The organism is Curtobacterium sp. MCBD17_034 (assembly GCF_003234515.1).
Classification (GTDB): domain Bacteria; phylum Actinomycetota; class Actinomycetes; order Actinomycetales; family Microbacteriaceae; genus Curtobacterium.
On sequence record NZ_QKTN01000003.1, the window covers coordinates 57,409 to 168,535 of the forward strand.

The window sequence follows — 111,127 nt, forward strand, 5'->3', positions numbered from 1 at the left end:
ACCCTGTTCTACGTCGTCATCCCCATGTTGAAACCCGTCACCGCCACCGTGGGGATCATCACCGGGGTCGGCGTCTGGAACGAGTACGCGCTCTCGGGATACGTCCTCACCACACCTGCCACGCGGACGATCGCCCCCGCGATCGCCTCGTTCTTCTCGATCCAGTCGAGCAACCTCCCCGCGGCGACGGCTGCGGCACTCATCGCCGTCGTGCCCATCGTGATCGCGTACCTCTTCCTCCAGAAGTACTTCGTCCGCGGGCTCGTCGGCGCCGAGAAGGGCTGACCGCGCCGCTCGCGTACGGTGCTGCCGGTGGTCCCGGGCATGATCGACGGGTGCACATCGTCCTGAACCGCGTCGACGGCGGCACGCTCGCGACCGTCGTGTCGGACGCGGGGACCGCCCAGGGCGCGCCGGTGCACGTGGCCGCGGCGGGCCTCCCGGCCTGGATCGCGGTGCACGAAGCGCCGGGCGTGCGGTGGGTGTGGGACGACACGGCCCGCTGGTACCCACAGGTGCTCGCGGCGGGCGGCCGTGTCGCGCGGTGCGTCGACCTGCGGCTGTGCCACCGGATCCTGCGCACCGCGGTCGCGACCGCCGGGTCGCCGCTCGCGACGGCACCGGACGGTTGGTGGGACGACCCCGGCGAGGCCGCCCCCGCACCGCGCGCGGACGCCCTGTTCGACGACTCGATCTTCGCGTCGGGGCCGTCGTCCACCGGACGGATCGCTGCAGATCCGGTGTCCGCTGCCGATCCCGTCGCCGAGTTCCGCGCGCAACAGGAGGCCGTGGCCGGGTCCCGGGATCCGGGTGCGCTCCGGCTGTTGCTCGCCGCCGAGTCTGCCGGGGCACTCGTCGCCGCGGAGATGCGCTTCGGGGGCTTGCCGTGGCGGGTCGACGTGCACGAGCGGATCCTCGAGGACGTGCTCGGCCCCCGCGTGCCGTACGGCGTCCGACCGCGGCGGCTCGAGGAGCTCGCCGCCGTGCTGCGCGAACGGCTCGACGACCCCGGGCTCAACCCCGACTCGCCCGCGGACGTCCTCCGCTCCCTCCGCCGGGCCGGGCTCGTCGTCGACTCCACCCGCAAGTGGGAGCTCGCGCGCCACGACCACCCGGCGATCGAACCGCTGCTCGACTACAAGCGGCGCTCCCGGTTGCTCACCGCGAACGGCTGGACGTGGCTCGACGAGTGGATCGAGGACGGCCGGTTCCACCCGGAGTACGTCGTCGGCGGTGTCGTCTCCGGGCGGTGGGCGGCCAGCGGCGGCGGAGCCCTGCAGCTGCCGAAGCAGATCCGGGCCGCGGTCGTCCCCGACCCCGGCTGGAAACTCGTCGTCGCGGACGCGGCGCAGCTCGAACCCCGTGTCCTCGCCGCGCTCGCGCAGGACCGTGCGATGGCGGAGGCCGGGCGGGGCCGCGACCTGTACGACGGCGTGGTCGCCTCGGGTGCGGTCGAGACCCGGCAGCAGGCCAAGGGCGCGATGCTCGGCGCGATGTACGGCGCCACCCAGGGCGAGGGCGGACGGCTCGTGCCCCGACTGGCGCGGGCGTACCCGAAGGCGCTCGCGCTCGTCGAGGCAGCGGCCCGGGCGGGCGAGCGGGGCGAGGTCGTCACGTCACGGCTCGGGCGGACCTCGCCGGCACCGTCCCCCGACCAGCTGGCCGCCCAGGCCCACGCGTTCTCGGCCGAGGGTTCACCGGCACTCGAACGGGCGGCGCGGAGTCGTGCGCGGAGCTGGGGTCGGTTCACCCGGAACTTCGTCGTGCAGGCGAGCGCCGCCGAGTGGGCGCTGTCCTGGCTCGCCGGGCTCCGGACGCGCCTGATGGCCGAGTGGCCCGGACCGGTCACCGCCGGCCCGCACCTGGTGTTCTTCCTGCACGACGAGATCATGGTGCACACGCCCGAAGGCGACGCCGACCGTGTCGTCGAGCACGTCCGGTCCGCGGCCGCCGATGCCGGGCGCCTGTTGTTCGGGGACTTCCCCGTCGAGTTCCCGCTGCAGGTCGCGGTGGCCGACGACTACGCGTCGGCCAAGTAGGCGGCGCGGCACTCGCCGGGGAGGGTGAGGCGCTCCCCGGTGATCACCCGACGTCGGCTGACACGGCGAGTGATCGAGATCCGGTGGATCCCCGTCGACGTGGGGATCCACCGCGGACCCGGTCGTCCTCGGCGCCCTGTGCACCTACCGTTCCGATCACCTCCGGCACGGGCCGGAGTCCGACGACGAGAGGTGGACGACCGGATGAGCGACGACGACGAGCGGCGGACGGGCCCCGACGGGCGCCCGCAGACGATCGCACGCCGCACGCTGGTGGGTGCAGCGGCATGGAGCATCCCGGCCATCGCGCTGAGCGCGACCACGCCCGCAGCGGCGGCGAGTGCTGGAGCGATCCTCCACGTGGTGTTCGACGAGCCCGACCAACGGCCGACGGGCGGTGATCTGTCGGACGGCCGCGCGGTGCTCGTCGGCGCGGACGGGAAGCCCGTCGCTGGCGAGACGATCGTCCTCCGGGTCTCCGGGCCCGCCTTCTTCGGCGCGCCCGGGGTGACGCAGCGCACGGTGACGACGGACGCCTCGGGGACCGCACGGGCGACCGACCTGACGGCGGGGACGGCAGCCGGGACCGTGACGCTCACCGCGACCGTGAGCGGCATCGCCCCGGCGAGTGCCACCCGGACGGTGGTCCCGGCCTTCGACATCGCCGTGGTCAGTGCCGGCGGACCGACATGGCCGTTCCTGCAGGGCCCCGGCACGACGATCAGCGGGCAACCCGCGTACCGGGTGAACGGCACCTACACGTTCCGCAGCGTGATCCGGAACGCGGGCAGCGTGCCACTGCCCGCGGGGTCCCTGCTCACGTACACGTTCGGCACGATCTCGATCGGGGGCGCCACCATCGTGTCGGCCATCGAACTGGTCGGCGTCGGCGCGGACGGTGCCGCGATCGGTCTGACGACCGGCAACGTCGTCCCGACGGGTCCCGCGACCTTCCCCGGCGGGGCGGTCGGCATTCGGCGCGAGTACCGCGTGGACGCACCGATCCCTACCGGGGCGAGCTTCACCCTCGAGCACTCGGCGCACATCCCGAACCGGGCCCTGCCGTTGCGCACCAACAACGGGCAGGTGCTCGTCGAGGCCGCCGCGGTCGGGGCCCCGGGGAGCGACCCGGTCCCCGGGAACGGCCAGACGTACGGGCCGCTCTTCGCCACCTACGTCATCTGAGGCCGACGATCGCCGAGCTGCACGACGCTGATCCGATCCCGTCACGCCGGAACCGCGCCCCGCGCCCCGCTGTGGGCGCGTGCGGGAAGCGCTGGCATCGTGGGCACATGCACACCGAGGACGCCAGCCGAGTACCGTTCGCCGCCGCGGCCGGCGCGCTCGCCGCGGCGGGCATCGCTGCCGTCCGAGCGGCGCGTCGCGGCCGCCCGGTCCACCCGCACGGGGTCGCACTGCGGGGGCGGATCGACTGGTACCGACGTGCGGAGCCCAGTGGCATCGGGTGGATCGACGACGGCGCTGCCGACGGCCAGGTCGTCGAGGCACGGTTGTCGCGGGGGATCGGCCTGCCGGCGGTGCTGCCCGACATCTGGGGCCTCGCTGTCCGCGCCACCACCCCGGGCGGGCCCGCAGACCTCCTGCTCGCGGCCACCGGGCTCGGGCTGCCGGACCGCTGGATGCTCCGCCCTGCCCGCACCCCCGACGGTCTCCGCTTCACGTCCCTGGTGCCGTACCGCGGCGCGCTCGGCCCCGTGCTCGTCGCCGCACGTGCGCTGCCCGGACCGACGCTGCCGTCCGATCCGAGCGCCAGCGCAGCCGTGCTCGACGAGGGCTCGTGGGTCCTCCAGCTCCTGCACGCGGAACCCCTCGGCGTGTGGCACCCCTTCGCGCGACTGGTGCTCGCCCGCGACGCCGGCACGACGGACACGGACACCGGCACGCGGTTCGACCCGATGCTGCGACCGCTCCCGGGGAGTGGGACCTACCCGTGGACCCGCGCCCTCCGTGAACCCTCCTACGCCGTCGCACGCGAGGGCCTGGCCGGCAGCGCTTCCGTCCCGCTCGGAACCACGCGGCCCCTGCCTCGGTAGCGTTGGGCAGCATGAGCGACGACGGACCTGCCCCACGGACCATCGGCGGCCGCTACCAGGTGCTCGGGACGCTCGGCCACGGCGGCATGGCGACCGTGTACCGCGCGGTCGACGAGCAGCTCGGCCGCGAGGTCGCCGTCAAGGTGTTCCGCACCGGGCCCGTCGACCACGGTGAGCGCAGCCGGGCCGAAGCCGAGATCCGCGTCCTCGCGAGCCTCCGGCACCCCTCGCTCGTCACCCTGTACGACGCGGCGATCGCCGACGGCGACGGTGAGTCGTTCCTCGTCATGGAACTGGTGCCGGGCACCGACCTGGCCACCCGCATGCGCGACGGTGCGCTCGCGCGGGGCGTCGTCGCGCACATCGGCGCGCAGGTGGCCGACGCGCTCGCCGCCGTCCACGCGCAGGGCATCGTCCACCGCGACGTCAAGCCCGCGAACGTCCTGATCGAGGACGACGCGACAGCACCGGGCGGCCTCCGGGTGAAGCTGGCGGACTTCGGCATCGCCCTGCTCCGCGACGCCGCCCGGCTGACCGGGACCGGCATGGTCATGGGCACGGCCGCGTACCTGGCGCCCGAGCAGGTGACGAACCAGGAGCTCACCGGCGAGGCGGACGTGTACGCGCTCGGGCTGCTGCTGCTCGAGGCGCTCACCGGACGGCAGGCGTTCCCGGGCGGCGTCATGGAGTCCGCCACCGCGCGACTGACCCGGGCACCCGAGATCGATCCGTCGCTGCCCGTCGCGTGGCGCACCCTGCTCCACACCATGAGCGCGATGGCGCCGGAGGACCGGCCGACCGCCGCCGAGGCCGCCGCCCGACTCCGCGCCCTGGGCCGCGACGTCGACACGGCCGCCGCGCCGACTGCCCTGCTCGATCGACCGGGAGGTCCGGGGCGCGCCGCCGCCGCAGCCGGTGCGGCTGCCGGGGTGGCCGGTGCCGCGGTCGGTGCCGTGGGCGCGGACGCTGCGCACGCGGACCGTCCGACGGCCGCGATGGACGCGCCGACGCGGGCGATGCCCACCGGAGACGCGCCGACGCGCTTGCTCACCGGCACCCAGGGCGGCGGAGCCGACGCCCCGACCGCCGTGCTCGGTGCCGGCGTGGCTGGTGCCGACGGTGGGGGTGGAGGCGGCGCCAGGGCCGGCGGGGCCGGCGGACGCGGCGCGGGATCCGGTGGACGTGGCGCGGGATCCGGCGGTGGTGGTGCCGGGCCGGGCGGACCGGGCCCGTCGGGCTCGGGAGCCGAGCGCGCGCGGCGCCGCCGGACCGCGTGGATCGTCGTCGCGGTCGTCGCCGCGCTCGTCGTCATCGGCGTCCTCGTCGCGCTCGCCGTCCGGTCGCGGGGTCCGGCGACCCCGGAGCCGACCGGGACCGCCACGACCATGACCTCCGGCCCGGTGACGTCACCCCTGCCGTCCCAGGTCCCGAGCAGCGGTCCGAGTGAGCCGGCCCAGCCGACCCAGCCGGCCCAGACCGCCGAGCCCGCGCCGGAGCCGTCCGTCACCACGACGACCGCGCCGCAACCGGAGCCGACCGTGCCCGTGGCGACGCCGACCACTGCCGCCGGCACCGTGAAGCAGCACCCCGGCAAGGGCGTCGGCAACGTCGTGGAGGACGCTGCGGACGGGCACGGGAACGGTCACGGGAACGCGACCGGCAACGGCAAGCGCTGACTGGCGGCCCCCGGGCGCACAGCCGCACGATGCGACGCCCGTCACGCCGCCGGTGGCGTCCGGGTCGGATCATCGACCACGAGCAGATGCGTGCTCGTGGTCACGGTGGAACCGCATCACGCTCGTGGCGCCGCCGCGGTCGGGCACGTCGATCCGGTACCCGGTCGACGTCAGGGCGGCGACGACCCGTGACCGCCACGCCCGGTCCTCGCGGGTGGTGACCACCCAGACCGTGCCGTGGGCGCGGGCACACCGGAGTACCTGCGACAGGGGCCGCCGACTCGGGAACAGCGTGTCGCGCGTGTCGGCGGAGCGCCCGGCTCTGCAGTCGACCGCGCCGGGGAACGAATCCGGGTAGAGCAGGGGGATGACGTCGAGGGTCGAGTCCGCGTCCCCCTCGACGTCGCCGTACAACGCGGCGGTGGTCGTCGGCGCCGCACGCACCGCGCTCGATTCCCGGGCCACACGCGCCCAGTCGGTGTCCTTGCCCTCCTCGGTGCGCTGTCGCGCGTACGCCGGCGCAGTGAGGACCGCCGCGAGCACGAGGACCACGACGATCCGGGTCGGACGCCAGCCACGGATCGCCACGGCGGCGAGCAGCGCGACGGCCGGGCTGCAGAAGGCCAGGTACCGAGCCTGGTAGACGGGCGTCCAGACCACGGACACCGCGAGCAGCATGATCGTCGGGACCAGGAGCCACGCCACGAGCAGCGGGCCGGTCGTCGGCCGCTCCCGCCAGCACCGCGCCAGGCCGAGACCCACCAGGAGCGCGCCGAGGACCGCGAACGGCGGATCGGCGGAGAACCACTGTTCGACGACGATCTGCTTGACCGTGCCGAGGTCGGGGCGATGGAGCCAGGAGACCTGGCCCACCTGCGCGGCCGCCATCCGGACGAACGGGACGCACACCACCGCGGCCCCACCCGCGGCGCTCACGAAGCCGACGGCGAGGCGTCGGCTCGCGGTGCGGTCCGGGGAGCGGGTCGCCCACACCGCGACGGCGATCGCGTGCACGACCAGCATGAGCGCGTCGTGCAGGAACACGACGACCGCAAGCGCCGCGATGATGCCGTACAGGGTCCAGAGCAGCGTCGTCCGTGGCCGTCGTCCGAGCGGGTCCTCCCCATGCTCGCGCAGGAGGCGACCGGCCACCGTCACGAGCACCAGGGTGAGCAGGACCGAGACGAACGCGGAGGCAGCGCCCGACCGTCCGTCGGTGGCGGACAGCGTGACCCGCGGGAGGAGCACGAAGAACGCACCCGCGAGCAGCCCGGCCGATCGATCGAGCAGCATCCGACCGAGCACCGTGACGAGCCCGGCGGTCGCACCGACGCAGAGCACCGACACGGCGCGGAGCGCGAGCGGCGAGTACCCGACGAGGTCGAACCAGCAGTGCATCGTCGCGTACCAGGCCAGATGCACGAGATCGACGGTCCGGGCCAGGGCGACCAGCTCCGACCACGACCGGGTCGCCGCGCTCACCGTCGCACCCTCGTCCCACGTCGCGGACGGCACCCAGCAGCCGGCTCCGGTGACGAGCGTCGCGATGGCGGCCACCACGAGGGCGTCCGACCAGGGGGACCCCGCCCCTGTCCACGCCCGCCGACGCTGGCCCGCGACGTCGTCGACCGGCGGGGTCCGCGCCCGCATGGTGCTGCTCATCGCGGAAGGGTCACACGCGGGACGGGCCCACCTCGCGCTCGTCCCGGACCGTGTGGGGGTCACCGGGGGTCGAGGTCACCCCGGATGTCACCCGCTCCGGACGCCTGCACGGGGTGTCCCTCGTCCGGAGTGGCTGGCGGTCGGCGGCCAGTCCGCCACGCTAGGGCGCGTCGACGACGAGCGGCCGCATCCACGACTCGTACGCCGCGAGCGCGTCGTCGAGTGTCCGGGTCTCCGGGTCGGACAGCGATGCCGCCAGCACGTACCCGCTCGTGAGGGCGAGCGAGGCGCCGCCGCCGCCCATCGGCGTGACACACCACGCCGCGTCGCCGGCCAGGCAGACCCGGCCGCGATGCCACGTCGGCATGCGGATCTGCGTCAGCTGGTCGACGTCGACGTCGTCGGAGGCGGCGAACCCGTCCAGCACGCGCCGCGCCTCCCAGCCGGCGTCGTCGTACCGGTCGCGGAGGTGGGCCATGACGGCGTCGCGGTCGAGTCCGGTGATGTCCTCGCCGCGGCCGTGCGCGAGGATCGCGCGCGTCGTGCCGTGGTTGTCGGGCCGGAGGTGGACCTGCCGCCCGTGCACCGCGTTGTACCAGCGCCAGCGGTCGTCGTCGGCGTCGGTGCGCGGGATCGTGCCGAACACCATCGTGACGCCGAGGTCGTCGCGACGCACGTCGTTGAAGAGCAGGTCGCGCGTGGTGGACCGCACGCCCTCGGCGATCACGAGCAGGTCGGCGCCGAGCGTCCGGCCCGACCTGGTCGTCACCCGCACGCTGTCCGCCAGGTCGTCGACGTGCTCGATCTGTTCCGCGTGGTGGAACGTGACGTCGGCAGGCAGGGAGTCGAGCACGACGCGCGCGAAGTCACCGCGCAGGACCTCGAGTTCTGCCGTCGCGCCGTCGGTCCCGTCCGACGGCAGCGTCGCACGGACGCTCCCGTCCCCGCGGACGAGCACGGTGGCCGTCTCGGTCGTGAGATCGGCATGACCTCCGGCGCGACGACCGTGCTGCTCAACCGTCTCGAGGCCGCCGGGCACATCGTGGGGTCACGCGAGGGCAGCGACCGTCGACGCGTCACGCTGCGACCCGTCCGGGAGGCCCGGGAACAGGCCCGCGCGTTCCTCGCCTTCTCGGGTGCGCAGATCGCGGGGTCGCTCCGTGAGACGCCGGACCCCGAGCTGGCGACGGTCATCGCGTTCCTGGAACGGATGACCGCTGCGGCCCGGCAGGCCAACGCTCGTCTCGCTCGTGGCGGTCAGAACACGGTGTAGCCGCGGTGATGGACGGCCTGCCTTCGACGGGTTGTACGCGGGCTACCACTGCTGGCGCGGTGATCGATCCGGGACTACGGTCCCTGGTCCGCGCTACGACGGGGCCGGAACCTGGTCACATGAGCGATCACGATCTTCAGCACACGGGTGACATCGTCGTCGGCGTCGACGGGTCGCCGCAGTCCAGGGAGGCGTTCCGCTACGCGGCGGACCTCGCGCGGTCCCTGCACACGAAGCTCGTCGCGGTTGGGACTTGGCAAACCCCCCAGGCCGGCTACGGAGCTGCTGTACTCACCGATTGGTCACCCGAGGAGGACGTCCGCGCGGTCCTCCATGACGCCTGCGCCGACGTGTTCCCGGACGGCCAGCCGAGCTGGTTCCGGACGAAGGTGGTGAACGGCCCTCCGGCGCGCTCGCTCATCGAGGCGAGCGAGGACGCGGTCATGCTCGTGGTCGGCAGCCGTGGTCACGGGGGCTTCGCCGGACTCCTGCTCGGTTCGGTCAGCTCGGCGTGCGCGGAGTACGCCACGTGCCCGGTGCTCGTCCATCACGACGGACCGCGCGGGCGTGCCCGAGGCGCGCGGACGGCGGACGTCCACCGCGCCTGACGGCGCGGTCCCGTGGGCCCGCGGCGGCGGTCAGAACACGGTGTAGCCGCCGTCGATCGTCAGCACCGACCCGGTCACGAAGCTCGAGGCGTCGCTCGCCAGGAACACCATCGCCGGCCCCAACTCGTCGGGCTCCCCGGCGCGCTGCTGCGGCGTGTCCTCGATCCAGTGGCGGTGGAACTCGGGGGCGTCGACCGGCGCCATGTCCGTCCGCATGTAGCCGGGGGCGATGGCGTTCACGCGGACGTGCATCGGCGCCCACTCGGCAGCGAGGCTCCGCGTGAGGTGGTGGACGGCCGCCTTCGAGGCGTTGTAGGCGGGCTGCCACTGCGGGCGGTTGACGATCGCGCCCGACATCGATCCGACGTTGACGATCGATCCACCACCCCGCTCGATCATGTGCCGCCCGAAGACCTGGCTCGCGATCCAGAGCCCGTCGACGTTGACGCTCATGACCTCGTGCCACTCCTCGTCGGTCACGTCGAGGGCGGGCTTGTGGATGCAGGCGCCCGCGTTGTTGACGAGGACGTCGACCCGCCCGAACCGGTCGACCGCGGCGGCGAGGAGCCGCTCGACGTCATCGCGGCGGGTCACGTCCGCGAGGACGGTCAGGACGTCGGCACCGAGCGCGCCGAGTTCGGCCTCGACGGTCGCGGCAGCGTCCGCGTCCCGCCCGACGACCACGACGTTCGCCCCGGCCTCCGCGAGGGCCGTGGCGAAGGCCCTGCCGAGCCCGCGGGTCGAACCGGTGACGACGGCGGTCCGTCCGGTCATGTCGAAACGGTCCAGGACGGGCATGGCGTTCCTCTTCCTCGGGGAGTCGCTGGGTGGTGTGCACCCAGCGTGCTCCCTCGGTGGGACGGCGGTGTCGCTGTCCCCGCGCCTCCCGGCAGTTCATGTCGGGCCGGGCGTCAGCGCGACGGGGCCTGCTCGACCTCCAGTCCGCCGTCCGGTGCCCGCACGACCTCGCCCTTCGGCAGGTACAGCGTGGCGGTGTCGAGCCGGATCCGTCGGAACTGCCCGGCGTCCTGGTGGAGGAACGCGGTCGCCGTGGCGGGGACGGGGTACCGCGGGTCGTCGCCCACGATGACCGCCTGGAACGGACCCGCTCCCGGATCGATCTGCACGCGGTCGCCGAAGAGCCCCGACACCGCGGACGGCGCGAAGCCGAACGAGAGGATACGGGCGTGCGGCCGTCCGCGCGCGTCGAGCACACCCTGCACGCGACCGAGCCCGACGCGTCGGATGTGGGCCGTGGTCACCGTGGACTGGACGGCGGTGGCCAGCAACCCCGCGACGAGGACCGCTGCCAGGACCCGGCCCGCTCGAGCGGGACCCGACCGCGCGACCTGGTCGATGCCGATCGCCGCGAGGAGCGTCACGAACGGCGTCCACGCGAAGTAGTACTCGCCCAGCGCGACCCGGGCCACGACGAGGAAGAACACGAGGAAGCACGCGGTCGTCAGGACGAGGACGAGGACGAGGCGCCCGGGACGGAGCAGGATCGCGAGCAGCACGGCCACGGCGAGGAGGGCCGAGAGGACCGCTCCGGTCCCGGCACGCTCGAACCAGAGGTTCGCCCACCAGGGCGGGAACCGGTCGACCTGTCCGGCGACGACGACGTTGTGGCCGCCGTCGTCGTGATGGCTCTGGAACGTGATCATGTACTCCACCGTGCGCACGGCTCCGAACGGCAGGTAGACGGCGACGAAGGTCACGGCGAACGCGGCCGCGAAGACGAGTCCGCCCCAGAGCAGCGCCCACCAGCGTCCGAACAGGACCGGCAGGACCACGAACACCGGCAGCATGACCGCCGAAGCCTCCTTCGAGGTGACGGACAGACCCATGAGGACCCCCGCCGCGAGGACCCACGCCCAGTGTCCGGCAATGCCTGACCTGCCGCTGTCCCATCCGGACCGCGGGCCCGCCGCCCATCGCCAGGCGCACCACAGCGCGGCGACAGCGAACGCGGCCATCGGCCCGTCGAGCAGCGCCAGGCGGTCGATGCGCGACGGATCACCGACGATCGCGCGCGGGAGGACCCACCACATCCCGGCACCGAGGACGCCCGTGTACCAACCGCGGTCCTCGCGCAACCAGAGGAAGACCACCACTCCCGCGAGCACGGACAGCACCGCGACCGGGATCCGTGCGACCTCGACCGTGTCGCCGAACGCGAGTTCCGCGAGGCCCATCAGCCACTTCGCGGTGGGCGGGTGCTGCAGGTTCCCGGTGAGGTCGCCGTGGACGTAGCCCCAGGCGGCCTGCTGGTACGCGGGCTCGTCGGTCTGGTGGTTCGCCGCGAACAGGTTCCACGTGGACTGGAAGACCCCCCACAGGAACACCACGCCGAGCACCGTCCAGCGTGTCGACGCCGCCGTGACGAACCGTCGGGACGCGGGCGTGCTCATCCCGGTGATCGTAGCTCCGGTGGGCGACAGCGACGAGCGCCATGACACCGAGCGGGGGTCGGCTCGGCGTGTGCCGGAACCGATCCCGGCAGGCTGGACTCGCGCGGTCAGCTGATGTCGGCCAGGTGGTCGGACGACCATCCCAGCGCGGCGAAGATCTGGACCATCGCCGCCTGGTCGAGTGTCGCGGTCGGGCGAGCGGGGTCGGCGTCCCCGCCGCCGCTCGCCTGGAAGTGGAACAGCCCCGTCGCCGCGTCGCGGTTGTCGCGCCACGTGGCATCGGCGTACTGCTCCACCGCGGAGCGGTAGGCGGGGTCGTGCTGGACGGAGTCGAGCAGGAGCAGGTCCTTGAAGTAGAAGGCGTTGAAGACGGCCGGCTGCTGCTGGAGGCGGTAGTCCGCCGTCCAGTACGCGAGGGAGCGGTGGGCCGCCTGAGCCGCCTGCTTCAGGTACGCCGGGTCGTCCGTCGCGCGGTACAGGATCGTCGCGGTGGCGATCATCGCGCCCGAGTTGTACGTCCAGAGCGTCGTGTCGACGGTGCCGTCGTCGTTGCGGCTGTTCTCGTACAGCCCGGGGGACTGGCGGAGGCACCGGTTGTTCCAGTTGTAGAGCTTGGTGCTCCACTGGAGGTAGGACGCCTGCTTCGTCTCCTCGTAGAGGTGTGCGGCGAGCTGCGCGGCCAGACCGGTGACGTTCGCGGCACGGACGGTGTTGGTCGGGGTGTCGATCCAGTCCTCGCCGCCGGGGCACGTCAGGGACGCGTCGGTGTTCCACCCACGGGAAGCGATGGTGAACGCGGTCTCCGCGCGGTCGAGGTAGGTGGCGTTGCCCGTGGCCTGGTACTCGCTGATCTCCGAGAGGCCCGTGACGTCGTTGTCGTCGTAGTACACGTCGCCGCCGCTCCCGAGCGGCGCGGGGAGGTACGACTCGTACCCGGGCCGACCGCCCGGGGCGACGGCGTAGTAGTGCTGCAGCCCCTCGACGCGGGCGGCGGCCGAGTTCGTGTAGGCCGCGCCCGCACCCGGGAGGCCCTGGAGGTCGAGCGATGCCTGCGTGGCCTCCCGGTACTCCCAGAGGTACGAGTACGGGTTGCCGGTGGTCGTGTCGGTGTTCTCGCGGTAGAGGCCGTGACCTGCCGCGCCCGTGTAGAGGTTGTCCTGCATCGCGTCGTACGTCGCGCTCGCGCGTTGTTGCCACACGGGGTCCGGGGCCGGTGCGGCTGCGCTCGCGGCGTGGGCGGTGTGTGATCCGGAGAGCACGACGCCCACCACGGCCACGGCCGCCACGAGTGCGCCTCCGCTGATCCGGGTGGTCCGTGAGGAGGGGCGATGTGCCGTGTGGCTCGTGCGCGTCATTGCTGCACCTGCTTCCTTATTTGGTATCGTTACCATACTCAGCGGTACGAAATGCACAAGCCCCCGCGACGATCGGTGCGGCCGCTGGTGTTGCACGGCGTGACCGAGCCGACGGCGGTGCGGGAGCGCGTACGGCAGGATCGAACGCATGACCGACCGCATCCTCACCACGCACACCGGGAGCCTCCCGCGTTCCCCCGAGCTCACGCGGCTGCTCGTCGCACGCGATCAGGGTCACGACATCGACGTCGACGCGCTCCGTGCGGAGACCGACCGCGTGCTCGCGCACACCGTCGAACAGCAGCTCACCACGGGTCTCGACGTCGTCAACGACGGTGAGGTCCCCCGCGTCGGGTTCTCGACCTACATCCGCGACCGCATCGACGGCTTCGGCGGGGTCGGCCACCGCAAGCCCACGCTGGACTCGATCAAGTTCCCCGAGTACGCCGCCTTCCAGGCGCGGCAGATCGACGAGGGTGCGGAGTTCGCCCGGGTCTGGGACACCCCGCTGGCGCAGGGACTGCTCCACTACGACGAGGAGCGTGCCGGGGTCCGGTCCGACCTCGACGCGTTCGAACGGGAGCTGGCGCGGAACGCCGAGGCCGGGCGTCGTCCCGCGGGCACGTTCGTGTCCGCCGCGACCCCGGGCATCGTCGCGACGACCCTGCTCCTCGACGAGGAGAACCCCCACTACGGCGACCACCGCGAGTACGTGTTCGCGCTCGCCGAGGAGCTCCGCGTCGAGTACGAGGAGATCGTGGCACGCGGGCACACGCTGCAGCTCGACGCCCCGGACCTCGCCATGGAGCGGGTCATCCACTTCGGCGACGCGACGCTCGACGAGTTCCTGGCCGCCGTCGACCTGCACGTCGAGGCGATCAACCGGGCCCTCCGGAACATCCCGAAGGACCGCGTGCGACTCCACGTCTGTTGGGGCAACTGGCAGGGCCCGCACCAGGACGACGTCCCCGTCGACGAACTGCTCGAGCACCTCTACCGGGCCGAGGTCGGGGCGTTCAGCATCCCGTTCGGGAACCCCGCCCACCAGCACGAACTCCCCGCCTTCCGGGAGCACCCGCTGCCCGACGACGCCCTGTTGATCCCGGGCGTCATCGACGTCACGACCAACTACCTCGAGCACCCGCAGGTCGTGGCGAACCGGATCGTCGAGGCCGCAGAGGCCGTGGGCGACCCGGCACGCGTCATCGCGGGGACCGACTGCGGGCTCGCCACCTTCGCGAGCTACGAGTTCGTGGCGACCGACGTCGCGTGGGCCAAGCTCGGCGCACTCGTCGAGGGCGCGGCGATCGCCTCCCGGCGCCTGTTCGGCTGACGCTGCCGACCGGGGCGGTCAGGCCGCGGGCCTGCCGGTGACGCCCTCGGCCGGGGCGGTCAGGCCGCGACGGCGGCGTCGTGTCGGGGCTCGACCCAGACGACGGTGACCCCGACGCCGAGCACGTCGAGCGCACGCCGCACGGCGTCCTCACGGTCGCACGCACCGAGCACGGCCACCGCGACCTCGGTGCTGCCGGCCTCGGTGTAGGCCACGGTCCAGAACGGTGTCGGAGCCACGTCGACCACCTCTTCCCTCTCGCCGATCGCTGCGTGTCGCTGTGCAGGGTGTTCGGAACGGGGGACCGGGGTGGTTGGGTGTCGGCCCAGGCGCCGGGAGTTCCATCGACGGCATGACGACGCTCCCCGGTGGAACCCTGACCCTCGCCGACGACCTCACCGTGACCCGCTTCGGCTACGGCGCGATGCAGCTCGCGGGACCCGGGGTGATGGGTCCGCCCGAGGATCGCCAGGGCGCCGAGGAGGTCCTCCGCGCCGTGATCGAGCTCGGCATCACCCACATCGACACGAGCGACTACTACGGCCCGTTCACGGTCAACGAGCTCATCCGCGAGACCCTGCACCCGTACCCCGAGGGACTGCACATCGTCACGAAGGTCGGCGCGCGGCGGACGGCCGACGGCGACTGGCCCTCGGCGCTCGGCCGCGAGGACCTGCGTGAAGCGATCGACGAGAACCTCGAGCACCTCGGCGTCGAGGCCATGGACGTCGTGAACCTCCGCGTCGGCGGGGCGTTCGGTGCCGAGGAGGGCTCGATCGCCGAGCCGTACGAAGCGCTCGTCGAACTCCAGCAGGAGGGCCGCATCCGGCACCTCGGCATCAGCAACGTGACGATGGCGCAGTTCGAGGAGGCCCGGAGCATCGCCCCGTTCGTCACCGTGCAGAACCACTACAACCTCGCGCACCGCGACGACGACGCGCTCGTCGACCGCTGCGCGGAGCTCGGCATCGGGTTCACGCCGTTCTTCCCGCTCGGCGGCTTCAACCCGCTCCAGTCGGACACGCTGGGACGGGTGGCGGCGCGCCTGGGTGCGTCGCCCCTCCAGATCGCGCTCGCCTGGCTGCTGCAGCGCTCGCCGGTGATGCTGCTCATCCCGGGCACGAAGTCGGTGCAGCACCTGCACGAGAACGTCGAGGGCGCGGGCATCGAGTTGCCCGCGGACGCGCTCGAGGAGCTCGACGCCATCGGGCGCTGACGACCTCCGCGGACGTCGCACCGCGCGGTTCCCGTTGCACCACGGGATCGCGCGGTGCAACGGGATGAAGGCGGTGCGACGCCGAGCGCCCCGCTACGGGACCAGGTGCCCCGCGGCGGTGAACAGCCGGTACCAGTCCGGCCGCGACAGCCGGACGTCCGACCCGGCGGCCGAGTCCCGCACACGCTGCGGGTTCGTCGTGCCGAGGACGACCTGCATCTGCGCCGGGTGGCGGGTGATCCAGGCCACGGCGATGCCGGTCGGGGTGCAGTCGTACGCGTCGGCGAGCTCGTCGATGACGTCGTTGAGCTCCCCGTACTGCTCGCGGTCGCCCAGGAACACGCCGTCGAAGAACCCCTTCTGGAACGGCGACCACGCCTGCAGGGTGATGTCGTTGAGGCGCGAGTAGTCGAGGATGCCGTTGTCACGGTCGACCGACTGCTCGAGCCCGGCCATGTTCGAGGCGACGCCCTGCGCGACGAGGTTCGCGTGCGTGATGCTCAGCTGCACCTGGTTGAACGCGAGCGGCTGCCGGACCGAGCGCTTGAGGAGCTCGACCTGACCGGGCGTGTGGTTCGAGACACCGAAGTGCTTGACCTTGCCGGCCGCGTGGAGCTCGTCGAACGCCGCGGCGACCTCGTCGGGCTCGACGAGTGCGTCGGGCCGGTGCAGGAGCAGGACGTCGATGTGATCGGTGTGCAGGGCCTCGAGCGAGCCGTCGACCGACTCGAGGATGTGCTCCTTCGAGAAGTCGAAGTACCCGTCGCGGATCCCGACCTTGGTCTGGATGACGATCTCGTCCCGCTCGGAGGACGAGAGTCCGAGCGCCTCGCCGAACCGGCGCTCGCAGTGGTGCATCGCGCCGCCGTACACGGCCGCGTGGTCGAACATCGTGATCCCGGCGTCCCGGGCGGTGCCGACGAGGGTGCGGATCTCCTCGTCGGACATGTCGGTGATCCGCATGAGTCCGAGCACGATGTCGGACGCGGTCAGGTCGGTCTGTGGCAACTCCAGTGTCTTCACGCTCCGATCTTCCTCCCTCGGCCCGCTTCGTGCGCCAGCGACCGGGAGGCGCGGTGCGGGCCCGTCACGTGCTCGTCGCCGTGCCGTGCGTGTGCGTGGTGACGGTTCCGACGCCGAGGTGTCCCGCGATGGGGAGCCGCACGACGACGGTCAGGCCGCCGCCCGGGGTGTCGTCGACCTCGACCGATCCGTCCATCGCCTCGATGAACCCGCGGGCGAGCGCCAGTCCGAGGCCGAGCCCAGTGTCGTTGTCCGTGTCCCCGAGTCGCTGGAACGGCATGAACACGTCGTCCCGACGCTCCGGTGGGATGCCCGGGCCCTGGTCCGCGATGCGCAGCTCGACCATGCCGCCGAACGCACTGGCCGCCACGCGGACGCGGGTCCCCGCGGGGGCGTAGCGCTCGGCGTTCGCGAGCAGGTTCACGACGACCCGCTGCAGCAGCACCGCGTCGGCACGGACCGGCGGGAGCTCGGCGGGCAGGTCGAGGTCGACGGCGCCCGGGCCGAGCTCGAGCTCGTCGAGCGCCGGAGCGACGACGGTGTCGACGCCGATCGGTGCGGTCGCCACGGCGAGCGCGCCCGCCTGGACCCGCGAGACGTCGAGCAGGTCCGCGAGCAGTGACCCGAGGGTCCGCAGGCTCTCGTCGGCGGTGGTGAGGAGGACCTCCCGGTCGTGGTCGGACAGGGTGACGTCCTGCGCGCGGAGACCTTGGATCGCGGCCGACGCGGCGGCCAGCGGCCGACGCACGTCGTGCCCGACGGCGGCGAGGATGGCGCTGCGCACCCGGTCCGCCGCCGCGATCCGCTCCGCCTCGCCCGCCGTCCGCGCCAGGGTGCGGTGGTCGAGCGCCACGTCGATCTGCCGCTCGACGACGCGGAGCAACCGCTGTCCGCCCGGGTCGGCGGAACCGTGGAACTCGACCGTGCCGCCGGACTGGAGGCGCGTGGTCGCGCTCGGCGCACCACGCACGGCGCCGGCCTCGGCGACGACGTCCTCACCCTGCCGGACGAGCACACCGTCGAACCCGAACGCCTCACGCGCTCGGTCGACGAGTGCCTGCAGGGCGTCGTCCCCGCGCAGGACGCTGCCGGCGATCCCGACCAGGAGCGCGGACTCGGCGGCGGCACGGCGGGCGGCGCGCGATCGTCGCGCGGACCGGTCCACGACCCAGCTCACCGCGACGGCGCTCGCCACGTAGAGGATGAGGGCCGCGAGGTGCCAGGGCCGCTGCACGGTCACCGTGTACAGGGGTTGCACGAAGAAGAAGTCGAGGGACAGCCCCGACAGCACCGCGGCGAACACGGCCGGCCACATCCCGCCGACGAGCGCCACGACGAGCACGAGCATCTGGTAGGCGAGCACCTCGACCGTGATCGCGTCGCGGTCGCCCACGGAGGACAGCACGAACGTCAGGAGCGGCCCGATCGCGAGGGCCAGGAGGAACGCGGCCACGACCCGGGAGCGCGACAGACTGCCGCCCAGTCGGGGGAGTGCGAGGCGGCCCCCGGCGGCGCTGTGCGTCACGATGTGGACGTCGATGTCACCGGACTCGCGCACGATGGTCGTGCCGATGCCCGGACCGGTCAGCGCGGCGAGCACCCGCGACCGACGGCTCACCCCGATCACGATCTGGGTCGCGTCGACGGATCGGGCGAACCGCACGAGCGTGGTCGGGACGTCGTCCCCGACGACCTGGTGGTAGGTGCCGCCGAGCTGCTCGACGAGTGCGCGCTGGCGACCGAGCGCACCCGGATGGCGCTCGCGGAGGCCGTCGCTCGTGGTGACGTGCACGGCGGCGAGCTCGCCGCCGGCGGACCGGGCGGCGATCCGTGCCCCGCGGCGGAGCAGGGTCTCGCCCTCGGGACCGCCGGTGAGTGCGACCAGGACGCGATCCCGGGCCTCCCACTTGTGCTGGATGCCGTGCTCGGCGCGGTACTTCTTCAGGGCGTCGTCGACCTCGTCGGCGAGCCAGAGGAGCGCGAGCTCGCGGAGCGCCGTCAGGTTCCCGAGCCGGAAGTAGTTGGACAGCGCGGCGTCGATCCGAGCCGCGGGGTAGACCAGCCCGTCGGAGAGCCGGTCTCGCAGGGCCTGGGGCGAGAGGTCGACGACCTCGATCTGGTCGGCGGCCCGGACGACCGCGTCGGGGACGGTCTCGCGCTGCACCGTGCCCGTGATCTCCTGCACGACGGTCGACAGCGACTGCATGTGCTGCACGTTCACCGTCGAGATCACGTCGATCCCGGCGGCGAGGATCGCCTCGACGTCCTGCCAGCGCTTGTCGTGCGGGCTGCCCGGGGCGTTCGTGTGGGCGAGTTCGTCGACGAGCGCGACGTCCGGGCGGCGGGCGAGCACGGCCTCCAGGTCCATGTCGTCGAGCCGGACACCGCGGTGTTCGACCGTGCGCCGCGGGACCAGCTCGAGCCCCGCCACGAGGGCCGCGGTCGCCGCGCGGCCGTGGGTCTCCACCACGGCCACGACGACGTCACGGCCCTCGTCGCGGAGGCGGCGGCCCTCCTCGAGCATGGTGTAGGTCTTGCCGACGCCCGGGGCGGCGCCGAGCAGGACCCGGAGGCGTCCCCGCTGCATGCTCGTCGTCCTCAGCGCAGGTCGGCGAGCGCGAGGTTGAGCTCGAGCACGTCCACCGTCGGGTCACCGAGGAACCCGAGCTGGCGTCCGGCGGTGTGGTCCTCGACGAGCTGCCGGACCCGCGTCGTGGACAGGCCGCGGGCGTGGGCGACGCGGTCGACCTGCTCGAGCGCGGACGCCGGGCTGATGTCGGGGTCGAGGCCCGAGCCGGACGCGGTGACGGCGTCGGCCGGCACGGCGGAGACGGGCACGCCGTCGGCCTTCGCGATGGCGGCGCGGCGCTCCCGGACGGCCGTGACGAGGTCGGGGTTGTCCGGGCCGAGGTTCGAGCCGGAGGACGCGTTGGCGTCGTACCCGTCCCCCGCCGCGGAGGGGCGCGACCGGAACCAACGGTCGATCGTGGCGCCCTTCCGCGTCGTGGACGACTGGCCGACGAGCGACGAGCCGACGACGTGGCCGGACGAGTCCTGGACCATCGAGCCGTTCGCCTGGTGCGGGAACGCGACCTGCCCGACGCCCCAGACGGCGAGCGGGTACCCGACGCCGAGGACGATCGTGCTGAGGACGGTGAGACGGAGGGCGACGCCCGCCGTGCGGAGTGTGGTGCGTGTCGATGCCATGGTGTGGAACTCCTCGTTGCCGGGCTCAGAAGCCCGGGATGAGACCGACGATGAGGTCGATGATCTTGATGCCGATGAACGGCACGATGACGCCCCCGAGGCCGTAGACGAGCAGGTTCCGGCCGAGGATGCTCGACGCGGACGCCGCCCGGTACGTGACGCCGCGGAGCGACAGGGGGATGAGCGCGACGATGACGAGCGCGTTGAACACGACCGCGCTGAGGATCGCCGACGCCGGGCTGTGCAGGTGCATGACGTTGAGCACCGCCAGGCCGGGGAACGCCACCTGGAACATCGCGGGGATGATCGCGAAGTACTTCGCGACGTCGTTCGCGATCGAGAACGTGGTGAGCGCCCCGCGGGTGATGAGCAACTGCTTGCCGATCCGCACGACGTCGATGAGCTTCGTCGGGTCCGAGTCGAGGTCGACCATGTTGCCGGCCTCCTTGGCCGCGGTCGTGCCCGTGTTCATCGCGACGCCGACGTCGGCCTGAGCGAGCGCCGGGGCGTCGTTCGTGCCGTCACCGGTCATCGCGACGAGGTTGCCGCCCTCCTGCTCCTGCTTGATGAGCCGCAGCTTGTCCTCGGGCGTCGCCTCGGCGAGGAAGTCGTCGACGCCCGCTTCGGCCGCGATCGCGGCCGCCGTGCGCGGGTTGTCACCCGTGATCATGACGGTGCGGATGCCCATGGCGCGCATGTCCGCGAAGCGCTCGGCGATGCCGTCCTTGACGACGTCCTTGAGGTGCACGACGCCGAGGAGGGCCGTGGTGCCGCCGGCGTCCCGGCGCGCGACGACGAGTGGGGTCCCGCCCTGGTCCGAGATCTCCGCCACGGTGGCGTCGACCTGGGCGACCACGGCGCTGTCGCTCGTCCCGGCCCAGGCGAGCACCGCGGCCGCGGCGCCCTTCCGGACCTGCGTGCCGTCACGGAGGTCGACACCGGACATGCGGGTCTGCGCCGTGAAGGGGACCTCGACCGCGCCCGCGGGGGCGCCCGTCGGGGCGCCGGCCTGGGCGGCGAGCTCCACGATCGAGCGGCCCTCCGGCGTGCCGTCGGCGGCCGACGAGAGCGCGGTGGCGGCCATGAGTTCGGCCTCCGTCACCGCGCCGACCGGGACGACCCGGGAGGCCCGGCGGTTGCCGTACGTGATCGTGCCGGTCTTGTCGAGGAGCAGTGTGGTGATGTCGCCGGCGGCCTCGACCGCGCGGCCCGACATCGCGAGCACGTTGTGCTGGACCAGCCGGTCCATGCCGGCGATGCCGATCGCGGAGAGCAGCGCACCGATCGTCGTCGGGATGAGGCAGACGAGCAGGGCGATGAGCACCGTGACGCTGACGGTCGACCCGATGAGGCCGGCGAGTGGCTGCAGCGTGAGGCAGACGATGACGAAGATGATCGACAGCGACGCGAGCAGGATGTTGAGCGCGATCTCGTTCGGGGTCTTCTGCCGTGCCGCGCCCTCGACGAGCCGGATCATCCGGTCGATGAACGTCTCGCCCGGCGTCGACGTGATCCGCACGACGATCCGGTCGGACAGCACGCGCGTGCCGCCCGTGACGGCCGATCGGTCGCCGCCGGACTCGCGGATGACGGGGGCGGACTCGCCCGTGACGGCCGATTCGTCGACCGAGGCGATGCCGTCGATGACGTCGCCGTCGCCCGGGATCACGTCGTTCGCCTCGACGAGCACGACGTCGCCCTTGGCCAGGTCGACGCTGGCGACCTCCTCGGTCTGTGCCCGGTGGGCAGCGGGGTCTCCGGCTCGGTCGTACGCGACGACCCGGCGGGCCGTCGTCGTGCTGCGGGTCTTCCGGAGCGCGTCGGCCTGCGCCTTGCCGCGCCCCTCGGCCACGGACTCGGCGAGGTTCGCGAACACGACCGTGAGCCAGAGCCAGATCGCGATCGCCCAGGTGAAGGACGCGGGGACGGCCGCAGCGCCCGCTGCCGGCTCGTGCGAGAGGGAGTCGACGATCGCGGTGACCGTCGTCAGCGCGGCGCCGACCTCGACGATGAACATGACGGGGTTCCCCCACATCATGCGGGGGTCGAGCTTGCGGACGGCGCCCGGGAGGCCGGCGGCGAGCTGCCGGGGGCCGAACGCGGCGTTCCGCCGGGTGGGGTGGTCGGACACGGTCGTGTCCTCGGTTTCGGGAGCGATGGTGCTCATCGGACGAGTCCTTCTGCGAGGGGGCCCAGTGCGAGGACCGGGAAGTAGGTCAGGGCGGTGACGATCACGGCGACACCGGCGAGCAGGACGATGAACAGCGGGCGGTGCGTCGGCAGCGTCCCGGAGGTGGCGGGCACGTGGTCCTGCTGGGCGAGGGACCCGGCGAGCGCGAGCACGAGCACGATCGGGACGAACCGGCCCAGGGCCATCGCGACCGCGAGGGCCGAGTTCATCCACGTCGTGTTCGCGGTGATGCCGCCGAACGCGGACCCGTTGTTGTTCGCGGCGCTCGTGAACGCGTAGAGCAGCTCGGAGAACCCGTGGTTGCCCGGGTTGGAGATCGAGGTGTGCTCGACCTGCTGCGCGACGCCGGGGATCACGAGGGAGAGTCCCGCGCCGAGCAGGACGATCGCCGGTGTGACGAGCACGTACAGGGACGCGAACGTCATCTCGCGGGCACGGATCTTCTTGCCGAGGTACTCGGGCGTGCGGCCGACGAGCAGGCCGGCGATGAACACCGTGATGACGGCGAGGACGAGCATGCCGTACAGGCCGGACCCGGTCCCACCCGGCGCGATCTCGCCGAGCATCATGTTGATCATCGCCATCATGCCGCCGAGCGGGGTCTGGCTGTCGATCATTCCGTCCACGGCGCCGGTGGACGTGATGGTCGAGGAGGTGTTGAAGATCGTCGTCCCGATGACGCCGAACCGGACCTCCTTGCCCTCCATCGCGGCACCCGCGAGGTGGGTCGCGGTGCCGCCGCCGGCGAGCTCGAGTGACGACATCGCCGAGAGCGAGACGAGGAAGATGACGCCCATCGTGGCGAGGATGGCGTACCCCTGGCGGCGGTCGCCGACCATCGTGCCGAACGTGCGCGGCAGGCTGAACGGGATCGCCAGCAGCAGGAACACCTCGAGGAGGTTCGTCCACGGCTGCGGGTTCTCGAACGGGTGGGCGGAGTTCGCGTTGAAGAACCCGCCGCCGTTCGTGCCGAACTCCTTGATGGCCTCCTGCGACGCCGCGGGGCCACCCGCGATCGTCTGCGTGCCGCCCGCGAGCGTGTGGACGGTGGTCGGGTCGAGGAAGTTCTGCACCGCACCGCCCGCGATGAGGACGATCGCGAACACGAAGGACACCGGCAGCAGCAGACGCCACACTGTGCGGACCGTGTCCACCCAGAAGTTGCCGAGGGTCCCGGTACGTCGCCGGGCGAATCCGCGGACGAGCGCCGCGGCGACCGCCATGCCGACCGCGGCCGACAGGAAGTTCTGCACGGCCAGGCCGGCCATCTGGACCGTGTAGCCCATGGTGAGCTCGGGGGAGTACGACTGCCAGTTCGTGTTCGTCACGAACGAGACCGCCGTGTCGAACGCCAGGCTCGGCGTGACCGCGGGCAGTCCGAGGCTCGCGGGGAGCACGGCCTGCAGGCGCTCGAGCGTGTAGATGGCGAACACGCCGACCACGCTGAACAGCAGGACGCTCCGCAGGTACGCGGGCCAGGACTGCTCGGCGTCGGGGTCCACCCCGATGAGCCGGTAGACGCCGCGCTCCACCCGCATGTGCTTCGTGGGCGTGTAGATGCGGGCCATGTGGTCGCCGAGCGGACGGTGCACGACGACGAGGAGCAGCACGAGTGCCGCGACGGACGCGATGCCCGCCCAGGTCTCCGCGGCGCTCATCAGAACCGCTCCGGGCGCACGAGCGCCCACACGAGGTAGCCGATGGAGGCGATGCCGAGCACGCCCGCGACGATGGTGATGACGATCACAGGCGTTCCACCCCCTTGCCGATGAGCGCGATCACGCCGAACAGCGCGACCGTGCCGAGGACGACGAACACGTCGAACACGAGGACCAACTCCTGGTTGTCAGCTGGCCGAGGCCGGAGCCGGGGCCGCACCCGATCTGGATGCCGGAAGCGATCGTGCGCCTGGCGCGGAGTCCGACCGGCCGTCCTCACGGATCCCTAACGCCCCCGGAGCGAAGCCCTACGGACCACTAACACCGCGGCCCCCGCCCGGCCGTCACGGGCGCTCGTGGAGGAGTCGCGCGACCTCGCTCCGTCGAGCGAGGTCGCGCGCGGCCTCCTCGGATAGCCGGCGCACCTGCCCGACGAGCCGACGGCGGTGGGTCTCTGCGCCCTGCATGATGCACTCGTGATGGGCGACCCGGTTCCGGAACCGTCGGAGGGTGTCGAGCGCGTCGCGCACGTCGGTACGGCTCGTTCCGGCAGGGTAGGCCGAACGGAGATACGGCACCCAAATGGTCTTCTCATGCCGATCGCTCGCCAGGTAGGTCCAAAAGCCCAGAGGGAGTTCCGCGACGATGTGGTCCGGTCGGACGAATGGCCCCGCTGTCCGTCCTGCCCGCTCCTTGGCGGAATGCACCGTCTTGAGCGTGAAGGCGTTCGGGTCGTTCGACGCCCCCGGGCCACTGCGCCGATGGTGACGAGGGAACAGGGCGGAGAGGGTTCGAGGATCGGTCCAGTGGGAGTCGTTCCCGCGGACAGCTGGCATCAGTGCGGTGTCGAAGCTGTTCCGGAGTCCGACCTCGAGGTGGGCGAGGTCGTGGAGGAACGCGGCAGCGAGTCGAGCGTTCCAGTTGTACAGCGACCGGGCCCGTGCATGGTCATGTCCCGCGGCCTGCAGGTACCGCTCGAAGCGAGGGCGGCTGACCCATTCGAGGAACCAGACCGACGCCTGACCGTTCTGATCCATGTGATATTCTGCTCCCGAAAGCCCTCGTCGACCGCTGCTTGCATGTTGCCTGGGCCACGGAAGGAAGCTCCGGTATTCCGCCTCGGCGGACCCGGAGCTTCTGCCGTCTCTGGCCTTTGACCCCCGTCTCCCCTCACTGATACGTAATATATCGTTGGATCGCGGGCGCCGCGCGGGTCCACACGGCAGGATGAGCGCATGGAGCGTCGACGACCCGAGGCGGATCGCATGGTCCACGCCGACCCCTCGTTGCTCCGCCGCAGCGTGCGGTTCGCGACCGGACGGACCGGCAGCCTCAGCCGGTCCCGCGTGTTCGGTGCCTTCGCGTTGGTCGTCGTCGTCGGACCGTCGCTCACCGCACTGCTCGTCGCGATCCGGGCTCGAGGGGACATCACGGTCGAGGCGCTGGCGTACCAGCTCCTCGTGCTCGTCGCCGCGCTCATCGGCGGCGCGTGGCCGGCGGTGCTCGCCGCGGTGCTGTCCGGACTGTCGCTCGACTACTTCTTCGTCGCCCCGGTCCACCGCATCACGGTGCAGCAGCCGTCGCACCTCGTGGGCCTCGTGCTGTACGTCGTGAGCGCCGTGCTCGTCAGCGTGGTCGTGGACCGCTCGGCGCGGCACTCCCGCACCGCCCGCCGTGCCGCCGCGGAGTCCGCCCTCCTCACGGGCATCGCGGGGAGCGTCCTCCGCGGCGACGACGCACTCGCCGCGCTCGTCGACCGCACCCGCGAGGCGTTCGGGTTCGACAGCGTGCTCGTCCGGCAGGACGACGACGTGGCCGCGTCGTCGGGGGCGGTACTCGGCACGCCGGACGTGGCCCGGAGCCTCCCGGGTGGTGGCGTGGCGGAGTTCCGGGGTGGCACGGTCGGACCGGGTGAGCGGCGCCTCCTGGCCGTCGTCGAGCAGCAGATCGACGCCGCGCTCGAGCACCGCGTGCTCGCCCGGGCCGCCGTCGACGCGGAGCGGATCGCGGCCACCGACCGGGTCCGGAGCGCCCTGCTCGCCGCGGTCGGACACGACGTGCGCCGCCCGGTGGCCGCGGCCACGGCCGCGATCGGCGGGCTCCGCGCAACCGACGTCACGCTGACGGAGTCCGACCGGGAGGAACTGCTCGCGACCGCCGACGAGAGCCTGCGGTCCCTCGCGGCGTTGCTGGCCGACCTGCTCGACGTGAGCCGCGTGCAGGCCGGGGTGCTCGCGGTGACGCCGCAGACGATCGCCCTGGAGGACGTCGTCGCCCCCGCGCTCGACGAGCTCGCACTCGGTCCCACGGACGTCGACCTCGACCTGCCCGCCGACCTGCCGTCCGTGTGGGCGGACCCCGTGCTCCTGCAGCGGGTCGTCGCCAACCTGCTCGCGAACGCGCAGCGCTTCTCGCCCGACGGCGCGCGGGTCCGCGTGGCCGCGACCGTCTCCGGAACGGTCGTCGAGCTGCGCGTCGCGGACTCGGGTCCGGGCATCCCGGCGGCGCAGCGCGAGGACGTGTTCCTGCCGTTCCAGCGGCTCGGGGACACGGACAATGAGACCGGGCTCGGCCTCGGCCTCGCGCTCGCCCGCGGGTTCACCGAGGGCATGGGCGGCACCATCCGCGTCGACGACACCCCGGGTGGCGGGCTCACGGTCGTCGTCCGCCTGCCGATCGCCGCCACGGGCCAGGAAGGACATCGGTGAAGATCCTCATCGCCGACGACGACGCCCAGCTCGTCCGAGCCATGTCCGTCACGCTCGGCGCCCGTGGCTACGAGATCGTCACCGCCCGCGATGGCCGGGCTGCGCTCGACGCGGTGATCACGCAGCGGCCGGACCTCGTGCTCCTCGACCTCGGCATGCCGCGGCTCGACGGTCTCGGGGTGCTCGAGGCGCTCCGGGCGTGGACCCAGGTGCCCGTGCTCGTGTTGTCCGGCCGCACGGACTCGGCCGACAAGGTGGACGCGCTCGACGCCGGGGCGGACGACTACGTGACGAAGCCGTTCCAGATGGACGAGCTCCTGGCCCGCCTCCGGGCGCTCGGCCGTCGACGGGCCCCGGCCGAGGAGGCCCCGACCGTCCGGATCGGCGACCTCGTGGTCGACCTCGCCGCCAAGCAGGTGACGTGGGCCGAAGGCACCGGCGCCCCCGTGCGGCTGACGCCGACGGAGTGGCGGCTGCTCGAGGTCCTCCTGGCGCACCCGGATCGACTCATGACCCGTGAGATGCTCCTCACCGAGGTGTGGGGTCCGTCGCATGGGGGTGACAGCGGGTACCTGCGGCTGTACATGGCGCAGCTGCGGAAGAAGCTCGAGCCGGATCCGGCGAGCCCGCGGTACCTCGTCACCGAGGCGGGGATGGGCTACCGGTTCTCACCGACGGGCTGAACAAAGGCCTCCCGGGTGCGACGCACCATCGGGCGCCCCGTCAGCGGCAGGCTGAGCGGCGTCCACCGGAACACCTCGGTCGTGACGACCGCACCGATCACGACGAGGACGTACGCGATCGGCACGCGCAGGGCGGCCGGGTTCGACGGTGCCGTGATGCCGAGCGCGAGCAGGATCGTGATCATCGCCGGATGGCTCAGGAAGATCCCGAACGACCGGTCCGACGCCCACGCGAGCGTCCGGTCGTCCCACGAACCCGGGCGGCGGTGGTCCGCCCACCAGGCGCCGACGCTCAGCAGGGCGAGTGTCGCGACCGTGCTCCACACGAGCTGCACGGGCTGCATCTCGTCCGAGGCGTCGCTGAGGTCGAGGCCGATGTGACGGTTCAGCGCGTAGACGGCGAGGGCGAGCACGGCGGTGGCGGTGAGTGCGACCGCGAGGACGACCCGGTGCCCGCGCACCCACCTCAGCACCGCGTCGGCATGCGCGCCGGCGACGACGCCGCCCACGACGAAGAACAGGTAGCTCGTGAACACACTCGTCAGGGAGCCGTGCGTCCAGGCGACGGTCGCGGGCTCGTACCGCGCGACCCAGAACACCGCGCCCTGGACGAGGAACGCGACCGAGAGGAACAGCAGGTGGGCCTCGGGGAACCGCCGCACGGCCCAGATGAGCGCCGGGATCACGAGGTACACCTGCATGGTCACGAGCAGGAAGTACAGCTGCTCCGCCGCGTCGCCCCGCAGGAGCGCCTGCCCCCAGTCGACGAGCCGGGCGATCGGGTCACCGAGCGAGTCCGAGATCGTCGCGTTCAGGAACACGTACACGCCCGACCAGACGACGTACGGCAGCCCGACGAGCAGGAACCGCCGCGGCCAGAACCGGCGGAGCGGCCGCGGCCGACGGAGCTGCCCGTAGGTGAGCACGAACGCGGTCAGCCAGAAGAACGCCCCACGCGTGAAGTGGAGCAGGGTGAGCAGCGCGTCCGTGACGACGCCGAACCCGCCGATGTAGTTGACGGTGTGGACGGCGATGACGCACGCGAACGTGAGGAGCCGGAGCACGTCGATCTCGTACAGGTGCGAGCGCGGCGTGGTCTGCGCTGCGGCGAGTTCGGGCTCCGACACCCGGGGCACGGTAGGCGCGACAGCTTTGCGGGACGTCCATCGAGCGCGACGATGAGCCACCGCACCAGAGGTCCGACCTCGGGGTCAGGCGCCGCGCACACCGCCTCGCAGTAACAGCAGCGCGAGGAGGGACAGCAGGAGCGTCCGCCCGTGCGTGCCACGGTGTGACTACCGCGGGCCGGTCGTGTTGTCGCCGGCGCCGTTGTCCGACGCCTGGAACGGCAGGTGGATGTCACCCGCCTCGGGCTCGACGTCGCCGACGTCGTCCGCGCCGCCGGTCCCCGGCGCCGTCACGACCTTCGACGGGTCGATGCCGTCCTCCGCCAGGTCGGCGTCGTCGCGCTGGAGGTCCTGCGCGGCCTCCGTCTCGGCGTCGCTCGAGGGGCTGTACGCCGTGTCCTTCACGCGGTGGGCGTGGTCGCCGATGCCGTGCTCCTGCCGTCCGGTCGACGCATCGGCCGCCTTCTGCAGCGGGCCGCGTTCGTCGCCGGCCCCCGTCTCGCGTGGTCCCAGGTCCGTCATGCCCGTCCCTTCCGTCTGGAGGCCCGACGCTAGTCCGCCGCGACGGTGGCGTCCGCAGGCCGCCGCACCCGTGCCTCTTGCTTTCCGTGTTGGAAACAGTATTGTTGCCGACATGGAAAACATCGACGAGAACCGGGCCTTCGGGCCGATCGACCCGCTCGCAGCCCGCGAAGCCGTCCGTGCCGCACGCGCCCGGATGACCGACCGGCTGCGCTCACCGTGGTGGTTCCACGCGCTGCACGGCCTCGGCATCGCCCTCACCGTCTACGGCGTGCGGAGCCGATCCGCGTGGGACCTCCTCCCGCTCGGCATCGGACTCGTCCTGTCCATCGGCCTGGCACGGCGCCGCACGGGCGTGGTCGGGTTCTCGCGGGCGAACCCGGACCGGTGGCAGTTCCTCCGCGCGGGCGCTCCCTGGTCCGTCATCGCCCTGGTCGTCGCCGTCGCAGCGCTCACGGCCTCGGTCGTCCTGCGCTCCTGGACCGTGCCCGAGGGCATCGTGGTGGCGACGGTCGTCGGGCTCGTGTCCGCCCTGACCGGTCCGCTCGCGGACGCGGCCGCACGGCGGTACCTCGGGCGCCGCGACGCGTGACGGCACCGATGGAACCGACGTTCGACGCGACGATCCACGCGCCGCAGCGCCTCCAGATCTGCGCACTGCTGGCGCGCGGTGGCGAGGTCGAGTTCGCGACGCTGCGGGACGCACTCGACGTCTCGGACGCGACGCTGAGCAAGCACCTCCGGGTGCTCACCGACGCCGGCTACGTGGTGCTCCGCCGGGTCCAACGGGACCGAGGCCACGCCCGCACCTGGGCCGGCCTGACGCGCGACGGTCGCCGTGCGCTCGATGCGCACTTCGCGTACCTCAGCGCACTCGCCCCGGACGCAGGCGACCTGGGCTAGACCACGCGCCAGTCGCGGACCAGCACACCGAGCGCGCGGTCGAACGCCGCCTGCATGTCCATCTGCGGGCGGAGCAGGAACTGCATCCACAGCCCTTCCCAGAGCCCGAGGATGAGCTCGGCGGCGTGGTCCGCCTGCAGGTCGTGGGGCAAGCGCCCCATCGCGATGTCGTGTTCGACCGCGGTCAGGATGGTCTGGTGGAACGCCTCGTAGCGCGTCTGCAGGTAGGGCGCGCTCGGGTGCGTCGGGTCCATCGCCTCCGCGAGCACCATGACGAGCAACCGTGCCATCACGGGGTCGTCGAGGTTCTCCTCGACCAGGCGACGCATGAACTCGAGCACGCCGTGGTCCCGTCCGACGTCCAGGAGGTGCGCGGTCCGGAGGGTCTGCCAGTGGTGCAGGGTGGCCATGACGAGCCCCGGCCACGTGGGGAAGTGCTCGCCGACCTGCTCCAGGGTCATCCCGGCCTCGTCCGCGACGTCCCGCAACGTCGTGCGGCGGTAGGACTGGCGGGACAGCACCCGCAGGGCCGCCTCGACGATGCCGATGCGGACGTCCATGGCCGCGAGCGTCTGGGTGGCCGACTCGGTGGTGTCGGTCGTCGTTTCCATCAGGGTGGTCCTCCTGCGGTGGGCGTCGCGTCATGGATGGTGCGCGGTCCTTCCATGCAAGCGGTGGCGGGAGCCTGTGGAAAGCGCCCGTTCTGGGGGTCAAGTTGCGGAATGGAACAACTCGGATCGCGGTTCGGGCCTCGTGTGAACCTCTTCGACCCCGCCCAGTTCGGCGACCTCCAGCTCCGCAACCGCATCGTCATGGCCCCGCTCACGCGCACCCGCGCCGGGGTCGACGGCGTCCCGAACGACCTGCTCGTCGAGCACTACGCGCAGCGCGCCGGGCTCGGCATGATCGTCACCGAGGGGACGTGGCCGGTGCAGGAATCCCGCTCGTACCCCGGCCAGCCGGGCATCGAGACGGACGAGCAGGTCGCCGGGTGGGCCCGGGTCGCCGACGCGGTGCACGCCGCCGGGGGCACGATCGTGATGCAGCTCATGCACGGCGGCCGCGTCTCCCACACCGACATCTCGCTGACGCCGCGCATCGTCGGCCCGAGCGCCCTCGCGGCGCCGGGTGAGGCACACACGCCGCTCGGCAAGGCCGAGTACCCGGTGCCGCACGCCCTCACCACCGACGAGGTGCACGAGGTCGTCGAGCAGTTCGTCGCCGCGGCCCGCAACGCGATCCGCGCCGGGTTCGACGGCGTCGAGGTCCACGGCGCGAACGGGTACCTGGTGCACCAGTTCCTCTCGCCCGCGTCGAACGAGCGCACGGACGAGTACGGCGGGACGCCGGAGAACCGGGCGCGCCTCGCGGTCGAGGTGACCGCCGCGGTGGCCGCTGCCGTCGGTGCCGGCCGGACGGGCATCCGCCTCTCGCCGGAGCACAACATCCAGGGTGCGCTCGAGACCGACCGCGACGACCTCGTCGCGACGTACACGGCCGTGGCCGAGGGACTCGCCCCGCTCGGGCTCGCGTTCGTCGACGTGCTCCACGCCGAGCCCGCCGGTGACTTCGTGCAGGGGATCCGACGCACCATCGGCGCGCCGTTCATCGCGAACAGCGGGTTCAGCGCGCCGACCACCCGGACCGAGGCGATCGGCCTCGTCGAGGCTGGTCTCGCCGACGCCGTCGGGGTCGGCCGCGCCGCCATCGCGAACCCCGACCTCGCCACCCGTTGGGAGCGCGACGCCGAGGAGAACACCCCGAACCCGGCGACCTTCTACGGCACGACGGCCGAGGGGTACACGGACTACCCGGCGCTCAGCGCCTGATCGCACGACCCGACGCCCTCCGACCGCGCACGGACGGAGGGCGTCGTCGCGTCCGGAACCGGACGTGACGACGGGCGCACGATAGCGTCGACGGCGTGAGCAGTCCCTCCACGACCGGCGGAGCCGCGACGCTCCGCACCGCCGTGCCCCTGACGGTGATGACCTACAACGTCAAGAACCACCACCACGACCCGGCACACGACTGGGCGGATCGCCTGCCGCTGCTCGTGGCGATCATCCGGCGGAACGACCCCGACGTGCTCTGCGTGCAGGAAGCGTTCCACGCGCAGATGGAGGACCTCCGAGCAGCGCTGCCCGAGTACGGCGACATCGGCCAGGGACGCGAGGGCGGCGAGCGCGGTGAGTACGCGGCGGTGTTCCACCGACGGGACCGCGTGGCGGTCGAGGAGGACGGCGCGTTCTGGCTGTCGGACACCCCGGACGCCGTCGGGTCGAACACCTGGAACACCTCACACGTCCGGATGGCGACCTGGGGGCGCTTCCACGACCTCGTCACCGACGAGCGCTTCACGCTCCTGACGACCCACACCGACTACGTCCAGACGTCCCGGGGCGCCGAGGTGCGCCGGATGAGCGCGGACCTCATCGCCGCGCGCCTCGCCGATGCCTCCGGGCCGGTCGTCGTCACGGGGGACTTCAACGAGGGCGCGGGGCTCGCCGCGGCGTCGGAACGCTTGGCGGTCGCGGGGTTCGCGGACGCCTGGACGCGCGCCGGTGCCGACGACCCGGTGTCGAGCTTCAACGGCTGGGAGCCGCCCGTGGACGGGGGCGTCCGGATCGACTGGATCCTGACGCGCGGACCCGTGGAGGTCGAGGGCATCCGCATCGACCACGACGACCCGAGCACCTGGTCGGCGAGCGACCACTTCCCGGTGGTGGCGCGGCTCGTCCTCGGCGTCTGACGCCCGCCCGCGAGATCGCACTCGTTGCCCCGCTCGGGAGCTCCAGAGCGGCAGCAGGTGCGATCTCGCGGGGACGGGTGGGCATCATGGCGGCGTGATCCAGGTCTTCGACAGCCACCTCCACGTCATCGATCCGCGGTTCCCGCTCGTGCCGAACGACGGGTACCTCCCACCGCGGTTCACGGTCGACGACTACCGGACCCGCACGGCGGCGTTCGACGTGATCGGCGGCGTCGTGGTGTCCGGCTCGTTCCAGGGCCTCGACACGACGTACCTCCTCGACGCGCTGGACCGGCTCGGACCGTCGTTCGTCGGCGTCGTGAACGTGCCGACGGACATCGCCGACGACGGACTCCGGGCGCTCGCCGCGGCCGGGGTCCGTGGGATCCGCTGCAACCTGTACCGCGGCGGATCCACGGCGGTGACCGATCTCGTGGCGCTCGGGCGTCGAGCGTGGGACGTCGCCGGCATGCACGTCGAGCTGTACCTCGACGCGGCGGATCTCGCCGAACTCGAGCCGGTGCTCCGGGCGCTGCCTCGTGCCTCCGTCGACCACCTCGGGATGACGCACGCGCACCGGGACGTCCTGCTGCGTCTCGTCGAGCGCGGGCTCCGTGTCAAGGCGACCGGGTTCGGCCGCGTGGACCTCGACGTGCGCGAGACCCTCGCCGCCATCCGCCGGGTGGACCCGCGCGCGCTCCTGTTCGGGACGGACCTGCCGAGCACGCGAGCGCGGCGACCGTTCCGGGACGAGGACGTCGCCGTGGCCGTCGAGGGGCTCGATCCCGACGACGCCCGGGCCGTGCTCGTCGACAACGCGGTCGCCTTCTACCGGGTCGGGACCCCGCTCGACTGAGACCGGCGCGGACTAGCAGTCGTCGGACGAGTGCACCGGCATGGGCGATCCGATGACGGCGACCTCGGTGCCCTTCGTGATCGCGGAGACGCCGTCGACCTCGGCGTCGGAGGCGTCCGGATCGAGGACCCAGCCCTCCTGCAGCACGATCTGCCAGTTCGCGCGGTCGCCCGAGGCGTAGGACTCCTTGTCGCGGCCCGAGGCCGTGGCGACGCGCTCGCGGATGTCGTCGCCGACCGTGACACCGTTGGGCCCCTGGAGGTGCACGGTGGCCCCCGACCGTCCGGTGATCGACGCCTTGAGCATGCGGATGTCGACGGCGTTCCCGCGGGTGGACGTCTGCGCGAGGTCGACGACCCGGAGGCCTCGGCCCCACGTGTACGACGTGCTCGCCGGGACACAGGTGCCGCCGTCACCCACCGCCGTGCGGGTGATCCGCGGCTTGCCGAGCAGCCGACGGAGGAGGCCCACGGTGGCGTCGCCGTCGGTCATCGGCGCGACCGCGACGAGGTCGTCGCCGTCGGACAGGCGGAGCTGCTCGGCGTCGAGTTCGATGACGTCGACGGTCCGCAGGCTGGCGGCGCTGATCGTCGTGTCGGTGCTGGGCTCGCCATCGGTCCTCAGGAGGCTGGCGGTCTCGACCACGCGCGGCGTGGCGACGGCAGCGCCTGCCCCGTCGGTGGTGGCCCCGGCGATCGCCGCGGTCCCCGGGGTGCTGCATCCGCCGAGCAACAGCGCGCCCACGACGAGCGTGGGCAGCAGCAGCGTTCGAGCGGTCACCACTCGACCGTAGGGGCCGTGGAGGCTCCCGTGACCGGCATTCATCGAATCGCAACGCCCCCGTGTCCGCATCGTGACCTGCGGACCGGTGTCGGCCCTCCGGGATGCGCGGACCGGGAGGCTCAGCGCCGGCCGTCGATGTCAGTGGCGGCCGGCGTCCTGCCGTGCTCCGTCGTCAGGTGCAGTCGGTGGACGGTGATGACCGTCGCGAGCCACCCGGCACCCGTCGTCCATCCCACCGCGACGTCCGTGAACCAGTGCGCTCCGAGCAGGACCCGGGACAGCCCGACCCCAGCGATCGTGGCGAGGGCCGACCCGGCGACGACCACCTGCGGTGCCTGCCGACGCTGCCGCAGCATGAGGAGGTACGCGACGATCCCGGCGATCGTCGTCGCATTGAGCGTGTGCCCGGACGGGAACGACGGCGACCGCTCGTACGGCGGGATCGCGTCACGACGGCCCGGCCGGTGGCGGTGGATGATCCGCTTGCCGGCGACGGTCATGCCGAGCGAGCCGAGCCCGGCAGCGGCGAGCAGCGTGAACGGCGCGGCCTTCCGTTGTTCGAGCGCGAACGAACCACCCGCTGCCGCCGCGAGCAGGGGCATGCCGACCGGGCCGAACCCGTGCGCGATCGCCGCCGCGGTGCCGTCGAGCGCGGGTGAGCGGAGCCGCTTGGCCAAGGCGAGCGCGGGCTGATCGAGGCTCGCGATGCCGTTGCGGTCGGCCACGTCGTCGTAGATCGTCGCCGCGAGCCAGGTCGCGCCGGCCGCGACCCCGCCCCCGACGGCGAGCAGGCCGATGAGCGCCCGGTGCGCGCCGACCCGGTCGACGAGCCGCTGGTGGCGGTCGGCCAGGCGTCGGCCCGCGGGGCTCCGCCACTCGGTGACGTCTCGCCGGCCCACTGACGTCGGACTGGAGGCGCGGTGGGTGTGGGTCACTCGTCGTCCTCCGTGCGCTCCCGCCCGAGCGTCGCGATGAGGTCCTCGTGCAGCTCCATCCACACGTCGTGGTACGAGCCGGACAGGGGCCGGGCGAGGGCGTCCCGGTCGCCTCCGCGGTAGGCCGTGATCGCCCGCTCGAGCCGCTCGCCGTACCGACCGAAGCGCGGGTCGACATCCCCGAGCTGAGCGAGCACGGCTCCGATCTGCCCGTGCACGACCTCGAGTCGCTCCGTGACGTCCGCTCCCGACTGCGCGTCCGCGGTGAGCTGCTTGACGTCGCGGTTCGGGAACAGGAACGACTCGTACACGTCCGCCACGGTGCTGCGCTGCGTGGCGCTGAGTCGGTCGCCCGCGAGGAGCACGGCGCGGGCGCGTCCGGCCGGCGTGAGCGAGTGCATGGCCCGACGTCCCCCGGTCGGCTGGGTGTGTCCGCGCTCGTCGGTGGCGGCGAGTGTCGCGTCGATCGCCGCGGCGTCGAGCCCGGTGCTCTCGGCGATCTGCTCGGTCGTGGCGAACCCGCGGACGCGCAGCGCCTGGAGGACGGCGAACTCGGTCTCGTCGGCGACGAGACCGGTCGAGGCGGTCTCGGGGACGGGGTTGCCCCACGACCCCGTGAGGAACAGTCGTGGGATCATCTCGGTCGCGACCCCGCTGACGATCGTGTCGTAGCAGGCGGCGACCGCGGGGTGGATCCCGAGGAAGTCGTGATCGGCGATGAGCTCGTCGAGCAGGCCTGCGGCGCGGGCGAACGGGAGCGCGAAGCCCGCGGTGTACGTGAGGGCGCCCGCCTCGATCTTCTCGCGGCGGTCCATGCTCGCGATCCGTCCGTACAGGGCGGCGGACTGCGCCTCGATCTGCGTGCGCAGGGCGGCCATGTCCTCGAGCGACAGGACGTCGATGTCGGACATCGGCGCGTCCCAGGTCGGTCGGGTGTACGCCGCCACGCCCTGGATGTACGGCACGTAGTTCGCCGGGTTCGTGAACGCGGTCGAGATGTCGATGACCTGGACGTCGAGGCCGGAGTCCGGGCCGAAGAACATCGCGGTCGTGACGGACCAGGGCAGCGGCGAGGCCGGGTCGTTCCAGTGCCAGGCGGGCTCGTTGAGGAAGATGTCGCGGACGAGGACGAACCCGCCGTCGTCGGTCGGGTAGGGCCCGTGATCCGACACACCGAGCCGGTTGTCGAAGTGGAGCAGGAACCCCATGAGCTCCGCGGCTCCCTGGAAGCGCTGGAACGTCGAGCGGTCGGCGTCCACGCCCAGGGCGATCCGGTCCTGGCCGAAGCGGTCGATCCAGTCGCGGTCGAGGACCTCGGCACGGTACCCCTGCATCGACGTGAGGATCGGGCCGTCGCCCCAGAACCCGTTGTAGAGCCGACGGACGACGCCGAACGCGTCGCGGATCCGATCGGCCTCGTAGTCGGCGTCGTGCAGGCCGAGCTCGAGCGCGATGCCCCGCCCGAACGACGGCGCGGTGGCGAGCGCCCAGATGTGCAGCATGTTGACCTTGGTGCCGATCTCGCGCTTGGCGATCGACGCGATGTCGACGACGCCGTCGATCCCGATCCGGTCCTCGATCGCACGGAGCCACCGCGGGTGCTGGAACCAGCAGTTCATGATCCCCATGGCCTCGTACTCCTGGCGGGGGATGAGTCCGGACTCACCCTCGGTGGCACGCGAAGCGAGGGCGTCCCACTCGTTCCAGGTGTAGTAGCGGATCGCCTCGTTGACCTCCTCGCGCGTGAGGTCGCGTTGGATCGACTCCGCGTCGGTGTACAGCACCCGGGTGGTCATCTCGGCCTGCATGACGGCATCGCCCTCGGAACCCTTCGGCACGACGCCACCGAACTTCTCGAGCAGGAGCATGATGTGCGCCAACTCCTCCTGGCTCATCGCCGGGGCGGCGCTCTCGGGCGCCGGGGAGTCGTCGACGGGAGCACCGCGCTCGACGCTCACCGTGCCTCCCGGCCGCGACGACACGTCGAGCCGGATCCGCACGCCGTCGGCGGGGACCACCTCGCCGCGCGGCGTGCGGACGCCCTTGTCGAACGTGACCGACATCACCGCCGGGATGCCGTACTCGCGGCAGAGGATGCCGAGGTGGCTCTCCGGTGCGCCCTGCAGCGTGACGACCCCGCGGATGCCCGCGTTGAGCGCCATCGTCAGGAAGGTCGTGGTGCCGCCGCGGGCGATCACGACGACGTCGGACACGTCGTCGAGGTCGGCGAAGGCGATGACGTCCTCGGGTGTCTCGAGCCACTTCGCCACGCCCTCGACGAGGTCGTCGGTCTCGTAGACCGTCAGGCCGGTGCCGACCTGCTCGAAGGTGGTCTCGTCGTCGGTGAGCTGCTGGGCCATGTCGGTCCTCCGTGTCGGTGCGCTGCGCTGCGCGGTTGGTGATCGAGGGGTGTTCGGACCGGACGGCCGGTCCGAGGGGTGCGCTCGTCAGAGCGTCAGCCGGACTGGTCGATGAACGCCCACCCCACGCCGCCGTCGGCGCGGTCGAGCCGGGCGAACTGCAGGGAGCGGTGGTTCTCGGGTGCCGTCGGGTCGAGGTCGGCGATCGTCCACGACTCGGTGGCGATCACCGGCCGGTCGGGAGGCACGCTGCCGGGGACACGGGTCGGGTGTCCGTAGCCGACGGAACGCGGGAGGACGACGTGGTGCGACGTCACGGACAGCACGTCGTCCGGCGCCTCAGGGTGCCCGCCGCCGAGGGCGAGGCGGGCGGTGGCGACGCGCCGGGTGCCCGGGGAGCGCGCGACGGTGACGCCGCGGACCGGACGCGCCTGCTGGCGGGCACCCGGTCCGACGACGTCCGCCCCGGTGGCGAGCGTCGGGGCGACGGCAGCGTACTCGCCGTACCGCGTGCCGTCGGCCTCGGCGTGGGTGACGGCCTGCACGGCGACGTCATCGAACGCCCCGATCAGCCAGAAGAACGAGGGGCGTGCGCCGGTCTCCCCTGCCGGACCGGCTGCGGGGCGCGCGGCTTCCTGGACGCCCCAGGAGTGGTCACGACCGGCACGCCAGGCGACCGGGTCCAGCGTCCACGCGCCGAGCGGTGACCGGACGCTCCCGGCGACGGAACCGAGCTGCACGTACCGCGTGCGGTCCTGCACGACCGCACCGTCGCGGACGCGGGTGACGCGGTCCTCGGTGATCGCCGGTGTGGTCGCCGTGACCACGACGTCGGCCGCGAACCCGTCCCGGCCGTCGACCCGGATCCGGAGCACGCGCATGGGGTCGACCAGGGTGAGCCGGACGGGGCCGGCGACCAGGTCCTCCCGGCCATGGCGGAGCGCGTCGGTCACGAACAGGGTCTCGGCGCGATCACCGTCGGAGACGCTGAACGCGGCGTCGATCGTCCCGACGACGGGGTGCACCGTCACGACGAGGCCGATCATGGCGGCGCCGTCGGTGCTCGCGGCGGCGAACCAGTACCGCTCGTAGGTGCGCGGCTCGTCCGTGGCGGGGACGGCGAGCGGTGCGGGCGTCTGGTGGACGGGCAGGTCGTCCCAGCGCTCCAGGCCCTGGTGGGCGGGCGCGCCACGACGCCCACTCACACCGCCCCCGTGGGCAGGAGCTCGAGCGCGTCGAGGTCGAGCACCATGCGGGCGCCCTGACGGAGGAGCCGGCGGTACATCGCGTCGGTCCGGGGCGAGGTCTTCACGCTCCCCGTGGGCGGCACGAGCATGAGCAGCACGGCGGGGGCAGCACGGCGGTAGGCCTCCCACGCCGCGGGGAACGACCAGGAGACGCCGGCCGCGCCGAGTTCGTCGACGTGCCGGGCCACCTCGTCGCGTTCGACACGCCGACGCCGCTCCGGGCCGAGGGACGTGCCGAGCAGGTACGCCACGTCGAACATCGGGGCGCCCCAGCCCACGGTCTGCCAGTCGAGCACGACGACCCGCTCGGGGTCGGTGCCGACGAGGAGGTTGTCCATCCGGAAGTCGTGGTGGCTCACCGTGAACGGGCCGTCCAGGGAAGCGGCCCAGGCGTCGGCAGTGCCCACGAACCGGTCGATCGCGGCGCGTTCCTCGGGGGCGAAGCCGCCGGCGATCCGATCGGCGGCGGTCGACCACGAACGCCGCATGCGCTCGTGGATGCCGGGGATGGGGACGCCCTGCCGGCGGTGGAGCCAGTCGAGGGAGGCCGTCGCGGGGTCGTCCCAGAACGGCGCCTGCAGCGCCGCGAGTTGCTGCCGAGCACGCTGGAGCACCGCCAGGGGCGCGTCGTCGAGCTGGTCGCCGGGCGCCAGGGTCGAGCAGTCCTCGAGCAGGAGGCCCACGCGCTCCCCGTCCACGGTGATCGTGCCGAGGTGCGCCGGCGTGTCCACGGTGGCGCGCGGAGCGAGTTCCTCGTAGAACCGGACCTCCCGCGCGTAGGCGCCGATGGAGGCTGCGGTCGCGGCGGCCTGCGGATCACGTGACGGCAGCTTGGCGACCAGTGTCGTCGGGCCGGTCCCGCGCCTCCAGGTCGGCGTCAGGAGGAACGTGTCGGCCAACGCGCCGATCCCGATGGGCCGCGCGTGGACCGCGTCGATCACCGCGTCCGGGCCGATGCTGCCGCCGGCGCGGAGGGCGGCGGTGAGGTCCTCCGGGGTGACCGGCGGGGGCGTCACGGGGTCACCACGACGCGGAGGACCTCGCCGGCGCGCTGGAGGGCGGCCGCGGGTCCGAGGTCGTCGAGCGACACGACGTCGGTGAGGAACGCGTCGAGCCGGAGGTCGCCGGCCCGCCAGGCCTCGACCATGCGCGGCACCTGCCGCCACATGTCGCTCGAGCCGTAGAACGATCCGGTGATCGACTTCTGCTCGTGGAACAGCTCCTGGGCGCTGAACCGCACGGGGTCGTCGCTCCGGCCCGCGCCGACCACGACCACCCGACCACCGCGTCGGACGGCGTCCCACGCGGCTCGGGTCGTGCCGGACGACCCGACCGCGTCGATCGCGACGTCGAAGCCCTCGCCGTCCGTCAGCGCGGCACCGTCGAGGTCCCCGGGCGCGGCGGTCGTCGTCGCGCCGAGCTCCGCGGCCAGGCGACGGCGGTCCGCGCTCGGGTCGACCGCCGCGATCGTGGTCGCACCCGCGATCCGGGCGCCCTGCACGGCGTTGAGCCCGACCGCGCCGGCCCCGATCACCAGGACGGTCTCGCCCGGGGCGACGTGCGCGGTGTCGACGGCGGCACCGAACCCGGTCGGGACGGCGCAGCCGAGCAGCGCACCGACGGTGAACGGCACGTCCTCGGGCAGCGGCACGAGCGCGGTCACGGGCAGCACGGTCTCCTCGGCGAGGGTCGCGGTGCCCATCCCGGCGACCACGTCCGCACCGCCGGCCGTCATCGCCGCGCCCTGCGCCGACGATCGGGGGCGGTTCCGGCAGATGTACGGTTCGCCGCGGCGGCACGCGGAGCAGTGTCCGCACCGGGGGACCCACGACACGACGACGCGGTCGCCCACCGCCACGGTGTCCACCGCCGGACCGAGTGCGACGACCTCGCCCGCGCCCTCGTGCCCGAGGACGGCCGGGAGCCGCTGTCCGAACGCGCCCGCGGCCAGGGACAGGTCGGTGTGGCAGAGGCCCGCGGCGCGGATCCGGACGACGACCTCGCCGGGGCCGGGCGCGCGGTGCTCGACGTCGTCGCGGACGACGAACGGACCACCGGCCTCGGTGACGACGGCGGCCCTCACGCGAGCGGGTCCTGCCCCGCGGCCGCTGGTGCGGCGGTGGTCGCGGTCGGATCGAGCACGGGGTCGCCGAGCACGGCCTTCACCTCGAGGTACTCCTCGATCGCGAACGGCCCCATCTCGCGCCCCAGCCCCGACTGTCCGTACCCGCCGAACGGCGAGACCGGGAGGGCCGGGGTGCGGACGCCGTTCACCCGCACCTGACCGGCACGGATGCGTCGGGCGATCGCCGCCGCGCGGGCCTCGTCCGCCGACCAGACCTCGCTCGACAGGCCGTAGGGGGTGTCGTTCGCCATCCGGACCGCGTCGTCCTCGCCCGCGTGACCCTGCACGACGAGGACCGGACCGAACACCTCCTCGCGGACGATCTCGGCGTCCTCGGCGAGGTCGGTGACGATCGTCGGGCGCAGGAAGAACCCCGTGCCGTCGACGGCGGTGCCGCCCGTGGCGACCGTCGCCCCCGCGGCTCGTGCGGTGTCCACGAACCGGAGGACCTTCGCGCGCTGCTCCGCCGACACGACCGGACCCATCGTCGTCCCGGGATCGAGCGGGTCCCCGAGCACGTACGCGTCGGCGGACTCCGCCGCGATCCGGACCGCGTCGTGCAGCCGGTCCGCCGGCACGAGCAACCGTGTCGGCGCGTTGCACTTCTGGCCCGCGTTCGTGAAGCAGTTGCGCACGGTGGTCCGCACCGCCAGGTCGAGGTCGGCGTCGTCGAGCACGACCGCGGGGGACTTGCCGCCGAGTTCGAGCGTCGCGCGCTTGATCCGCGACCCGGCGACGGCACCGATGTGCCGACCGACGGCGAGCGAGCCGGTGAACGACACCATGTCCCACGTCTCGTCCTGGAGGAGCGCCTCGCCCGTCGTCGCGCCGGTCCCGGTGACGACGTCGAACACCCCGGCGGGCAGCCCCGCCCGGCGCCCGAGCTCGGCGAGGAACAGCGCGTTGAGCGGCGTGAGCTCGGCCGGCTTGAGCACGACCGTGCAGCCGGCGGCCAGTGCGGGCGCGAGCTTCGCCACGATCTGGTGGACGGGGAAGTTCCACGGCGTGATCGCGAGCACCACGCCGACCGGCTCGCGCACGACGGAGCTGCCCGAGGCGTCGCGGCTGTCCCAGGCGAGCTGCCGGGCGATCGCCGCCGTCGAGCGGAGCACCTTGACGGGCAGGTCGACCTGGACCGCGCGGGACTCCCGGATGGGCATGCCGATCTCGTGCGTCGCGAGCTCGGCGAGGGCGTCACCGTGCCGTTCGAGTTCCGCGGCGAGCGCGTCGAGGAGCCCGGCACGTCGGGACGGTGGCAGCGCGGCCCAGGCGGGCCAGGCCTCCCGGGCGTCGAGCAGTGCGCGGTGCGCGAGGTCGGCGGAGGCGTCGAGGACGGTGCCGATAATCCGTTCCGTCGCCGGGTCCACGACGTCGAGCGGGGCCTCGTCGTCACGGGAGACCCAGCCGCCGCCGATGAACACGGAGCGGTCGGGGACGACGACCGCGTCGACGGGAGCGGCGGTGGTGCTGACACCGGTCTCGGGACTCATGCCGCGCCTCCCGTCCGGACCACGCGCACCGGCACGCGGTCCCACCCGCGGAACAGGTTCACCCGCAGGCGTTCCGGCTCCCCGTCGAGCTCGAACCGGATCCCGCGGTCGAGCACGGCACCGAAGAACGACCGGACCTCCGCCCGCGCCAGGTGCGACCCGAGGCAGAAGTGCGCGCCCCACCCGAAGCTCAGGTGGTCGTTCGGCGTGCGGTCGAGGCGGAAGTCGTCCGGGTCCTCGAACACGGCGGGGTCACGGTTCGCGGCCGAGAACCACAGGACGACCTTGTCGCCCGCGGCGACGTCGCGTCCGTCGATGGTCAGGTCCTCGAGTTCGGTCCGGCGCATCGCGGCGACCGGGCTGACGTGGCGGAACATCTCCTCGACGGTCGTCGGCAGGAGGCCGCGGTCACGTTCCAGCCGTGCCCACGCGTCGTGCTCGTGGAGCGCCACCGTGCCGCCCGAGACGAGGTGCCGCGTGGTCTCGTTCCCGGCCGCCACGAGCACGATGTAGTACGCCGCCAGCTGGTTCCAGGTGAGCGGCTGCCCGGCCACGCTGCCGTTCGCCATGACGCTGATGAGGTCGTCCCGGGGGTCGGCGCGACGCTCCTCGGTGAGGCGCTGGAAGTACCCCATGACCTCGTCCCGCGCTTCGGCGAGGGCGTCGGCGTCGACCAGGTGGTCCGGGTCGGAGCTCGTCAACCGGTTCGTCCAGTCGACCATGCGGGGCGCATCCGACGCGGGGATGCCGAGGACGCGGGACAGCACGAGCATCGGCAGGCGGGCGCTGATGCGTTCGACCAGGTCGAAGGTGCCGCGGGCCTCCGCCTCGTCGAGCAGGAGCGTCACGGCCTCGTCGATCATGGCCTGCCACTGCTGGATCTTCACGGCCCGCAGGTGCGGGATCGTGACCCGGCGCAGGGCGACGTGCTCCTGCCCGTCCATGTTGTGGAGGCTCTGCAGCGCGCCCTCCACCTTGCGGTCCAGGATCTGGGTGCCCTCGGCGCTCGTCAGCTGCGGCATCTCGCTCGCCGCGGCCTTGACGTCGGCGTACCGAGTGAGCGCCCAGAAGCCCGGCCCGCGGTGCGACGGGGCGTTCCAGTGCACGGGGTCCTGCTCCCGGAGCGCGGCGAACACCGCCATCTCGCGGTCGTCCGCGAACGCGGTGAGGTCCATCAGGTCGACGCCCGCCGTCGGGCTCCCGATCGTCATGGTCGCCAACCGTAGTCGCGTCCGGCGACGAACTGGCTACTGTGGAACACCTTTCCGACCCCAGGAGCGCCGTGATGTCCTCCCCGTCCGAGCCGTGTGTCGAACCGCGGGACCGCGCGCTCGACGACGCCGTGTTCGCGCTCGACCACCACCACGGCGTCCCCGCCCGCGAGCTCACGGAGCTGCTCGGTGGCAAGGGCGCGGGCCTCGCCGAGATGACCGCGCTGGGACTCGACGTCCCCCCGGGGTTCACGATCGCACTGCCGGTGTTCCGTCGGTGGCGTCACGGTGGCTGGCCCTCCTCGCTCGACGCCGTCGTCGCGGCACACGTCGCGGCGCTCGGCGAGCGGATGGGCCGTCGGCTCGGCGACCCGGACGATCCGCTGCTGCTGTCCGTTCGGAGCGGCGCCGCCGTCTCGATGCCCGGGATGCTCGACACGGTCCTCGACCTCGGGCTCAACGACGACACCGTGCGGGGGCTCGCCCGGGTCACCGGGGACGAGGCGTTCGCCGAGGACAGTCACCGGCGCTTCCTCCGGATGTACGCCACGATCGTCATGGGCGTGTCAGCCGAGGCGCTCGCCGACGCCGAGGACGCCCGCACGCTGCAACGACGGATCACCGAGCTCGCCGGGCGGACCGTGCCGCACGACCCCGAGCAGCAGCTCCGCGAGGCGATCGCCGCGGTCTTCGCGTCGTGGGACAGCGAGCGTGCCCGCGCCTACCGCGCCCGCGACGGCATCGACGACGACGCCGGCACCGCCGTCACCGTGCAGGCCATGGTGTTCGGCAACCGCGGTCCGCGATCCGGGACCGGCGTCGTGTTCACGCGCGACCCGGCCACCGGCGCGCCCGGCCCGTACGGCGACTACCTCGTCCGCGGCCAGGGCGAGGACGTCGTCGACGGCAGTGCGCACCCGGTGCCGGTCCGCGACCTCGCCGACCTCGACCCCCAGGTGTACGTCGACCTCATGGCCGCGCTGCGCCGCCTGGAGGCCCACTACCGCCACGTCTGCGACGTCGAGTTCACCATCGAGGAGGGACGGCTCTGGTTCCTCCAGACCCGCGCCGGCAAGCTCAGCGCGGTCGCCGCCGTGCGCACCGCCGTCGACCTGGTGGACGACCCGGAGGTCGCGCTGACGCCCGAGGAGGCCGTCGCGCGGGTCCCGGAGGAGGTCCGGGAGCGGGCGCGGCTCGACCTCGAGACGGGTGGTGCTGGCTCCGCCACGGAGCACGGTGACGACGCGGACGGTGCTGCCGCCAGCGGGCCCCTGCTCGTGACCGGGCTCGGCGCGTCGCCCGGGATCGTCACCGGGGCGGTCGTGTTCTCGTCCGAGGCGGCGCTCGCCGCGGACGGCGACGTCGTGCTCGTGCGTCGTGAGACCAGCCCGAAGGACGTCGTCGGGATGTCCGCCGCGGTCGCGATCGTCACGTGTCGGGGCGGCCTGGCCAGTCACGCGGCCGTGGTCGCGCGGGGGTGGGGTGTCCCGGCCGTGGTCGGCGCCGGTGACCTCGTGCTCACGGGATCCGGGGACGACGCCACCGCGACGGGCCCCTCCGGGGTGGTCGTCCGCGTCGGTGACCTCGTGACCGTCGACGGTGCCTCCGGTCGGGTCTGGGTCGGCTCGCCCGACGCGCGCGACGGGGCGGGCGCCCCCGTGCCTCCCGACCGGGGCGGCGACCGGGCCGCGGCGCTGCGCGCGCTCGAGCGGCTCGACACCTGGGCCGCCGGACGGTGACAGACTGCACCCATGACGGAGTACGTGGTCGACAACACCGGTGACGACCGCGCGCGGGGCGTGGACCTCGTGGACGGCGACCAGCCGCCGATCCGCCTGATCGTGCGGGGCGAGCTCCCGACGACCATCGAGCACGAGGGACGGACCTGGATCGCCACCGACGACGTCGACGAGGAGCCGGGAGCGCTGCCGATCGCGGTGTTCCGGCCCGCCGACTGACGACGGGGCGGGCGGGGACCGGAGCGCCTCCGCCCGGGGGACAACCGCCGCCGGCTGGCCGTGAGCGCGTCCCGGTCTCCCGCGTACCGTCGGGGTCCTCAGCCAGGAGGAGGAGACCCAGACATGACGGACCAGTACACGTTCCAGGACCCGAGCAAGCTCTACGCCGACAAGGTGCCCGACGAGCAGTACCTCGGCGGATCCGGCACCGATGCCGAGATGGCGGAGAACGTCCCCGCCGACCACGGTGAGGAGACCTACCGCGGCTCCGGTCGACTCGAGGGGCGCAAGGCCCTGATCACGGGCGGTGACTCGGGCATCGGCGCAGCGGTCGCGATCGCCTACGCGCGCGAGGGCGCCGACGTCGCGATCGGGTACCTGCCCGAGGAGGAAGAGGACGCCAAGCGCATCGTCGGCCTCATCGAGGACGCGGGCCGCAAGGCCGTCACGCTGCCCGGCGACATCACGGACGCCGCGTTCTGCCGTGAGCTCGTGGCGAAGGCCGTCGACGAGCTCGGTGGGCTCGACATCCTCGTCAACAACGCGGGCAAGCAGCAGCACGTCGAGGACCTCACCGACCTGTCGGACGAGGAGTTCGACGCCACCTTCAAGACGAACGTCTACGCGATGTTCTGGATCACGAAGGCCGCGCTGCCGCACCTGCAGCCGGGCTCGACGATCATCAACACGACCTCGATCCAGGCGTACCAGCCGTCGCCGGCGCTCGTGCACTACGCCTCGACCAAGGGTGCCATCAACACGTTCTCCAAGGGGCTCGCGGGCCAGCTCGCGTCGAAGGGCATCCGCGTCAACGCGGTCGCTCCCGGCCCGATCTGGACGCCGCTGCAGCCGGCGGGTGGCCAGGCCCCCGAGAAGCTGCCCGAGGTCGGCGCCGAGACCCCGCTCGGACGCTGGGGTCAGCCGGCCGAGCTCGCGCCGGCCTTCGTGTTCCTGGCGAGTGGTGAGTCCTCGTTCGTCATCGGCGAGACGCTCCACGTGAACGGTGGCATGCCCACGCCGTGACGCCCGGCGCGGGCCGGGCCCGGGCCCGGGCCCGGCCGTTCGGCCCGCCGCCCGAGCACCGCGACGAGATCGCAGAACACGCCGCTTCCCACCATCGGGAAGCGGCGTGTTCTGCGATCTGGGCGTTCCAAGTGGGGTTCCGGGGCGTTCCAAGTCCGGGCCGTCCGGGGGCGTCAGCGGGTGTCGGGGGCGGGGCGCATCCGCGCCATGCGCTGCAGCAGCTCGCGCGCGGACAACGCCGCGGCGAGCTCGACCTCGACCGGCTGGATGCCGAAGGCCCGCTCCATCTCGGCCCGGCGCGCCAGCTCGGCGACGGGTACCTCCGGACGCTGCGGCAGCTTCGCGACGGCCTCGGCCGCGGCCTCGAAGGCACCGGCCGGAGCGCCGAGGTGCTCCCACATGAGGCGGACGTCCCGAGCGACCTCGTCCGCGCGGCCACCGAGCTCGAACCCGGTGCTCGCCATCTGCGCGAGGCCCTGTGCCAGATCGTCGGGGGACATGGCGTCCATCCTCGCACCGCGATCCCAGCGCCGCGCCAGCGGTGTCCCGCCGGCCCGGTCCGTGCCGGCCCGGTCCCGACGGCGCGGTGCGCCGCCGGGACGTGGGTCAGCGCCGCCGGGACCGGTGGTCAGCGCTGCCGACGGAGGCCGTGACGCGGCGTCGCGGATCCGGCCGACTCGGGCGCGTCGACGGTGAGCCGACGGCGACGCGCCAGGGCGAGCACGGCGATCCCCGCCAGGAGCAGGGCCGAACCGAGCGCGATCGCCGGGCGGTCGTCCTGCCCGGTGAACGCGAGGGAGCCCGATGTGTCGGTCGCAGCGGCAGCAGCCGGTACGGCGCTCGCTCCGGCCGGGGACACGCTCGCGGTGCCGCCCGAGGGGGACGGCGTCGGCGTCGCGATCGGCGCGACGGCCACGGCGACGCCCTGCCCCATGCCGCCCGCGCTCGCCTGGATCATCTGTGCACCGGCGTCGGTCGTGGCGGTCGTGCCGTCGGCGGCGACGGTGGTGACGGCGGCCTCGTTCTGCTCGGTGCGGGACGGACCGTCCCCGTTCGCCGTGCGCTCGGAAGCCGCGATCTCGACCCGGTACTGGTCCGCGACGGTGAGTGTGGGCCAGGACACGGTCACGCTGGTGGTGGAGCAGGTGACCGGGATCCCCGACCCGGGAAGGTCGGCGATGTGCGTGTAGACGCCGTCGACGTAGGAACCCTCGGAGAGCTGCACCGTGGCGCAGTCGAACTGCCAGGTCTGTCCGGCGGGAACGGCGTCGGTGGTCGTGGCGGAGGCGAACGGGCCGTTCGGGGTGTCGATGTGCCAGACGACCGCGTCCGTCGGGTTCGTCCGGCCCTGGTCGGGCCGCGCCCACGTGCCGTACTTCGACGCGGCCGCCGGGTCACCCCAGGCCGGGCCGGTCGGCGTGATCGGCGTCGTGAACTGCCGCCCGTCACTCGTCGTCGAGGTGATCGGGGTGGTGACACCGCCCGGGGTCGTCGTGCCGTTGAAGTCCGACTGGACGTACGCCGTGCCGCAGGTGTCGCGGTGCGTGTCCACGTAGTTCGTGAACGTGAACGAGACGATCCACGGGGTGCTCGATGCGATCGTTGCCGTCGCCACCGTCGCGCCGGTCGCGGGGTCGTCGAGTTCGAAGCCCGTCGGCAGGTGACCGAGGTGGTCGCTCAACGTGAGGCCGAACGTGTCACCGGCGTGGGCATCGGCGGGCGCGCACCAGTCGATGGACGTGCGGAGCTGACTGCCGAGCGCCGGCGCGGTCGGGCTGACGGTGACGTTCGTGATCGCGCCGGAGACCTCGGTGGCGTGGGCTGCGGGGCCGGCGGCCAGGACGAGGGCGCCCGCGACGGCGAGGGTGACACCGCCCACGATCGGGATCCGGACACGGCGGACGAGGGCATGCTTCGGGTACATGGTGCTCCTGGGATACGGGGTCGCGGGTTCGGGGCCCGCGTCGGGTGTGGTCATGCTACGTCGTCGCTCCCGATACCCCGAGGGCGCCGCCCCCCGGTTGTCCCCTGAAGAGAGGACCCCCGGACCGGGGGGTGCGGAAGAAACCTTCTGGGCGGTTTGATCGTGGGGACGGACACGACGTCCGCCAGACCGGACCAGGGTGCCAACGTCGTCCGCCCTCCCGTCTCCACGAAGGGGCATGATGCTCGACCACACCAACGCGGACACCGCAGCCGCTGCCGCCGCAGCCCAGACGCTCCACCTCCGCGTCATCATCGTCGACGGGGCCGTCGACCTGCTCCACGAGGTGCCCTTCCACGAGGCCCGTCCGGACGCCGTCGCCGCCCGCATCGGCATCTCGCTCGAAGAGCTCCACCAGCACTTCCCGTCGTGGGACGGCCTCGTGCTCGCCGCCGTCGACCGGTGGAACGGCCAGCGCACCGAAGCCATCGAGCACACCCTCGGCGACGTCAGCACCGTCGAGTTCCTCCGCGCGATGGTGGCGTCGAACGTCCGGCAGCCCGCGCTCATGCGCCTGCTCGTCGCCCTCGCGAGCGTCGCGAGCGACTGCACGCACCCCATGGCCCCCTACCTGCAGTCGCGGTACCAGCTGTTCGTCACGCAGATCCGCCGCGGTCTCGAGCACGACGTCGCCGTCGGTCGTGCACCGCACACCATGGACCCCCGTCGCGGCGCGGAGCAGCTCATCGCCCTCTACGAGGGCCTGCAGCTGCAGGCCCTGCTCCGGCAGGACCTCGACCTGATGTCGGCGTTCGACCGGGCGGCCTCCCGCCTCGAGCGCGGTTGGGAGGAGCGGTACCAGGTGCGCGCTCCGCTCACGCCGTCGACGTGGGTCGACGACGCCTGGTCGCTCTGAGTCACGGCGAACGCCGCCCGGACCGCCCTGGGCCGTCGCGCTGACCTACGCCGTCAGACCGCGACGCTGAGGCAGCGGCGGAGACCGCGGAGACCGCTCCGGATCCGCGTCTTCGCGGTGCCGACCGGGACGCTCAACCGGTCGGCGACCTCCAGGTCCGTGAGCCCGTCGCGGTACCGCAACAGCACGGCGGATCGCTGGTTCGGCGTGAGGCCGGCGAGCGCGTTCCGCACCGCGACCCACTCGGCCAGCACGTCCAACCGCTCGGCGGCGTCGTGGTCGACCGGCTCGAAGTCCCGCATCCCGACGCGGATCTCCCGCTGCCGGGTGCGCTCGATGGACCGGACCCGGTCGACGGCGCGGCGGTGGGTGAGGGTCTGGAGCCAGCTCGTCGCCGACGCGCGCGCGGGGTCGTACGGTGTCGTGTCGTCGGACCAGACGTCGAGGAGGACGTCGTGCACGACCTCCTCGGCCTGGGCGTGGTCGACGAGCGTCCGGCGGGCGAACGACACGAGGCGCGGCGTCAGCCGGACGTAGAGCTGGCGGAAGGCCTCGCGGTCGCCGCCGCAGACGGCGATGAGCAGCGCGTCATCGCTCGTCGTGACGGGGTCGGTGGTCGGTCGACGGTGCAGCATCTCGGGTCCGTCTCGGGTGTCGTGATCTCGGGTGGTCCTGTCGACGCTGACTCCGCCGACGGCGTACGACGGCTGCGTCTCGTCTACTCGTGCCTCCTGGACCGGCTCGGAGGCACCGTTCGGGCCGTGCTTCCCCGATGCGCCCCGAACTGGGTGTCCCGCTCGCGGCGGTCGTGGGTGGAATCTGGGTCCTACCCCTGATCCCCACCTGAGGAGAACCGTCGTGCTGTCCACCGTCTACACCAGTTCCGCGACGTACCCGTTCACGGATGACGACCTGGCGGTCCTGCTCCTGAACAGCCGCGCGAACAACGCCCGTGCCGGTCTGACCGGCGTCCTGCTGCACCAGGACGGGCAGTTCATGCAGGTGCTCGAGGGCCCCGACGACGCCGTGCGCGAGCGCTACGCGATCATCGCGTCGGACCCGCGGCACGGTGCGGTCCAGCTCGTCGCGCAGGAGTCGATCGCCGAGCGTCGGTTCCCGGCGTGGACCATGGGGTACCGCGCGGTCGTCGACACCGGCGCCGACGACCTGCCCGGGTTCGACGACTTCTTCAGCGCCCCCGCGGCCGGTCGGACGTCGGAGACCGCGGCGCGGGTGCAGGACCTCGTCGCGCAGCTCGGTGACGAGGACCCGACCGCGGCCTGAGCCCCGGCGCAGGAGGCGGATGTCGGCGATCCTCGGCGCGCCGTCCGCGGGACGACGATGATGAACGGGTCCGTTCCGGGCCTCGGGGCCCACGCGAGGAGGCCCCATGCAGCTGTACGCCACCGATCCCGTCCGTCGTGTGCGGCAGCTGGTCGCCGACGTGGTCGCCCTCGTCGCGATCGTCCTGGCGGTCCTGCTCGGGCGCGCGGTCGGGGCGTCGATCGCCGCACTCGGTGACGTCGGTCGGCGCGTGCAGGACGCGGGTGAGGGTTTCCGCAGCACCATGTCGCGGGCGGCGGACCGCATCGCCGACCTGCCGTTCGCGGGCCGTGCCGTGAGCGCGTCGTTCCGGAACGCGAGTGACGCCGCACGGACCCTCGTCGCCGCGGGGCGCGACCAGCAGGAGGCAGCCCACCACGTCGCGGTCCTCGTCGGCGTCGTCGTGGCGGGCCTGCCCGTCCTCCTCGTCGTCGTCCTGTGGCTGCGCCGGCGGGGCGGCTTCGTGCGGCGGGCGGCCGCGGTCCGGGCGTTGCTGCGCACACCGCTCGGACTGGAAGCCCTCGCGGCACAGGCGTTGGCGCACGCGCACCCCCGCACGCTGCGTGCCGTGGAGCCCACCGTGGTCGAGCGGTGGCGGGCCGGGGAGCCCGACGCGGTCCGGGTCCTCGCCACACTCGCGCTCCGCGACGCCGGGGTGCCGCTCCGGCTCCTGCCGCGCTGACGTCGACCGGAGACGCAGGGAGTCAGTGCGATCCTGGTGTGTCCACAGGAAACGCACCGAGTCCCAGAAGGATCAATGCACCAGCTCCACAGCACCACCCGTTTCACCCGATTCGTGGTCGGCGCCGCGACCGCACTCGCAGCGGCCGCACTGCTCGCCGGCTGCAGCTCGAGCACCTCCGCCGGTTCCTCCGGCTCCGCGTCGGCCTCCTCCGCATCGGGGTCGTCGTCCTCGTCGAAGCTGCCGGCGAACTTCCCGAAGGCCGTGCCCGTCGTCAAGGGCGACGTGATCGTCGCCCGCGGCAACGCCAGCGACGGCTGGAGCGCCACTGTCTCGCCGAAGGGCGGGAAGGGCTTCGCACAGGCGGGCCAGGCACTCGCGTCTGCCGGCTTCACCAAGCAGGGCGGCGGCACCGCCACGCAGGCGACCTACACCAGCGACCGCTACACCGTGAGCATCAGCACGCCCGGCTCGTCCGTGACGTACATCATCTCGACGCGCTGACGCGCTGACGCGCTGACGCGCTGACGCGCTGACGCGCTGACGCGCTGACGCTCGATCGCGCGGACCGGATGGAGGCCCGGAGTGGCCTCCATCCGGTCCGCTTTGCGCAACCCCCCGGACGGAGATCGCTAGACCGTCTAGCTTCATGTCATGTTGATCCCCAGCGTGTTCGACTTCGAGCCGGACCGCCTCCGCAGCTACTCGGCGTCGCGCATCGACCGGCTCCTGCAGGACCGGCCCGTCGAGTACCTGGCGCACCTGTCGGTGGCGCGGCAACTGGACACGTGGATCGCGCAGACGCTGGCGGACCCCGACCCGGACGACGAACGGTTCGACGCCGGGTTCGTTGCGGCCCTCCGCGCGGTCCGTGACGGCCTGCGCCAAGGGGACTTCACGCCGGGTGGCCTCCACGGCAGCCGCCCGAGGGACGGGGCCGGAACAGGCCCCGACCCCGATCCCGACCCCGACCCCGGCGCGGCGGCGGGCGGCACCCCCGGGACCTGAACCGCCCCCGCAGCTGAGCGCACTGACCGAAGGCGCTCAGACCTCGCCGGCCCGAGCGCCCGCCCACAGGTCGATGCCGGCCGAGTCCACCGCGTGCTCGTCGATGGCGCGCAGCTCGTCCTCCGTGAAGGACAGGTGGTCGAGCGCCGCGACGTTCTGTTCGACCTGCTCGACCCGCGAGGCGCCGATCACGAGCGAGGTCACCCGCTCGTCGCGGAGGGCCCACGCGAGTGCGAGCTGGGCGAGGGACTGCCCCCGAGCGGCCGCGATGTCGTGCAGCGCCCGGAGGTGACCGACGACCTCGGGCGTGATGACCGAGGGGTCGAACGAGGTGCCGGCGGCGGCGCGGGTCCCCTCGGGCACGCCGTCGAGGTACTTGCCCGTGAGCAGGCCCTGCGCGAGCGCCGTGAACCCGATGACCCCGAACCCGAGCTCGTCCGCGGCGTCGAGGAGGCCCTCGGTCTCGATCCAGCGGTTGAGCATCGAGTACGACGGCTGGTGGATGAGCAGCGGGGTGCCGAGGTCGCGGAGGATCGCCGCCGCCTGGCGGGTCCGCTCCGTGTCGTACGAGGAGATCCCGACGTAGAGCGCCTTGCCCTGCCGGACAGCCGTGTCGAGCGCGGTCATGGTCTCCTCGAGCGGCGTGGAGGCGTCGAGGCGGTGCGAGTAGAAGACGTCCACGTAGTCGAGGCCCATGCGCTGCAGCGACTGGTCGAGCGATGCGAGCACGTACTTCCGACTCCCGCCGCCCTGCCCGTACGGGCCCGGCCACATGTCCCAACCGGCCTTGGTCGAGATGACGAGCTCGTCCCGGTACGGGTGGAGGTCCTCCCGCATGATGCGGCCGAAGTTGATCTCCGCGGCGCCGTAGGGCGGCCCGTAGTTGTTCGCGAGGTCGTGGTGCGTGATCCCGAGGTCGAACGCCCGCCGGCTGATCGCACGCTGGGTCTCGAACGGTCGGTCGTCACCGAAGTTGTGCCAGTACCCGAGTGAGAGCAGCGGCAGGTCGAGGCCGGACCGGCCGGTCCGGCGGAACGGCATCGAGTCGTAGCGGTCGTCACGGGCGACGTAGGTCATGGGGATGTGCCTCCGAGCGGGGTGGGGATCAGGGGTCCAGCCTCGCACGGCGCACGGTGGGGCGGGCCTCCGGACCGCTCAACGACACCTGTCGTGCACAGCGACAGGTGTAGTGTGACTGCCGGATCTTCCATCCGACCGCGACGCCGCGCCGACTCGATGACGGGGTGCCGATGGGCCACCACCAGCACAGAGAGCAGCCATCCATGCGCGCCGTCGTCTTCGAACAGTGGCAGACCTTCCCCTCGCTCACCGACGTGCCGAAGCCGGTCCCGGGACCGGGAGAGGTGCTCATCAAGGTCGCGGGCGCGGGCGCCTGCCACTCGGACGTCGCCGTCTACCGACACTTCTCCGAAGGCCAGCCCGGGGCGCAGGCGCCGGCGTTCACGCTCGGTCACGAGAACTCCGGTTGGGTCGAAGCAGTTGGCCCAGGAGTCGAGGGCTTCGCCGAGGGAGACGCCTACCTGGTGTACGGCCCGATCGGATGCGGGCACTGCAGGGCCTGCTCGCGCGGGCAGGACACGTACTGCGAGAACGCCGCGACCATGCCGTACCTCGGCATCGGACTCGGCCGCGACGGCGGCATGGCCGAGTACGTCACGGTCCCCGCGCGGAACCTCGTACCGCTCGGGGACGCCGACCCCGTGCTCGCCGCGCCGCTCAGCGACGCCGCCCTGACGCCGTACCACGCGATCAAGAACAGCCTGCCGAACCTCGCGGGCGGGGGCCGCACCGCACTCGTCGTCGGGCTCGGCGGCCTCGGCCAGATCGCCGTGCAGATCCTCACCGCCCTCACCGGCGCGATCGTCATCGCGACGGACACCAAGGCGGACGCCATGACGCGTGCCGCCGAGCGCGGTGCGGTGACCGTCCCGGGAGGCCCGGATCAGGCCGCCAGGATCCGCGAGATCACGGGAGGCAAGGGCGTCGACGCCGCCTTCGACTTCGTCGGCGCGACGCCGACCATCGAGCTCGCCCAGGCGTCCATGGCGCAGGGAGGCCGGCTCACCGTCGTCGGGATCGCCGGTGGCGTCACGTCCTGGTCGTTCTTCTCGACGCCGTACGAGTCCACCTTGACGAACACCTACTGGGGCACGATCGAGGACCTCCACGAGGTCGTCGACATGTACCGAGCCGGTCAGATCGTGCCCGACGTGGAGCGCTTCGCGATGGACGACGCCCTGGAGGCCTACCGGCGGCTCGAGGCCGGCGAGCTGTCCGGGCGCGCGGTGGTCACGCCGAACGCCTGACGGAAGCGTGTCGAGAACTGCCGAACGATCCTTCTACCCGACGCGAACGGGAGGCGCTCAATGCTCCGCGAACCGCTGGAGCGCGTCCACCGCGAAGCGTGGTACGCCGCTGCGCGCCAGGGCCCGCAGGAGCCCGACCTCGGTCAGCGGGGGATTCCGTATGTCGGCGGACCAGGACCGGAGCGCGTCGAGGACCGGACCGGGCAGAGGGAGGTCATGCATCGTCCTCGAACTCACTGTGCCGGCGCAGCGGTGAGACCGGACCTGGCTCGGTCCCGACGCCCTGCGTGAGCGCGGCGAGTTCTCGGAGCGCCGAGCGACGCTCGTCCTGCTCGTGCTCCTGGTCCGCGACGAGGTCACTCAGGGCTACCGACGGTGTCGACCTGGCTTCTGGAACGGGATCGCACCCGCTTCGAGGAGCCTGACCAGGGTGGGCCGGGAAACGCCGAGCAGGTCGGCGCCTCCGTGTGTCGTCAGCTGCATCCGCGACGGGATCACGGCCACCCGTTGCCCGCGGCCAGGGTGTTCGCGACCTGTTCCACGACATCGAAGATCTCGGCCGGTATGAGGCGTTCGCGGCCGTCCGGGCTGACCAGCTTCGCGGCGCCGCCCTCGGCGACGTCGGACACGTAGCCTGGATCGGTGCCGTCCTCCTCCCGGTCCCGCCCGTCCGTCACGTGCGCCGTCGCGATCGGTTCGGCGGACTGACGTGGCCGTCGACACCGCCGAGGACGTCCTCGGCGCACTCGCCCGCACCCCGGGCGACCTCGCCGCCGCTCGACGCGTCGCCCGCCGGTTCGCGGCCCTCGGTGACGGCGAGGTGGGGGCGCTGCTCTTGAGCGAGGTCGAGGACGCACGGCTCGTGGCGGTGCTGCTGCTCGTCCAGCGGTTCCGGGACGGTGACGACGCGACCAGGTCGGTCGTGGTGGAGGACTACATGGCAGCGGCCCACAGCGAGCGCGTCGACAGCGACCTCCTCGTCGAGGTCAGCGCGGAACACATCGTGGGCGCGTGGCTCGCGGACCGTCCGCGTGGCCCGCTGTTCGCGCTCGCCAAGAGCGACGTCGTCTGGGAGCGGTGCATCGCGGTCAGCGCGACCCTGGCGTTCGTGAAGCGCGGTGAGGCCGCCACCGCGCTCGACATCGTCGGCAGGCTCGTGCGGGAGCGGAACGAGCACGTGCGGCGTGCCGTGGCGTTCGTCCTGCGCGGGGTCGGCAAGTGGGCCTCGCACGACGAGCTCGTCGCGTTCCTCGAGTCGAACGCGAGCGGGATGGACCGTGCGCTGCTCAGTGCGGCGACGGAGCACCTGCCTGCGGCTGCGCAGGCGCGGTTCCGCCGGTAGGGGCGGCCGGGGGACACCGTCGGCTGGACGGGACCTGCACGGGTCGGACGTGGCAGGTGGCGGACGGGTAGCGATGGACCCGGCGCGGGAGGGGCCTCCCGGCCGACCGCTGCGGCACCGCCGCAGCCCGACGAGCTGGAGGAACCATGCGCGCACTCACCTGGCAGGGGACCGAGAAGGTCTCGGTCGAGACCGTCCCCGATCCCACGATCCAGGAGCCCACCGACGCGATCATCCGGATCACGTCGACGGCGATCTGCGGGTCCGACCTCCACCTGTACCGCGTGCTCGGGCCGTACATCGACAAGGGCGACGTGCTCGGCCACGAGCCCATGGGGATCGTCGAGGAGGTCGGTTCGGGCGTGACGAACCTCGCTCCGGGTGACCGCGTCGTGATCCCGTTCAACATCTCGTGCGGGCACTGCTGGATGTGCACGCACGGGCTGCAGTCGCAGTGCGAGACGACGCAGGTGAAGCAGTACGGCAGCGGTGCCGCGCTGTTCGGCTACACGAAGATGTACGGCCAGGTGCCGGGTGGGCAGGCGGAGTACCTCCGGGTGCCCCACGCCGACTACGGGCCGATCAAGGTCCCCGCGACCCGCCCCGACGACCAGTACCTGTTCCTCAGCGACATCCTCCCGACCGCGTGGCAGGGCGTGGCGTACGCCGACGTGCCCGAGGGCGGGACGCTCGCGGTGCTCGGGCTCGGCCCCGTCGGGCAGTTCGCGGCCCGGATCGGCAAGCACCTCGGGTACCGCGTGCTCGCCGTCGAGCCGGAGCTCGTCCGCCGCGAGATGGCGGCGAAGTACGGTGTCGAGACGTTCGACATGTCGGACGACGTGGTGGAGCACCTCGTGGATCTCACCGACGGACGCGGGCCGGACGGCGTCGTCGACGCCGTCGGTATGGAGGCCCACGGTGACGCCGTCGCCGGGTTCGCCCAGCGGGCGGCCGGCCTGCTGCCCGACAAGCTCGCGCAGAAGGCCATCGAGACCGCGGGCGTCGACCGGCTCGTCGCGGTGCACGCGGCGATCGACCTGGTCCGGCGCGGCGGCACGGTCTCGCTCAGCGGTGTCTACGGCGGGACGGCCGACCCGATGCCGATGATGACGCTGTTCGACAAGCAGATCACGGTCCGTGAGGGACAGTGCAACGTCCGCCGCTGGCTCGACGACCTCTTGCCGCTCGTCGAGGACCCGTCCGACCCGCTCGGCACGCTCGACCTGACGACGCACCGCGTGTCCCTCGAGGACGCCCCGCACATGTACGAGGTGTTCCAGAAGAAGGAGGACGGCTGCGTCAAGGTCGTCCTGACCCCCGGCGCTCCGGCATGACCCGCGTCGCCGTCGTCGGCGCCACCGGCAACGTCGGCACGGCGCTGCTGCGCCGCCTGCAGGCCGAGGAGGCCGTGACCGGCATCGTCGGCATCGCCCGACGGATCCCGGACCGGTCGGCCGACCCGTACGCCGGGGTCGAGTGGCACAGCGTCGACGTCGGCGCCGACGGTGCCGTGGCGGCCCTGACGCCGCTCCTCGAGCACGTCGACGCCGTCGTCCACCTGGCTTGGGCGCTGCAGCCGACGCACGACATCCCGACGCAGTACCGCGTCAACGTCGAGGGGACGGCCGCCGTGCTCGAAGCGGCCGCCGCCGCGGGCGTGGGGCAGGTCGTCGTGGCGTCGTCGGTCGGCACCTACCGGGCTGCGGACAAGCGGCTGCGCGTGGACGAGTCCTGGCCGGTCGACGGCATGGCCACGGCGACGTACAGCATCCACAAGGCGCTCAACGAGGCGGCCCTCGACGAGTTCGCCGACACCCACCCCGACATCGTGGTCACCCGCCTGCGCCCGGGGTTGGTCTTCCAGCAGCCGGCGGCAGCGGAGATCCGGGGGCTGTTCCTCGGGCACCTCGTCCCCATGCGCGTCGTCCGCGCGGCCCGGTGGGCGGTGCTCCCGCTCCCGGGACCGTTCGTGTTCCAGGCGGTGCATGCCGACGACCTCGCCGACGCGTACTGGCGGACGATCGACCAGCGGGCCGCGGGAGCGTTCAACGTCGCCGCCGGGCCGGTGCTCACGCCACCGCGGCTCGCCGCGGTGCTCGGCATGCGTCGCGCCGTCCGGATCCCGCTCCGACTGCTCCGTGCCGTCGTCACCCTGACCTGGCACCTGCGGATCCAGCCGACCGACGCCGGTTGGATCGACATCGCGGCGAACGTGCCGATCATGCGGACCGACAAGGCGCGCGAGGAACTGGGGTGGGAGCCGCAGCACACCGCGGTCGAGGCCTTCGCCGACCTCGTCGAGGGATTCCGGCAGGGCTCGTCCGTGCCCGCGTCGGGGCCGCTCCGCGGCTGAGGGACAGCGCGGGTGCCGCGACCGGTGGCGCCTGGGAGGGGCTTGTCCCCCGTTCCCAGGAGTCATGACGCACCGGGTGTGGTGCGAGCACACTGTGGGCCGGACGACGCACACCGCGTCCGACCCGGGACGGCCCGGACGGGCCCCGAGGAGGAACCCATGAGCAACGCCGATGACGGCCGCCAGACGACACCGGCGGTCCCACTCACCAACCCGAACGACGGCGAGCACGTCCCCGAGCACCGGGCGCCGGTGGACGACCGGGGTCCCGCCGACGACGGGGCCGACCTGAACGACCGTGCCGTGGCGCACGAGGAACGGGACCGCGCCGTGGCGCACGAGGACCGGGACCGTGCCGTGGCCGATGAGGACCGCGACCGTGCCGTGGCGCACGAGGACCGGGACCGTGCGCCCTTGACCCGGCAAGAGGTCGTCGGACGCCAGAAGGAGGAGTTCGGCGGCTTCAAGTTCGGATCGGCCTTCTTCGGGTGGCTCACCGCGATGGGCACGGCCGTCATCCTCACGGCGATCCTCGGTGCGATCGGTGCCGGACTCGGCCTCGGTATCACCGGCGGGAACGCGAACCAGGTCGGGAAGGCCGCCACGTCGAACGCCGGCACCGTCGGACTCATCGGCGCCATCGCGCTCGCCGTGATCCTGTTCGTCGCCTACTACTGCGGCGGGTACGTCGCAGGGCGCATGGCACGGTTCGACGGCGTCAAGCAGGGCCTCGCCGTCTGGTTCTGGGCCGTCGCCATCGCGATCGTCGCCGCGATCGTGGTCGCGATCGCCGGGACGCAGGCGAACTTCCTCCAGCAGGTGAACGCGTTCCCGCGGATCCCCGTGGACGAGGGCAGCCTCACCGTCACCGGGATCATCACCGTCGTGGTCGCCCTCGTCCTCAGCCTGGTCGGCGCGATCGTCGGCGGTCTCGCCGGGATGCACTACCACCGCAAGGTCGACCGCGTCGGGCTGGAGCGCCCCGTCGACTGACCGGTGACCGGCTGCGATGATCGGGGCATGCCCGAGCACCGCACCCGGCCGCCCCGACACGAGGACGTCGCCCCCGTCGAGCTCGAGCCCGGCGGGGGCGACGTCCTGCTCCCCGGCGATCTCCTCGAGGGGCGGGACATCCGTGACCTCGACGTCGTGGACCGTGCCCTGACCGGACTCGTCGTCGAGGAGTGTCGCATCGGCACGATGCGAGCCGGCGACGCGGACCTCGGCATGCTGCGTGTCCGGGACACCGTGGTGGACGTGCTCGACGCGCCCGTGTTCCGCACGCCACGGTCCACCTGGCGGTCCGTCGTGATCCGGTCCGGCCGGATCGGGTCGGCCGAGTGGTACGGCTCGACGTTCGACGACGTCCGCGTCATCGGCACCAAGCTCGGGTTCGTCAACCTGCGTGCCGCGACCCTCCGTGATGTCACGTTCGAGGACTGCACGATCGAGGAACTCGACCTCGGCGGCGTCGTGGCCGACCGCGTCGCGTTCCCGGGCTGTCGGATCCACGAGCTCTCCGCAGCGGGGTCCCGCCTCCGGGACGTCGACCTCCGAGGCGCCGACGTCGCGGTCGTCGCGGATGCGGCGGCGCTCCGCGGTGCGACCGTGTCCGAGGTTCAGTCCGCGTTGCTGGCGACCTCGTTCGCTCGCGCCCTCGGGGTCGTCGTGGACTGACCGGAGCGCCCCTGCCCGCTGCCCACGTGCTCGTACCGGCTGGCGACGCGGTCCGCGCCGGTGAGCCCGGCCTCCCGGATCGCGCTGGCGGAACGACCCGCTGCCCGCAGGAGCGCGTCGGCCGATGCGCCCATCGTCGCGAAGCGGTCCAGGGTCCCGACGGCCGCGCTCGCGGCGAAACCCTCGTGGTCGCCGAGGGCAGTCGTGACCTCGCGCACGCCCGCGAACTGCGCGACGAGCATGCGGGCCTCGAACGGCACGTCGGTGCACGCCGGGAGCTGCCCGAGCGCGATCGCGCGCGTCAGGGCGTTCCGGCAGCGCCCGACCCAGCCGAGGTAGGGCGGGGGCATCCGTGTCGGGATGAGCGGCGCCTCACGTTGCAGACGCATGGCCGCCCGCGCGATCACGTTCGACTCCTCCTGGATCGCGACGTGGACCGTCGACCGCGCCAGTTCGTCGAGGGGTGCGTCGAGGTCGACCGGGGCCGCGGCGAACACGCCGTTCTCGTACGCGATCGCGAACAGGTCGTCGACCAGGTCGGTCTTCGACGCGAAGTGGTAGCTCACGAGGCTCTTCGCGACGTCGGCGCGGGCGGCGACGGATGCGTACGAGGTGGCCTCGTACCCCCGTTCCTCGAACTCGGCGGCCGCCGCGAGCAGGATCGTCCACCGGGTGCGACGTCGCTGGTCCTCGCGGATGCCCATGGGCAGAACGGTAGCGCGGCGACGGCCGCCGCGGCAGGGTCCCCCGAACTGGGTGGGCGCTCGGACGGGATCATCCCCACGGAGGATTGCCCTGGACGACCGTCCTGTGGAATCCTTCCAAGACACGCAGCGGCTCGACCCGAGAGCTGCGGGACCGCGTGGACGTACCAGTGGGGGGACGTCCACGGCGGTCGTGGTGCCCCGCCCCGCGCGCGCCGTCCGAGTGATCGGTACGCGCGGGGACGGGTGTCGAGCGCGCCGGGTGAACCGTGGGGTGACGCCCCCGTCCTCGGGACGCGCGATCCGTGGCGGAGCCGCGCCGGGCCTCCCGGTCGTGACGGAGCATCGCTGCCGTGCGTCGTGCTGTGGATCCCTCCGGGCACGTCGGCGCCGCGCCGTTCCGTCCGGACATCGAGGGGCTCCGGGGCATCGCGGTCGCACTCGTCGTCGCGGCCCACGTGCTGGGTCGACCGGTCGGCGGGTTCGTCGGGGTCGACGTGTTCTTCGTCGTCTCCGGGTTCGTCATCACGACGGGGTTGCTCCGGGAGGCCCGTGCGACCGGCACGGTCGACCTCGCCGCGTTCGCGCTCCGGCGGGCACGGCGCGTGCTGCCGGCCGCGGCGCTCACCGTGCTCGTCACGGTCGCCCTGGCCTGGGCCGTCGACCACCTGGCGCGGGCGAGCGCGGTCACGTGGGACGGCGTCGCCTCGATGCTCATGGTCCAGAACTGGCACCTCATCCGCGCCGCCACGGACTACTTCGGGGACAGCGGGGCGGCCTCGCCGCTGCAGCACTTCTGGTCTCTCGCGGTCGAGGAGCAGTTCTACGTGTTCTGGCCGTGGGTCGTCGTCGGCGCGGTCGCCCTCGGACGCCGCCGGTCCCGGCGTCCCGGCGTCCTCGCCGATCGCGGCACCAGCGAGCGGATCGTCCACCGAGTGCTGTCGATCGCACTCGGGGTGGGCTGCGCCGTGTCGTTCGCGATCGCCTGCTGGGAGACCCGGGCGAAGCCCGAGTGGTCGTACTTCTCGTTCGAGTCACGCGCCTGGGAACTCGGTGTGGGAGCCGCCGCGGCGGTGGCCGAGCCGCGCGTCGCCGCTCGGCTCGGTGTCGGCGCGGCGAGCGTGGTGACCGCGGCGGGGCTGGCCGCCGTGCTCCTGGCCGGGGCCGTCGACACCCCCAGCATGCCGTTCCCCGGACCGGCCGCCGCGCTCCCGGTCCTCGGCGCCGCGGGGGTGGTCCTCTGCGGCGCGACCGCAGCGCCGCGGGTGCTCGCGGCGCTCACCAACCCGGTCAGCCGAGCGGTCGGCCGTTGGTCCTACGCGCTCTACCTCTGGCACCTGCCGGTGTGGTCGTTCCTGCACGCCGTCGCACCACGCAGCCGAGCCGTCGTGCCCACGGTCGCCCTCGGGATCACCCTGGTGCTCGCCGTCCTCACCGTCCGGTTCGTCGAGCGGCCCTTCCGGTACGGGCGCACACGCCCCGGCCCCCGTCCCGGCACGCCCGGGAGGCCCGTGCGCGCCCAGCCGGGTCGGCTGCGGACCACCCGTGGCACGCTCGTCGTCGCACTCGCCTCCGCGCTCGTGCTCGCGCTGTCGGCCGCGCAGTTCGTCGCGCCGGGGCGCCTGACGGGCGTGGACGACCTGCCGGACCCGGGCCCGCAGCACGTGGCGTCCTTCCGATCCGCGACCGCGCTGCAGCGGGCGGTGCGCGCGGCGGTCGACGACGGCGCGTGGGGCGCGACCGTCCCCGACCTGGACCAGGTGAGTGCGGCGGCCGCGGCGGCTCGACGGCTGCAGGCCGACGGCTGTCTCAACGACCCCGTGGGGACGACGCCGAGCACGCTGACCGCTGCGGCGACCCGCTGCACGTTCTCCGACGGTCACGCTGCGCGGACCCTGGTGGTGGTCGGCGACTCGATCGCCATCAGCTGGCTGCCGGGCATCGTCGACGCCGTCCGCGGTCGGGGCTGGCGCGTCGTCGGGATCGGCCTGGAGAGCTGCCCGGCATCGATCGTGACGACCACCGACGCGGGCCGCCGCCCCGCCTTCGCGACCTCGTGCGACGCCGCCCGGGAGGCCGCGCTCGCCGAGGTCCATCGGCTCCGGCCCGACCTGGTGGTCGCGTCCTCCGCCGCCGGCGGGTACGACCGGCAGCCCGCCGCCGCCCGGGGTCGTGTGTGGAGCGACGGCACGCGCCTCCTCGCCCGGCGCCTGACGGGCGACGGCGCCCGGGTCGTCCTGCTCGGGTCGCCACCGGAGGGGACGCCCGTCAGCGCCTGCGCGGTCCGGGTCGCCGGCCCGGCGACCTGCCTGTCGACGCCACCGGCGACGTGGACACCGAAGCGAGCGGCCGAGCGGCGCGCGCTGGCGGACGTGCCGCGGGCCTCCTTCGTGGACACCGCCTCGTGGTTCTGCGATCGTGCGATGCACTGTCCGGCGGCCGTCGGCGGGATCGTCGTGCGCGCGGACGGCGGGCACCTGACCGTGGCCTACTCCGTCGCCCTGGCGCGCGTGCTCCGTGCTGCGCTGATGCAGCAGAGCGGATGACGCCCGGACCGGCGGGGCGGTCAGGGAGCAGGGATACCGTCACGTGGAGCGGCATGAAAGCCTTTCACGTCCAGCGCTGCCGAAGGGTGACGTTCTCACCCACGGCCGGAGGTCGGCATGGCACGTCTCCCGTTCAGCACGAATCCCTCGCACGTCCTCGATCGGTCCGAGACCCGGAGCGGCGCGGCGACGGACGGGCGAGCGCGATGAAGCACCTCGTCCGCGGGCCGGTGTTCATCCTCGTGGCCGACGCCGTTGCTCGCTCCGTGTGCGACTACGCCGATGCACTCGCTCGGAACGCCCGCACCGATCGCGTCGACGTCCCCACGTTCGACCGATGCGGCTGTGGGACGACCACGAGCGTGCACGTGGCGTCTGGCCGTCCGCTGCTCGTCCTCGACGCGGACGACGACGAACTCGGCGACGACCTCGACGGCCCCTTCGCGGCAGACACGAGAGCGTTCGTCGCGGACATCACCGCCAGGACCGCAGCCCTGGCGGGCGGAGGGACGAGTTCACGCTGACCTGACCATCAGGGGCGGGACCACGACGGCGAGGAGCGTGTCGGAGGGACGTCATGCTGCCGTCCGGCCGCGCGTCGGTCTCACCGTGGCCAGGCGCCCGGCCAGGTACATCAGGGCGCTGATGGCGGTGACGAAGAACCCGACGGGCCAATCGGTCACGTACGCGAGAGAGATCGCTCCCCACACCGCTGCGACCGCGAGCGCGGCCGACAGCGGGATCGCGGTCGCCGGCCGTCTGGTGACGAAGCGCGCGGCCGCGGGCGGTCCGACGAGGAGCGCGAACATCAGGAGCGCCCCGACGATGGGCACGCTCATCGTGGTCGCGCAGGCGAGGATGAGGCCGAACAGGATCGACATCGCCTGCGGTGAGACGCCGCGCGACGGCGCGGTGTCCGGCAGTGTCGATGCGAGGAGCAACGGCCGGTAGGTGACGCCCAGGGTGATGAGGCAGACCGCCCCGAGGATGATCATGGGCGTGATCTCGAGGCTCGAGACACCGAGGATCTGGCCGAACAAGAGCGCGAACACCTCGGCGGAGTACTCGGTGGATCGGCTGAGGAACAGCGCTCCGAGGCCGAGCATCGAGACGAGGGTGAGCGCGGTGACCACGTCACTGCGAGCGCGCCGCCCGAGCGCCGAGATCATGAACGCGCCGCCGGCTGCGAACACGCCGAGTCCGATCAGTGGGTCGACGCCGATGAGCACGGCTCCTGCCGCTCCTGCGAATGCACCGTGGGGTACGGCGTGGGCGAGGAACGAGTTTCCTCGGAGGACGACGAAGAAGCCGACGATCCCGGCGATGAGGGCGACGATCGTCCCGGCGAGCCAGGCGTTGAGCATGAACGGTGCGAACATCAGGGCAGCACCTCCTCGGTGTCCTGCGCGCGGGACGAGCCGCGAACTGACCCGACGCGCGCCGGTTTCCACATCCGATGACGTCGCACTGCCACTCCGACGCGGATCGCGAGGTAGACGACGAGGATGATGGCGACGATGCAGAAGCTGACGGGCCAGTTGCCGTCGTGGCCCGCCCAGGAGTAGCTCTCGAAGGAGACGAAGCACCCCGCCCAGGTGCTGAGGACCGCGAGAGCGGCCGACACGAGGACCGCGGTCCCGAAGCGTCGGGTCAGCAGCAGCGCCGTCGCGGCGGGACCGATGAGGAGCGCGGTCGACAGGATGGCGCCGATCGTCAGTGACGACAGCTCCACCGCGAGGGCGAGCGCGACGAGGAACACGATGCCGGTGATGCGAACGGGGACACCGCGTGCTGCTGCCAGGCCGTGATCGAGCGATTCCATGAGCAGCCACCGGTACGTCGCCGCGACGAGGGCGAGGGCGACGACGCTGAGTCCGACCACGAGCGGGATGACGTCATGAGCGATGACGAAGAGGGATCCGAACAGCACGGACACGGCTGCGTTGCTCGAGCCGCCGATGGTGGTGCTCCAGTACAGGAACAGTGCCGTCAGACCGAGTCCGAAGCCGAAGACGATGCCGGTCGAGACGTCGCGACCCTGCAGACGACGGACGCCGATGAGCTCCATGAGCAGTGCTGCGAGGACGCCGGCACCGATGAACCCCCACACCTGGCTGATGCCGATGAGGAACGCGCCGGATCCGCCGACGGCTCCGAGGTCGGCGAGCGCGTGTCCCGCGAACGACTGGCCGCGCACGATCGTGAACACGCCGACGATCCCGGTGACCAGGGCGACGAAACCACCGACCACCAGTGCGGTGTGGATGGTGGGGCTGCCGAGGAATCCGCCGATCACCGAGGCGGGGCTCATGCGGGGGTTCCGTTCGGTCTCGACACGGATTCGAGGCCAGGGGACGCGAGGTCAGATGCGGGATCCCGGTCGTCCGCGAGCACCATCACCCGGCCTTCGGCCTCGATCACCCGGATCGGCCGACCGTACAGGCGCGAGAGGACGTCGCTCCGGACGACGGATCCGGGGTCGCCGGTGACGGCGCGGCCGTTCGCCAGGTACACCACGCGGTCCATCACCGGCATGAGGACGTTGATGTCGTGCGCGGTCATCACGATCGCGACGTCGCGATCACGGCGGAGCGTGTCCAGGAGACGGACGATGTCGTGGGCGCTGGCCGGATCGAGGTTCGCCAGGGGTTCGTCGAGGAGCAGCAGCGCCGGCTCGCTGATGAGTGCGTGCGCGAGGAGCACGCGCTGCTGCTGGCCTCCGGAGAGCTGTCCGATCCGCTGGTCGGCGAACGCGGCTGCGCCGACGGCGTGGAGGACCGCGGTCACGCGTTCCTGCACCGCGCGACGACGGACCGGGAGGCCCAACCGCCCGCCGTCGAGACCGAGTGCGACGACGTCGCGTGCCCTGAGAGGCGTGTCGGGGTCGAGCGCGACCTTCTGGGGGAGGTACCCGATGCCGTGCGTGCTCGCCTTGCGTTCGGGTCGGCGCACGGCACCGTGGGTGGGTCGGAGGATGCCGAGCAGGACGCGCAGCAGCGTGGTCTTCCCCGCGCCGTTCGCGCCGATGAGTCCGACGAACTCACCGGGCTGCACGTCGAGGTCGACCCCGTCGAGGACGAGGGCCCCCGACATCACGACGCGGACGTCCCGGGCGGAGAGGACCCCGCCCGGGACGTCGCTGTCGGTCGGACCGGTCACAGCTTCTCGGTGGACGTGCCGCTGGTGAGCGCCTTCTGCAGCGCGGTCAACTCGGCTTCCATCCACTTCTGGTAGTGGTAGCCCGTCGGCATCGTCTCGTACACGCCGACGACGGGGATCCCGTTGTCGTGAGCGAGGGACAGGTAGTGCGAGGTGATCGAGTCGGTGACCTGCTGGTTGTAGAGGAACGCCTTGACGTGCTTGCCGGTGAACAGCGCGTCCTGCGCCGCCGAGTTCTGTGGGCTCGGGTCGGTGTCGTTCATGATCGCTGCCTGCAGGGACCAGGGTGTCTCGACGTCGACTCCGGCGGCCTGCAGCGCGTAGTCCGCGACGGGCTCCGTCACGGCGACGGGTGCGTTGGCGTGGGTCTGCTTGAACGACGCGAGCTGGTTCGTCCACGTCTCGAGCGACCGGTTGAACGTCGTCAGGTTGTCCTGGAAGTACTGCTTGTGCGAGGGCTGCAGCGCTCCGAGGTCGGCGGCGATGCGCTTGGCGACCGCCGGCATCGTCTTCGGGTCGTACCAGAGGTGCGGATTCCGCGTGCTGTCGGGAAGGCCGAGCACGTCCTGCGCGACGATGACCTTCCGGCTCGAGTTCGGCGACGCCTTGGCGAGCTTGGTCATGAAGTCGTCGTACCCGAGCCCGTTCTGGACGAGGATCTGGGCCGAGCTGAGCTCCTTCGCCACGCTCGCGCTGGCCTCGAAGGTGTGCGGGTCGGTGTTCGGGTTGCTCATGATCGCCTTGGCCGAGACGTACTTGCCCCCGATCTGTGCGGCGACGTCCGAGTACTCGTTCTCCGCGCCGACGACGACGATCTTGCCGTCGCTCCCCCCGCTCGCCGACTGCGAGCACCCGGTGAGAGCACCGGTCACGGCCAGGGCCGCGACGCCGAGCGCCGCCAATCTCTTGATGCGCACTGACATCCATCCAATCCAGGGACCGCGTCCCACCCGGGCGCTCTGTTGAGAACGCTTATCGATAGGTGCAGACTACGGCACGTTGGAGCGTGTTGGTAACGGGAGTCGTTCCCGATTGTTCCACGGACGGATGGTGTCGGTTGGTGTCGACGGAGTGGGCCGGGGATCGACCGCGCGGCCACCGGTATCGCGCGAGCGTCCTCGCCGCACTGGTCGAACATGATGCGCCGGCGTCGGCACAGTCCGTGTTCGCGCGGATCCGTGCGCGTGGGGTACGGATCGGACTCTCGACGGTCTACCGGGAGCTCCACGCCCTGGCGCGTGAGCGAGCGCTGACCGAGGCGTACGTCGGCGGCGAGGTCCTGTACCGGCTCCCCGACCGGGACCTCCTGGTGTGCGACACGTGCGGGCGCACGAGCGAGGTCGCGGACCCACGACAGCACCCCGGACCATGCCTCGCGTTCTTCGAGGAGAATGCTGCGCTGACCATCCACGGGAGGTGCAGCGCCTGCTCGGTGCGCGGTTGAGCGAGACGTGGGTCGGCCCGAGGCGCCCTACGCTCCGACGCCGCGTGCGCGGCAGTCGTCGCACACCCCGAAGATGTCGACCACGTGGCGCACGCGGGAGAACCCGTGCTCAGCGGCGACCGTGTCGACCCAGTCCTCGATCGGTGCTTCGATCTCGACGGTGCGACCGCAGCTGACGCAGTACAGGTGATGGTGGTGGGCATCGCCGCAGAACCGGTACAGCTGGACGCCGGGCTCGGCCTGGAGGACGTCCGCCTCGCCGTTCACCGCCATGTCGCTGAGGTTGCGGTACACCGTGGCGAGGCCGACCGAGCTGCCGTCTGCGCGGAGGACCTCGTGCAGGTCCTGCGCGCTGATGAAGGACCGCACGCCTCGCAGCGCGTCGCGGATCGCCGTCTTCTGGGCGGTCTGCCGCTGGGGTTTCTTCCCCACGGGTGCTTCGGTCATGGACGCCTCTCGGGTCTCGGACGCTCGGTGGTGCTGAGGAGGCAGGGTCGCACGTGCAGCTGAACGGGCACTCACGCCGCGGCTTCGCCGACGTGCGTGAGCGCATCCCTGACGATGTGCGCGACGTGCTCGTCCCGGAGTGAGTACACGGCGTTCCGCCCGATGCGCTCGACCTCCACGAGCCCGGCGAGTCGCAGGGTGCGGAGGTGCTGCGAGACCAGCGGTTGCGACAGCTCGGTCTGCGCAGCGAGCGACGACACGTCGCAGGGCGCCTCGATGAGGGCGACCAGCACCCGGAGGCGGGCCGGCGAGGAGAGGGCCTTGAAGAGTTCCGCCGCGATGCTCACTCGATGATCGGTCACCTGGCGATGTAAGCAGATGTGCATACCGACGGGCAACGCCCGGGGGTCCGGCGGGTTGGCCCTACCCCCGGGCGGAGGGTCAGTGCTCGTCGTAGTGGTCGCCGTGCTCGGCGTGCTTGTGGCCCTCGTGTACGTAGTCCACGTGGTCCTCGTGCCGCACTGCCTCGTGACCGCAGCCGTCCTCGTGGTGGTGCTCGGTGACGGTGTGCTCGGCGACGGTTTCCTGCTCGGTCATGGTGGTGCTCCTTCGATCAGTCGGTTGACGTGACCCCGACACTAGAGCAAGCATGCACGAGTAGCAATACGTGCACGGAAGATGATCAGGTCGCACTCACCCCTGGCGCCCCTTCCCGCGCGGGTTGAGCTTGTTGATGACGAACGTGCGACCTCGGCGGCGTACGACCTGCGCGCCCGGGAGCTGCTTCAGCGACTTGAGTGAGTTCCTGACCTTCATGATCCTCCTACTGAGAACGTTTCTCACTAGAGTAGGGGCAATGGAGCTACGGAACGAACTCGGGTCTGCACATCCGGACGGCGCCGTCCTCCGGGTGACCTTGGTCAGCGGCCTGCGCGCCGCTGACCGACGACAGGTCAGCCGGCGGCTGAGCGGAGCACCGCGCCGAGCACCGGTCGAGGTCGACGACGGTACCGAGGACAGCGGCGAGTTCGCCTTGGTCCTGGCCGACCGGATCCTGGAGTCGGCCCGAGCCGGTGCCACCGGTCGCTCCATCGTCGAGCTGGAGGAGGCCGCGGACGTGATGGGGATCGGGTTCGTGCTGGAGACCGAGTTCGAGAGCCGACGGGCGGAAGGGACCCCCGTGGAGCTACACGACCTGATGACGGTCGTGGCGGTGCAGGACATCGAGCGGTGGCTCCTGTCGCTCGCACCGTCCCCGCTGGACGACTACGTCACTGCGGAACGACTGGCCTCGCAGATCGAGTTCGCGACGGTGATCGTCCTCAGCGATGCGGACGACATCGGCCCCGCGTCCCTCCGCAGCGCCCTCGGCGTCCTCGAACAGCTCAACCCCGGTGCGGCCGTGGTCCGGAGCCCGAGCGCGATGTCCTCCCGACGGACGGGGGCGAGCGGGCGGTGGTGTGCTCGTCGACTCGGGGAACGGATGGGCTGGATGCACGCCCTCGCCGACCCGGCCACGCAGCCGGGACCCCGGTACGGCGTCGAGGCGATCGTGTTCCGTGATCCGCGCCCCTTCCATCCCGGACGGCTCTTCGACGCCGTCGACAAGCAGTTGACGCCCGGACGAGTCGGCCGGATCGCTCGATCGCGGGGCTTGGTCCAACTCGCGACCCGCGCCGACCAGATCGGGTCGTGGCGGAGCGCCGGCGACACCGTCGCGCTCGATCCGACCGGAATGTCCACCTGGGCACGGAATGCTCCTGCCGGACAGGAGCTGGTCCTCTTCGGGGAGGACCTCGATCGCCACCGGATCATCAGCACCCTCGACCGCAGCTTGGTCACGGACGCGGAACTCCTCGCGGGGCCGATGGAGTGGGCGACATACGACGACCCCTTCCCGGCATGGCCCACGGAACACCACCACTAGGGGGTCGTATGGCGCGCAGCGGAACCCGGTTCGGGGCGGTGATCACGCGGATGTTCGGCGGCCGCGTGCCGGGTCCGCCGCTGCCGGTACCTCCTCGTCCGGCCGGACTCGACGGTCCGCGACGGACGCCGGAGCATCACGGGAGCGCTCCGTCGACGACGCATCGGGTGCGGCTCGTCGTCGTGTCGAGCGAGCGACGACTCATCGAGGCCGAGAGCGCCGACGCCCGGGGCGCACTGTTGAGCGCGCTGGGACAAGTGCCCCTCGGGTTCTCGGTGGCCTCGGTCGAGGTCATCGAGGCCCCTGACGGGGTCGACGCGACGTGAGCCCCGGCCGTCATCCGGTGTCGGCGCCGGAGGGGAGCGCGGCACACCAGTCGAGGGTCACGCCGTCGAGGCTCGCCTCGAGGGCGCCGGACGTGGCGTCGACGACGCTCACCAACGACGAGTCGGCCGTCCGCGTGGTGATCGCGAGGAACTGACCGTTCGGTGAGGGACAGACCGCGGTGACGCTGGCGTCGGACGGGATGTGGACCTGCAGGTCCGAGACGTGCTCGCCGTCGACGCGGACGAGTCGGGCGGCGATGGTCCCGTCCGCGCGGACGTCGCCGACGAGGCGGACGTAGGAGGAGCCCGTGAGCGCGGCGATCCGCCCCAGGTACTGCGCCCTGGTGCTCGCGGCCGGTGCCGTGAGGGCGGCCCGGTCGCCGTCGGTCAGGTCGAGCCGGACGATGGCGTCCCCGGTCTCCACGACGGCGGTCGTGCCGGTGCCCACGAAGCCGTGGACGTACGTCGCGGACCCGAGCCGCGCCGCGTCGGTCCGTCCGCTCATGTCCACGAGCACGAGGCCGTCATCGGTCGTCCTGACGAGCGCGCTCTCGGTCCGCGGGACGTACGCCCACTGGCGCACCGTCATCGGGGTGGCACCCGTGGTGGGCCTCCCGTCCGCCGCGATCGCGGTCGGCATGTGCGTGCCGGTGAGGTCGACGTCGTAGAGCCCGACGTCCTGCGAGCGACCCGTCGTCGTGTCGGCGTACACGAAGCCGAACGACGCGCCGTCGTCGGCGGCGTGGAGCGCCGACGCGTGCCCCCGTGCGCTGGGCATGGTGATGTGCTCGACCGGGACGGCCGGGTCCTGCCGCCCGTCGGCGAGCGGCACGATGTCGATGCTCGACGTGCCGTCGGCCGTGTCGCTGAGCACGACGAGGGACCGGGCGAGGCGTGCGAACCCGGTGATGCCGGTGCCCTGGAACACGGTGTCCGTGCCCCCGGTGGCGAGGCCACGGCTGACGATGCGATCGTGTGCACCGTTCGTGCCCGGGACGAGCGCGAGGACGTCGGTGGTGCCCGTGTGGATGGTCGTGCGCAGGTCGGACGTCGCGGCTTGCCCCGGCGCCCGGACGTGCCGCACGACGACCGCGTAGGTGCGGTCGTACGCCAACGGGCCGTCGAACTGCACCGCGACCGTGTTCCCGCTCGAGGTCACCGTGTGCGCTGCGGCGGGGGACACGACGACGTCGGACGGTGCGACCCGCTGCAGTGCCTGGTTCGCGGTGAGGATCAGGCGCTGCGCGGGACGGGAGACGAGGTCGGTCGCCGAGTACGACACGGAGCGGAGGCGCGGGCCCTGATGCGAGCCGACGATCGCCGCCAGGGCTCCGATCAGCGCGAGCACCGCGACGACCGCGACGAATCGGCGTCGGAGGGGGCGGCCGGGGGCAGGAGTACCGCGGACGTCAGTACTCATACGGATCCGATGGTCGCTGCACCTGCTCGACCGTGGCGGCGCGGATCACCAGCGGTACGTCGGACCCGGCGTCCGGGTTCGCCGCGAGCGCGCCGGACACCGTCACCCACTGGTTCGCCGCCGGCACGGATCCGTCCGTGACCACGCCCACGCCGACGGGCTGGGCGTCGACGGCACAACAGCTGATCACGAACCGGGTCAGCGTGAAGCCGCCGTCCGTGTCGGGCATGACGAACCCCGTGAGGCGGAGGCGCTTCCCGACGAGGGCGCTCGTGTCCGTCGTCTGACGGATGAGCGCGGCCCAGTCCTTCACGCCGTACTCCGACGTGTCGACGGAGCCGCTGCCGAGCAACGCGACGGCGCCGCCGGAGCCCGTGGCGGTCGAGAGGCTGCCCGAGTCGACGCTGCGCTGCTGGGCCGTCCGCGCCGACAGCGTCGTCGGCGGGAGCACGAACATCGCCGTGCTGATGCCGACCGTGACGACCACTGCGACGGCGACCGCCACGACGCGCAGGGACCGTGCAGCACCCCGCCCGCTGCTGCCGTCGGGCACGACCGTCACGTCGTCCCCGTGCCCATGACCCCGTTCGAGGTGTGGGTGCGCGCTCTGCCATGCGACCGCCGACAGACCGGCCGCGGCGGCGACGACCGCGATGGCGGCGAGCACCATCGTGAACACCCCGTACCGCGGATTGATGTAGAGGTCGAGATGACCGGCCGCTCCGAGCCAGAGTGTGGCGACGGCGAGCGCGAGCACCGAGCCGAGCCCGAACAGCACCCGTCGACGTTCAGACGAGGACATCCATCACCAACCCCACCGATGCGGCGAACAGGACGCAGATGACGGCGAGTGTGCCGATGAACCGGGTGCGGAAGGTGGTGCGGAGCAGCGCGATCATCTTGACGTCGATGATCGGCCCGATGAGCAGGAACGCCGTGATCGACCCGGGCAGGAACGTCGAGGCGAACGAGAGCGCGAAGAAGGCGTCGACGTTCGAGCAGAGCGACACCGTCATCGCCAACAGCATCATCGCCAGGACCGACAGCACCGGGTCGCTGCCGATCGCGATGAGCGTGCTCCGGGGCACCGCGACCTGGATCGCGGCGGCGACCGCTGCCCCGACGAACAGCGCGGGCATCATCGTCGCCGTCTCGCCGCCGAAGTGCGATGCGCTCTCCGCCCACCGGCTCCCACGCGCCTGCCCGCCGGCCTCCACCCGGCACCGGGCCTCGAACGCGGGCACCAGGAGCTCGGAGGGTCGGCGGTGCGCTGCGACGACCCATCCGACGACGTTCGCCACGACGAAGCCGCCGATGATCCGGACGGGCAGGATCCATCCCGACCACCCGAACGCCTGCGCCGTGCTGACGATGACGAGCGGGTTGAGGATCGGCGCCGCGACGAGGAACGTCGTCGCCTCCGCTGGCGAGAACCCGCGCAGCATCAACCCTCGCGCCAGCGGGACGTTCCCGCACTCGCACACCGGGAAGAGCATGCCGATCAGGGAGATCACCGCCCGACGCGGGACCGGGCGTGCCGGCAGGACCCGTTCCAGCACGCCGTGCGGCACCCACACCTCGACGACGATGGACAGGAGGATCCCCAGCACCACGAACGGCAGCGACTCGACCACGACGCTGATCGCGAGCGTCAGGAAGTCCTGCAGCTCGTCGGGTAGCCCGGCGGTGCTGTCGCCGGTGGTGACCACCCGCGCGGCGAGGAGCGCACCGACGAGCACGAGCACGAGCGCGGGGCCCGAGCCGGCCCGGGACCGGGACCGCGACCGGGGGACGCGGACGGGGGAACTCGTCACCGGGTCAGGATAGGCGGGCGGGCCATCCCGGCTCGGCAGAACCGCGGGCGGGCCGGGCTCCGGCCGGCCCGGTGCTACCGCGACGTGGCCGGGTCGTGGTCGACGATCCGGTCGAGCCACTCGGCGAGCACGCCCCGTTCGGCCGACGAGAGTGCGCCGAGCTCGTCGATGGAGGCACGGAGGGTGATGGCGGCGGTCCGGACACCGGACGTGCCTCGGGGACCCTCGTCAGCCGGCTCCGGAGCCAGGACCTGCGTCATGACGGCGTCGAAGACGACGTCGGCCAACCGCGGGTCGCGCTCGTCCGCCGGCTCGTCCAGGATGGCGAGCACGGCGCCCAAGCCGGCCGCGTGCATGAGCCGGACCGCCTCCCGCTCGCGCACCGCGAGCCTCCCGGCCGCGGCGACCCGACGGAGGCGCTCCTCGAGCAGCCGGATCCCGGCGGCGACCGCGGGGGAGTCCCGCCCTCGACGCGGGTCGCTCATGATCACGAACAGATCCGGGTTGGCGAGTCCGAACGCGATGGTCATCGCCCACCCCGCGCGGAGGTCCGCGACGGGGTCGACACCGGTGACCGCGTCGACGGCTGCGGCCTTCGTCGCGCTGAACGTGGTCATCGCGTGCTCGGCGACCGCGTCGAGCAACCCGTCCTTGTCGCCGAAGAGCCGGTAGATCGTCGGAGCCTGGACGCCAGCTCGCTCGGCCACCGCTCTCGTGGTGACAGCGACGGCGCCTTCGTCGCGCAGGAGCTCGGCGGCTGCGGTCACGATGCGCATCCGCACGTCGAGGCGGGGCTCGGGGGCGTCGTCCACGTATCGACGATAACGCGCCGTTGCTTCCGACGTGATTTTGTTGCTACGTTGGTGGTGTTTCCAATGATACGGACACAGCGTTTCCATCGATATGAGAGGGATCCACCATGATCACCATCACCGGGGCGACCGGCGCCCTGAACGGCGCGACCGTCGACCACCTGCTCCAGCACCTCCCCGCGTCGGAACTGACCGTCGTCACGCGCGACCCGGCGAGGGCCGCACGCTTCGCCGAGCGCGGCGTGACGGTCCGCCAGGGCGACTACGACGATCCGGCGGGGCTGCCGGCGGCCTTCGCCAGCGCGGACCACTTGCTCCTGGTCTCGTCGAACGACCCGGCGGGCGACACGATCAGCCAACACCGGAACGCCGTGGAGGCAGCGATCACCGCCGGGGTCGGGCACGTGCTCTACACCAGCCATCAGGGTGCCGGAGCAGCGTCGCCGTTCGTGCCGGCGCGACACCACGCTGCGACCGAGGACATGCTCGCGTCGTCCGGGCTGCCCTGGACGTCGCTCCGGAACGGCTTCTACGCCCACAGCCTGCAGTGGCTCCTGGGACCGTGGCAGCGGACCGGTGTGGTGTCGATCCCGGCCGACGGTCCGGTGTCGTGGACCGCGCGCGAGGACGCGGCCGAGGCGGCCGCAGCGATCCTGCTGCTCGACGAACCCGTCGAGGGCCCCGTGACCATCACCGCTCCGGAGGCGCCGACGTTCGCCGACCTCACCCGGACCGCCTCGGACCTCGTCGGGAACGAGGTCCGGTTCGAGGTCGTCGATGACGACGTCTGGGTCGAGCGTGCCGTGGCCGGTGGACAGCAGGAGCCGATGGTGCGGTTCCTGCTCGGCATGTACCTGGCGACGGAACAGGGGTGGTTCGCGGGGACGGACCCGATGCTCGGGGAGCTCCTGGGCCGCGCGCCGAGGTCCGCGCAGGACGTGCTCCGGGAGGTCGTCACCGCGGCCAGGTGACGCTCGTCACCCTCGGCCGGCTGACGCTCGTCACCGCGGCCGGCTGACGTCGGGCCGGCTCGCCCGACCACGGTGTCGGTCGGCTCGCGCGGCCGCGTTCTCCTCATCATGTCCCTGCCGACCGTTCCTCGCCAGACGCATCTTCGGCCGACTTGTGAGCCATTCTCGCCGGTGCCAGGTTCATGCGCATGGACGACAACACCATCACCGCAACGACCTCCGGGTCGCTCAGCCGACGCGCACTCATCCTCGGGGCGGGCGGTCTCTCCCTCGCCACCGTGGCGGCCTTCGCCGGACCCGCCCAGCGGGCCTCCGCGGCCGCTCCCACCACCCCTGCCGACGTCATCACCCTCGCCAAGAGCTACGAGGGCAACACCCTCGCGCAGATGAACGCGATCTGGACATCGAAGTACGACACGAGCGCCGACTGGTGTGCCACGTTCGTCAGCTGGTGCCTCCGCGGGACCGACACCGGGTTCAGCCGCAGCTCCGAGGCGTTCTACGACCTCTGCACCCCCGTCTCCGCCGCGAACGTCCGCCAGGGGGACATCATCTGGTACTACGGAGTCGGTCACATCGGACTGGTCCGCTCCCACAGCGACGGACACATCCGCACCGTCGAGGGGAACGCCGGCACGGGCACCGCTTCCACCAACCACGTGAAGCTGTACGAGGACCCGTGGGACAGCACCGGCAAGTACAAGTTCGCTCGGCCGAAGTACTGATCCCGCTCGCACCGGGCCTCGTCGCCGCTCGGTGCGCGAGGACGGGAGGGCCCAGGACGGACGCCATCCGTCCGGGCAGGCCATGATCGGGACCATGTCCGACATCGACGTCAACAAGCACGCGCTCGTCGTCCGCGGCGGCTGGCCCGGCCACCATCCCGTCGCGGCGACGGACGCGTTCCTCCCGTTCCTCCGCGACACGGGGTACGAGGTGCGGATCGAGGACGACCCGGAGGTCTACGCCGACGAGTCCGTGATGGCTGCGGTCGACCTCGTCCTGCAGTGCGTGTCGATGGGCACCGCGAGCGACGCGGCCGTCCGGGGCCTCGCCGCCGCCGTCGAGCGGGGCACGGGATTGGCGGGCTGGCACGGCGGCGTCGTGGACTCCTTCCGGGTGAGCGCCGACTACCTGCACCTCGTCGGCGGGCAGTTCGCCACGCACCCGGGCAGACCGGTCGCTGATCGGCGGGACGACGGCGCCGACTTCTTCATCGAGCACCAGATCGTCATCGCGCCGGATCGCCGGGACCACCCGATCGTCGCCGGGCTCGACGACTTCACGCTGACCACCGAGCAGTACTGGGTGCTGACCGACGGCGCCTCGGACGTGCTCGCCACGACGACCCTGGCGGCCCGGCCGGGCGACCCGTGGCACCGACCGGTGACGTGTCCCGCGGTGTGGACCCGCGAGTGGGGCGCCGGACGGGTGTTCGTCGCGACACCGGGCCACGACCCCGAGGTCCTCGCGCACCCGAGCGTCCGGACCATCGTCGAGCGCGGCATCCGGTGGGCGAGCCGGTGACGAACGGGCGGCGGCAGGGAGCGGTCAGGCCCCGTCCTCGTCCCGCGGCGTGACCTCGGCATGGTCGTCCGCCCGGCTCTCCTGCTTGAGGATCCGCAGCGACGCGCCGAGGCCCTTCGCGAGCGCAGGCAGCCGGGTGGCGCCGAACAGCAGGACCACCACGCCGACGATGATGAGCAGGTGGAGTCCCGTGAGGCCCATGAACACAGGCGTTCCCTTCCGGTCAGCGGACGCGGCGGTCGCGCCGGGTCCTGCACGACGGTAGGTCCGCCCTGGGGCCGCGCCTGGCGTTCTGCCGGGGGTCCGGGCGTCAGCAGCAGGAGATCACCTGCCCCGTCACCACCGTCGGCAGCCGCCCGCTCGGCTGTCTCACCCGCCACGCGCGGCTCGCGCCCGGGGAATGCGCCGACGGACGACACGTTGCCCCAGGCACGGACGGTGCACCAGGAGTACACCGGACCGCGGTACCCCCGGGGCGTCCGTCGAAGACGGAGCACCCGGACCGTCGACGAGAGGGAGAACCCCTGAGCATGACCACCGCAACCGACTCGAACCGCCCCGCCGCAGCGAGCGGCACCTTCCGCATCGGCGGTGACCTCGAGGTGCACCGCCTCGGCTACGGCACGATGCAGCTGACCGGCCCCGGCGTCTGGGGACCGCCGAAGGACCACGACGAGGCGATCCGCGTCCTCAAGCGCTCCGTGGAGCTCGGGGTCGACTTCTTCGACACGGCGGACAGCTACGGTCCGTACGTCGCCGAGGAGCTCCTCCGCGAGGCCCTGCACCCCTACGGTGACGACATCGTCATCGCCACGAAGGCCGGCCTCACCCGGACCGGCCCGAACGAGTGGCCGCCGGTCGGTCGCCCGGAGTACCTGCGCCAGGAGGCCGAGATGAGCCTCCGCCGCCTCGGCCTCGAGCGCATCGACCTCTTCCAGCTGCACCGCATCGACCCGAAGGTCCCGCTCGAGGACCAGATCGGCGAGCTGGCGAAGCTCCAGGACGAGGGCAAGATCCGTCACATCGGCCTCAGCGAGGTCAGTGTCGACGAGGTGAAGGCGGCGCAGGAGATCGCCACGATCGTCACCGTGCAGAACCTGTACAACCTGTCGAACCGGTCCTCCGAGGAACTGCTCGACTGGTCGGAGGAGCAGGGCATCGGGTTCATCCCGTGGTTCCCGCTGGCGACCGGGCAGCTCTCAGGCGAGGGCAGCCCGCTGTCCGAGCTCGCGAAGCAGCACGACGCGACCCCGTCGCAGCTCGCGCTCGCGTGGCTGCTCAAGCGCTCGCCGGTGATGCTGCCGATCCCGGGCACGTCGAGCGTCGCCCACCTCGAGGACAATCTCGCGGGCGCGCTCATCGACCTGACGGACGACGAGTTCGAGGCCCTCTCGAAGGCCGGCGCGTAAGCGCGCTCCGCTCCAGGACGACGGACGGGAGGGACGGTGGCGGCTCGCCCCGTCCCTCCCGTCCGTCGTCCTGTCCCGGATCACTGCGTCACCCGCCGGGTGAACCGGTGGATGAGCGGCGGGGCGTGCCGAGCCGCCGTGGCGTGCGCCCGGACGCCGCGTGGCGCGCCGTCCGCTAGACACGTCCCGCCGGCGCGGAGGGCGCTGCAGCGTGGATGCCCGGCGGGGGAGCCGGGGACGGAGGGGGACGACATGGTGGACACGGACACGGACACGGACACGGACACGGACACGGACACGGACGCGGACGCGGACGCCGTCACCGCGACCCGCAGACGACCGGGGCCCGGACGACGTCGGCTCCTCCTCGGGGCCGCCTGGGGCCTCCCCGCCATCGGCGTCGTCGTCGCGACGCCGGCCCACGCGTCGAGCCCGACGCACACGCTCGACGTCATGGTCCCCGAGCCGACCACCCGCCCGACCGGAGCCGACCTGAGCGACGTGGCGCTGCGACTCACCCGCGAGGGCGTCCCGGTCGAAGCCGAGGTGCTCGCCGTGGTCGAGGGCGCCGGGCCCACGTTCGAGGACGGCGCCACCATCCGGATGCTCCGGACCGACGCGGCCGGCATCGCACGCTGCGCCGGACTCGGCGCGGGGACCGTGCCCGGCGTCTTCGCGGTCGTCGGACGGCACACGGCGTCCGGCTCGACCGGTCGGGGCGTGTTCACGGTGGTCGAACCGCCGCGCCCGCGCCCGTTCGTGCTCCGCGACGACGCGACCGGCGTCCACGTCGCGATCGGGCCCGACGGCGTCGTCGCCGCACGGGGTCCCCTCGCGGACGCCCTGGCGGCAGCGGCGTGCTTCCGGTTCCCGTTCGACCCGGGGCCGGTCGCCGACGCGATCGGGTCGATCCACGACGACGCCGGACGCTGCCTCACGCGCATGCGCCCGTCGAGCCCCTGGGCGAACCCGGTCGTCGACCTGCGGGACCCGGACGGCAGCGCGGACCAGACCTGGCACGTCGGGGCCGACGGGACCGCGGCGATCGGTGCTTCCGGCGTCGACGAGGTGTTCCTCGCGGACGCGGGCGGCGTGCGACTGACGGTCGTGCCGGCGGGTCGACCCGGCGTGCTCCGCATCGTGCTGCCGTGAGGCGCCTTCCCCGTCGTCTCCGGCCGCCCCAGCGGCTCCGGCTCCTGGGGGTGCTCCCGAGGCGTGGGGAGTAGCAAGGCCACGACGCCGGAGGCGCACGGACGGAGGGTCGACATGGATGAACACGACCTGCTCGCGCGGTGCTGGGCACCCGCGGTCGCGGACGCGCGCTCCGGGACGGACGCGCTCGGCGCGCTCCCCGTCGCCGAGCGCATCCGTGCGGTCGCCCGGGCCGGGTTCTCCGGCATCGGGTTGGGACTCGAGGACCTCCACGAGACGCGCGTCACGATCGGCCTGGAGGCACTGCGCCGGGTCCTCGACGACGTCGGCCTGGTCTGGGTCCAGCTCGGGACGCTCGAGGACTGGTGGACCACGGGGGACCGACGCGCCGTGAGCGACCTGGACCGGATGGTCGTGTTCGAGGCGGCGGCCGCGCTCGGGGCGGCGCAGATCGTCGTCGCCGCGGACACGACGACGCCCATGACCTCCCCCACCACGATGGCCGACGACTGGCTCGCCCTCGCCGCACAGGCGGAGCAGGTCGGGGCGCAGGTCGTGCTGTCGGCAGCCCCGACGTCGAACCTCGGCACCACGGAACGTGCGGCGCGGTTCGTCCAGCAGGCGGGGCACCCGAACGGTGGCCTCGTGCTCGACATCGCCCACGCCGTCGCCGGCGGCTCCACCGTCGCGTCCCTCCGCGCCGCCATCGACCCCGCGTTCCTGTTCGCCGTCGAGCTCTCGGACGCCGCCGGCCCCGATTCGGTGTCGACACGGGCCGGAGACCGACGCGCGCTCCCCGGCGGCGGCCTGGGAGACCTCCCCGCGTTCGTGCACGTCGCCCGCGAGCTCGGCCACGGTGAGCCCTGGGGCGTCGAGGTCCGGACCGCGGTGACCGACGGCATGTCCGCGGCGGACGCCCTGCGTACGGCGGCCGCGGCGAGCCGGGCGGTCCTCGACGCGGCCGACGCGATCGGGGCGCCCGCCGCGCCACCGATGCCCTCGTCGTCCGCGCCCGCCTCGGCGGTGGACGCCGACCTGCCGTACACACCGATCTGACGCGGGCGCGCTCGTCCGACGCGCCCGAGCGCGCCGACACGGGCACGGCCGTGTCGGCCCGCGTAGCGTCGACGGGGATCCAGACCGACGATCAGGAGGCCCACATGAGCGACGACCAGCACCCCGCCGAGCAGGCCGACGAGCGCCCGCTGCAGCGGAGCCAGGACGCCATCGACGACGCGAAGCACTTCGTCGCCGAACGGCTGGAGCCCACCGAGGACGACCAGACCGGCGACGACTCGGGACTGCCGGTGACCGGTGGCGGTGCCGCTGCGGAGGAACCCGCGCCCGGCGCCTGACCCGTCAGGACTCGCGGACCACGTCCCCGGGGTCCTTGTCCGTCCGCCATCCCCGCCACGAGGGCTGCCGCAGCCGGTCGCCGTTCGTCCACTCCGCGAACTCGACCTCGCCGACCCGGACGGGATCGACCCATCGCGCATCCCGGGCGTCCGCCCGGGGCACGTCGGCGAAGGGCGGGTCGGCCCGGGCCAGGGGGCCGAGGACCGCCTCGATCTCGTCGAGGTCGCGGTCCCGGAACCCGGTGCCCACCTTGCCGACGTAGCGCAGGCGGTCCCCGTCGGGGATCCCGAGGAGGAGCGAGCCCACCCCGCCCGCGCGGCGTCCGGTGCCGGGCTTCCAACCGCCGACCACGACCTCCTGCGTGGCGTGGTGCTTGATCTTCACCCAGGCATCGGAGCGGCGGCCGGTCGAGTAGCGGGAGTCGCGTCGCTTGGCGACCACGCCCTCCAGGCCGCGGCGACGGCTCTCGTCCATGGCGTCGTCGAGCGTTCCGTCGGCGGCCGGGGGGACGTCGATCGGGCCCCCGGGTTCGACGACGGTGGCCAGTGCCTCCCGGCGGTGGTCGTACGGAACGCGCGTCAGGTCGTGCCCGTCCGCCTCGAGCACGTCGAACACCTCGAACCGCACCGGGGTGGTGCGCATCCCGTGCTCGACGTCCCGGGCGCGCGACAGCCCCATGCGGTTCTGGAGGTCGCTGAAGTCCGGACGGCCACGGTCGTCCAGTGCGACGATCTCGCCGTCGAGGACCGCGTCGACCCCGACCTGGTCGGCGAGGGCACGGAGTTCGGGGTACTGGCTCGTCAGGTCGTTCCCGTTCCGGCTGGTCAGGCGGACGTGTCCGTCGCGGACCTCGGCGATCGCACGGATGCCGTCCCACTTCATCTCGAAGGCCCACCGGTCCGGCGTGAGCGCGCCCGGGGTCTTCGCCGGGCTCGCGAGCATCGGACGGAACCGCTCGGTCGCGTCGGTGTCCGCTGGCGGCGCCGTCGCCGCGGGCGGTCGGGAGGACCGGGGGGACTCCGGCGCGGACGTCGCCCCCACCGCGGCGTCGCCGTGGTCGAGCCCCTCGGGCTGCTGCTTCGTCCGGTGGATCAGCCAGTTCCGTTCGTCCCCGCCGCGCCCGCGGGTGTGCAGGAGCGCGAGTCGGCGGGTCCCGCGGCCGACGCCGTGCAGGGTGACGATGACCTCCTGGCCCTCGCGCCACTTCTCGAGCTCGTACGTGCCGTGGTCCCAGATGGTGACGCTGCCGCCGCCGTACTCGCCCTTCGGGATCGTGCCCTCGAAGCCCCCGTACTCGAGCGGGTGGTCCTCGGTCTGCACGGCCAGGTGGTTCTGGCCCGGGTCCTCGGGCTCGCCCTTCGGCAGGGACCAGCTGACGAGCACGCCGTCGTGCTCGAGTCGGAAGTCGTAGTGGAGCCGGCTCGCGTGGTGTTCCTGGATGACGAACGTCGGCCGACCGTCGGTGCGGACGGTCGGGGCGCCCTGCGGCACGGGCTCCGGCGTCCGGGAGGCGTCGCGCATCGAGCGGTAGGTGGCGAGGCGGTCCGGTGCCGCGCCTCCCGGCTGCTCGGTCCGGTGTGCGCGGTTCGGCTCGTCCTCCTTGAACGAGCCGTCCGGGTTCCGGTTGCTCTCCCAGTGACCGTGGTCGGGCCTCCCGACCGCGAGCGCGGCGGCGGCGACCGGGTGCAGGGGGTCGCCGATGGTGTGGAGGCGCTCGACGACCTCGGCCATCGTCAGGTGCCGGAGGTCGGGGTCGTCGAGCTCGTCCCAGGTGCGGGGCGCGGCCACCGTCGGCTGGGCGCGGCCACGGAGCGAGTACGGGGCGATGGTGGTCTTGTTGCCGTTGTTCTGCGACCAGTCGACGAACACCTTGCCGTTGCGGGCGGCGCGGGACATCTGCGACAGCACGAGGTCCGGCATGTCCTGTTCGAGTGCGCGGGCGAGTTCGTGCGCCACCTCACTGACCTGCGCGGACGTCGACGAGCCGTCGAGCGCCGCGTACAGGTGGATCCCCTTGCTGCCGCTCGTGACGGGCATCGGTTCGAGGCCGGCACCGTGCAGGAGCTCCCGGGCCGCGTGCGCCACCTCGACGCATTCGCGGAGGCCCACACCCTCGCCCGGGTCGAGGTCGAGGACCAGCCGGTCCGGGCGCATGGGCGTGCCATCGGCGTCGAATCGCCACTGCGGCACGTGGAGTTCGAGGGCGGCCTGCTGGGCGACCCAGGTCAGGGTCGCGACGTCGTCGAGCAGCGGGTACTCGATGTCGTGGTCCTTGTGGTGGACGACCCGGTGGCGGATCCAGTCCGGGGCGCTGTCAGGCAGGTTCTTCTCGAAGAACACGGAGCCCTCGACGCCGTTCGCCCAGCGCTTCCGGGTCAGCGGGCGGTCCTTCGCGTGCGGGATCATCCACGGCGCCACCTCGACGTAGTAGGCGATGACGTCGCCCTTCGTCGTCCCCGTCTCCGGGTAGAGCACCTTGTCCAGGTTCGTCAGCGTGATGCGGCGGTCGCCGACCGTGATCGTCCGGCCGCGCGTCGTCGTCCCGGCCATCGCTACAGCGCCATGCCCGTCGCCCCCGCGATCGTCAGCGTCGACCCGGACGTGTAGCTCGACTCGGGGCCGGCCAGGTGCACGTACGCCGCTCCGAGCTCGACCGGTTGGCCCGGCCGCCCGAACGGTGTGCCCTCGCCGTAGTGCTCGATCTCGGCGCTGTCGTACGACGCGGGCTGCAACGGTGTCCAGATCGGCCCGGGGACGATGCAGTTCGCGCGGATGCCCTTGCTCGCGAGCTGACCGGCGAGGCCGTTCGTGAAGGTGATGATGCCGGCCTTGGTCATGCCGTAGTCGAGGAGCCGGGTCTGCGGCTGGTACGCCGCGACGGAGGCGGTGGTGACGATGGTCGAGCCGGGGGCCATGTGTGGGACCGCGGCTCGGCAGAGCCAGAACATGGCGTAGAGGTTCACCTTGACCGTCAGGTCGAAGTCCTCGGTGCTCGTCGTCGTGATGTCCTCGTTGACCTTCTGGTGGCCGGCCACGAGCACGAGCGAGTCGAGGCCTCCGAGGGTGCTGACCGCCTCGGCCACGATCCGCTCACACGTGGCCTCGTCGGTGAGGTCCCCGGGCAGGATCACCGCCTTCCGGCCGAGGTCGCCGATGACGTCGCGGACCTCCTCGAGGTCCTCCTGCTCCTCGGGCAGCGCGTTCAGGGCGACGTCCGCGCCCTCCTTCGCCATCGCGATCGCCGCGGCCCGGCCGATGCCCGAGTCGGCACCGGTCACGAGCACTCGGTAGCCCGGCATCCGGCCGGTGCCGACGTAGCTGGTCTCGCCGTGGTCCGGCTTCGGGTCCATCGCGTTCGTGCCGCCCGGGAGCTCCTGCGACTGCGGCGGGTACGGGGGCTGGGGGAACTGTGTCCGGGGGTCCTGCTTGTCGAGCTGGCTCATGCGGCCATCGAACACGCCGGATGTGGTCGCTGCTCGGAGCCTCCGGCGCGATCGGTCGCACGACGGGGAGCGGGTGGCGCTCCGGCGTGTGCAGGACCGGTGGGGAGAGGGCGCGCCCCGAGTACGGTCGTGTCCATGCCAGAGCGTTCCGAGTACGGCGACGATCCCATGCAGTACGGCGTGTTCCACGTCGCCGAGGCCCCGGCACGCGGGACGGTCATCCTGATCCACGGCGGCTTCTGGCGGGGCACCCCGGACTACTTCGACGGACCCGCCCCGCTCGCCGAGGCGCTCGTGGGTCGGGGCTGGAACGTGTGGCGGATCGAGTACCGGCAGCTGCCGAACGGTGGCGGCTGGCCGGGCACGCTCGACGACACCGCGGCCGCGATCGAGCACCTCGTCGTCGTCGCCGCGTCACTGGCCGTCGACCCGGGACCGGTCCTGACGGTCGGCCACAGCGCGGGCGGTCACCTCGCGGTGTGGGCGCTGTCCCGCCCGGACGCCGTGCTGCCGCTCGAGGGCGCCGTCAGCCTGGCCGGTGCGCTCGACCTGCGGCTCGGCGAAGCGGACCGCATCGGCGGCGGCGCGGTGGTGGACTTCCTCGGCGGCACATCCGCGGCCCACCCCGACCGGTACGCGGCGGCCGACCCGGCGACGCGGGTCGTCCCGGACCTGCCGGTCCGCATCGTCCACGGCGACCGCGATGACGTCGTCCCCATGAACCAGTCCGACGCGTACGTCGCCGCGGCGCGAGCGGCCGGACAGGACGCCTCGGTCCGCGTGGTCCCCGGTGACCACATGGACGTCATCGACCCCGCGCACCCGGCCTTCGCCGCGCTGCTGGCGGTGCTCGAGGAGATCCGCGCGGCAGCCTGACGCGGGCGGAGCGACCCGGTTCCTCACCAGAGAGGTCTCTGCGGCAGCTGTCCACACCGCGGTGGAATGTGATGTGTCGGAATCGGCAACGGCCGCAGATAGCCTGGTGCCGAAACCCCAGAAGGACCGCGACGTGCCCGGTTCCTCCGGGAGCACGGGCGGGTGCCGCCGGGATGGCGCCGAGCGGAGGAGGAGGAACGACATGACGATCGCAGCGCATCCGGTCCGTGTCCTGCGGGCCATCGCTCGGCCCGACGGGGCGTGGTGGACCGTGGAACTCCCGGAGTTGACGTCGCCGAGCCCGCTGGGAGGCGAGCCGATCATCGCGCTGGGCCAGGTGGAGCGGGACGGCGACGTCGCGGCCGCAGCGCTCGACATCGCCGCCGTCTGGCTCAACGTCGACGAGTCGACGCTTGAGGTGCGCGTGGAGTTCGGCCGCCCGCTGACGGGCGACTGACCCTCGCGTCCGGTCAACGCTCCCTGCGGGCGACGTCGGCGCCACGGGGGAGCGTCACGAACCCGAGCGCCATCGCGAGCACGTACACGCCGGCCTGGACCTCGAGCAACGGCATCGTGCCGACGACGGCCTGGAGCGCTCCAGCCGCGAGCAGGCCGACGCCCTGCCCGACCGCGACGCCGAGACCGAGCGCGGCGAACACGGCAGGCCGTGCCGCGGCCGACGCCCCCAGCTGCAGCAGGCTCGTGAGCCCGGACCCCATGACGACCCCCGGAGCACCGACCAGGGCGAAGAGCACGACGTACAGCCAGAGCGCGTGCGTCGCGAACGACGCGTTCCAGGCGACGACGGTGAGTCCGGCGAACCCGACGAGTCCGAGCAGTGCGATCCGACGGACGCGGACCCGACCGGCGATCGCGGCGAGCACGAGGCCCGCGCCGATCGCACCGACCGCCTGGACACCCCGGAGCAGGCCGACGTCGGCGTCCGAGCCGCCGAGCCGGTCGCGCACGAAGAACACGAAGAGGACGACGAACATCCCCTGGGCGATGGATGCGGTCGTGACGACGGCGAGTGCGCCGCGCGTGGCGGGGTCGCGGAATGCGCGGAGGAGGCCCTGCGGACGACGCCGGGACGCGGACGACGTCGGGACGCGGACCGCCGCCTCCGCCGCACCGGCCGCCTCCGCCGCGCCGGCCGCCTCCGCCGCGCCGGCCGCCTCCGCCGCGCCGGGCGCCTCCGCCGCGCCGGCCGCACCTGCCGCGCGGACGGCGTGGTCCGTCGGCGCCGCTGCCGGCCCGGGTCGCGGGAGCCCCGCCAGCACGACGGCCGACACGACGTACGTGGCGAGGTCCACGCCCGCCACGAGCGGCAGGTCCCCGACGACGAGGAGCACGCCGCCGAGCGGCCCGCCGACCAGCCGGCCGACGTCCTGGTTCAGCCCGACGAGCGCGTTGGCGGACACCACGCGGTCGGGACCGACGAGCGTCGGGAGCAGTGTGTTCTTCGCGGGCTCGAACACCGCACTGCACACCGCCTGCAGCACGATCACCGCGCACACGACGGTCAGCGCCGTGCCGGCCGGCAGGCCCTTCCCACCCACCAGGAGCAGCGGCACCAGCCCGCAGGCCTGGACGACGTTCACGGTCACCATCAGCCGCCGGGGATCGGTCCGGGCGAGGATCCGTGGCACCACCGGTGCCAGGAGGATCGGTGGGAGCAGTTCGAGGAGGAACGCGACGGACGTCGTCAGCGCCGAGCCGCTCAGCCGGAGGACGACGAGCGGCAGCGCGATGAACAGGAGCCAGTCTCCGCCGTCGGACACGACGCCCGCGGTCCACAGGCGTCGGAACGCGGGGACCGCGAGCGCGGAGCCGGCGAGGCGGCCTGGTGCCGGGCCTCCCGATCGGGGCGCGGTGCGGGTGGTCATGCGGCGGGGCCGGACCGTGCGGCGGCTGGGTCGAAGCCGGGCCGCGGGAAGGCGGTGAGTGTCAGGTGGACGTGCGCGGCGTCGTCGGGCGCGACGTCGCGGATCGGCGCGATGTACGGGCGCACGATCGCGTCGATCCTGGCGACGACGTCGGCGAGTTCGTCGGGGGTGATCCGGAGTCCGTACTGGGCGTGCACGTCCGCGGACCGCCAGACCTCGGGGAGCGTGTCCCGGGTGCGGAGGTGCTCGCGCGCCAGCTGGTGGTCGAGCTGGAGCGCCGCGGCGAGCATCGCGTCGAGGCCGACACGGTCGGCGGGGTCGGTGTCGTCGTTCGTGAACCCGGTGATCGTCGCGCGCCAGGGGCGGGTCCGGCCGTCGGTGGCGTGCGCAGGCTCGACGAGTCCGTGCGCGGCGAGGACGCGGAGGTGGTAGCTGCAGTTCGAGGGCGAGTCCCCGACCGCACGAGCGCACTCCGAGGCGGTCGCGGGTCCGGCGGACATGAGGTAGGCGAGGACGTCGAGGCGCACGGGGTGAGCGAGTGCGTCGAGGACGGCGGGGTCGCTGATGTCCGGGCGGTGTTCCGCCCTCGGGGTCCGGTCGGCCTGCTCGTGCTCGTCCACGTGTGCTCCGTTCTGGTCTGAAAGAGTCTTTCGGATCGTACGGTCCATCTCGCTGATCTGCAAGGGCCTTTCAGATCCCCTCCCGCTGGTGGTCCGCGGAGAACCGGTGCGCCCTGACCCGAGCACGGGCATCATGGCCCCATGAGGTCGATCTGGAAGGGCTCCATCGCGTTCGGGCTGGTCAACGTGCCGATCAAGGTCTACGCGGCGACGGAGACCCACGACATCGCGCTGCACCAGGTCCACGACGAGGACAACGGCCGCATCCGGTACAAGCGCGTGTGCGAGCTCGGTCACGACGTCGACTACGAGCACATCCAGCGCGCCTACGACGACGGCGACAAGACGGTCGTGCTCACCGCGGACGACCTGAAGACGCTGCCCGAGGAGCAGTCCCACGAGATCGAGGTGCTCGAGTTCGTGCCGAGCGACCAGGTGGACCCGATCTCGTACGAGAAGTCCTACTACCTCGAGCCGGACTCGCGGTCGCCCAAGGCGTACGTCCTGCTCCGCGAGACCCTCGACCGCACCGACCGGACCGCCATCGTGCAGTTCACGCTCCGGCAGAAGACCCGGCTCGGTGCCCTTCGGGTGCACGACGACGTCCTCGTCCTGCAGGGGCTGCTCTGGGGGGACGAGGTCCGCGCAGCCGACTTCAAGGCCCTCGACACGGACGTCAAGGTCTCGGCGAACGAGCTGAAGATGTCGTCGTCACTCGTCGACAGCATGTCCACCGACTACGACCCGAGCAAGTACACCGACGAGTACCAGGAGCAACTGCAGCAGCTCATCGACGCGAAGCTCGAAGCGGGCGACGACGTCGACACCGCCGCGACCTTCGGTGAGCAGCCGGACGAGGACGAGGGCGACGGCGGTGACGTCATCGACCTCATGGCGGCGTTGCGCGCGTCGGTCGACCGGAACCGCGCCTCCCGGTCGAGCCGGCGTGGTCGATCGGCCGATGACGACGCGGCGGACGACGACGCGGCCGAGGACGACCCCGAGCCGCGGCGCAAGGCACCGGCCGGGAAGGCGGCCTCGAAGGCGTCGTCGAAGACGTCCGCCGCGAAGGCGTCGCCGAAGACGTCCGCCGCGAAGGCGTCGTCGTCGACCGCGGGTGCGAAGGGCGAGAAGAAGGCCCCTGCCGCTCGGTCCCGCTCGAAGAAGGCCAGCTGAGCGGTCCTTCACCCGACCGTCCCTCGCCCGAGGTCGGGCGGCAGCGCTCCGCGCGTACGTTCGGCGGCGCTGGTCCGAGCGTCTGCTCGACAGCTCGACGGAACGAGGAGACCGAGATGTTGCTGGACGGAACGACGATCGTGGTCACGGGTGGCAACAGCGGGATCGGCGAGCAGATCTGCCTCGCCGCGGCCGCCGAGGGGGCCAACATCGTCATCGACTACGTCGTGCACCCCGAGGCGACGGACGCCCTCATCGCGAAGATCGAGCAGGCCGGTGGCAAGGCCGTCGGCGTCGAGGCGGACATCACGAAGGCCGACGACCTGCACCGCATGGTGCAGACCGCGGTCGACACCTACGGGCGGCTCGACGTGCTCGTGAACAACGCGGGTGTCGAGGACCGCAAGTCCCTGCTCGAGGAGACCGAGGAGGGCTACGACCGCGTCATGGCGATCAACATGAAGAGCGCGTTCTTCGGCTCGCAGGCGGCGGCGAAGCAGTTCGTGGCGCAGGGCGGCGGCGGGCTCATCCTCAACATCTCGAGCGTGCACGAGGACTGGCCGATGCCGGGCAACCTCGCCTACTGCGTCGCCAAGGGCGGCATGCGGATGCTCGCCCGGAGCGGTGGCGTCGAGCTCGGGCCCCACGGCATCCGCATGGTGAACATCGCGCCCGGCGCCGTGGACACGCCGATCAACACCGCGACGACCTCGGACGCCGAGAAGCTCGCGCAACTCGACGCCGCGATCCCGCTCGGTCGCCTCGCCGAGCCGAGGGAGATCGCCGAGGTCGTCGTCTTCCTCGCGTCCGGCAAGGCCGGGTACATGACGAGCACCACCGTCACCGTCGACGGCGGGATCTCGCAGGGCAGCGTCGGGCTCTGACCGCGGGGCTCCGACCGCGGGGCTCTGACCGCGGGGCTCTGACCGCGGGGCTCTGACCGCGGGTCCGCCGCGATCAGCTCCGAGGCACCTCGCCGTCCTCCTGGTCGTCCTGGCGAGTCCGCCGGGCCGCCAGGGGCACACCGATCCAGAGCACCGCGGTCGCGACGAACACGACGACGCCGCCGATCACACCCATCGTGTGTCCCAGGACGACGTCGAACACGAACAGGACCGTGCCGGCGAACAGCAGCGCGCTCATGACGAGACAGGCGATGAGGATCCGGTTGCCGAAGCGCACGAGGTCGTGCTTCTGCCGCTGCCCGAACAGGAGGCGGTGGGTCGAGACCGCGCCCAGCGCCAGGATCGTGATGCCGGCCGCGAGGATGACGAGCACGAGGTAGATCGCGACCTCGCCGTCGTCGAGGATGCTGAAGCGCTGTTGGAACGGCAGCGTGAGCAGGAACCCGGCGAGGATCTGCGTGCCCGTCTGCACGATCCGCAGCTCCTGCTGCATGTCGCGCCAGTTCCGGTCGTACCGCTCCGACCGGGTCTCGTTGCGTGCCCGATCCGCGGCTCCGTCGTCGGTCGTGCTCATGGCCGACCAGGGTAGCCGAGGGGGAGCCCGCACCGGACGCAGCTGTGGGCGGTGCCGACCCGCGGTCAGGACGCGACGCGCGCCGTGACCTCCGCCACCGCCTCCAGGACGTCGTCGACCGTGACCGCCAGGAGGGCCGGGTCGGGCTCCGTCGCGAACACGTCACCCCGGCGGACGCTCGCGTCCGTCAGCACGACGTGCGGACCGGAGGCCGGCGGGCCCCACTCCTCCGGCGGCGCCGGGCCGAACAGCACGACGCTCGCCACGTGGTACGCCGACGCGAGGTGCGCGGCGCCCGTGTCGACGGTCACGACGACGTGCGCGGCGGCGATGACCGCGGCGAACTCCTGCAGGTCGAGCCGGCCCGCCAGCACGGCGGCCGGTGCCAGGCCGGCCCCCTCGGCGACGGCGGTGGCGCGGTCGACGTCGTCCGCGCCTCCCGTCACGACGACGTCGAGTCCCTGGGCCGCGAGCGCACGGGCGACCGCGGCGAACCGCTCGACCGGCCAGTGCCGCGCGCCGTAGAACGCGCCGACGTGCACGACGGCGGCGTCCCGGACCGCGGGCTCGAGGTCCGGGACGCGGATGTCGACCTCGTCCGGGTCGCCCTCGATCCCGAAGGCGCGGACGAGGCGGATCCACCGCTCCCGCTCGTGCATGCCGTCGAGCCAGGGCAGCCCGTCCTCGCCGTGCGCGGCGTGCTTGATGGTGTGCCGGGCCTCCAGGTGCGCGATGATCGCGCGGGACTCCCCGCCGGAGCCGTGCAGGTTCACCGCCACGTCGACGGTGCCGGGCGCGATCGGCATGTCGTGGTCGAGGCCCTGCTGCGCCAGGTGCACGTCGACCCCCGGCAGCAGCTCGACGATCGGGGCGAGCCACGCGGTGGTCGCGAGCGTCATGCGGTGCTCCGGGTAGGCGCGGCGCAGGGCGTGCAGCGCGGGCACGGCGATGAGGATGTCGCCGAGCTTGATCGCGCGGAGCACGACGAGCTCGGGGCGGCCGTCCGACGGCGGCAGGGCGGGGAGTGCGGGCACGGGTCGACGCTACCGGGCGTGACGGGCACCCGCCCGCGCCCCGCCTCGCTCGACGCGCCGGGCACGTGACGGGGACCGGTCGGACCGGGTACGAATCGGTGCATGAGTCTGCGCACGCACCGCCCCCCTCGCGCGGTCCTCTTCGACCGCGACGGCACCCTCGTGGTCGACGTGCCCTACAACACGGACCCGGACCTCGTGGAGCCGGTGCCGGGGGCCCGCCGCGCGGTCCAAGCGCTCCGTGCCGCGGGGGTCGCGGTCGGTGTCGTGACGAACCAGTCGGCGATCGCCCGGGGGACCGCCACGCGCGACCAGGTCGACGCGGTGAACGCCCGGGTGGACGAGCTCATCGGTCCGTTCGACGTGTGGGAGGTCTGCCCGCACGGTCCGGACGACGATTGCGACTGCCGGAAGCCCCGTCCGGGGATGGTCGTCAACGCCGCGGAACGCCTCGGCGTCGCGCCCGAGGAGTGCGTCGTCATCGGTGACATCGGCGCGGACATGGGCGCGGCGCGCAACGCGGGAGCGGCCGGCATCCTCGTTCCCACCGAGGTCACCCGGGCCGAGGAGATCGACGAGGCGGACGTCGCCACGGAGTCGCTCGTCGACGCGGTCGCGCTCGTGCTCCACTCGCTGCGCCACGGCCGCCAGGGTGACCTCGCCGCACGGGCGGAGCGCGCCGGGGCGGAGCGCGCGGCGGCAGAGCGTGCGGCGGCGGAACGCGCCGGGGCGGAGCGCGCGGCGGCGGAACGCGCCGGGACCGGGCGGTGACGCGCCGGGTCCTCGTCGTCCGGCTCGACAGCTTCGGGGACGTCCTCGTCGGCGGACCCGCGGTCCGGGCCGTCGCGGCGGCTCCGGACACCGAGGTGTGGATGCTCTGCGGCCCGCAGGGGGCTCCCGCGGGGCGGCTCCTGCCGGGCGTGGACGAGCTCCGGGTCTGGGCCTGTCCCTGGATCACCGAGACCGACCGGCCGGTCGACGCCGCGATGCTCGCCGAGTTCGACGCGATCGTCCAGGAGGCCCGGCCCGACGAGGCCATCGTCCTCACCTCGTTCCACCAGTCGCCCCTCCCGGTCGCGCTCCTCCTCCGCCTGGCGGGGGTCGCGAGGATCACCGGGGCGTCGGTCGACCACGCGGGGGCACTGCTCGACGTGCGACTCCGGCCCGGCGAGGACTTCCCCGAGGACCAGCCCGAACCCGAGCGTGCGCTGGAGATCGCCCGAGCGGCGGGGTACGCGCTGCCGGACGGGGACGACGGCCGGCTCGCGGTCGTCCACGACCCGGCGGACCTGCCCCCGGAGCTCGACGGGCTCGGACCGTACGTCGTGGTCCACCCCGGCGCGAGCGTCCCGGCGCGGTCGTGGCCGGTCGACCTGCACGCCGCGCTCGTGGAGCGGCTCGCCGCCCTCGGACACACCGTGGTCGTGACCGGCAGCCCGGGCGAGCGTGACCTCACGGCCGCCGCCGCAGGGGCCTCGGGCATCGACCTCGGGGGCCGGACGAGCCCGGCGGCACTGGCGTCGGTGCTCGCAGGCGCCGAGGTCGTCGTCGTCGGGAACACGGGTCCGGCCCACCTCGCCGCGGCCGTCGGGGTCCCGATCGTCAGTCTGTTCTCGCCGGTGGTGCCCGCGGTCCGGTGGGCGCCCTACGGCGTGCCCGTGGAACTGCTCGGCGACCAGCAGGCGCCCTGCCGACTGAGCCGCGCCCGCGAGTGTCCGGTGCCGGGACACCCGTGCCTCCGCTCCGTCGACCCGGAGGCCGTGGTCGCCGCGTGCGCGCGCCTCGCTGGCTGGGAACGGGGCACGTCCGGGGTACAACACTCCTGAGAAGCAGTCCCACCGGGAGGCGAGCAGCAGGAGGAGTGCGTATCGTCCGAATTCCCGGCGTTCCCTCAGCCGGGGACGGACGAGCAGGAGGTATGGCGTGCGGATCCTGGTGTGGCACGTGCACGGCGGCTGGATGGACGCGTTCGTCCGGGGCCAGCACGACTACCTGGTCCCCACCACCCCCGCCCGTGACGCCTGGGGCCTCGGTCGCGCCGACCGGCTCTGGCCCGAGAACGTCGTCGAGATCGCGCCGGAGGCCGTGCGCGACGCCGACGTCGACGTCGTCGTCCTGCAGCGCACCGAAGAGCTCGCCGAGGCCGAACGCCTGCTCGGTGCCCGTCTCGGCCGCGACGTCCCGGTGGTCTTCGTCGAGCACAACGCCCCGCGGGTCGACGTCCCCGCGTCCCTGCACCCACTGCGCGACCGGGACGACGTCCTCATCGCGCACGTCACGCACTTCAACGCCCTCATGTGGGACTGCGGCACGACCGCCACGACGGTGATCGAACACGGCGTCGTCGACCCCGGTCCGCGGTACACCGGCACGCTCGAGCGGTTCGGGGTCGTGGTCAACGAGCCCGTCCGCCGGACGCGCGTCGCCGGGACCGACCTCGTGCCGCGGTTCGCGGCGGTCGCCCCCGTCGACGCGTTCGGGATGGGCACCGAACAGCTCCCGGACGCCCTCGGACTCGGTCCGGACCGGCTCGGCGTGATGGGGGACGTCAAGCCCGACCCGATGCACACGCAGCTCGCCGAGCGCCGCGCCTACCTGCACCTCAACCGCTGGACCTCGCTCGGGCTGTCCCTGCTCGAGGCGATGCACATGGCGATGCCGGTGCTCGTCCTCGGCACGACCGAGGCGGCCCGTGCGGTCCCCGCCGAGGCCGGCGCGATCTCGACCGACGTCGAAGACCTCGTCGCCACCGCCCGACACCTGGTCGCCAACCCCGACGAGGCGCGTCGCCGCGGCCTCGTCGCCCGGGAGGCCGTGCTCGCGCGCCACTCCCTGGAGCGGTTCCTCGGCGACTGGGACGACCTCCTCAACGGCGTGCAGGAGCGTCACCTCGCAGCACACCACCGATCCGCACCGGCCCCGGCACCGCTCACCGACCTGGTCGGCGCAGCCCCGGTCGCCGATGGCACCGACGGAAGGAACCGCGCATGAAGATCGCCATGGTCTCGGAGCACGCCAGCCCGCTGGCCACGCTCGGGGGCGTCGACGCCGGCGGCCAGAACGTCCACGTCGCAGCCCTGTCCGGGGCGCTCGCCGACCGCGGGCACCAGGTGACGGTCTACACGCGGCGCGACGACGCGACCCTGCCGCGCCGGGTGTCGCTCCGCCCCGGTGTGGACGTCGTGCACGTCGACGCCGGGCCGGCCGAACGCCTGCCGAAGGACGACCTGCTCCAGTACATGGGGCAGTTCGCCTCGTTCCTCGTCGCCGCGTGGACCGTCGACCGCCCCGACATCGTGCACAGCCACTTCTGGATGTCCGGGCTCGCGGCCCTCGACGCAGCACAGCAGCTCGGTGCCCACAGCGACGGACCGCGCATCCCCGTCGTGCACACGTACCACGCGCTCGGCGTCGTGAAGCGCCGCCACCAGGGCTCGGCCGACACCAGCCCGAACGAGCGCGAGTGGCTCGAACCGGAGGTCGGGCGCCGCGCCGACCAGGTCATCGCGACGTGCTCCGACGAGGCGTTCGAGCTCAAGGCCCTCGGCATCCCGAACCGCAGCATCTCGGTGGTGCCCTGCGGGGTCGACGTCGACGCGTTCACGCCGGACGGCCTGACCGAGGTCCGCAGCCGACGGCACCGGGTCGTCACGGCCTCCCGGCTCGTGCAGCGCAAGGGCGTCGGCACGACGATCGACGCGCTCGCCCGCCTCGTGCACGCGGGCCGCGACGTCGAACTCGTCATCGTCGGTGGGGCGGGGACCGCCGGGGCCGACCTCGTGGACGACCCGGAGTACCAGCGCCTCGACGCCTTGGCCACCCGGCTCGGCGTGCGGGACCACGTGACCTTCCGCGGCCAGCTGTCCCAGCGCGAGATCCCGACCGTCCTCCGGAGCGCCGACGTCGTCGTGTGCGCCCCGTGGTACGAGCCGTTCGGGATCGTGCCGCTCGAGGCCATGGCCTGCGGCGTCCCGGTCGTCGCGTCGAGCGTCGGCGGCCTCATCGACACCGTCGTCGAGGATGCCACCGGCCTGCACGTGCCGCCGCGGGACGCCGCCGCGGTCGCCGAGGCCGTCGCCGCGATCCTCGACGACCCCGACCGTCGCGTGGCGTTCGGCCGCGCCGGCCGCGAGCGGGTCGAGTCCCGCTACTCGTGGGCGCGCATCGCCACCGACTCCGAGCGGGTGTACGACCGCATCACCGGTCGCCGTTCCACCCGTCCCGGACGTCGCCGTGCCGGTGCCGTCCCCACGCTCGACCCCGCCCCCCTGGGCACCGCCGGAAGGACCCTCCGATGACCATCGACCTGCCCGCCACCACCGCACGGCCGACGTCGGACGAGCCGGCCTCGAGCGCGTCGCTCGTCCTCGACCACATCGCCGCGTCCGTCCCGGTCATCGCGTCCCTCGCCGAGCACGGCGACCACATCGCGGCGTGGGCCGACGACCTCGCGTCGCGGCTCGGCCGGGGCCAGCGGCTCCTCGCGGCCGGCAACGGCGGCTCCGCGGCGGAGGCGCAGCACCTGACGAGCGAGCTCGTCGGCCGGTTCGACGGGGACCGTCCCGCCTTCAGTGCGATCTCGTTGCACGCCGAGTCCTCCGCGGTCACCGCGATCGGGAACGACTACGGCTACGAGCACGTCTTCGCCCGCCAGGTGCACGCGCACGCCCGCGCCGGCGACGTCCTCGTGCTGCTCTCGACGAGCGGCAAGAGCGAGAACCTGCTCAACGCAGCCCGTGCCGCCCGCTCGATCGGCGTCCGCACCTGGGCGATGACCGGGTCGCGCCCGAACCCCCTCGCCGAGGTCGTCGACGACGCGATCTGCATCGACGGGCCCTCCGCCAACGTGCAGGAGGCCCAGCTCGTCCTCGTGCACGCACTCTGCCGGGCCATGGAGCCCGCGCTCAAGGGACTCCGGGGAGGCCGCCGATGAACGCCCGCACGGACACCACCCACACGCGGATCGTCGTCGTCGGCGACACCCTGCTCGACGTCGACGTCACCGGGACCTCGGAGCGCCTCAGCCCCGACGCGCCCGTGCCCGTGCTCGACGTGCAGGACGAGGTCCGCCGCGCCGGTGGTGCCGGGCTCGTCGCGACCATGCTCGCGCGCGACGGCCACGACGTCACCCTCGTCACGGTGCTCGGCCAGGACGACCGGGGCGCCGAGCTCCGGGACGGCATGCCCGGAGTCCGCGTCGTCGCCGGGGACTCCGGCGTCGCGACCCCCGTCAAGACCCGCGTGCGTGTCGGCGACCACGCGCTCGTCCGCATCGACGAGGCCTGCGCGACGCCGCCCGTGCCGGATGTGACCGCGGACATGACCGCCGCGCTCGAGGGCGCCGACGCGATCGTCGTCGCCGACTACGGCCGTGGCCTCGCCGCCGCTCCCGCGCTCCGGGAGGCCCTGACCCGCGTCGCCGAGACCACCCCCGTCGTGTGGGACCCGCACCCGAAGGGTGCGCAGCCGGTCCCCGGCATCGCGGTCGCCACCCCGAACGCCGCGGAGGCCCGGGGCTTCTCCGGCGCGACCGGCTCCGGCGTGCCCTTCGCCACGGCCGCCGGCGAGCAGCTCGTCGCCGACTGGTCCGCCCACGCGGTCGCCGTCACGATGGGCGAGAAGGGCGCGTTGCTCCGCACCGACGCCGGCGACTCCCGCTTCGTCCCCGCGCCCTCCGTCATCTCGGGCGACCCCTGTGGCGCCGGTGATCGGCTCGCGGCCGGCGTCGCCGTCGCGCTGGCGCAGGGCGCCTCGACCGAGGACGCCGTCGCGGCGGGTGTCGCGGACGCCTCCGCCTACCTGGCCGCGGGCGGCGTCGCGTCGCTCCTCGCGCCTCCCGCACCGGTCACCGTGCCGGGCAGTGACCGGGACGCCATCCGGGTCGCCCACGACGTCCGCGCCGCGGGTGGCACCGTGGTCGCGACCGGTGGTTGCTTCGACCTGCTCCACGCCGGCCACGCCCGCACGCTGTCGGCCGCCCGAGCGCTGGGCGACTGCCTCGTGGTCTGCCTCAACTCGGACAGCTCCGTCCGCGGGCTCAAGGGCCCGGACCGGCCGATCATGACGCAGGAGGACCGCGTCGAGCTCCTCCTCGCGCTCGACTGCGTCGACGCCGTCATCGTGTTCGACGAGTCGACGCCCGACGAGGCCCTCCGCCGCTTCCAGCCCGACGTCTGGGCGAAGGGCGGTGACTACTCCGCCGACGAGCTCCCGGAGTCCCGGACCCTCGCCGAGTGGGGTGGCCGCGTCGTCACCGTGCCGTTCCACCCAGGACGCTCCACCACGCGGCTCGCCGCCGCCCTCGAACGCGTCGGGTAGCGCGAGCGCGCACCATCCCGACCACGTCCGGACGGGAGGCGCGGCAGCCGTCCGCAGCCGCGCCTCCCGTCCGACCGCAGAACCGAAAGGAACACCCATGCCCATCCCCACCACGCCCATCGGCCGCGTGCTCGTCACCGGCGGTGCGAGCGGCCTCGGTGCCGCCGTCGCCGCCGCCGTCGCCGAGGCGGGCGGCACCCCGATCGTGCTCGACCTGAAGACCGACGCGGTCCCGAGCGAGTGGGACAGCGTGGCCGTCGACGTCACCGACACCGCCGCCACCGAGCAGGCCGTGCGTGACGCCGCCGAGCGTCACGGTGGCCTCGACGCCGTCGTCACCGCCGCGGGCATCGACAAGCCGGCCCCGATCGGCGGCATCTCGTCCGGCGACTGGGAGCGCATCGTCGGCGTCAACCTGCTCGGCACCGCCGCGACCGTGCGAGCTGCCCTGCCCGCGCTCGAGGCCTCGAACGGCCGCGTCGTCATCATCTCGTCCTCGCTGGCGCTCAAGGGCGTCGGCGACGGCACCGCGTACTCCGCGTCGAAGTTCGGCGTCCGCGGGTTCTCCCAGGCGCTCGCGGCCGAGACCCGGGGCGTCGTCGGCGTGACGAACATCATCCCCGCGGGCATGCGCACCGCGTTCTTCGAGGGCCGCACCGAGCAGTACAAGCCGGGGCCGGACGCCAAGCTCATCGAGCCGGAGTACGTCGCGAACGCGATCATCTTCGCCCTGAGCCAGCCCGCCGGGTGCGAGATCCGCGAGCTCGCGATCATGCCGGCCGAGGAGCCCAGCTGGCCGTAGGCCTCCGGCCCGGCCTCCGGCCTCCGGCCTCGGCCTCCGGTTCCGCCGAGATCGCAGAACACGCCGTTCACCTTCCGAGGTGAGCGGCGTGTTCTGCGATCTCGACGGGGATCGTCGCGCTCGTGCAGAGGCGTTCTTCCGCGCGGAGGTCGAGCGCGTGCACTGACGGCGGGGTGCCGGGTCGACGTCACGTGCGGGAAACACGGGCGCGGGATGATCGTCGTCATGACTCCAGCCGAGCGTGGGGACGCCATCACGCCACAAGCGACCATCGGCCTCCCCGTCACCGTGTCCATCACCCGCCTCGTCGAACCCGCCCGCATCCCCGAGGTCACCCGCTGGGTCCAGTCGGGCGTGAACCTCGCGAACCGCTACCCGGGGTTCCTCGGGTCCGGATGGGTCCGCTCGCACGCGACCTCACGCGAGTGGCACATGCTCTACCGGTTCGCCGACCACACGACCCTGGCGACGTGGGAGAACTCGGACGACCGGCTCCGGTGGCTCGACGAGGGGCGCGACCTCGTCGTGGAGTCCCGGGTGGAGAAGCGCACGGGGATCGAGGGGTGGTTCGACGTGCCGCGCGATGCGCCGTCGGACAGCGCACCGCCCCGGTGGAAGCAGGCGGTGTCGATCTGGCTCGGGTTCTTCCCGGTGAACCTCGTGTTCACGCTGCTCGTGACCGCGTTCGTGCCGTTCTGGCCGACGTTCCCGACCGTGCCGAAGGTCCTGCTGACGACGCTCGTCCTCACGCCGGTCATGACGTTCTGGGTGCTGCCGTTCGTGACGCGGCTCATCCGCCCCTGGTTGCTCGCGCCGCGGCGCTGACGGCCGCCCCGTGATCGGGTGCGGTCGCCAGCAGGTCCGCGACGTCGGCGAGTACCACCTCGACCCCGACCTCGGCCACGAACGACGGGTCGTGCTCGCAGCGCTCCGCGGTCCAGCCGACCTGGGTGACGTCGACGCCGCACACGGGGCAGTGCGTCGTGAAGCTCATCTCGACCCGGTGGCGCCCCCGGTCGAACGGCGCCGCGTTGACGACGTTGCCGAACCAGAAGATCCCGACCGTGCGGGTGCCGACCGCGACCGCGAGGTGCCGCGGCCCCGAGTCGTCGGCGACCATGACGTCCGCGATCGCGAGTGTCCCCGGGAGCTCCCCGAGGCCGAGCACCCCCGCGAGGTCGACGATCTGCCCGGGGCTGTCCGGACCCGCGATGTCGGTGGCCGAGCGCGCGATGGTGATCGCGGCCTCCCGGTCCGACTCGTCGCCGACGACGATGACGACGTCGCCCTGGGCCATGCGGGCGGCCGCCACCGCGGCGAAGCGTTCCTCGGGCCAACGGCGCCGGGGGTCCGTCGCGCCGGGGTGGACCGCGACGACCCGGCGCCCGGCGAGCGGTGCGCCGATCGCGTCCTCGATCCGGGCGACGGCGGCCGCGCGCTCGTCGTCGGACACGTGGACGACGGGATCGAGCACGACGGGTGCGGCACCGGCGAGCCCGGCGACCTCGAGCGCCCGGAGCACCTCGTGCTGGTAGTAGACGTAGCGGACCCAGCGCTCGAGGACCTCGGCGTCCTCGGTCGCGGTGCCGACGGTGTGTCGTGCGCCGAGGCGCAGCAGGAACGGATTGGAGTTCCGGCCGCCGCCGTGCACCTGGACGGCGAGGTCGAAGCGCCCGTGCAGTCGGGCGGTGAACGCGTCGACCTCGGCGGGGTCGGACTCCCGCCCGGCGACCTCGCGGACACCCGGCGCCACGGGGAGCACCTCGACGGCGTCGATCGACGAGGGCCGGTCGGCGAGCAGCGCGGCGGCCATGGGCGTGCCGAGGAGGGTGATGCGGGCCTCCGGGTACGCGGCAGCGAGCGCGTCGATCGCCGGCATGGCGAACAGCAGGTCCCCGAGTCCACCGCCGCGCAGGACCGCGATCTCGCGCACGTCCTCGAACGCGGGCTGTGCTTGACCGATCGGGAACACCGGGCCTCCTCGTGGTGCGGCACGCCGGACGGCGCGCGGGTGCGTCCTCCTGTCTACCGGGAGGCGCTGGGTGGCGTTTCGCGCGCCGCGGTCACGTCGCCGGCGGGCGCCGCTCCCTGATCGAACCGCCCGATGCCGGTCGAACACCCGTGTTCCGCGGTTCGAACGGACGGGGCCGGTTCGAAGTGGCGCCGCGCGGTCAGGGCCGGAGGCCCGACACGAGCAGGTCGAGCAACCGCCCGACCTGCTCCTGGTCCTCCACGCCCGCGGTCGCGAGGAACACCCCGACCAGCGCGGCGGTGACGTCGTCGGCGGGGACCGCCGGGCGCAGGACGCCGAGGGCCGCCCCCGCGGCGAGGATCGTGGCGATCGCGGCGTTGACGCGCTCGCGGGTCCGGGCGCTCCCGACGGCATCGCGGAAGGCCCCGGCACGGAGGGTCTCGGCCATCCCGCGCTTCGTGACGACGAACGCGGCGTACCGGTCCATGAAGGTCCGCAGGGCGACGTCGGGCGTGTGGCGGGCGAGGAGTGGCTCGACGGTGGCGAGGACCGATGTGAGCTCGGTGTCGTAGACCGCGGCGACCAGGTCCTCGCGGGTCGGGAAGTGGCGGTAGAGCGTGCCGATCCCGACGCCGGCGGCGCGCGCGATCCCCTCGAGCGACGCGTCCTGGCCGGTGTCGGTGAAGGACGCGCGTGCGACCTCGATGATCCTGGCGCGGTTGCGCGCGGCATCGGCGCGCGGACGACGCGCGGGCGGGGGAGTGGACGACAAGCGGAGGTACCTCCGGATCAGTGGTAGCGTCGCGGCGACCGGAGGAGCCTCCGTTTCCGACGACGACAGGAGCCATGATGGCAGACCACACGACGATCCCCGGAGGGACGGCGACGCTCGCCGGGCGCGCGATCGCTCGCATCGGGTACGGCGCGATGGCGCTCGAACGGTTCGACGACGACCGGGAGGCCGGGGCAGCGTTCCTCCGTCACGCCGTCGAGCTCGGGGTGGACCACATCGACACTGCCGAGTTCTACGGCGACGGGGTCGCGAACGACGTCATCCGTCGGGCGATCGGGTCCTCGGACGCCGTGGCGGTCGTCAGCAAGGTGGGAGCGGTCCGCGTCGACGCGCCGATCCCGCTCGTGCTGGCGCAGCGACCGGAGGAACTCCGTGCGCAGGTCGAGGCGAACCTCCGCACGCTCGGACGCGATCGACTCGACGTCGTCAACCTCCGCCGCCCCGAGATCGGCCCCGGTCTCACCGTGCCGGACGAGGACCTCGTCGACCTCGACGACCAGCTGGCCGAGATGACCGCGATGCGCGACGAGGGGCTGATCGGCGGGATCGGGCTCAGCGCGGTGCGGATCGAGAGCCTCCGGCGGGCGCTCCCGGTCGGCGTGGTCTGCGTGCAGAACGCGTACTCCCTCGTCGCCCGCGAGTTCGAGGCGATGCTCACGCTCTGCGTCGCCGAGGACATCGCCTGGGTGCCGTTCTTCCCGCTCGGCAGCGGATTCCCCGGCCTGCCGAAGGTGACGGACGAACCCGCGGTGCAGCGGATCGCGGCCGAGCTGGGGGCCTCCCCGGCGCAGGTCGGCCTGGCCTGGCTGCTCGGGCACGCGCCGAACACGCTGCTGATCCCCGGAACGGCGAACGCCGACCACCTCGCGGAGAACCTGGCGGCGGGCGCGGTGGAGCTCACGGCCGAGCAGACCGCTGCCCTCGATGCGCTGGCGCCAGCGGCCGGCGCGCAGCGCTGACCGGACTCACGGGCGCGCGGCCGCACCGTGCGCGGGTGGACTCCCGCGCTCAGGGCGCGTCGAACAGCCGATCCAGACCGCCCTCGTCGTCCGCGAGGGCGAGGACCTCGTCACCCTCGTGCAGGACGGTGTCCCGCCGCAGCCGGATGAGCCGACCCTGCCGACGCACGACGCTGATCCAGCCGTCCTCGCCGTCGAGGAGCTCGTCGACGCGGCGACCGTCTGCCTCGGACCCGTGCTGGACGACATGGCGGTGCAGTCCCTCCGGTTCCGCCGTCAGACGCATGCCGACTGCGAAGGGCTCCGGCTCGCGCACCCGCATCGGGATGTGGAACCGCCGGGCGAAGAACGGGACGAGACCGCCCTGCAGCACCACCGAGCACACCACCACGACGAAGATGATGCCGAACAGCCGGTCCGCGTGTGCCACGCCCGAGGCGAGGATCGAGAGTCCGAGCAGGATCGGCACGGCCCCCTTGAGTCCCGCCCACAGCACGAATGCGCGCTCACCCCACCGCAGGCGCAGGGGGATGCTCAGCGCACCGACGAACAGCGGCCGGACGACGAGGATCAACAGGGCCGCGATGAGGAGCCCCGGCAGGAGGACATCGGGTCGGACGACCGCGGCCACGTCGGTGCTCAGGCCGAGCAGGGTGAACACGACGATCTCCGCCAGGTTCGAGAACCCCGAGCTGAACCGGTCGATCTCGCGCTTGAACGGCGCGCGGACGTCGCCGATCAGGATGCCGGCGAGGAACACGGCGAGGAACCCGGACCCGTGCAGGAGCGTGCCCACCGCGTAGAGCACGACCGCGAATGCGAGTGTCCAGATCGAGTGCAGCGCCTCGTTCGGCAACGCGAGGCGCTGCAGGGCCCACCGGAGCGTCAGGCCGCCGAGGACGCCCACGGCCGTGCCGATCAGGAGTTGCAGCACGAACGTCAGGAGGCCCTGGGTCACCGCGTCGAGGCCGGCACCGGTCGCGGCGAGGAGGCTGACCATCAACGCGATGCCGACCGGGTCGTTCGCGCCGGACTCACCCTCGAGAATCGTGCCGGAGCGGCCCGAGATCTCGCGCTTGCCGAGCACGGAGAACACGACCGCGGGATCGGTGGGGGCGAGTGCGGCCCCGAGCAGCAACGACTGCTGCCACGGGAGCTCGAGCAGGAGGTGTCCAGCGAGCGCGACCCCCGCCGCGGTCACGGCGGTCCCCGCGACCCCGAGCCAGGTGATGGGGCCGAGCGAGTTCCGGAACCGGGACCAGCCGATGTGCATGCCGCCGTCGAAGAGGATGAAGACCAGCGCGACGCTGACGACGTGTTCGTCGAGCACGCGCGGAACGGTCTCGAGCACGGGGAAGAAGGACGACGCCGCGACCGCGGCGATGAGGAACAGCGCGGGCGACGGGACGCGGATGAGGGTGCTGAGGCGACTCGAGACGACGGCCGCGACCGCGGCGAGTCCGGCGAGCCCGACCGCCAGGGTGAACGCGTCGTCCGCGCTCACGGGCAGCGCTCGGCTCGTGGGGCGAGTGACATGGGATCTCCTCGGGAGGGTCGGTCGACGGATCGCCGACCAGTCTTCCCGGCACACCTCACGCGAACGCCCGTCCACCGTACTCCTCGCCCGCGCACCCGCCGGATGCGGACTCCAGGGCGGGCCGTGGTCGGGGGACAGGCGAGCCGAAGGGAGGCCGCGATGGCGGACAGTCCCGGGACGGAGGAGCAGTGTGGGTACGTGCGGACCGATGCCCGCGCGCGTCGACGATGACGGAACGCCCATGACCGTGCCCTCGGCCGGTCGTCCCCCTGACAGAGGAGCACCCTTGGCCCTGGACACCGCGATCGCCCCCTCCGAGCCCACCGTCGAGGACAGCCTCGCGCCCCGCGTGATCGAGGTGACCAACCCGCGCGACGGCAGCACCGCCTCCCGGGTCGAGGTCGCGAGCCCGGCGGAGATCGAGCAGGCGGTCGTGCGGGCGCGGACGGCGTTCGCGACCTGGTCCCGCACGGCGCCGGGGCAGCGTGGGGCGGTCCTCAAGGCCGCAGCGCTGCACCTGCAGGAGCGTGCCGAGGAACTCGCGGCGCTCAACACCCGCGAGACCGGCAAGGTCCCCGGCGACGCCCTCGGCGGTGTGCAGGCCGGCATCGACACGCTGATCCAGTACGCGGAGCTCGGCCCGCTGCACCGTGGCGAGGTCCTGCGGGGCTCGTTCGGCGCGACGGACACCGCCAAGCCGCACCCCCGCGGCGTGGTCCTCGCGCTGACGCCCTGGAACGACCCGGTCGCCGTCGCGTGCGGGATCCTCGGTGCCGCGATCGTCTCCGGTGACACCGTCGTGCACAAGGGGAGCGAGCGCTGCCCGGCCACGGCGGCCCTCCTCAACGAGATCCTGGCCGAGGCGCTGCCCGAGGGCGTCCTCGTCGGCATCACGGGTGACGCGGCGACGGGGGAGGCGCTGCTCGCCGAGCCCGGCATCGACGTCTACGCGCACGTCGGCTCGACCGCGACGGGTGACGTCCTCGCCGAGATGGCCCTGCGCACCCGCGCCCACGTCATCCGCGAGAACGGCGGGAACGACGCGCTCGTGGTCGATGCCGACGTCGACCCGGCGTGGGCCGCCGGTCAGGCCGCGCTCGGCGCGTTCGCCAACACCGGCCAGATCTGCACGAGCGTCGAGCGCGTGTACGTCCTCCGCGAGGTCGCGGACGCGTTCGTCACCGCGCTCGTCGCCGAGGCCGAGGCGAAGACCGCCGCCGACGCCGACGGCTACGGCCCCCTGGTCGACGAGCGGATGCGCAACGTGGTCCAGTCGCACGTCGACGACGCGGTCGCCAAGGGCGCCCGGGTCCTCACCGGCGGCAGCATCCCCGACGGCGCCGGCACGTTCTACCCCGCGACGGTGCTCGTCGACTGCACGCCCGACATGCTCGTCATGCACGAGGAGACCTTCGGCCCGATCGCGCCCGTGCAGGTCGTCGACGACTTCGACGAGGCACTGCGCCTCGCCGCCGACGACCGCTACGGCCTCGCCGCGACGGTCCTGACGAACGACATGGAGCACGCGCTCCGCGCCGGCGACGAGCTCCCGGTCGGCACCGTCAAGGTGAACGCCGTGTTCGGAGGCGCTCCGGGCGGCAGCGCCCAGCCGCGTGGTGCGTCGGGTGCCGGCTTCGGGTACGGCCCGCACCTGCTCGACGAGATGACGACGACCACGGTCGTGCACCTCGAATCGGCGCCGCGCCGGAGCGACCGGTGAGTGGGGACCTCCGCGTCGTCCGGGAGGTCGTGGACCGCACCCGGGACCGGCGACCGCTCGTCGTCGTGGTCGGGGACGTCATCCTCGACCGCTGGAGCGTCGGTGAGGCCGAGCGGGTGAGCCGGGAGGCCCCGGCGCCCGTCGTGCGCGTCACCGAGGTCATCGACGTGCCCGGTGGTGCCGCGAACACCGCCGTGAACGCGCGGGCGCTCGGCGCGGAGGTCCGCATGGTCGGCCTGATCGGCGACGACGAGGCCGGGAGGATCCTCCGCGCCCGGCTGGCGGCCGACGGCGTCGACGTGTCCGGTCTGGTGCCCGTCTCGCACGGCGTCACGACCTCGAAGGCCCGGGTCGTCGGCGGCGACCGGATCCTCGTCCGCGTCGACGAGATCGCCGATCCCCCGACCGAGCAGGACACGATCGCCCTCGCCCGGGCCGTGACCGCCGGCATCCGCGGTGCCGACGCGGTCGTGGTGTGTGACTACGGGCTCGGGACGACCCCGGAGGCCGTGGTCCCCGCGGTGCTGCGCGACCGTCCGGCCGCCGTGGTCGTCGACGCGCACGACCTCGGCCGCTGGCACGACCTGCACCCCGACCTCGTGACGCCGAACTGTGGCGAGGCCGAGCAGCTCCTCGGCCGTTCCCTCGGGCAGGGGTCCGCACGCTCCGCGGTCGTCGAGGGCCTCCGCGACGCCGTCCTCGCCGCGAGCGGTGCCCGGAACGCCATCGTCACGCTCGACAAGGACGGCACCGTGCTGCTGCCCGGCGACAGCGCCGCCGACACCACCCCGGTCCGCACCCGAGCGACGCCGGCGTCCGAGCAGCAGGCGTCCGGCGCCGGCGACACGTTCTGCGCCGCCGTGTCCGTCGCGCTCGCCACGGGGACGCCCCTCGCCGACGCCGCCCGGTTCGCCCAGGCCGCCGCCGACGTCGTCGTCCGCGAGGCCGGCACCTCGATCTGCACCGCCGAGGCTTTGGTCGCCTCGGTCTCCGCCCCTGCCGACACGATCGTCGACCACGACGACCTGGCGGACGCGGTCGCCGCCGCCCGGGCCGCGGGCCGCCGCGTCGTGTTCACGAACGGCTGCTTCGACGTCGTGCACCGCGGTCACACCTCGTACCTGCGACAGGCCCGCGAGCTCGGCGACCTGCTCGTCGTCGCGGTGAACGACGACGACTCGGTCCGCCGGCTCAAGGGGCCGGAGCGGCCCATCAACACGGCGGAGGACCGCGCGGGCGTCCTCGCGGCCCTCGCGTCGGTCGACCTGGTCACCGTGTTCCCGACCGACACCCCCGTGCCGCTCATCGAGCGCTTGCAGCCCGACGTCTACGTCAAGGGCGGCGACTACTCGCCCGAGATGCTCACCGAGACCGAGGTCGTCCGTGCCTACGGTGGCGAGGTCGTCATGGTCGACTACGTCGCCGAGCACTCGACGACCGACGTCGTCCGCCGCATCCGCGAGTCCGCGCGAGCGGCCGCCGAGCGCGCCGCGGGCGAGACGGTCACCGACGCGGACGACGCCACCACGGCGACGGAGGCGACCCCGTGACGGCCGCACGCTGGTCGGGCGAGTGGGGACGGGCCTCCCGGCCGGCACCGGAGCCCGTGGTCGACGTGCTCGTGCCGACCGCCGGACGGGTCACCGAGCTCGCCACGACGCTCGCCGGGCTCGCCGGGCAGGACGAGCCGACGTTCCGGCTCGTCCTCAGCGACCAGTCGGTCGACGGTGCGCCGCTCGCCGACCCGAGCGTGCAGGCGATGCTCCGCGTCCTGGAGGCCCAGGGCCGCCAGCCGCTCGTCCTGCGGCACCCCGAGCGGCACGGGCTCGCCGAGCACCGGCAGTTCCTGCTCGAGCACGCGACCGCGCCGTACGTGCTGTTCCTCGACGACGACGTGTGGCTCGAGCGCGACTCGATCGCCCGCATGCTCGACGCGATCCGGCAGCTCGGCTGCGGGTTCGTCGGGTCCGCGGTGCAGGGGCTGTCGTACCTCGACGACCGGCGACCGCACCAGCAGACGACGTTCGAGCGGTGGGACGGGCCCGTCGTGCCGGAGGTCATCCGGCGCGGCACGCCCGGCCACGACCGGTGGCAGCTCCACAACGCCGCGAACCTCGCCCACATCGCCGCGGACCTCGACGTCCCGCACGGCGGATGGGTGCCCTACCGGGTCGCGTGGGTGGGCGCGTGCGTGCTGTACGACCGCGCGGTGCTCCTCGACGCGGGCGGGTTCGACTTCTGGCGGGAACTCCCGACGGGCCACGCGGGCGAGGACGTCGTCGCGCAGTGGCGCGTGATGGAGCGCGCGGGCGGCGTCGGCATCGTGCCGTCGGGCGCCGTGCACCTCGAGTCCCCGACGACCGTGACGGACCGGTCGGTCGACGCGCCGGACGTCCTCCTCCCCCCGATCGACGCCGAGCAGGCGCTCGGCGTCGGACGACGGGAGCCCTGAGCCGCACCCGGTCCCTCCCGGGTGACGAACGGGTGGTCGTCCGACCATCCGGTGGAACGAACGACGAGGAGAACCCCATGGCAACGCCGAACCCGATCCAGATCCAGAAGTTCCTGAGCGGGATCGACTACCCCGCCTCGAAGGACACCATCGTCTCGACGGCCGAGAAGGAGGGCGCCGACGACGACGTGCTCAACGCCCTCAAGCAGATCCCGGACCAGGAGTACGACGCGCCGACCGCCGTGTCGAGCGCGGTGTCGGACGTCGACTGAGGCCGGTCCGCTCCGCGAGGGTGCACGACGCGCCGCTGCCGCTCATGGCGTGCGGCGGGTCGTGCACCCTCGTCGTGTCGGTGGTGGCGGGTTGTGCACCCTCGTCGCGCCGTGGTCGTCGGGCGCAGTACCGTCGGACCCATGGACCGGACCGACGACCGCACCGAGGAGCTCGCGGAGCGCCTCCGGGCGGCGATCGGGACGCTCGTCCGCATCGGTCGGGGTCGCGCCGACACGCTCTCGCCGGCCCACGCGGCCACCCTGGGTCACCTCGACCGTGAGGGTCCGATGACGACGGCCGACCTGGCGCGGCGCCGCGGCGTCCGCCACCAGGGCCAGAGCCGTACCGTCATCGAACTGGAGGCCCTGGGTCACGTCGCGCGCACCGCCAGCGCGACCGATGCGCGTGCGTCGGTCATCGGCATCACGGAAGCCGGACGGCTCGCGCTCACCGCGGACCGTCGGGCAAGGACGTCGTGGATGGCACGGGCGATCGACGCCGAGCTCGACCCGGACGAGCGGGCTGCGCTCGAGCGGATGCCCGAACTCCTCGCCCGCATCGCGCAGCACACCGACGGCTGACCTGCACCGCCCGCCTCCCCTCTGCGAGATCGCAGTCGTCGCCGCTTGGACGGTTGCCAGAACGGCGACGACTGCGATCTCGCGGGAGGAAGGTGTACAACATGGTTGTACACTTGACCGACGCCAACGACCAGGAGGACCCATGCGGCTCACGAAGTACAACCACGCGACCGTCGTGCTCGAGCAGGACGACGTGACGATCGTCATCGATCCCGGGACGTTCACGCCCGAGTCCGCCGAGCTCGTGCGTGGCGCGACGGCGGTGCTCGTCACGCACGAGCACTTCGACCACCTCGACACCGACGCCCTCCGCGCCGGACTCGACGCCGCCCCGGAGCTCCGCGCCTACGTGCCCGAGGGTGTCGCGGACCAGGTCGGCGGCGACCACGACGGCCGGGTCGTGACGGTCGGCGCGGGCGACACGTTCACCGTGGGCACCGTCGAGGTGCGGGTGTTCGGCGAGACCCACGCCGTCATCCACCCGGACATCCCGACGATCCCGAACGTCGGGTACCTCGTCGACGGCATCGTCTTCCACCCGGGCGACGCCTACCTCGTGCCCGGGGTCGCCGTGCCGACGCTGCTCATGCCGACGAGCGGCCCGTGGTCGCACATGCGGGAGGCCGTCGACTACGTCCGCGAGGTCCGTCCCGAGCGCGCCATCCAGATCCACGAGCTGCTCCTCAGCGAGCCCGGGCAGCAGTCGACCGTGCAGTTCCTCGGTGCGGACGGCCTCGGCGGCGTGCCGATGTCGATCCTCCCGGTCGGCGAGTCGGTCGAACTCTGACCGGGGGACGACGAGCCTGAGGACACTGACGACAGGGACGACGGTCGAGGAGTTGGCTCGGAGCATGACCGACGACCCCACGACCGCCGTCCTCTTCGACATCGACGGCACGCTCGCCGACTCGAACTACCCCCACGTGGACGCCTGGTGGCGTGCCTTCCACGCCGCGGGGCAGCCCGTCGACGCCTGGCGCATCCACCGCTGCATCGGCATGGACTCGTCGAGCCTCCTCGAAGAGCTCGTGGGCTCCGCGGACTCGGACGTCGCGAAGCAGGCGAAGGAGTTCCACACGGCGTACTACCGGGAACACTTCCAGGAGCTCCACATCCTGCCCGGCGTGCACGACCTGCTCGAGGAGGTCGCCCGCCGCGGGCACAAGGTCGTCCTCGCGACGAGCGCGCCCGAGGCCGAGCTCGCCATCCTCCGCGAGCTCCTGCAGATCGAGGACACGATCGAGGTCGTGACGAGCGGCGGTGACGTCGAGCAGGCGAAGCCGGACCCCGGGATCATCCAGCTCGCGCTCGAGCGCTCCGGGGCCGATCCCGACCACGCGATCATGGTCGGGGACTCCAAGTGGGACGTCATCGCCGCGGGCCGGGCCGGCGTCGCCGCGATCGGCGTGCTGTCCGGCGGCATCTCCGAGGCGGAGCTCCGTGAGGCCGGGGCCGTGGCGGTGTTCGACGACCCGGCCGCGATCCTCGCCGGGATCGACGACAGCCCCATCGGACAGCTGGGGGCGTGACGACGTGACCGATGTCGACGCAACGCCGTACCCGGACGACCAGGACCCCATCGACGCGACCTCCCTCGCGGGACGCGCGGACCGCATCCTCGACCCGGGGGCTGACGACGTCGCCGTGACCCGGTCGGAGGAGCGACTCGTCGTGCGCACGGATGCCGTGCCGGTGCGCCGTGTGCGGATCCGGAAGGTGATCGTGTCCGAGGAGCGGACCGTCACCGTCACCGTGCGGCGTGAGGAACTCCGTGTGGAGGAGGAGCCGCTCGACGGGACCGACGTCGTCGACCCGGGCACGGTCCTCCCGATCGGCTCGGCCGACGCACTCGAGCTGGTGTTGCACGAGGAGCAGGTGGAGGTCGTCACCCGCGTCGTCCCCGTGGAGCGCGTGCGCGTGGTCACGGACGTGGTGACCGAGCAGCGGTCACTCACCGAGACCGTCGGGCACGAGGAGGTCGACGTCGTCGACGAGGACCTGACCGACCGGCACTGAGCGGCGTGCGGGTCGGGAGGGCCGCCCGCACCTGCGAGGATGGTCCGTCGTGATCACCATCGAACGCGTCGCGTGGGAGGACCCGCGGGCCGTCGCGCTCCGCGCCGCCATGGACGACGACATGCACGCCCGGTACGGGGTCGGTGACGGCACCGAGGACCCGGCGCGCGCCGCCGAGCGGGAGCGTGCCCTCCACGTCGACCCAGAGACGGTCGTCACGGCGATCCTCGCGGTC

At 72.8% G+C, this 111,127-nt stretch carries 117 protein-coding genes (2 of these 117 running past the window's edge); 64 read left to right on the forward strand and 53 right to left on the reverse strand.

Translation table 11 applies throughout. From position 1 onward, the window contains the following. From DEI92_RS06970 to DEI92_RS06990, 5 genes are all read left to right on the forward strand, one after another. Positions 1-285 carry the 3' end of a carbohydrate ABC transporter permease gene (locus DEI92_RS06970; RefSeq protein WP_220037468.1) on the forward strand. It extends 582 nt beyond the left edge of the window, so the window shows 285 of its 867 coding nt (coding positions 583-867); its start codon lies off the left edge, out of view; the stop codon is at positions 283-285. A gap of 50 nt (positions 286-335) precedes the next feature. Then, on the forward strand, positions 336-2,039 hold the full coding sequence (locus tag DEI92_RS06975) for a bifunctional 3'-5' exonuclease/DNA polymerase (RefSeq protein WP_111012943.1): 1,704 nt from the start codon (positions 336-338) through the stop codon (positions 2,037-2,039). Between the two features lie 204 nt (positions 2,040-2,243). Next, positions 2,244-3,224 (forward strand): invasin domain 3-containing protein, encoded by a 981-nt coding sequence (locus tag DEI92_RS16520; protein WP_146244070.1) that lies wholly within the window; start codon positions 2,244-2,246, stop codon positions 3,222-3,224. Positions 3,225-3,331: 107 nt separating this feature from the next. Continuing rightward, complete coding sequence (locus DEI92_RS06985; RefSeq protein ID WP_258370112.1) at positions 3,332-4,093, forward strand: hypothetical protein; 762 nt, start codon at positions 3,332-3,334, stop codon at positions 4,091-4,093. An 11-nt stretch (positions 4,094-4,104) separates the two neighbouring features. Continuing rightward, complete coding sequence (locus DEI92_RS06990) at positions 4,105-5,769, forward strand: serine/threonine-protein kinase (protein WP_111012944.1); 1,665 nt, start codon at positions 4,105-4,107, stop codon at positions 5,767-5,769. A gap of 69 nt (positions 5,770-5,838) precedes the next feature. Here the strand turns inward: DEI92_RS06990 and DEI92_RS06995 are convergent, their stop codons facing one another. Further along, complete coding sequence (locus DEI92_RS06995; RefSeq protein WP_111012945.1) at positions 5,839-7,431, reverse strand: hypothetical protein; 1,593 nt, start codon at positions 7,429-7,431, stop codon at positions 5,839-5,841. A 160-nt stretch (positions 7,432-7,591) separates the two neighbouring features. Beyond that, a complete protein-coding gene (locus DEI92_RS07000; RefSeq protein WP_220037469.1) occupies positions 7,592-8,389 on the reverse strand; it encodes an FAD-dependent monooxygenase in 798 nt (265 codons plus the stop codon). A gap of 27 nt (positions 8,390-8,416) precedes the next feature. On the opposite strand from DEI92_RS07000, the gene DEI92_RS07005 reads away from it, so the two are divergent. Further along, positions 8,417-8,704, forward strand: a complete 288-nt coding sequence (locus tag DEI92_RS07005; protein WP_181434782.1) for a MarR family winged helix-turn-helix transcriptional regulator — start codon at positions 8,417-8,419, stop codon at positions 8,702-8,704. 119 nt (positions 8,705-8,823) lie between these two features. Further along, positions 8,824-9,312, forward strand: a complete 489-nt coding sequence (locus tag DEI92_RS07010; protein ID WP_111012948.1) for a universal stress protein — start codon at positions 8,824-8,826, stop codon at positions 9,310-9,312. 30 nt (positions 9,313-9,342) lie between these two features. Here the strand turns inward: DEI92_RS07010 and DEI92_RS07015 are convergent, their stop codons facing one another. The 3 genes from DEI92_RS07015 to DEI92_RS07025 form a co-directional block, all read right to left on the reverse strand. Beyond that, positions 9,343-10,086, reverse strand: a complete 744-nt coding sequence (locus DEI92_RS07015) for an SDR family NAD(P)-dependent oxidoreductase (protein ID WP_258368620.1) — start codon at positions 10,084-10,086, stop codon at positions 9,343-9,345. A 137-nt stretch (positions 10,087-10,223) separates the two neighbouring features. Continuing rightward, positions 10,224-11,723: a glycosyltransferase family 39 protein gene (locus DEI92_RS07020; RefSeq protein ID WP_181434728.1), complete on the reverse strand. Its 1,500-nt coding sequence runs from the start codon at positions 11,721-11,723 to the stop codon at positions 10,224-10,226. Between the two features lie 107 nt (positions 11,724-11,830). After that, entirely contained in the window at positions 11,831-13,078 is a 1,248-nt protein-coding gene (locus DEI92_RS07025; RefSeq protein ID WP_181434730.1) for a glycoside hydrolase family 76 protein, read from the reverse strand. Between the two features lie 148 nt (positions 13,079-13,226). On the opposite strand from DEI92_RS07025, the gene DEI92_RS07030 reads away from it, so the two are divergent. Then, entirely contained in the window at positions 13,227-14,411 is a 1,185-nt protein-coding gene (locus DEI92_RS07030) for a cobalamin-independent methionine synthase II family protein (RefSeq protein ID WP_111012951.1), read from the forward strand. Positions 14,412-14,470: 59 nt separating this feature from the next. On the opposite strand, the gene DEI92_RS07035 is transcribed toward DEI92_RS07030, so the two are convergent. Continuing rightward, positions 14,471-14,650, reverse strand: coding sequence for a hypothetical protein (locus DEI92_RS07035; protein WP_146249125.1), 180 nt, complete (start codon positions 14,648-14,650; stop codon positions 14,471-14,473). A gap of 113 nt (positions 14,651-14,763) precedes the next feature. Here DEI92_RS07035 and DEI92_RS07040 point away from each other — a divergent pair, with 113 nt between their 5' ends. Next, a complete protein-coding gene (locus DEI92_RS07040; RefSeq protein WP_111012953.1) occupies positions 14,764-15,627 on the forward strand; it encodes an oxidoreductase in 864 nt (287 codons plus the stop codon). Positions 15,628-15,720: 93 nt separating this feature from the next. Here DEI92_RS07040 and DEI92_RS07045 read toward each other — a convergent pair whose 3' ends face one another. The 7 genes from DEI92_RS07045 to DEI92_RS07075 all read right to left on the reverse strand — a co-directional run bounded on the left by DEI92_RS07045 (position 15,721) and on the right by DEI92_RS07075 (position 24,743). Beyond that, on the reverse strand, positions 15,721-16,650 hold the full coding sequence (locus DEI92_RS07045) for an aldo/keto reductase family oxidoreductase (protein WP_181434732.1): 930 nt from the start codon (positions 16,648-16,650) through the stop codon (positions 15,721-15,723). Between the two features lie 64 nt (positions 16,651-16,714). Next, complete coding sequence (locus tag DEI92_RS07050; RefSeq protein ID WP_111012954.1) at positions 16,715-19,237, reverse strand: ATP-binding protein; 2,523 nt, start codon at positions 19,235-19,237, stop codon at positions 16,715-16,717. Positions 19,238-19,248: 11 nt separating this feature from the next. Then, the gene (gene kdpC / locus DEI92_RS07055; protein ID WP_111012955.1) at positions 19,249-19,857 is read right to left on the reverse strand and encodes a K(+)-transporting ATPase subunit C; all 609 of its coding nucleotides are present in this window, start codon (positions 19,855-19,857) and stop codon (positions 19,249-19,251) included. 25 nt (positions 19,858-19,882) lie between these two features. Then, complete coding sequence (gene kdpB / locus DEI92_RS07060; protein ID WP_111012956.1) at positions 19,883-22,024, reverse strand: potassium-transporting ATPase subunit KdpB; 2,142 nt, start codon at positions 22,022-22,024, stop codon at positions 19,883-19,885. Continuing rightward, positions 22,021-23,706, reverse strand: coding sequence for a potassium-transporting ATPase subunit KdpA (gene kdpA / locus DEI92_RS07065; RefSeq protein ID WP_111012957.1), 1,686 nt, complete (start codon positions 23,704-23,706; stop codon positions 22,021-22,023). Before kdpA ends, kdpB begins: the two co-directional genes overlap by 4 nt. Continuing rightward, positions 23,706-23,795 (reverse strand): potassium-transporting ATPase subunit F, encoded by a 90-nt coding sequence (locus tag DEI92_RS07070; RefSeq protein WP_111012958.1) that lies wholly within the window; start codon positions 23,793-23,795, stop codon positions 23,706-23,708. Before DEI92_RS07070 ends, kdpA begins: the two co-directional genes overlap by 1 nt. A 255-nt stretch (positions 23,796-24,050) precedes the next feature. After that, positions 24,051-24,743: an Abi family protein gene (locus tag DEI92_RS07075; protein WP_111012959.1), complete on the reverse strand. Its 693-nt coding sequence runs from the start codon at positions 24,741-24,743 to the stop codon at positions 24,051-24,053. A 198-nt stretch (positions 24,744-24,941) separates the two neighbouring features. Between DEI92_RS07075 and DEI92_RS07080 the strand changes: the two genes are divergently transcribed. Together DEI92_RS07080 and DEI92_RS07085 are read left to right on the forward strand one after the other, a co-directional pair. Next, the gene (locus tag DEI92_RS07080; RefSeq protein WP_111012960.1) at positions 24,942-26,414 is read left to right on the forward strand and encodes an ATP-binding protein; all 1,473 of its coding nucleotides are present in this window, start codon (positions 24,942-24,944) and stop codon (positions 26,412-26,414) included. Beyond that, the gene (locus tag DEI92_RS07085; protein WP_111012961.1) at positions 26,411-27,097 is read left to right on the forward strand and encodes a response regulator; all 687 of its coding nucleotides are present in this window, start codon (positions 26,411-26,413) and stop codon (positions 27,095-27,097) included. The genes DEI92_RS07080 and DEI92_RS07085 overlap by 4 nt, the downstream gene beginning before the upstream one ends. Here DEI92_RS07085 and DEI92_RS07090 read toward each other — a convergent pair. Together DEI92_RS07090 and DEI92_RS07095 are read right to left on the reverse strand one after the other, a co-directional pair. Next, complete coding sequence (locus tag DEI92_RS07090) at positions 27,073-28,224, reverse strand: acyltransferase (protein ID WP_181434734.1); 1,152 nt, start codon at positions 28,222-28,224, stop codon at positions 27,073-27,075. The two genes, DEI92_RS07085 and DEI92_RS07090, sit on opposite strands and share 25 nt — an antisense overlap. Before the next feature lie 168 nt (positions 28,225-28,392). Next, positions 28,393-28,746, reverse strand: coding sequence for a hypothetical protein (locus DEI92_RS07095; RefSeq protein WP_111012963.1), 354 nt, complete (start codon positions 28,744-28,746; stop codon positions 28,393-28,395). 112 nt (positions 28,747-28,858) lie between these two features. Here DEI92_RS07095 and DEI92_RS07100 point away from each other — a divergent pair, with 112 nt between their 5' ends. Together DEI92_RS07100 and DEI92_RS07105 are read left to right on the forward strand one after the other, a co-directional pair. Next, complete coding sequence (locus DEI92_RS07100; protein ID WP_111012964.1) at positions 28,859-29,338, forward strand: hypothetical protein; 480 nt, start codon at positions 28,859-28,861, stop codon at positions 29,336-29,338. A gap of 8 nt (positions 29,339-29,346) precedes the next feature. After that, positions 29,347-29,649 carry a transcriptional regulator gene (locus DEI92_RS07105; protein ID WP_111071948.1) on the forward strand — a complete coding sequence of 101 codons (303 nt, stop codon included), beginning with the start codon at positions 29,347-29,349 and terminating at the stop codon, positions 29,647-29,649. Here the strand turns inward: DEI92_RS07105 and DEI92_RS07110 are convergent. Beyond that, the gene (locus DEI92_RS07110) at positions 29,646-30,260 is read right to left on the reverse strand and encodes a TetR/AcrR family transcriptional regulator (RefSeq protein WP_111012966.1); all 615 of its coding nucleotides are present in this window, start codon (positions 30,258-30,260) and stop codon (positions 29,646-29,648) included. The genes DEI92_RS07105 and DEI92_RS07110 overlap by 4 nt on opposite strands. Before the next feature lie 144 nt (positions 30,261-30,404). On the opposite strand from DEI92_RS07110, the gene DEI92_RS07115 reads away from it, so the two are divergent. The 3 genes from DEI92_RS07115 to DEI92_RS07125 all read left to right on the forward strand — a co-directional run bounded on the left by DEI92_RS07115 (position 30,405) and on the right by DEI92_RS07125 (position 33,257). After that, complete coding sequence (locus DEI92_RS07115) at positions 30,405-31,478, forward strand: alkene reductase (RefSeq protein WP_181434776.1); 1,074 nt, start codon at positions 30,405-30,407, stop codon at positions 31,476-31,478. A gap of 95 nt (positions 31,479-31,573) precedes the next feature. Further along, entirely contained in the window at positions 31,574-32,401 is an 828-nt protein-coding gene (locus tag DEI92_RS07120) for an endonuclease/exonuclease/phosphatase family protein (RefSeq protein ID WP_111012968.1), read from the forward strand. Between the two features lie 94 nt (positions 32,402-32,495). Then, entirely contained in the window at positions 32,496-33,257 is a 762-nt protein-coding gene (locus DEI92_RS07125; RefSeq protein WP_111012969.1) for an amidohydrolase, read from the forward strand. Between the two features lie 12 nt (positions 33,258-33,269). Here the strand turns inward: DEI92_RS07125 and DEI92_RS07130 are convergent, their stop codons facing one another. From DEI92_RS07130 to DEI92_RS07165, 8 genes are all read right to left on the reverse strand, one after another. After that, a complete protein-coding gene (locus DEI92_RS07130) occupies positions 33,270-34,037 on the reverse strand; it encodes a hypothetical protein (RefSeq protein WP_111012970.1) in 768 nt (255 codons plus the stop codon). A 122-nt stretch (positions 34,038-34,159) separates the two neighbouring features. Continuing rightward, positions 34,160-34,975, reverse strand: coding sequence for a phosphatase PAP2 family protein (locus DEI92_RS07135; protein ID WP_111025854.1), 816 nt, complete (start codon positions 34,973-34,975; stop codon positions 34,160-34,162). Then, entirely contained in the window at positions 34,972-37,335 is a 2,364-nt protein-coding gene (locus DEI92_RS07140) for a PEP-utilizing enzyme (protein WP_111012972.1), read from the reverse strand. Before DEI92_RS07140 ends, DEI92_RS07135 begins: the two co-directional genes overlap by 4 nt. A gap of 95 nt (positions 37,336-37,430) precedes the next feature. Then, on the reverse strand, positions 37,431-38,540 hold the full coding sequence (locus tag DEI92_RS07145) for a hypothetical protein (RefSeq protein WP_111012973.1): 1,110 nt from the start codon (positions 38,538-38,540) through the stop codon (positions 37,431-37,433). Further along, positions 38,537-39,598 (reverse strand): phosphotransferase family protein, encoded by a 1,062-nt coding sequence (locus DEI92_RS07150; RefSeq protein WP_220037470.1) that lies wholly within the window; start codon positions 39,596-39,598, stop codon positions 38,537-38,539. Before DEI92_RS07150 ends, DEI92_RS07145 begins: the two co-directional genes overlap by 4 nt. Beyond that, complete coding sequence (locus DEI92_RS07155) at positions 39,595-40,665, reverse strand: alcohol dehydrogenase catalytic domain-containing protein (RefSeq protein WP_111012974.1); 1,071 nt, start codon at positions 40,663-40,665, stop codon at positions 39,595-39,597. Before DEI92_RS07155 ends, DEI92_RS07150 begins: the two co-directional genes overlap by 4 nt. Continuing rightward, positions 40,662-42,197 carry an aldehyde dehydrogenase family protein gene (locus DEI92_RS07160; protein ID WP_111013179.1) on the reverse strand — a complete coding sequence of 512 codons (1,536 nt, stop codon included), beginning with the start codon at positions 42,195-42,197 and terminating at the stop codon, positions 40,662-40,664. Before DEI92_RS07160 ends, DEI92_RS07155 begins: the two co-directional genes overlap by 4 nt. Further along, positions 42,194-43,408 carry a cytochrome P450 gene (locus tag DEI92_RS07165; RefSeq protein ID WP_220037471.1) on the reverse strand — a complete coding sequence of 405 codons (1,215 nt, stop codon included), beginning with the start codon at positions 43,406-43,408 and terminating at the stop codon, positions 42,194-42,196. Before DEI92_RS07165 ends, DEI92_RS07160 begins: the two co-directional genes overlap by 4 nt. Before the next feature lie 74 nt (positions 43,409-43,482). On the opposite strand from DEI92_RS07165, the gene DEI92_RS07170 reads away from it, so the two are divergent. The 3 genes from DEI92_RS07170 to DEI92_RS07180 all read left to right on the forward strand — a co-directional run bounded on the left by DEI92_RS07170 (position 43,483) and on the right by DEI92_RS07180 (position 46,389). Further along, positions 43,483-45,147: a PEP/pyruvate-binding domain-containing protein gene (locus DEI92_RS07170; protein ID WP_111012975.1), complete on the forward strand. Its 1,665-nt coding sequence runs from the start codon at positions 43,483-43,485 to the stop codon at positions 45,145-45,147. 12 nt (positions 45,148-45,159) lie between these two features. Beyond that, positions 45,160-45,366, forward strand: coding sequence for a hypothetical protein (locus tag DEI92_RS07175; RefSeq protein WP_111010600.1), 207 nt, complete (start codon positions 45,160-45,162; stop codon positions 45,364-45,366). Between the two features lie 123 nt (positions 45,367-45,489). Beyond that, positions 45,490-46,389, forward strand: coding sequence for a glucose 1-dehydrogenase (locus DEI92_RS07180; RefSeq protein ID WP_111010601.1), 900 nt, complete (start codon positions 45,490-45,492; stop codon positions 46,387-46,389). Positions 46,390-46,562: 173 nt separating this feature from the next. On the opposite strand, the gene DEI92_RS07185 is transcribed toward DEI92_RS07180, so the two are convergent. Next, the gene (locus tag DEI92_RS07185) at positions 46,563-46,889 is read right to left on the reverse strand and encodes a hypothetical protein (RefSeq protein ID WP_111012976.1); all 327 of its coding nucleotides are present in this window, start codon (positions 46,887-46,889) and stop codon (positions 46,563-46,565) included. Between the two features lie 128 nt (positions 46,890-47,017). Further along, positions 47,018-48,313, reverse strand: a complete 1,296-nt coding sequence (locus DEI92_RS07190) for an Ig-like domain-containing protein (protein WP_111012977.1) — start codon at positions 48,311-48,313, stop codon at positions 47,018-47,020. A gap of 238 nt (positions 48,314-48,551) precedes the next feature. Between DEI92_RS07190 and DEI92_RS07195 the strand changes: the two genes are divergently transcribed. Next, complete coding sequence (locus DEI92_RS07195) at positions 48,552-49,229, forward strand: TetR/AcrR family transcriptional regulator (protein ID WP_111010603.1); 678 nt, start codon at positions 48,552-48,554, stop codon at positions 49,227-49,229. 53 nt (positions 49,230-49,282) lie between these two features. Here DEI92_RS07195 and DEI92_RS07200 read toward each other — a convergent pair whose 3' ends face one another. Then, entirely contained in the window at positions 49,283-49,864 is a 582-nt protein-coding gene (locus DEI92_RS07200) for a sigma-70 family RNA polymerase sigma factor (RefSeq protein WP_111010604.1), read from the reverse strand. Positions 49,865-50,087: 223 nt separating this feature from the next. On the opposite strand from DEI92_RS07200, the gene DEI92_RS07205 reads away from it, so the two are divergent. From DEI92_RS07205 to DEI92_RS07220, 4 genes are all read left to right on the forward strand, one after another. After that, the gene (locus DEI92_RS07205) at positions 50,088-50,513 is read left to right on the forward strand and encodes a BLUF domain-containing protein (protein ID WP_181434736.1); all 426 of its coding nucleotides are present in this window, start codon (positions 50,088-50,090) and stop codon (positions 50,511-50,513) included. 106 nt (positions 50,514-50,619) lie between these two features. Next, positions 50,620-51,234: a hypothetical protein gene (locus DEI92_RS07210; RefSeq protein WP_111012979.1), complete on the forward strand. Its 615-nt coding sequence runs from the start codon at positions 50,620-50,622 to the stop codon at positions 51,232-51,234. 75 nt (positions 51,235-51,309) lie between these two features. Further along, positions 51,310-51,738 carry a hypothetical protein gene (locus DEI92_RS07215; RefSeq protein WP_111012980.1) on the forward strand — a complete coding sequence of 143 codons (429 nt, stop codon included), beginning with the start codon at positions 51,310-51,312 and terminating at the stop codon, positions 51,736-51,738. A gap of 150 nt (positions 51,739-51,888) precedes the next feature. Then, positions 51,889-52,242: a hypothetical protein gene (locus DEI92_RS07220; protein ID WP_111012981.1), complete on the forward strand. Its 354-nt coding sequence runs from the start codon at positions 51,889-51,891 to the stop codon at positions 52,240-52,242. Positions 52,243-52,278: 36 nt separating this feature from the next. Here the strand turns inward: DEI92_RS07220 and mgrA are convergent, their stop codons facing one another. Continuing rightward, positions 52,279-53,319 carry an L-glyceraldehyde 3-phosphate reductase gene (mgrA, locus tag DEI92_RS07225; protein WP_111010609.1) on the reverse strand — a complete coding sequence of 347 codons (1,041 nt, stop codon included), beginning with the start codon at positions 53,317-53,319 and terminating at the stop codon, positions 52,279-52,281. Positions 53,320-53,525: 206 nt separating this feature from the next. On the opposite strand from mgrA, the gene DEI92_RS07230 reads away from it, so the two are divergent. Then, entirely contained in the window at positions 53,526-54,569 is a 1,044-nt protein-coding gene (locus DEI92_RS07230; protein WP_111012982.1) for an NAD(P)-dependent alcohol dehydrogenase, read from the forward strand. A 366-nt stretch (positions 54,570-54,935) separates the two neighbouring features. On the opposite strand, the gene DEI92_RS17010 is transcribed toward DEI92_RS07230, so the two are convergent. Together DEI92_RS17010 and DEI92_RS16840 are read right to left on the reverse strand one after the other, a co-directional pair. Then, positions 54,936-55,052 (reverse strand): excisionase family DNA-binding protein, encoded by a 117-nt coding sequence (locus tag DEI92_RS17010; protein ID WP_181434737.1) that lies wholly within the window; start codon positions 55,050-55,052, stop codon positions 54,936-54,938. Between the two features lie 11 nt (positions 55,053-55,063). After that, entirely contained in the window at positions 55,064-55,198 is a 135-nt protein-coding gene (locus DEI92_RS16840) for a hypothetical protein (RefSeq protein WP_258370113.1), read from the reverse strand. Between the two features lie 80 nt (positions 55,199-55,278). On the opposite strand from DEI92_RS16840, the gene DEI92_RS07245 reads away from it, so the two are divergent. The 5 genes from DEI92_RS07245 to DEI92_RS07265 all read left to right on the forward strand — a co-directional run bounded on the left by DEI92_RS07245 (position 55,279) and on the right by DEI92_RS07265 (position 59,941). Continuing rightward, positions 55,279-55,911, forward strand: a complete 633-nt coding sequence (locus DEI92_RS07245) for a DNA alkylation repair protein (protein WP_181434739.1) — start codon at positions 55,279-55,281, stop codon at positions 55,909-55,911. Positions 55,912-56,057: 146 nt separating this feature from the next. Continuing rightward, the gene (locus DEI92_RS07250; RefSeq protein ID WP_111012985.1) at positions 56,058-57,245 is read left to right on the forward strand and encodes a zinc-dependent alcohol dehydrogenase; all 1,188 of its coding nucleotides are present in this window, start codon (positions 56,058-56,060) and stop codon (positions 57,243-57,245) included. After that, a complete protein-coding gene (locus DEI92_RS07255; RefSeq protein WP_111012986.1) occupies positions 57,242-58,264 on the forward strand; it encodes an NAD-dependent epimerase/dehydratase family protein in 1,023 nt (340 codons plus the stop codon). The genes DEI92_RS07250 and DEI92_RS07255 overlap by 4 nt, the downstream gene beginning before the upstream one ends. Before the next feature lie 159 nt (positions 58,265-58,423). Beyond that, a complete protein-coding gene (locus DEI92_RS07260; protein ID WP_258370114.1) occupies positions 58,424-59,257 on the forward strand; it encodes a hypothetical protein in 834 nt (277 codons plus the stop codon). Between the two features lie 27 nt (positions 59,258-59,284). Further along, complete coding sequence (locus DEI92_RS07265; RefSeq protein WP_111012987.1) at positions 59,285-59,941, forward strand: pentapeptide repeat-containing protein; 657 nt, start codon at positions 59,285-59,287, stop codon at positions 59,939-59,941. On the opposite strand, the gene DEI92_RS07270 is transcribed toward DEI92_RS07265, so the two are convergent. Next, the gene (locus DEI92_RS07270; RefSeq protein ID WP_111012988.1) at positions 59,884-60,645 is read right to left on the reverse strand and encodes a TetR/AcrR family transcriptional regulator; all 762 of its coding nucleotides are present in this window, start codon (positions 60,643-60,645) and stop codon (positions 59,884-59,886) included. The genes DEI92_RS07265 and DEI92_RS07270 overlap by 58 nt on opposite strands. A 353-nt stretch (positions 60,646-60,998) precedes the next feature. On the opposite strand from DEI92_RS07270, the gene DEI92_RS07275 reads away from it, so the two are divergent. Further along, positions 60,999-63,191, forward strand: a complete 2,193-nt coding sequence (locus DEI92_RS07275; RefSeq protein WP_111012989.1) for an acyltransferase family protein — start codon at positions 60,999-61,001, stop codon at positions 63,189-63,191. A 206-nt stretch (positions 63,192-63,397) separates the two neighbouring features. Next, positions 63,398-63,715, forward strand: a complete 318-nt coding sequence (locus DEI92_RS07280; protein WP_111012990.1) for a hypothetical protein — start codon at positions 63,398-63,400, stop codon at positions 63,713-63,715. Between the two features lie 51 nt (positions 63,716-63,766). On the opposite strand, the gene DEI92_RS07285 is transcribed toward DEI92_RS07280, so the two are convergent. The 4 genes from DEI92_RS07285 to DEI92_RS07300 are packed head-to-tail and all read right to left on the reverse strand — an operon-like array spanning position 63,767 to position 67,273. Beyond that, positions 63,767-64,570: a metal ABC transporter permease gene (locus DEI92_RS07285; RefSeq protein ID WP_111010619.1), complete on the reverse strand. Its 804-nt coding sequence runs from the start codon at positions 64,568-64,570 to the stop codon at positions 63,767-63,769. After that, positions 64,570-65,502 carry a metal ABC transporter permease gene (locus DEI92_RS07290; RefSeq protein ID WP_111012991.1) on the reverse strand — a complete coding sequence of 311 codons (933 nt, stop codon included), beginning with the start codon at positions 65,500-65,502 and terminating at the stop codon, positions 64,570-64,572. Before DEI92_RS07290 ends, DEI92_RS07285 begins: the two co-directional genes overlap by 1 nt. Next, complete coding sequence (locus DEI92_RS07295; RefSeq protein ID WP_220037472.1) at positions 65,499-66,350, reverse strand: metal ABC transporter ATP-binding protein; 852 nt, start codon at positions 66,348-66,350, stop codon at positions 65,499-65,501. The genes DEI92_RS07290 and DEI92_RS07295 overlap by 4 nt, the downstream gene beginning before the upstream one ends. Continuing rightward, positions 66,347-67,273: a metal ABC transporter solute-binding protein, Zn/Mn family gene (locus DEI92_RS07300; RefSeq protein WP_220035673.1), complete on the reverse strand. Its 927-nt coding sequence runs from the start codon at positions 67,271-67,273 to the stop codon at positions 66,347-66,349. The genes DEI92_RS07295 and DEI92_RS07300 overlap by 4 nt, the downstream gene beginning before the upstream one ends. A 137-nt stretch (positions 67,274-67,410) precedes the next feature. On the opposite strand from DEI92_RS07300, the gene DEI92_RS07305 reads away from it, so the two are divergent. Beyond that, on the forward strand, positions 67,411-67,794 hold the full coding sequence (locus DEI92_RS07305) for a Fur family transcriptional regulator (RefSeq protein ID WP_181434741.1): 384 nt from the start codon (positions 67,411-67,413) through the stop codon (positions 67,792-67,794). A gap of 27 nt (positions 67,795-67,821) precedes the next feature. On the opposite strand, the gene DEI92_RS07310 is transcribed toward DEI92_RS07305, so the two are convergent. The 4 genes from DEI92_RS07310 to ykgO form a co-directional block, all read right to left on the reverse strand. Further along, complete coding sequence (locus DEI92_RS07310; RefSeq protein WP_111010623.1) at positions 67,822-68,241, reverse strand: Fur family transcriptional regulator; 420 nt, start codon at positions 68,239-68,241, stop codon at positions 67,822-67,824. A gap of 71 nt (positions 68,242-68,312) precedes the next feature. Next, the gene (locus tag DEI92_RS07315) at positions 68,313-68,603 is read right to left on the reverse strand and encodes a helix-turn-helix transcriptional regulator (protein WP_258370115.1); all 291 of its coding nucleotides are present in this window, start codon (positions 68,601-68,603) and stop codon (positions 68,313-68,315) included. Positions 68,604-68,682: 79 nt separating this feature from the next. After that, a complete protein-coding gene (locus DEI92_RS07320; protein WP_111010625.1) occupies positions 68,683-68,838 on the reverse strand; it encodes a zinc transporter permease in 156 nt (51 codons plus the stop codon). A gap of 96 nt (positions 68,839-68,934) precedes the next feature. Then, on the reverse strand, positions 68,935-69,057 hold the full coding sequence (ykgO, locus tag DEI92_RS16315; RefSeq protein WP_071274734.1) for a type B 50S ribosomal protein L36: 123 nt from the start codon (positions 69,055-69,057) through the stop codon (positions 68,935-68,937). 40 nt (positions 69,058-69,097) lie between these two features. On the opposite strand from ykgO, the gene DEI92_RS07325 reads away from it, so the two are divergent. Beyond that, complete coding sequence (locus DEI92_RS07325) at positions 69,098-70,168, forward strand: GTP-binding protein (protein WP_181434743.1); 1,071 nt, start codon at positions 69,098-69,100, stop codon at positions 70,166-70,168. Positions 70,169-70,176: 8 nt separating this feature from the next. Continuing rightward, entirely contained in the window at positions 70,177-70,494 is a 318-nt protein-coding gene (locus DEI92_RS07330; RefSeq protein ID WP_111012994.1) for a hypothetical protein, read from the forward strand. Positions 70,495-70,504: 10 nt separating this feature from the next. Here DEI92_RS07330 and DEI92_RS07335 read toward each other — a convergent pair whose 3' ends face one another. The 4 genes from DEI92_RS07335 to DEI92_RS07350 form a co-directional block, all read right to left on the reverse strand. Beyond that, positions 70,505-71,914: a hypothetical protein gene (locus DEI92_RS07335; RefSeq protein ID WP_146249127.1), complete on the reverse strand. Its 1,410-nt coding sequence runs from the start codon at positions 71,912-71,914 to the stop codon at positions 70,505-70,507. Further along, positions 71,904-72,716: a TIGR03943 family putative permease subunit gene (locus tag DEI92_RS07340; protein ID WP_111012996.1), complete on the reverse strand. Its 813-nt coding sequence runs from the start codon at positions 72,714-72,716 to the stop codon at positions 71,904-71,906. The genes DEI92_RS07335 and DEI92_RS07340 overlap by 11 nt, the downstream gene beginning before the upstream one ends. Further along, positions 72,703-73,728 carry a permease gene (locus tag DEI92_RS07345; protein ID WP_111012997.1) on the reverse strand — a complete coding sequence of 342 codons (1,026 nt, stop codon included), beginning with the start codon at positions 73,726-73,728 and terminating at the stop codon, positions 72,703-72,705. The genes DEI92_RS07340 and DEI92_RS07345 overlap by 14 nt, the downstream gene beginning before the upstream one ends. Before the next feature lie 74 nt (positions 73,729-73,802). After that, on the reverse strand, positions 73,803-74,540 hold the full coding sequence (locus DEI92_RS07350; RefSeq protein WP_258370116.1) for a TetR/AcrR family transcriptional regulator: 738 nt from the start codon (positions 74,538-74,540) through the stop codon (positions 73,803-73,805). A 107-nt stretch (positions 74,541-74,647) separates the two neighbouring features. Between DEI92_RS07350 and DEI92_RS07355 the strand changes: the two genes are divergently transcribed. From DEI92_RS07355 to DEI92_RS07365, 3 genes are all read left to right on the forward strand, one after another. Then, on the forward strand, positions 74,648-75,511 hold the full coding sequence (locus DEI92_RS07355; protein WP_111012999.1) for an NmrA family NAD(P)-binding protein: 864 nt from the start codon (positions 74,648-74,650) through the stop codon (positions 75,509-75,511). Between the two features lie 188 nt (positions 75,512-75,699). Then, entirely contained in the window at positions 75,700-76,236 is a 537-nt protein-coding gene (locus DEI92_RS07360; protein ID WP_111010633.1) for a CHAP domain-containing protein, read from the forward strand. Positions 76,237-76,330: 94 nt separating this feature from the next. After that, complete coding sequence (locus DEI92_RS07365) at positions 76,331-77,038, forward strand: ThuA domain-containing protein (protein ID WP_111013183.1); 708 nt, start codon at positions 76,331-76,333, stop codon at positions 77,036-77,038. Positions 77,039-77,062: 24 nt separating this feature from the next. Here the strand turns inward: DEI92_RS07365 and DEI92_RS07370 are convergent, their stop codons facing one another. Then, the gene (locus DEI92_RS07370; RefSeq protein ID WP_258368642.1) at positions 77,063-77,239 is read right to left on the reverse strand and encodes a twin-arginine translocase TatA/TatE family subunit; all 177 of its coding nucleotides are present in this window, start codon (positions 77,237-77,239) and stop codon (positions 77,063-77,065) included. Positions 77,240-77,568: 329 nt separating this feature from the next. Between DEI92_RS07370 and DEI92_RS07375 the strand changes: the two genes are divergently transcribed. The 4 genes from DEI92_RS07375 to DEI92_RS07390 all read left to right on the forward strand — a co-directional run bounded on the left by DEI92_RS07375 (position 77,569) and on the right by DEI92_RS07390 (position 80,954). After that, entirely contained in the window at positions 77,569-78,447 is an 879-nt protein-coding gene (locus tag DEI92_RS07375; protein ID WP_111013001.1) for an aldo/keto reductase, read from the forward strand. Positions 78,448-78,699: 252 nt separating this feature from the next. Continuing rightward, a complete protein-coding gene (locus DEI92_RS07380; protein WP_111013002.1) occupies positions 78,700-79,599 on the forward strand; it encodes a hypothetical protein in 900 nt (299 codons plus the stop codon). A 114-nt stretch (positions 79,600-79,713) separates the two neighbouring features. Continuing rightward, entirely contained in the window at positions 79,714-80,655 is a 942-nt protein-coding gene (locus DEI92_RS07385) for a sugar phosphate isomerase/epimerase (RefSeq protein WP_111013003.1), read from the forward strand. A 104-nt stretch (positions 80,656-80,759) separates the two neighbouring features. Then, positions 80,760-80,954, forward strand: a complete 195-nt coding sequence (locus tag DEI92_RS07390; RefSeq protein WP_111010638.1) for a hypothetical protein — start codon at positions 80,760-80,762, stop codon at positions 80,952-80,954. Positions 80,955-80,958: 4 nt separating this feature from the next. Here DEI92_RS07390 and DEI92_RS07395 read toward each other — a convergent pair whose 3' ends face one another. Together DEI92_RS07395 and DEI92_RS07400 are read right to left on the reverse strand one after the other, a co-directional pair. Further along, positions 80,959-83,505, reverse strand: a complete 2,547-nt coding sequence (locus DEI92_RS07395; protein ID WP_111013005.1) for an ATP-dependent DNA ligase — start codon at positions 83,503-83,505, stop codon at positions 80,959-80,961. Positions 83,506-83,507: 2 nt separating this feature from the next. Further along, positions 83,508-84,398: an SDR family oxidoreductase gene (locus DEI92_RS07400; RefSeq protein WP_111010640.1), complete on the reverse strand. Its 891-nt coding sequence runs from the start codon at positions 84,396-84,398 to the stop codon at positions 83,508-83,510. Positions 84,399-84,533: 135 nt separating this feature from the next. On the opposite strand from DEI92_RS07400, the gene DEI92_RS07405 reads away from it, so the two are divergent. Beyond that, a complete protein-coding gene (locus DEI92_RS07405) occupies positions 84,534-85,274 on the forward strand; it encodes a S9 family peptidase (protein WP_111120015.1) in 741 nt (246 codons plus the stop codon). A 202-nt stretch (positions 85,275-85,476) separates the two neighbouring features. Beyond that, positions 85,477-85,731 carry a hypothetical protein gene (locus DEI92_RS07410; protein ID WP_111013007.1) on the forward strand — a complete coding sequence of 85 codons (255 nt, stop codon included), beginning with the start codon at positions 85,477-85,479 and terminating at the stop codon, positions 85,729-85,731. A gap of 13 nt (positions 85,732-85,744) precedes the next feature. Here DEI92_RS07410 and DEI92_RS07415 read toward each other — a convergent pair whose 3' ends face one another. Together DEI92_RS07415 and DEI92_RS07420 are read right to left on the reverse strand one after the other, a co-directional pair. Beyond that, on the reverse strand, positions 85,745-87,160 hold the full coding sequence (locus DEI92_RS07415; protein ID WP_111013008.1) for an MFS transporter: 1,416 nt from the start codon (positions 87,158-87,160) through the stop codon (positions 85,745-85,747). Further along, positions 87,157-87,780, reverse strand: a complete 624-nt coding sequence (locus DEI92_RS07420; protein WP_181434744.1) for a helix-turn-helix domain-containing protein — start codon at positions 87,778-87,780, stop codon at positions 87,157-87,159. Before DEI92_RS07420 ends, DEI92_RS07415 begins: the two co-directional genes overlap by 4 nt. Positions 87,781-87,921: 141 nt before the next feature. On the opposite strand from DEI92_RS07420, the gene DEI92_RS07425 reads away from it, so the two are divergent. Continuing rightward, positions 87,922-88,956: a Ku protein gene (locus DEI92_RS07425; protein ID WP_111013010.1), complete on the forward strand. Its 1,035-nt coding sequence runs from the start codon at positions 87,922-87,924 to the stop codon at positions 88,954-88,956. Positions 88,957-89,072: 116 nt separating this feature from the next. Further along, a complete protein-coding gene (locus DEI92_RS07430) occupies positions 89,073-89,840 on the forward strand; it encodes an SDR family NAD(P)-dependent oxidoreductase (protein WP_111013011.1) in 768 nt (255 codons plus the stop codon). A gap of 73 nt (positions 89,841-89,913) precedes the next feature. Here DEI92_RS07430 and DEI92_RS07435 read toward each other — a convergent pair whose 3' ends face one another. Together DEI92_RS07435 and DEI92_RS07440 are read right to left on the reverse strand one after the other, a co-directional pair. Further along, the gene (locus tag DEI92_RS07435; RefSeq protein WP_111013012.1) at positions 89,914-90,435 is read right to left on the reverse strand and encodes a DUF6328 family protein; all 522 of its coding nucleotides are present in this window, start codon (positions 90,433-90,435) and stop codon (positions 89,914-89,916) included. Positions 90,436-90,500: 65 nt separating this feature from the next. Then, positions 90,501-91,469, reverse strand: coding sequence for a glycosyltransferase family 9 protein (locus DEI92_RS07440; protein WP_111013013.1), 969 nt, complete (start codon positions 91,467-91,469; stop codon positions 90,501-90,503). A 102-nt stretch (positions 91,470-91,571) separates the two neighbouring features. Here DEI92_RS07440 and DEI92_RS07445 point away from each other — a divergent pair, with 102 nt between their 5' ends. The 8 genes from DEI92_RS07445 (at position 91,572) to DEI92_RS07480 (ending at position 99,414) form a co-directional block, all read left to right on the forward strand. Then, a complete protein-coding gene (locus DEI92_RS07445; protein WP_111013014.1) occupies positions 91,572-92,240 on the forward strand; it encodes an HAD-IIIA family hydrolase in 669 nt (222 codons plus the stop codon). After that, on the forward strand, positions 92,237-93,295 hold the full coding sequence (locus DEI92_RS07450; RefSeq protein WP_111013015.1) for a glycosyltransferase family 9 protein: 1,059 nt from the start codon (positions 92,237-92,239) through the stop codon (positions 93,293-93,295). Before DEI92_RS07445 ends, DEI92_RS07450 begins: the two co-directional genes overlap by 4 nt. A 97-nt stretch (positions 93,296-93,392) precedes the next feature. Continuing rightward, the gene (locus DEI92_RS07455) at positions 93,393-94,460 is read left to right on the forward strand and encodes a glycosyltransferase (protein ID WP_111013016.1); all 1,068 of its coding nucleotides are present in this window, start codon (positions 93,393-93,395) and stop codon (positions 94,458-94,460) included. Then, a complete protein-coding gene (locus DEI92_RS07460; RefSeq protein WP_111010655.1) occupies positions 94,457-95,767 on the forward strand; it encodes a glycosyltransferase in 1,311 nt (436 codons plus the stop codon). Before DEI92_RS07455 ends, DEI92_RS07460 begins: the two co-directional genes overlap by 4 nt. Further along, positions 95,764-96,402: an SIS domain-containing protein gene (locus DEI92_RS07465; protein WP_111013017.1), complete on the forward strand. Its 639-nt coding sequence runs from the start codon at positions 95,764-95,766 to the stop codon at positions 96,400-96,402. The genes DEI92_RS07460 and DEI92_RS07465 overlap by 4 nt, the downstream gene beginning before the upstream one ends. Further along, entirely contained in the window at positions 96,399-97,787 is a 1,389-nt protein-coding gene (locus tag DEI92_RS07470) for a PfkB family carbohydrate kinase (protein ID WP_111013018.1), read from the forward strand. The genes DEI92_RS07465 and DEI92_RS07470 overlap by 4 nt, the downstream gene beginning before the upstream one ends. Before the next feature lie 97 nt (positions 97,788-97,884). Continuing rightward, positions 97,885-98,589 (forward strand): SDR family oxidoreductase, encoded by a 705-nt coding sequence (locus tag DEI92_RS07475; protein WP_111010658.1) that lies wholly within the window; start codon positions 97,885-97,887, stop codon positions 98,587-98,589. A 225-nt stretch (positions 98,590-98,814) separates the two neighbouring features. Next, positions 98,815-99,414, forward strand: a complete 600-nt coding sequence (locus DEI92_RS07480; RefSeq protein ID WP_111013184.1) for an antibiotic biosynthesis monooxygenase — start codon at positions 98,815-98,817, stop codon at positions 99,412-99,414. Here the strand turns inward: DEI92_RS07480 and DEI92_RS07485 are convergent. After that, positions 99,380-100,561 carry a glycosyltransferase family 9 protein gene (locus tag DEI92_RS07485; RefSeq protein WP_258370117.1) on the reverse strand — a complete coding sequence of 394 codons (1,182 nt, stop codon included), beginning with the start codon at positions 100,559-100,561 and terminating at the stop codon, positions 99,380-99,382. The genes DEI92_RS07480 and DEI92_RS07485 overlap by 35 nt on opposite strands. Before the next feature lie 199 nt (positions 100,562-100,760). Next, positions 100,761-101,333, reverse strand: coding sequence for a TetR/AcrR family transcriptional regulator (locus tag DEI92_RS07490; protein ID WP_111013019.1), 573 nt, complete (start codon positions 101,331-101,333; stop codon positions 100,761-100,763). A gap of 77 nt (positions 101,334-101,410) precedes the next feature. Here DEI92_RS07490 and DEI92_RS07495 point away from each other — a divergent pair, with 77 nt between their 5' ends. Next, entirely contained in the window at positions 101,411-102,313 is a 903-nt protein-coding gene (locus DEI92_RS07495) for an aldo/keto reductase (protein WP_111013186.1), read from the forward strand. A gap of 49 nt (positions 102,314-102,362) precedes the next feature. Here DEI92_RS07495 and DEI92_RS07500 read toward each other — a convergent pair whose 3' ends face one another. Further along, positions 102,363-103,817, reverse strand: a complete 1,455-nt coding sequence (locus DEI92_RS07500) for a cation:proton antiporter (RefSeq protein WP_220037473.1) — start codon at positions 103,815-103,817, stop codon at positions 102,363-102,365. A gap of 325 nt (positions 103,818-104,142) precedes the next feature. Here DEI92_RS07500 and DEI92_RS07505 point away from each other — a divergent pair, with 325 nt between their 5' ends. The 9 genes from DEI92_RS07505 to DEI92_RS07545 form a co-directional block, all read left to right on the forward strand. Beyond that, the gene (locus tag DEI92_RS07505; protein ID WP_375342536.1) at positions 104,143-105,570 is read left to right on the forward strand and encodes an aldehyde dehydrogenase family protein; all 1,428 of its coding nucleotides are present in this window, start codon (positions 104,143-104,145) and stop codon (positions 105,568-105,570) included. Continuing rightward, on the forward strand, positions 105,567-107,120 hold the full coding sequence (rfaE2, locus tag DEI92_RS07510; RefSeq protein WP_111013022.1) for a D-glycero-beta-D-manno-heptose 1-phosphate adenylyltransferase: 1,554 nt from the start codon (positions 105,567-105,569) through the stop codon (positions 107,118-107,120). Before DEI92_RS07505 ends, rfaE2 begins: the two co-directional genes overlap by 4 nt. After that, positions 107,117-108,022, forward strand: a complete 906-nt coding sequence (locus DEI92_RS07515; RefSeq protein ID WP_111010664.1) for a glycosyltransferase family 2 protein — start codon at positions 107,117-107,119, stop codon at positions 108,020-108,022. Before rfaE2 ends, DEI92_RS07515 begins: the two co-directional genes overlap by 4 nt. A gap of 77 nt (positions 108,023-108,099) precedes the next feature. After that, the gene (locus DEI92_RS07520) at positions 108,100-108,294 is read left to right on the forward strand and encodes a DUF2795 domain-containing protein (protein WP_111010710.1); all 195 of its coding nucleotides are present in this window, start codon (positions 108,100-108,102) and stop codon (positions 108,292-108,294) included. 141 nt (positions 108,295-108,435) lie between these two features. After that, positions 108,436-108,876 (forward strand): MarR family winged helix-turn-helix transcriptional regulator, encoded by a 441-nt coding sequence (locus DEI92_RS07525; protein WP_111010668.1) that lies wholly within the window; start codon positions 108,436-108,438, stop codon positions 108,874-108,876. A gap of 142 nt (positions 108,877-109,018) precedes the next feature. Beyond that, positions 109,019-109,663, forward strand: a complete 645-nt coding sequence (locus DEI92_RS07530; RefSeq protein ID WP_111013023.1) for an MBL fold metallo-hydrolase — start codon at positions 109,019-109,021, stop codon at positions 109,661-109,663. 64 nt (positions 109,664-109,727) lie between these two features. Continuing rightward, entirely contained in the window at positions 109,728-110,405 is a 678-nt protein-coding gene (locus DEI92_RS07535) for an HAD family hydrolase (protein ID WP_111010670.1), read from the forward strand. Between the two features lie 4 nt (positions 110,406-110,409). After that, on the forward strand, positions 110,410-110,892 hold the full coding sequence (locus tag DEI92_RS07540) for a DUF2382 domain-containing protein (RefSeq protein WP_181434746.1): 483 nt from the start codon (positions 110,410-110,412) through the stop codon (positions 110,890-110,892). Between the two features lie 49 nt (positions 110,893-110,941). Further along, positions 110,942-111,127, forward strand: partial view of a GNAT family N-acetyltransferase gene (locus DEI92_RS07545; RefSeq protein ID WP_258370119.1) — the start only. 303 nt of this gene lie beyond the right edge of the window; the window shows 186 of its 489 coding nt (coding positions 1-186); its start codon is at positions 110,942-110,944; its stop codon lies off the right edge, out of view.

What these genes read in the sequence shown, in the direction of transcription:
- kdpC (WP_111012955.1), bottom strand. Translation starts at nt 19,857, where the DNA reads ATGGCATCGACACGCACCACACTCCGCACGGCGGGCGTCGCCCTCCGT.
- DEI92_RS07325 (WP_181434743.1), top strand. Translation starts at nt 69,098, where the DNA reads ATGGAGCTACGGAACGAACTCGGGTCTGCACATCCGGACGGCGCCGTC.
- DEI92_RS07355 (WP_111012999.1), top strand. Translation starts at nt 74,648, where the DNA reads ATGATCACCATCACCGGGGCGACCGGCGCCCTGAACGGCGCGACCGTC.
- ykgO (WP_071274734.1), bottom strand. Translation starts at nt 69,057, where the DNA reads ATGAAGGTCAGGAACTCACTCAAGTCGCTGAAGCAGCTCCCGGGCGCG.
- DEI92_RS07230 (WP_111012982.1), top strand. Translation starts at nt 53,526, where the DNA reads ATGCGCGCCGTCGTCTTCGAACAGTGGCAGACCTTCCCCTCGCTCACC.
- DEI92_RS07015 (WP_258368620.1), bottom strand. Translation starts at nt 10,086, where the DNA reads ATGACCGGACGGACCGCCGTCGTCACCGGTTCGACCCGCGGGCTCGGC.
- DEI92_RS07320 (WP_111010625.1), bottom strand. Translation starts at nt 68,838, where the DNA reads ATGACCGAGCAGGAAACCGTCGCCGAGCACACCGTCACCGAGCACCAC.
- DEI92_RS07075 (WP_111012959.1), bottom strand. Translation starts at nt 24,743, where the DNA reads ATGGATCAGAACGGTCAGGCGTCGGTCTGGTTCCTCGAATGGGTCAGC.
- DEI92_RS07215 (WP_111012980.1), top strand. Translation starts at nt 51,310, where the DNA reads ATGCACCAGCTCCACAGCACCACCCGTTTCACCCGATTCGTGGTCGGC.
- DEI92_RS07300 (WP_220035673.1), bottom strand. Translation starts at nt 67,273, where the DNA reads ATGTCAGTGCGCATCAAGAGATTGGCGGCGCTCGGCGTCGCGGCCCTG.
- DEI92_RS07285 (WP_111010619.1), bottom strand. Translation starts at nt 64,570, where the DNA reads ATGTTCGCACCGTTCATGCTCAACGCCTGGCTCGCCGGGACGATCGTC.
- DEI92_RS06985 (WP_258370112.1), top strand. Translation starts at nt 3,332, where the DNA reads ATGCACACCGAGGACGCCAGCCGAGTACCGTTCGCCGCCGCGGCCGGC.
- DEI92_RS07170 (WP_111012975.1), top strand. Translation starts at nt 43,483, where the DNA reads ATGTCCTCCCCGTCCGAGCCGTGTGTCGAACCGCGGGACCGCGCGCTC.
- DEI92_RS07160 (WP_111013179.1), bottom strand. Translation starts at nt 42,197, where the DNA reads ATGAGTCCCGAGACCGGTGTCAGCACCACCGCCGCTCCCGTCGACGCG.
- DEI92_RS07180 (WP_111010601.1), top strand. Translation starts at nt 45,490, where the DNA reads ATGACGGACCAGTACACGTTCCAGGACCCGAGCAAGCTCTACGCCGAC.
- DEI92_RS07470 (WP_111013018.1), top strand. Translation starts at nt 96,399, where the DNA reads ATGAACGCCCGCACGGACACCACCCACACGCGGATCGTCGTCGTCGGC.
- DEI92_RS07380 (WP_111013002.1), top strand. Translation starts at nt 78,700, where the DNA reads ATGGTGGACACGGACACGGACACGGACACGGACACGGACACGGACACG.
- DEI92_RS07290 (WP_111012991.1), bottom strand. Translation starts at nt 65,502, where the DNA reads ATGAGCCCCGCCTCGGTGATCGGCGGATTCCTCGGCAGCCCCACCATC.
- DEI92_RS17010 (WP_181434737.1), bottom strand. Translation starts at nt 55,052, where the DNA reads ATGCAGCTGACGACACACGGAGGCGCCGACCTGCTCGGCGTTTCCCGG.
- DEI92_RS07405 (WP_111120015.1), top strand. Translation starts at nt 84,534, where the DNA reads ATGCCAGAGCGTTCCGAGTACGGCGACGATCCCATGCAGTACGGCGTG.
- DEI92_RS07080 (WP_111012960.1), top strand. Translation starts at nt 24,942, where the DNA reads ATGGAGCGTCGACGACCCGAGGCGGATCGCATGGTCCACGCCGACCCC.
- DEI92_RS07525 (WP_111010668.1), top strand. Translation starts at nt 108,436, where the DNA reads ATGGACCGGACCGACGACCGCACCGAGGAGCTCGCGGAGCGCCTCCGG.
- DEI92_RS07010 (WP_111012948.1), top strand. Translation starts at nt 8,824, where the DNA reads ATGAGCGATCACGATCTTCAGCACACGGGTGACATCGTCGTCGGCGTC.
- DEI92_RS07480 (WP_111013184.1), top strand. Translation starts at nt 98,815, where the DNA reads ATGACTCCAGCCGAGCGTGGGGACGCCATCACGCCACAAGCGACCATC.
- DEI92_RS07390 (WP_111010638.1), top strand. Translation starts at nt 80,760, where the DNA reads ATGAGCGACGACCAGCACCCCGCCGAGCAGGCCGACGAGCGCCCGCTG.
- DEI92_RS07030 (WP_111012951.1), top strand. Translation starts at nt 13,227, where the DNA reads ATGACCGACCGCATCCTCACCACGCACACCGGGAGCCTCCCGCGTTCC.
- DEI92_RS07210 (WP_111012979.1), top strand. Translation starts at nt 50,620, where the DNA reads ATGCAGCTGTACGCCACCGATCCCGTCCGTCGTGTGCGGCAGCTGGTC.
- DEI92_RS07185 (WP_111012976.1), bottom strand. Translation starts at nt 46,889, where the DNA reads ATGTCCCCCGACGATCTGGCACAGGGCCTCGCGCAGATGGCGAGCACC.
- DEI92_RS07310 (WP_111010623.1), bottom strand. Translation starts at nt 68,241, where the DNA reads ATGACCGAAGCACCCGTGGGGAAGAAACCCCAGCGGCAGACCGCCCAG.
- DEI92_RS07020 (WP_181434728.1), bottom strand. Translation starts at nt 11,723, where the DNA reads ATGAGCACGCCCGCGTCCCGACGGTTCGTCACGGCGGCGTCGACACGC.
- DEI92_RS07175 (WP_111010600.1), top strand. Translation starts at nt 45,160, where the DNA reads ATGACGGAGTACGTGGTCGACAACACCGGTGACGACCGCGCGCGGGGC.
- DEI92_RS07535 (WP_111010670.1), top strand. Translation starts at nt 109,728, where the DNA reads ATGACCGACGACCCCACGACCGCCGTCCTCTTCGACATCGACGGCACG.
- DEI92_RS07445 (WP_111013014.1), top strand. Translation starts at nt 91,572, where the DNA reads ATGAGTCTGCGCACGCACCGCCCCCCTCGCGCGGTCCTCTTCGACCGC.
- DEI92_RS07430 (WP_111013011.1), top strand. Translation starts at nt 89,073, where the DNA reads ATGTTGCTGGACGGAACGACGATCGTGGTCACGGGTGGCAACAGCGGG.
- DEI92_RS07250 (WP_111012985.1), top strand. Translation starts at nt 56,058, where the DNA reads ATGCGCGCACTCACCTGGCAGGGGACCGAGAAGGTCTCGGTCGAGACC.
- DEI92_RS07140 (WP_111012972.1), bottom strand. Translation starts at nt 37,335, where the DNA reads ATGGCCCAGCAGCTCACCGACGACGAGACCACCTTCGAGCAGGTCGGC.
- DEI92_RS07270 (WP_111012988.1), bottom strand. Translation starts at nt 60,645, where the DNA reads ATGGGCATCCGCGAGGACCAGCGACGTCGCACCCGGTGGACGATCCTG.
- DEI92_RS07465 (WP_111013017.1), top strand. Translation starts at nt 95,764, where the DNA reads ATGACCATCGACCTGCCCGCCACCACCGCACGGCCGACGTCGGACGAG.
- DEI92_RS06995 (WP_111012945.1), bottom strand. Translation starts at nt 7,431, where the DNA reads ATGAGCAGCACCATGCGGGCGCGGACCCCGCCGGTCGACGACGTCGCG.
- DEI92_RS07005 (WP_181434782.1), top strand. Translation starts at nt 8,417, where the DNA reads ATGACCTCCGGCGCGACGACCGTGCTGCTCAACCGTCTCGAGGCCGCC.
- DEI92_RS07330 (WP_111012994.1), top strand. Translation starts at nt 70,177, where the DNA reads ATGGCGCGCAGCGGAACCCGGTTCGGGGCGGTGATCACGCGGATGTTC.
- DEI92_RS07265 (WP_111012987.1), top strand. Translation starts at nt 59,285, where the DNA reads ATGCCCGAGCACCGCACCCGGCCGCCCCGACACGAGGACGTCGCCCCC.
- DEI92_RS07190 (WP_111012977.1), bottom strand. Translation starts at nt 48,313, where the DNA reads ATGTACCCGAAGCATGCCCTCGTCCGCCGTGTCCGGATCCCGATCGTG.
- DEI92_RS07435 (WP_111013012.1), bottom strand. Translation starts at nt 90,435, where the DNA reads ATGAGCACGACCGACGACGGAGCCGCGGATCGGGCACGCAACGAGACC.
- DEI92_RS07360 (WP_111010633.1), top strand. Translation starts at nt 75,700, where the DNA reads ATGGACGACAACACCATCACCGCAACGACCTCCGGGTCGCTCAGCCGA.
- DEI92_RS07095 (WP_111012963.1), bottom strand. Translation starts at nt 28,746, where the DNA reads ATGACGGACCTGGGACCACGCGAGACGGGGGCCGGCGACGAACGCGGC.
- DEI92_RS07530 (WP_111013023.1), top strand. Translation starts at nt 109,019, where the DNA reads ATGCGGCTCACGAAGTACAACCACGCGACCGTCGTGCTCGAGCAGGAC.
- DEI92_RS07520 (WP_111010710.1), top strand. Translation starts at nt 108,100, where the DNA reads ATGGCAACGCCGAACCCGATCCAGATCCAGAAGTTCCTGAGCGGGATC.
- DEI92_RS07195 (WP_111010603.1), top strand. Translation starts at nt 48,552, where the DNA reads ATGATGCTCGACCACACCAACGCGGACACCGCAGCCGCTGCCGCCGCA.
- DEI92_RS07105 (WP_111071948.1), top strand. Translation starts at nt 29,347, where the DNA reads ATGGAACCGACGTTCGACGCGACGATCCACGCGCCGCAGCGCCTCCAG.
- DEI92_RS07395 (WP_111013005.1), bottom strand. Translation starts at nt 83,505, where the DNA reads ATGGCCGGGACGACGACGCGCGGCCGGACGATCACGGTCGGCGACCGC.
- DEI92_RS07165 (WP_220037471.1), bottom strand. Translation starts at nt 43,408, where the DNA reads ATGACGATCGGGAGCCCGACGGCGGGCGTCGACCTGATGGACCTCACC.
- DEI92_RS07400 (WP_111010640.1), bottom strand. Translation starts at nt 84,398, where the DNA reads ATGAGCCAGCTCGACAAGCAGGACCCCCGGACACAGTTCCCCCAGCCC.
- DEI92_RS07365 (WP_111013183.1), top strand. Translation starts at nt 76,331, where the DNA reads ATGTCCGACATCGACGTCAACAAGCACGCGCTCGTCGTCCGCGGCGGC.
- DEI92_RS07425 (WP_111013010.1), top strand. Translation starts at nt 87,922, where the DNA reads ATGAGGTCGATCTGGAAGGGCTCCATCGCGTTCGGGCTGGTCAACGTG.
- DEI92_RS07040 (WP_111012953.1), top strand. Translation starts at nt 14,764, where the DNA reads ATGACGACGCTCCCCGGTGGAACCCTGACCCTCGCCGACGACCTCACC.
- DEI92_RS07280 (WP_111012990.1), top strand. Translation starts at nt 63,398, where the DNA reads ATGAAGCACCTCGTCCGCGGGCCGGTGTTCATCCTCGTGGCCGACGCC.
- DEI92_RS07100 (WP_111012964.1), top strand. Translation starts at nt 28,859, where the DNA reads ATGGAAAACATCGACGAGAACCGGGCCTTCGGGCCGATCGACCCGCTC.
- DEI92_RS07050 (WP_111012954.1), bottom strand. Translation starts at nt 19,237, where the DNA reads ATGCAGCGGGGACGCCTCCGGGTCCTGCTCGGCGCCGCCCCGGGCGTC.
- DEI92_RS07025 (WP_181434730.1), bottom strand. Translation starts at nt 13,078, where the DNA reads ATGACGCGCACGAGCCACACGGCACATCGCCCCTCCTCACGGACCACC.
- DEI92_RS07335 (WP_146249127.1), bottom strand. Translation starts at nt 71,914, where the DNA reads ATGAGTACTGACGTCCGCGGTACTCCTGCCCCCGGCCGCCCCCTCCGA.
- DEI92_RS07200 (WP_111010604.1), bottom strand. Translation starts at nt 49,864, where the DNA reads ATGCTGCACCGTCGACCGACCACCGACCCCGTCACGACGAGCGATGAC.
- kdpA (WP_111012957.1), bottom strand. Translation starts at nt 23,706, where the DNA reads ATGAGCGCCGCGGAGACCTGGGCGGGCATCGCGTCCGTCGCGGCACTC.
- DEI92_RS07375 (WP_111013001.1), top strand. Translation starts at nt 77,569, where the DNA reads ATGACCACCGCAACCGACTCGAACCGCCCCGCCGCAGCGAGCGGCACC.
- DEI92_RS07460 (WP_111010655.1), top strand. Translation starts at nt 94,457, where the DNA reads ATGAAGATCGCCATGGTCTCGGAGCACGCCAGCCCGCTGGCCACGCTC.
- DEI92_RS16520 (WP_146244070.1), top strand. Translation starts at nt 2,244, where the DNA reads ATGAGCGACGACGACGAGCGGCGGACGGGCCCCGACGGGCGCCCGCAG.
- DEI92_RS07370 (WP_258368642.1), bottom strand. Translation starts at nt 77,239, where the DNA reads ATGGGCCTCACGGGACTCCACCTGCTCATCATCGTCGGCGTGGTGGTC.
- DEI92_RS07475 (WP_111010658.1), top strand. Translation starts at nt 97,885, where the DNA reads ATGCCCATCCCCACCACGCCCATCGGCCGCGTGCTCGTCACCGGCGGT.
- DEI92_RS07260 (WP_258370114.1), top strand. Translation starts at nt 58,424, where the DNA reads ATGAGCAACGCCGATGACGGCCGCCAGACGACACCGGCGGTCCCACTC.
- DEI92_RS07110 (WP_111012966.1), bottom strand. Translation starts at nt 30,260, where the DNA reads ATGGAAACGACGACCGACACCACCGAGTCGGCCACCCAGACGCTCGCG.
- kdpB (WP_111012956.1), bottom strand. Translation starts at nt 22,024, where the DNA reads ATGAGCACCATCGCTCCCGAAACCGAGGACACGACCGTGTCCGACCAC.
- DEI92_RS07340 (WP_111012996.1), bottom strand. Translation starts at nt 72,716, where the DNA reads ATGTCCTCGTCTGAACGTCGACGGGTGCTGTTCGGGCTCGGCTCGGTG.
- DEI92_RS07495 (WP_111013186.1), top strand. Translation starts at nt 101,411, where the DNA reads ATGGCAGACCACACGACGATCCCCGGAGGGACGGCGACGCTCGCCGGG.
- DEI92_RS07385 (WP_111013003.1), top strand. Translation starts at nt 79,714, where the DNA reads ATGGATGAACACGACCTGCTCGCGCGGTGCTGGGCACCCGCGGTCGCG.
- mgrA (WP_111010609.1), bottom strand. Translation starts at nt 53,319, where the DNA reads ATGACCTACGTCGCCCGTGACGACCGCTACGACTCGATGCCGTTCCGC.
- DEI92_RS07255 (WP_111012986.1), top strand. Translation starts at nt 57,242, where the DNA reads ATGACCCGCGTCGCCGTCGTCGGCGCCACCGGCAACGTCGGCACGGCG.
- DEI92_RS06990 (WP_111012944.1), top strand. Translation starts at nt 4,105, where the DNA reads ATGAGCGACGACGGACCTGCCCCACGGACCATCGGCGGCCGCTACCAG.
- DEI92_RS07220 (WP_111012981.1), top strand. Translation starts at nt 51,889, where the DNA reads ATGTTGATCCCCAGCGTGTTCGACTTCGAGCCGGACCGCCTCCGCAGC.
- DEI92_RS07415 (WP_111013008.1), bottom strand. Translation starts at nt 87,160, where the DNA reads ATGACCACCCGCACCGCGCCCCGATCGGGAGGCCCGGCACCAGGCCGC.
- DEI92_RS07410 (WP_111013007.1), top strand. Translation starts at nt 85,477, where the DNA reads ATGACGATCGCAGCGCATCCGGTCCGTGTCCTGCGGGCCATCGCTCGG.